Consider the following 113842-nt stretch of genomic DNA (forward strand, 5'->3'; position numbering starts at 1 on the left):
CCCCTGAGATGGCGCACGAAGTGCGCATCTCAGGGGCGCGGGGAACTGCGCGACCAGCCACGACGCGCCCGCACCCGGTGACGGAACACCGCAGAAGGGAAGCCCATGCCCGATCCCCACACCCCCCCGAACGGATTCTGGGCGCAGGCCGGTGCCGACCCGGGGCGGCCCGTGCTCACCACCCCGGACGCCGAGACCTGGACCGCGGGACGCCTCCACGCCGCCGCCAACCAAATGACGCACGGCCTACGCCGAGCCGGGTTGCGGAAGGGCGACGCCTTCGCCGTCGTCCTCCCGAACGGCGTCGAGTTCTTCACCGCCTACCTCGCCGCGTCCCAGGCCGGCTTCTACCTGGTCCCGGTCAACCACCACCTCGTCGCCCCGGAGATCGCCTGGATCGTCGCCGACTCGGGCGCGAAGGTGCTGATCGCCCATGACCGGTTCGCGGAGCAGGCCCGCGCCGCCGCCGACGAGGCGAACCTCCCCGAGACGCACAGATACGCCGTCGGAGACACCGGCATCGACACCTTCCGCCCCTACGCCGAACTCCTCGCGGGGCAGCCCGAGTCACCCCCGGACGGCAGGACCCTCGGCTGGGTCATGAACTACACGTCCGGCACCACGGGCCGCCCGCGCGGCATCAGGCGCCCGCTGCAGAACAAGCTCCCCGAGGAGGCGTACCTCGGCGGGTTCCTCGGCATCTTCGGGATCAAGCCGTTCGACGGCAATGTGCACCTGGTGTGTTCGCCGCTCTACCACACGGCGGTGCTCCAGTTCGCGGGCGCGGCGCTGAACATCGGGCACCCGGTCGTCCTCATGGACAAGTGGACCCCGGAGGGCATGTTGCGGGCCATCGACACCTACCGGTGCACGCACACCCACATGGTTCCGACCCAGTTCCACCGCCTGCTCGCGTTGGAGCAGGAGGTGAAGGACCGCTACGACGTGACGTCCATGCGGCACGCGATCCACGGCGCCGCGCCCTGCCCGGACCACGTCAAGCGCGCGATGATCGACTGGTGGGGCATGTGTGTCGAGGAGTACTACGCGGCGAGCGAGGGCGGCGGCACGTTCGCGACCGCCGAGGAGTGGCTGAAGAAGCCGGGGACGGTCGGGAAGGCGTGGCCCATCAGTGAGCTGGCCGTCTTCGACGACGACGGGAACCGTCTGCCCCCGGGGCAGCTCGGCACCGTCTACATGCGGATGACCACCGGCGGGTTCGCGTACCACAAGGACGAGGGCAAGACGAGGAAGAACCGCATCGGCGACTTCTTCACCGTCGGTGACCTCGGCGTTCTCGACGAGGACGGGTATCTGTTCCTCCGCGACCGGAAGATCGACATGATCATCTCCGGTGGGGTCAACATCTACCCCGCCGAGATCGAGGCCGCGCTCCTGACCCACCCCGCCGTCGCCGACGCGGCCGCGTTCGGCATCCCGCACGACGACTGGGGCGAGGAGGTCAAGGCCGTCGTCGAGGTCATCGAGGGCCGTACGGCCGACGACGCCCTCGCGGCCGACATCCTCGCCCACTGCGGGACGCGGCTCGCGGCCTACAAGCGGCCCAGGAGCGTCGACTTCATCGGGTCGATGCCCCGCGACCCCAACGGCAAGCTGTACAAGCGCCGCCTGCGGGACCCGTACTGGGAGGGGAGGACACGCCCCCTCTGACCCCCGGCCCCATGTCTTGACCCGGTGGTCCCCGGGCGCGGAGGATCACGCCATGACGAGGTCACCGGCGTCCGCAGCGGCAGTCAGCACGGTCGACGGAGTGCTGCGGCGCAGCGCCCGCCGCACCCCGGCGCGGGTCGCCCTGCGCTACGGGCCGCGCTCATGGACGTACGAGGAGCTGGACGACGCGGTCTCCCGCGCGGCGAGCGTCCTGCGCGGCCTGGGCCTCGCGCCCGGCGACCGGGTCGGCGCCTACGGGCACAACTCCGACGCCTACCTCATCGGCTTCCTGGCCTGCGCCCGCGCGGGGCTCGTGCACGTCCCCGTCAACCAGAACCTGACCGGTGACGACCTCGCCTACATCGTCCGGCAGTCCGGCAGCGCTCTCGTGCTCACCGACCCCGGCCTCGCGGAGCGGCTGCCGGACGGCGTACGGACCCTGGCGCTGCGCGACGCCGACGACTCCCTCCTCGCCCGGCCGGCCGGCGCCGCGCCGTACGACGGCGAGCAGCCCGGCGCCGACGACCTCGTCCAGCTCCTCTACACCTCCGGGACCACCGCCCTGCCCAAGGGCGCCCGCATGTCGCACCGGGCGCTCGTCCACGAGTACGTCAGCGCGCTCCACGCCCTCGACCTCGAGGCCACCGACCGGCCGGTGCACGCGCTGCCGCTCTACCACTCGGCGCAGATGCACGTCTTCCTGCTGCCGTACCTCGCGGTCGGCGCGACCAGCACGCTCCTCGACGCGCCCGACGCCGCCCGGATCTTCGACCTCGTGGAGGCGGGCGAGGCCGACAGTCTCTTCGCGCCGCCCACCGTGTGGATCGGCCTGTCGCAGCACCCGGAGTTCGCCTCCCGCGACCTCGGCGGGCTGCGCAAGGCGTACTACGGGGCGTCGATCATGCCGGTGCCCGTCCTGGAGCGGCTGCGCGAGCGACTCCCCGGCCTCGCCTTCTACAACTGCTTCGGGCAGAGCGAGATCGGCCCGCTCGCCACCGTGCTCGGACCGGACGAGCACGAGGGGAGGATGGACTCGTGCGGGCGGCCCGTCCTGTTCGTCGAGGCGAGGATCGTCGACGAGGACGGCAAGGACGTGCCCGACGGCACGCCCGGCGAGGTCGTCTACCGCTCCCCGCAACTGTGCGACGGCTACTGGGACAAGCCCGAGGAGACCGCGCACGCCTTCCGCGACGGCTGGTTCCGCTCCGGCGACCTGGCGGTGCGTGACAGTGAGGGCTACTTCACCGTCGTCGACCGCGTGAAGGACGTCATCAACTCCGGGGGTGTGCTCGTCGCCTCCCGGCAGGTCGAGGACGCCCTCTACACGCATCCGGCCGTCGCGGAGGCGGCGGTGGTCGGGCTGCCCGACGAGCGGTGGATCGAGGCGGTGACGGCCGTCGTCGTCCGCGCCCACGACGTCACCGAGGCCGAACTCCTCGCCCACGCGCGCGAGAAGCTCGCCCACTTCAAGGCGCCCAAGCGGATCGTCTTCGTGGACGAGCTGCCGCGCAACGCGAGCGGCAAGATCCTCAAGCGGGAGCTGAGGAACAGTCTCTGAACCTCACGGGCGGTTCCGCAGGTCCATGATCCGCTTGATCTTGCCGACCGAGCGCTCCAGCGTCTCCGGATCGACGATCTCGACGGCCACGCTCACCCCGACCCCGTCCTTCATCCGCGCCGCGATGGTCCGCGCCGCCGCATCCCGCTCGTCCGGCGTCGCGTCGGGGCGGGCCTCGGCGCGGACCGTCAGCGCGTCCATCCGGCCCTCGCGGGTGAGGCGGAGCTGGAAGTGCGGGGCGACGCCGGGCGTGCGCAGCACGATCTCCTCGACCTGCGTCGGGAAGAGGTTCACCCCGCGCAGGATCACCATGTCGTCGCTGCGCCCGGTGATCTTCTCCATGCGGCGGAACGCGGGCCGCGCCGTCCCCGGGAGGAGGCGCGTCAGATCCCGCGTCCGGTAGCGGATCACCGGCATCGCCTGCTTGGTGAGCGAGGTGAAGACCAGCTCGCCCTCCTCACCGTCGGGCAGCGCCTCGCCGGTGAGCGGGTCGACGATCTCCGGGTAGAAGTGGTCCTCCCAGATGTGCAGCCCGTCCTTGGTCTCCACGCACTCCTGCGCGACACCCGGGCCGACGACCTCGGAGAGCCCGTAGATGTCGACGGCGTCGATCCCGCACCGCTCCTCGATCTCGCGCCGCATCTCCTGCGTCCACGGCTCCGCGCCGAAGACGCCGACCCGCAAGGACGTGGAGCGCGGATCGACGCCCTGCCGCTCGAACTCGTCGAGGAGGGTCAGCATGTACGACGGCGTCACCATGATGATCTCGGGTTCCAGGTCCTGGATGAGCCGGACCTGGCGGGCGGTCATGCCGCCGGACGCCGGGATGACGGTGCAGCCGAGCCGCTCCGCGCCGTAGTGCGCGCCGAGCCCGCCCGTGAACAGGCCGTACCCGTACGCGACATGCACCTTGTGCCCCGGCCTGCCGCCCGCCGCGCGGAGCGCACGGGCCACCATGTCGGCCCACATCGACAGGTCGTCCTCGGTGTACCCGACGACCGTGGGCTGCCCGGTCGTCCCGCTGGAGGCGTGCAGCCGCCGCACCTCGGACGGGTCGACGGCGAACATCCCGAAGGGGTAATTGTCCCGCAGGTCCGCCTTGGTCGTCAGCGGGAACCGGGCGAGGTCCGCGAGCGAGGCGCAGTCCTCCGGGCGCACGCCCGCCTTGTCGAAGGCGTCCCGGTAGAACGGCACCCGTTCGTACACCCGGCCGAGCGTCGCGCGCAGCCGCTCCAGCTGGAGCGCCCGCAACTCCTCCGCGCCCAGGCGCTCGCCCTCGTCCCACCACCGCGTCGTCGTCGACGTCATCGCCCGCACTCCCGCACTCGCTACCGACCGATCATTCGGTTGATCTGGTCGTCAGTTATGCAAGGCCGGGGGCCCCGCGTCAAGGGATACGACGTTGCCGGTGGAGCCGCCCGGCTGTGAAGATCACGCCATGTTCACCTTCACCGCGCCGGACGGCACCGAACTGGCCTGCCACGTACGGGGGGCGGGCCCGCTCCTCGTGTGCCTGCCGGGCGGCCCGATGCGCGCCTCCGAGTACCTCGGCGACCTGGGCGGCCTCACCGCCCACCGCACCCTGTACCTCCTCGACCTGCGCGGCACCGGCCGGTCGGCGGTCCCGGCCGACGCGTCCACGTACCGCTGCGACCAGCAGGTCGCCGACGTCGAGGCGCTCCGCCTCCACCTCGGCCTCGACCGCATGGACGTCCTCGCCCACTCGGCGGGCTGCAACCTCGCCATCCTCCACGCGGCGCGGCACCCCGAGCGGATCGCCCGGCTCACCCTCGTCACCTCCGCGCCCTGGGCGCTCGGCCTGCGCGCCACCCCCGACGACCGGCGCGCCGCCGCGCGGCTCCGGCGCCACGAACCCTGGTTCGAGGCCGCCTACGCCGAGTACGAGAAGTTCCTCGCGGGCCGCGCCGACGCCGACTACTCCCTCTACGACGCCTTCTTCTACGGGCGCTGGGACGAGCGCGCCCAGGCCCACGCGGCCCGCACCGACGCCCAGACCAACGAGCACGCCGAAGCGCTCTACGCCGCCGAGGGCGCCTACGACCCGCCCGCCTGCACGCCCCGGTGCTGCTGCTCGCGGGCGAACTGGACGGCGGCCCGCGAAGTGGCGAAGTTCCTGGCGGTCTAGCCGGCGCCGAGGACGTACGGGGTGGTCGTCCCCAGCGCCACGAAGCCCAGGCGTTCCAGGATGGGCCGGCTGTATGACGTGGCGTCGACGTGCACGTACGGGAATCCGCGCTCGGTGGCGATCCGCGCGCGGAAGGCGACGAGCGAGCGGTAGACGCCGCGCCCCCGCCACTGCGGCACGGTGCCGCCGCCCCACAGGCTCGCGAAGTCCGTGCCCGCGTGGAGTTCGAGGCGGGCGGCGCTGACCGGCTCGGCGCCGTGCAGCGCGACCACGGCGGGCACCGTCCCCGGGTCGTGCGCGAGCTGCAGGCGCACCTGGTGCCCGATCGAGGAGCGGCCGTTGTCGAAGGCCCGCGCGTGGACCCGCTCGACCAGCTCGATGTGGGCCTCCTCGGTAACGGGCAGCAGCTCGATCCCCTCCGGCGGCGAGACGTCGAGCGCGAGCCCGGCCGTCTCCGCGACGAGCAGCGTCTCCGTCTCCTCGGCGACGAACCCGGCGGCGGTCAGCCGCGCGCCCAGATCGCCGGGCCGGTCGTGCCCGTACGCCTTCCACTCGGCCTCGACGCCCAGCGCGCGGTAGAACGCGGCCTGTGCGCGGATCGCGGCGTCCGCGCCCTCCGTGTCGAGGTCCGACCACAGCACCCCGTTCCAGCCCTCGCCCGGGGCGACCTGCCGCACGACGTCCCCCACCCGCTCGACCCGTGCCCCGGGCTCGTCGGGCCGCGCGTCGCGCCGCATCTGCCGGTCGTACAGGGCCCGTACCGCTTCGTGATCCATCCGGCCACTTCAGCAGCGGCGCGGGCACCGGGCAACCGGATTACGGCGCCGCGCCGGCGGCGACCGCGCGGGCCCAGCGGTAGTCCGCCTTGCCGCTGGGGGAGCGCTGGACGGCGTCCGTCAGCACCAGCTGGCGGGGGATCTTGTACCCGGCGAGACGGGTGCGGCAGTGGGCCCGCAGGGCGTCCAGGGAGAGGGGCGGGGCGCCGGACCTGAGCTGGACGACGGCGGCCACATGGTTGCCCCACCTGGCGTCGGGGACCCCGGCGACCAGCGCGTCGTACACGTCCGGATGGGACTTCAGCGCCTGCTCCACCTCCTCCGGGTAGACCTTCTCGCCGCCCGTGTTGATGCACTGCGAGCCACGGCCGAGGACGGTGACGACACCCTCCTCGTCGACGGTGGCCATGTCACCGAGCAGCACCCACCGCTCGCCGTCCCTCTGGAAGAAGGTCTCGGCGGTCTTCTTCGGGTCGTTGTAGTACCCGAGCGGGACGTGGCCGCGCTGCGCGATCCGCCCGACCTCGCCCACGGCGACCGGTTCGTACGTGGCCGGGTCCACCACCGTCGTACGGTCGTTGACGCGCAGGCGGAAGCCCCGCCCGGCGCCGGAGTCGTCCGTCGCGGTCCCGTTGAAGCCGGACTCCGACGACCCGAAGTTGTTGAGCAGCAGCGCGTTCGGCACCAGCGCCCGGAACTCGGCCCGGACCGTGTCCGACATGACCGCGCCCGACGAGGAGACGGTGAGCAACGACGAGCAGTCCGTGCCCTTCAAAGGGCCGCTCAGCGCGTCGATCAGCGGACGCAGCATCGCGTCGCCCACCAGCGACACGCTCGTCACCCGCTCCCTCTCGATCGTGCGCAGCACCTCCTCCGGCACGAACTTGCGGTGGACGACGACGCGCTGACCGAAGTGGAAGGCGATGAACGCGGTGAGGGTGGAGGTGCCGTGCATCAGCGGGGGCGTGGGGAAGAAGGTGAGGCCGGCGCCTCCCGCCGCCACCCGTTCCGCCAGCTCCTCCGGGCGCGAGACCGGCTCACCGGTCGGCGCGCCGCCCCCGAGCCCCGAGAAGAACAGATCCTCCTGGCGCCACATCACCCCCTTCGGCATGCCCGTGGTGCCGCCCGTGTAGATGATGAACTGGTCGTCCGCCGAACGCGGCCCGAACCCGCGCCCCTCCGACGCGCCCGCCTCCGCCTCCGCGAAGTCGAGCGCCTTCAGGGGCGGCGCGCCGGGAGCCGGGGCGCCCACCCGCAGGAGGTGGCGCAAGGTGTCGGTCCGGGGCAGCGCGCCCGCCACGCGGTCGGTGAACTCGGCGTCGAAGACCAGCGCGACGAGATCGGCGTCCCGGTAGAGGTGGACCAGCTCGTCCTCGACGTACCGGTAGTTGACGTTGACCGGGACGATCCGGGCCTTCAGACAGCCGAGCACGGTCTGCAGGTACTCCACGCCGTTGTAGAGGTGCAGGCCGAGATGGTCGCCGGGGCGCAGGCCGCTGTCGATCAGGTGGTGGGCGACGCGGTTCGCCGCCGCGTCCAGCTCCGCGTAGGTCAGCCTGCGCTCGGCGCCCGTCCCGGGGTGGTCCAGGTGGACGAGGGCCTCGCGGTCCGGGACCACGTCGACGACCGACTCGAACAGGTCGGCAAGGTTGTACTCCACCGCTCCTCCTGACCGTCGAAGCGTCTCGGTGGCCGTCATCAGAGCAGAGACGCGGAGAAGGGGGAAGGGTCCTCGCGGACGTAATCTGACTGAGTGTCAGAAAACTCTTGAACTGGCCCGCCCCCTCCTGCAACCTGTTCTCGTCTCAGGGCGTCGCGGCGCCGCCGACTGGAGGTCAGCCATGAGTGGGACCGAACACCTCGACGTGCGGCGCGAAGGCGCGACGCTCGTGCTCACGCTCAACCGGCCCGAGGCCAGGAACGCGCTGTCCCTGCCGATGCTCGTCGGCCTCCACGACGGCTGGACCGAGGCCGACGCGGACGACTCCGTCCGGTCGATCGTGCTCACCGGGGCGGGCGGATCGTTCTGCGCGGGCATGGACCTCAAGGCGCTGGCCGGCGACGACGGCATGGCCGGGCAGCACTACCGCGACCGCCTCAAGGCCGACCCCGACCTGCACTGGAAGGCGATGCTCCGCCACCACCGGCCCCGCAAGCCGGTCATCGCGGCGGTCGAGGGGTACTGCGTGGCGGGCGGTACGGAGATCTTGCAGGGTACGGACATCAGGGTGGCCGGGGAGTCGGCGACGTTCGGGCTGTTCGAGGTGGCGCGGGGCCTGTTCCCGATCGGCGGCTCGACCGTGCGGCTCCCTCGCCAGATCCCGCGCACCCACGCGCTGGAGATGCTGCTGACGGGGCGCCCCTACCCCGCGCCGGAAGCGGCCGCGATCGGGCTCGTGGGGCGGGTCGTGCCGGACGGGGCGGCCCTGTCGACGGCGCTGGAGATCGCCGAACGCGTCAACGCGTGCGGGCCGCTGGCGGTCGAGGCGGTCAAGGCGTCCGTGTACGAGAACGCGGGGCTGCCGGAGGCGGAGGCCCTCGCGGCGGAGCTGAAGCGCGGCTGGCCGATCTTCGACACGGCCGACGCGAAGGAGGGGGCCCGCGCCTTCACGGAGCGGCGTCCACCGCGATTCCGGCGCGAGTAATGCCCCGCCCGGTCCCGTCGCCGAGTGCGGGTCGCGCCGTGGCTGGTCGCGCAGTTCCCCGCGCCCCTCCGCGGTTGCGTCTGCCATGTACTCCCGTCTCGCGCGTGCGGATGCGTCGTGGTTGCTCGCGCAGTTCCCCGCGCCCCTGGAGGCGTACGGCTTCGCCGTGCCTCCAGGGGCTGCGGAAGCCCCGAGATGCCGCACGAAGTGCGCATCTCAGGGGCGCGGGGAACTGCGCGACCAGCCACGACGAGACCCGCACGCACGAGCAAACCCCCGCCGAGCAGACGCAACCGCACCCCACAACCCCGGCCCCCCGATGACAAGGAGCCCCGATGGAGAGCCCGGTCGCAACGGACGTGCTTCGCGCCCCGCTCGTCCTAGAGTTCCCCTTCACCCGTTCCCTAGGCCCCATCCAGAGCGCCTTCCTCACCGGCCTCAAGCACAGAACATGCCTGGGCGCCCGCACCCCAAGCGGCCGCGTCCTCGTTCCCCCCGTCGAGTACGACCCCGAAACCGCCGAAGAACTCCGTGACCTCGTGGAGGTCGGCACCACGGGCACGGTCACCACCTGGGCGTGGAACCCGGAACCCCGGCGCGGCCAGCCCCTCGGCACCCCTTTCGCCTGGATGCTGGTCAAGCTGGACGGCGCGGACACATCCCTGCTGCACGCACTGGACGCCCCCGGGCCGGAGGCCGTCCGTACGGGTATGCGCGTCCGCGTCCGCTGGGCCCCGGACGCGGACCGCACCGGCGCGATCACCGACATCGCCTGCTTCGAACCAGCCGACACGGACACAGACACCGACCAAGCCCGGCCCCAGCCCCGTACCTACACGGCCCCCGGTCAAAGCGTCACCGGCATCGTCACCCCCGCCCGTCTCGACTACACCTACAGCCCGGGCGCCGCCCAGAGCCGGTTCATCAACGCCCTGGCCGACCACCGCACCGTGGGGGAGCGCTGTCCGTCCTGCCGCAAGGTGTACGTCCCGCCGCGCGGCGCGTGCCCGACGTGCGGTGTCGCCACGTCGGAGCAGGTGGAGGTCGGCCCGGCCGGCACGGTCACGACGTACTGCATCGTCAACGTCAAGGCGAAGAACCTGGACATCGAACTGCCTTACGTCTACGCGCACATCGCCCTGGACGGCGCCGACCTGGCGCTGCACGGCCGTATCGCCGGGATCCCGTACGACCAGGTCCGCATGGGCCTGCGCGTCGAACCGGTGTGGAGCGGGGGCGGGCGCTTCCCGGACCATTACCGGCCGACCGGTGAGCCGGACGCGGACTACGACGCGTACAAGGAGCTGATCTGAATGCGGCCGCCGATCCGGGACGTCGCCGTCGTCGCCTTCGGGCAGACCGCGCACCGCCGCTCCTCCGACGAGCAGTCGGAGGTGGAGATGCTGATGCCGGTGCTGCACGAGGTGCTCGACGCCACCGGCTTGCGGACCAGCGACATCGGTTTCACGTGCTCGGGGTCGAGCGACTACCTCGCCGGGCGCGCCTTCTCGTTCACGATGGCGCTCGACGGCGTGGGCGCGTGGCCGCCGATCTCGGAGTCGCATGTCGAGATGGACGGGGCGTGGGCGCTGTACGAGGCGTGGACGACGTTGCTCACGGGCGACGCCGACACGGCTCTCGTCTACTCCTACGGCAAATCGTCGCCGGGTTCGGTGCGGGACGTGCTGACACGGCAGCTCGACCCGTACTACGTGGCACCGCTGTGGCCGGATTCCGTGGCCCTCGCCGCGTTGCAGGCCCAGGCGCTCATCGACGCGGGCCACACGGACGAGCCCGCCCTGGCCGGGATCGCCGCCCGCAGCCGCGAGGCCGCGAGCAGCAATCCGTACGCGCAACTGCGCGGCCCGGACGTGCCGCACGGCGATTATCTCGTCCAGCCGCTGCACACCGGTGACTGCCCGCCGATCGGGGACGGCGCCGCCGCCGTGATCCTCGCCGCCGGGGACCGCGCCCGCGCCCTGTGCGAGCGGCCCGCCTGGATCCGGGGCGTCGACCACCGCATCGAGGCGCACAGCCTCGGCGTACGCGATCTCACCGACTCGCCGTCGACGCGGCTCGCCGCCGAGAACGCGGGGGCGTTCGAACGGCCCGTGGACACCGCCGAGTTGCACGCCCCGTTCACCTCGCAGGAGGTCGTCCTGCGCAGGGCGCTGCGGCTCGGGGACGACGTCCTCGTCAATCCGTCCGGCGGGGCCCTCGCCGCGAACCCCGTCATGGCCGCCGGGCTGGTGCGGATCGGTGAGGCCGCCGCCCGGATCCACCGCGGCGCGTCCCGGCGGGCGCTCGCCCACGCCACCTCGGGGCCCTGCCTCCAGCAGAACCTCGTCGCCGTACTCGAAGGGGAGGAGCAGCGATGAGCGGCAACAACACCGCCAAGGAGCCGGTGGCCGTCGTCGGTGTCGGGCAGACCAAGCACGTCGCCGCCCGCCGCGACGTGTCGATCGCGGGGCTCGTGCGCGAGGCCGCGCGCCGCGCCCTGGACGACGCCGAGCTGACCTGGGCCGACATCGACGCCGTCGTCATCGGCAAGGCGCCCGACTTCTTCGAGGGCGTCATGATGCCGGAGCTGTACCTCGCGGACGCGCTCGGCGCCGTCGGCAAGCCGATGCTGCGCGTGCACACCGCCGGGTCGGTGGGCGGCTCGACCGCGCTGGTCGCCACCCACCTCGTCGCGGGCCGCGTCCACGGCACCGTCCTCACCCTCGCCTTCGAGAAGCAGTCCGAGTCGAACGCCATGTGGGGGCTCTCCCTGCCCGTCCCGTTCCAGCAGCCGCTGCTCGCAGGAGCCGGCGGGTTCTTCGCGCCCCACATCCGCGCCTACATGCGGCGCTCGGGTGCGCCCGACACCGTCGGCTCCCTGGTCGCGTACAAGGACCGGCGCAACGCCCTGAAGAACCCGTACGCCCACCTCCACGAGCACGACATCACCCTGGAGAAGGTGCAGGCGTCGCCCATGCTGTGGGACCCGATCCGCTACTCCGAGACGTGCCCGTCCTCCGACGGCGCGTGCGCGATGGTGCTCACCGACCGCGCGGGCGCGGCCCGTTCGCCGAGGCCGCCCGCCTGGCTGCTCGGCGGCGCCATGCGCAGCGAGCCGACCCTTTTCGCGGGCAAGGACTTCGTCTCCCCGCGGGCGGGCAAGGACTGCGCCGCCGACGTGTACCGGCAGGCGGGCATCGCGGACCCGCGCCGCGAGATCGACGCCGTCGAGATGTACGTCCCCTTCTCCTGGTACGAGCCGATGTGGCTGGAGAACCTCGGCTTCGCCGACGAGGGCGAGGGCTGGAAGCTCACCGAGGCGGGCGTCACCGAGCTCGACGGCGACCTGCCCGTCAACATGTCGGGCGGCGTCCTGTCCACCAACCCCATCGGTGCCTCCGGCATGATCCGCTTCGCCGAGGCCGCCCTCCAGGTGCGCGGCCAGGCGGGGGAGCACCAGGTCGACGGCGCCCGCAAGGTCCTCGGGCACGCCTACGGCGGCGGCTCGCAGTTCTTCTCCATGTGGCTCGTCGGCGCCGAGCCGCCCACAAGGTGAACGATCGCCACCGCCCTCGGCCTGTCCGCCGTACGCGCCGATCGCTAGGCTGGCGCACGGAGACGAACCGGGAGGAGCACGGACGTGGCCGAGAGCACCGTCGACCAGCACCCGCTCGCGGGGTGGGACAAGCCGGACCTGGATCTGAGCAACGCGGACTGGCGCTCCAGCAGCCGCGGGGCGGGCGATGTCCAGATCGCCTTCGTGGAGGGGTTCATCGCGATGCGCAACAGCGGCAGCCCGCACAGCCCGTCGCTGATCTTCACTCCGGACGAGTGGGGCGCGTTCGTGCTCGGCGCCCGCGAGGGCGAGTTCGATCTGACGTAGGGGCCGGTCGGCCCCGGTTTCCGACACGCGACCTTCGGCCCTGTCCCACGGCCTGCTTGTGCGCGAGCCTTGACCACAGGAACAACCGGTCAATGGGGGCACGGTCAGCGTGCCCTGTGTCGGAGGCGAAGAAGTCATGAGTACGCCGCACACCCTGCCCGTCGTCGCCGCGGTCGACGGGTCCGACGACAGCGGACGCGCCCTGGAGTGGGCGCTCGTCGAGGCGGCCCGGCGCGGTGTGGAGCTGCGCATCGTGCACGTGCGGCAGTACGCGCCCCAGCTCCAGGCCGACGTGCTCGTCGCCGGGCCCGAGGAGCCCGCGGACGACCGCGTCATCGGGGCCGTACGCAAGGAGCTCCAGAGCCGCGCGGGACTGCCGCCGCTCGAGTTCATCAGCCGCGACGGGCTGCCCGCCGCCGTGCTGCCCGAGATGAGCGCGGAGGCCTGCCTCCTGGTGCTCGGCTCGCGCGGGCGCGGCGGCTTCGCGAGCCTGCTGCTCGGCTCGAACGGGGTGGCCGCCGCGCGCGACGCCCACTGCCCCGTCGTCGTCGTGCCGCCGCCCGGCCGCACGGTGCACGGCGACACGCCCGTACCGCCTGGACCGCGCGTCGTCGTGGGGCTGCGGACGGACGAGCCGGACGACACCGTCCTCGGCTTCGCCTTCGAGCACGCGGCCCGCAGCGGTGCGCGGCTCCAGGTCGTCGCCGCCTATCCGTGGCCGGTGCTCGCCTGGTCCGCGTTCGGCGACTTCGCGCCGACCACCGTCGACCAGGAGGCCGCCGCGCAGGAGACCCTGCGGCTGGCGGAGGCCGCCGTCGCGGAGTGGTGCAAGGCCCACCCCGACGTCGAGGTCGACGTGCATGTGGCGCCCGGTGACGCGGCCGGTCTCCTCGTGGCGAACTCGCGCGACGCCGAACTGGTCGTGGTCGGCCGCCACCGCCGCCGCCTCACCCGCCCCGCCCCGATCCTCGGCTCGGTCACGCAGGCGGTCCTGCTGCACGCGGCGAGCCCGGTCGCGATCGTGCCGCCCGCCGCGCCGGACGCTCCGCCGACGGAGGGGTGAGCGGCCCGGTCAGCGCAGGACGACGCAGCCGCGCCCGGCCAGCTCCGCGAGCAGGCCGGGCGCGACGCGCACGTCGTTCCAGCGCAGGTCGAGCTTTTCCAGGGCGGGCAGCTCCGTGATCCAGCCGGGCAGCTCCCGCAGCCGGTTGCTCCGCAGGTCGAGCTTGCGCAGCCGCGGGAGGGCGCGCACGGCCTCGGGCACGGTGGCGAAGGCGTTCTCGCGCAGCTCCAGCTCCCGCAGCTCCCGCAGACCGCCCAGGGAGTCGGGCAGTTCCGTGAGCGCGTTGCCGCGCAGCCAGAGCTCCCGCAGGGCGGTGAGCCGCCCGAGGCCGTCGGGGAGTGCGGTGAGCCGGTTGTGCTGCGCGCGCAGTTCGACGAGGCCGGTCATCGCGCCCAGCGTGCCGGGCAGCGCGGTGAGCCGGTTCTCGCCGACGTTGAGGTACGCGAGCCGGTTGAGGGCGCCGAGGCGGTCGGGCAGCTCGGTCAGCTCGTTGTCGTGCAGGTAGAGGAACCGGGTCAGGCCGGTGAGGTCGCCGAGGGCTGCGGGCACGCTGGTCAGCCGGTTGTGGCCGAGGTCCAGGGTGTGCAGCGAGGTGAGCGTGCCGATGCGGTCGGGGAGGTGCGTGAGGTGGTTGTCGGGCAGGAGGAGGACCTCCAGCGCGGGACGGTCCCAGACCTCGTCCGGTACGAAGTCCAGACCGGCCCGCCAGTAACTGAGCGTCTCGCCGCCGTCCATGAGCCCCTCCCGCGCGCCTGATGGCCGACGCGGAACCTATCAACAGGACCTCGGCGCGGTCATACCGGCCTGGCCTGGCCCTCGTCGGCGAGGTCGGTGTGAGGGAGGTGCGCGAGGTGCGGCCCGCCGCGCGGCCGGGGGAGCGGGGCCTCGCCGACGCGCGCCGGTTGCTGCCCCCGCCCTGGCCGGGCCGTGGCGCGATTGATTACGCGGCCGTGCGCGTGGCCACCGCTGGATACGGCGGCCGTGCGTGTGGTCACCGCTGAACACGTCGGCCGCGCGTGGCCACCGCTGAGTGCGTTGGCCGTACGCGTGACCACCGCTGAGTGCGTTGGCCGTACGCGTGACCACCGCTGAGTGCGTTGGCCGTACGCGTGACCACCGCTGAATATGGTGGCCGCGCGTGGCCACCGCTGAACACGTCGGCCGCACGTGACCACCGCCGAATACGGCGGCCGTGCGCGTGGTCACCGCTGAGAGCGTCGGCCGCGCGTGGCCACCGCTGAAAACGGCGGCGCACGTGACCACCGCTGAGTACGTTGGCCGTGCGCGTGACCACCGCTGAGTACGTTGGCCGTGCGCGTGGCCACCGCTGAACACGGTGGCCGCGCGCGTGGCCACCGCCTCCGTCCTGAACCGGCCGGACGGCGCCGCGCTGCCCGGTGGCCGGCCGGACGGCGCCGCGCTGCCCGGTGGCCGGCCAGACGGTGAAGCGCCGCCCCGGTGGTCGGTCCGACGGTGGCGGCGCCGCGCCGGGCGTACGGGGCACGGTCGGTACAGCCGGGGCGTCCGGCGCCGGCCTCCTCACCGCCGCACTCGCCCGCGCCGCACTCCCCCGCCCCGCCCCGCGCAAGAGCACCAACTCCCTTGCACAGAAGGGCACATGAGGCTCCGGGGCGGGCGGTCCGGCGTACGCTGAGCGCATGGTGCAGCAGCGCGGCGGCTGGAGCAGACGCCCCTTGCTCGAACGCGAAAGCGAACTCGCCGTCGTCGACGAGGCGCTCGACGAGCTGACCGGACTCCGCCCCGGCGGCGTGGAACCGCCCGAGCGGCCGCACGGCGCGCTGCTCGCCGTCGCCGCGCCCGCGGGCCTCGGCAAGACCTCCCTCCTTGCCGAGGTCCGCAGGCGCGCCGCCACCAAGGGCTGCACCGTCCTGTACGCGCGCGGCGGCGACCAGGAGCAGGGCGTCGCCTTCCACGTCGCACGCCAGCTCGTGCAGCCGCAGCTCGCCGGGGTCCCCGAGGCGGAGCTCCGCTCCCGGCTCGGAAGCTGGTACGCCATCGTCGGCCCCGCCCTCGGCCTGTGCGCCGCCGCCGACGGGGCGCCGCCCGACCCGCAAGGTCTGCGCGACGGCCTCGACTGGGTGCTCACCCACCTCGCCGTGGACCGCGCCCCGATGGTCCTCGTCCTGGACGACGCGCACTGGGCCGACCCCGAGTCGCTGAGCTGGCTCGCCGCGTTCGCGCCCCGCGCCGAGGAGTTGCCGCTGCTGCTCGTCGTCGCCTACCGGCCCGAGGAGCTGCCCGACCACGCCGAGGCGCTGCGCGGCCTGCCGGACCGTACGGGCCGCCGCCCCCTCGGGCTCGAACCGCTCAGCGCGCCCGCCATCGCCCACATGGTCCGCGCCTCCGTCGGGGCCCACGCCGACGACGCGTTCTGCCGGGAGTGCTGGGCCGTCACCGCGGGCAACCCCTTCGTCGCCGTCGAGCTGACCGCGAAGGTGCACGACCGGGGCCTCGCGCCCACCGAGAACGCGGCGCACCTGCTGCGCGACCTTGCCGCCGCCGTCAAGGGCAGCGGGCTCATCGCCCGGCTCGAACGCCTCGGCACCTCCACCGTCCGCTTCGCCTGGGCCTGCGCCGTCCTCGGCACGGAGATCAGGCCCGAGCTGGCCGCGGGGGTCGCGGGGCTCGGCGCGGAGGAGGCCGCGGACGCCGCCGACCGGCTCCGCACCGCGCGCATCCTCACCGGCGCGGACACCCTGGAGTTCGTCCACCCGCTGATCGCCACCGCCGTCTACCGCGCGATCCCCAGCGGCATCCGCGTCGCCCTGCACGGCCAGGCCGCCTGGACCGTCGTCAACGCGGGGCTCGGCCCGTCCGCCGCCGCCCGCCACCTCCTGGAGACCCACCCGGACGGCGACGGCTGGGTCGTACAGCAACTGCGCTCCGCCGCCCGCGAGACCGTCCGCGCGGGCGCCCCCGACGCCGCCCGCCGCTATCTCGCCCGCGCCCTGCGCGAACCCCCGCCCTTCGAGGACCGCGCCGTCGTCCTCTACGAACTCGGCAGCGCCTCCCTGCTCACCGAGCCCGCCACCACCGTCAACCACCTGCGCGCCGCCCTGGAGGAGCCGATCTCCGACCCGGCCCTGCGCCAGGGCATCGTCTACCGGCTCTCCCAGGTCCTCGCCCACAGCGACCGGCTCGCGGAGGCGTCGGAGACCCTCGTCCGGGAGGCCCGGCACACCACGGACCCCCGCGTCCGGCTGCGCCTCCAGGCCGAACAGTTCATGTGGGACGCGTTCCGTGCCGACGAACCCGACTCCCCGGCCCGTTCCCGGCGCCTCGCGAAACTCGCCGACCGGCTCACCGGACGCGACCTCACCGAGCGCTACATCATCGGCCTGCGCGCCTGGGACGCCACCCTGCGCGGCGAACCCGCCGCCACCGTCATCCGGCACGCCGAACGCGCCCTCGCGGGCGGGCTTCGCTGGGCCGCCGACGACGACCGCGGCTTCGAGGTCCCCGTCCTCGTCGCCCTGTCCTTCCTCTACGCCGACCGGCCGGGCCGCACCGAGGAGCTGTTCGTCGAGGGCATCGCCGACTTCGAGCACGCGGGCTGGCGCGGCGGCCACCTCTCCTTCGCGTACACCCTGCTCGGCTACGTCCGCTACCGGCGCGGGCGGCTCGCCGAGGCCGAGGACTTCGCCCGCGCGGGCCTGCGCCTCGCCGAGCGCGTCGGGCCCGGCACCCCCGCCCACTGGTACGCCGTCGGCACGCTCGTCGAGGTGCTGCTCGCGCGCGGCCGGGTCCAGGAGGCCCGCACCGTCGCGGAGACGTACGCCTTCGGAGAGCCGTTCCCCGCGGCGGTCGTCTTCCCCGACGCGCAGACCGTGCACGGGGAACTCCTGCTCGCCCTCGGCCGCACCAAGGACGCCGCGACGGAACTGGCCGCGGCCGGGCGCCGGCTCGACCCGCGCGGCATGCGCAACCCGGCCTGGTGCCCCTGGCAGCTCCACCTCGCCCGCGCCGAGACCCACGACGCCCCGGCCCGCGCCCTCGCCACCGTCCACGACGCGGTCGAGCGCACCCGGCACTTCGGCGCCCCGTCCGCGATCGGGCAGGCCCTGCGCGCCGCCGCCGAGGTCTCCACGGGCGCCGCCCGCGCCAAGCTCCTGGAGGAGTCCGTCGCCCACCTCGAACGCTCCCCGGCCGGCTACGAGCTGGCCTGCTCACTCGTCGCCCTCGGCGCGGAGCTGCGCCGCACCGGGCGCGGTGCCGACGCCGCCGACCAGCTCTACCGGGGCCTGGAGGCGGCGGCCGCCTGCGGCGCGGACGGCCTCGCCGAGCGGGCCCGCGACGAACTCGCCGCCGCCGGTCTGCGGCCCCGGCCCTTGCGCAGCCCGGCCACGGACACGCTCACCGCGCGGGAGCGCGCGGCGGCGAGCTGCGCGGCCCGCGGCCTGTGCCCCGCCGAAACGGCGGCCGAGCTGCACCTGGACGAACAGACGGTGGTCCGCCTCCTCTCAGCCGTCTACCGCAAAATAGGCACGGACCAACCGGGCCTCGCATCGGCCCTCACCCCCTGACGCGACGGTCTTCGGCCTCGCTGGGCGGTGTCCCTCTGGCCTTGACGGTGGGTGGCTCCGGGCCTCGCTGGGCGGTGTCCTTCCGGCCTCGGCGGTGGGCGGCTCCCGGCCTGGACGGGCGGTGTTCTTCCGGCCTCGACGGAGGGCGGCCCCCGACCCTGACGCGCGGCGCCCGTTTGGCCTTGATGGTGGGCGGCTCGCGGCCTGGAGGGGCGGTGTTCTTCCGGCCTCGACGGAGGACGGCCCCCGACCCTGACGCGCGGCGTTCTTCCGGGCTTGACGGAGGGCAGCCCCGACCCGGACGCGCGGCGCCCTTCCGGCCTCGACGGAGGGCAGCCCCCGGCGCTGACGCGCGATGTCCTCTGCCCCGACGCCCGGCACCCTCCCGGCCCCCAAACATCGCGGCCCCCCCCGCCGCGAAGGGCCCTGGCCAATAATCCGGTTGCCAAACCCCTGGGCGGGCATCGCGCTCCGAGCGACGTACGATGGACCGCATGTCCTTCCTCCGCCGCCGCGCCGCCACCCCCGCGGGCCCCGACTTCGACGTCCTGGCCATGGATCCGGGCGACTGGCCGGGCAATCTCGGCGCGGGCCTGCTGCCCGCCCCCGACGGCAGTTGCCAGGGCGTGTTCCTGCGCTACGACCTGTTCGGCGGCCGCGGCCCCGCGATGATCATCGGCAATCTGCCCGAGGGCTCCCCGGCCCGTGACACCGCCGAGGGCGAGATCCCCTTCGAGGTCGCCCAGCTCCTCATCGCGCTGGAGAACGAGGAGGAGGTCACGGTCACCGGCGTCGAGGACGTCCCGGTGATGCAGGGTGACAACCTGCTGATCGTGCGGCGCCTCAAGCTCTCGGAGACGCGGATCTCCTGCGTCCAGTTCGACCGCAGCGACAATGTCCTGGTGACCATCGCGTCCTGGGACCGCCCGATCACCGACGACCTGTACGCGCTGCTCAAGCCGCTGCCCGCGGAGCTGTTCCAGCAGGCGTGAGCCATCACTGTTACAACTTGTACGACTGAGACACCGGGGCCCGGATCCGCTCCCGCGCGGATCCGGGCCCTTTCATGGGGTGGCCGGTACCGTCACGACACCTTCGACGGCGCCACCTGGACGTCGGCCGCCCGCACGTACGCGACCCGGTGCCCGAACTGGATCTCGTAGTACACGTCCTTGCCCTTCACCACCCGGTGCGTCGACGTGTCGAACGTCGGGGCGTAGAAGTACTCACCCGTCGTGCGCCCGCCGACCACATAGCGCTGCCCGGCGAGGAGCTTGTACGGCAGCGGCGAGATCGCCTGCGGCGTCATCCCCGCCGGGTACGCCGACGCCTCCGGGTAGGCCCGCCCGTACACCGGGATCTCGCTCGCGCCCTCCTTCGGCGTGACGACGAGCGCCTTGGCGTCGACCGCGGCCGGCTGCTTGCGCGGGTTCTTGAACCACGCCTTCTGGCCGAGGTACCAGATCGCCGTCCAGTCACCCTGCCGGCCGGCGACCGCGTACTGCTGGCCCGTCGACACCCGCGACGCCATGTCGTTCACGTCGATCGTCGACGGCTGGCCGCCCGGCCGCAGGCCGATGTCCTTCACCAGCGGCGCGTCCTCGCTCGGCGCCGTGTACACGCGCACCGCGCTCGACCCGTGCGGCGCGCAGAGTTCGCCCGCCTTGACGCAGCCCGTGAACTCCGGCTGGTTCGAGGCGAAGTCCGGCCGGATGGTGACGACGCCGCCGCGCGGCCCCGCCGTCGGGTGGAACGGCTTGCCCATGAGCGCGAAGTAGTGCGCCCAGTCCCAGTACGGGCCGGGGTCCGTGTGCATGGAGGGGATGCTCGACGCGGTCGGGCCCGGCACCGTGTCATGGCCGAGGATGTGCTGCCGGTCCAGCGGAATGTCGTACTTCTTCGAGAGGTACCGCACCAGGCGCGCCGAGGACCGGTACATCTCCTCCGTGTACCAGGAGTCGGGCTGCGCGAGGAAGCCCTCGTGCTCCAGGCCGATCGATTTCGCGTTCACGTACCAGTTGCCCGCGTGCCAGCCGACGTCCTTCGTCCTGACCGACTGCACGATGTGCCCGTCGGTCGAGCGCAGCGAGTAGTGCCAGGCCAGATAGGTCGGGTCCTGCACCAGCTTCAGCGTCTGCTCCCACGTCGCCTCCGTGTCGTGGATGACGATGTAGTCGATGCTCTGGTCGTGCGGCCGGTCCGCCAGGTCGTGGTTGCCGTAGTCGCCGTCGCCGAACTCCTCGTAGGGCGCCGGGATCCACTCGCAGGACACCGTCCTCGGGCACTCGGTCCCGGACGCGTCCGTGCGGCGCAGGCCCATGGACGCGAGCTGTGCCGCCTGCGGCTTCGCGGCCGGGTCGGCTTCGAGCACCACCCGCTGGCCGTCGTCCGTCGTGCGCCGCTCCCCGTCCCGGATCACCGCGAAGACATCGTTGGCGTATGTCGCCGCGGTCGCCTTGTCGTCGGCGCCGGAGAACGCCGCGACCGCGCCGTACCAGTCGGCCGGGGCGCCGCTCAGCGGCTTGCCGAGACGCTTCTGCGCGGCGGCGAGCAGCGCCGCGCCACCGCGTACGTTGGCCGCCGGGTCGTCGCGCAGCCGCTCGGCGGGGATGCCGGTCAGCTCGGCGGCGCGCGGCAAGGTCTTAAGGCGGGCCGGGAGTTGGTTGTCCGGCGGGACGGACCGCGAGGCCCGCAGCGGGGCGCGGGAGTCGTCGCCGCGCGCGTCGCCCTCCGCGTGGTCGTGCGCCACGGTGCGGGCGATCGCGGTACGTGCGTCGGTCAGGTGCATGGGGCCGTAGCCGCCGGTGACGCTGGGCGCGCCGTCGTGCGTGTCCCACCGCGACTGCAGGTACGAGACGCCGAGCAGCACACTTTGCGGCACCCGGTACTCGGCGGCCGCCGCGGCGAACGCCCCTTGCAGACCCGTCGGCGCGTCGTCCCCCGCCGCCCCCGGCGGCGCCGCGCCGAGCAGCGGGAGGAGCAGGGCCGCTGTGGCGAGCGTGCCCGCCGCCCGCAGCCCCGTACGGGGACGTCTGCCGGGAATGGAACGGGTGGACCGGTGCAACGGTGCCTCCTGGGAGCGCTCGTGGTCGCACCAGTGGTAGCGGCTCGCCACCGATCAGTCAATCGTCCCAGGAGCGCCGGAACACCGCCTGCGACGCGTCACCGGAGTAGACCAATGAACGTACGTGCGGGCGCATTTGAGCCAGGTGGTCCACGGCCCTGAAACGACGAGGATCCGCGGTGCGCCGTCCTCTGCCGGCGCGCCGCGGAGCCACGTCCCCGTCAGCGAGTGCCGACCGCCGCGCGGACCGCCTTGCGGGCCATGTTGCAGTCGTCGTGCAGGCGGCGCAGCAACAGCCGCTGCTCCTCGCCGGACGGCGCGGCACCGGGGTGGGCCGGGCCCGGTGCCGTCGGGGCCTGTTCGCGCAGCGAACGCTGCACGGCCGTCTCGTAGGTACGGATCTCCCTGGTCAGGATCAGCATCAGATTGACCAGGAACGCGTCGCGCGAGGCCGGGCCGCCGGACTGCGCGAGCTGGCTGATCTGGCGCCGCGCCACCGGGGCGTCACCGAGGACCGTCCACAGCGTCGCCAGGTCGTACCCGGGCAGGTACCACCCCGCGTGCTCCCAGTCCACGAGCACCGGCCCGGCGGGCGAGAGCAGGATGTTGGAGAGCAGGGCGTCGCCGTGGCAGAACTGGCCCATGCCGCCGCGGCCCGACGCGTGGGCGATGCCGTGCAGCAGCTTCTGCAGATCGCCCATGTCACGGTCGGTCAGCAGACCAAGATCGTGGAACTTGTTGATCCGCTCCGCGTAGTCCAGGGGCGCGTCGAAGGTGCCCGCCGGAGGCCGCCACTGGTTGAGCCTGCAGATCGCGCCGAGCGCGGCCCGCACGTCCGCCCGCGGCGGTGCCTCGGCAGGGTGGCGCTGCAGGGCCGCCACCCGGCCGGGCATCCGCTCGATCACCAGCGTGCCGTTGTCCGGGTCCGCCGCGATGAGACGCGGCGCCCGCACCGGCGGCCGGTGTCGGACGAACGAGCGATATGCGGCTATTTCATGCCTGACCCGCGCCATCGACACAGAAGAGTGGTCCAGTAAACACTTCGCTACGGCGGTGCTGCGCCCGGTCGTCCCGACGAGCAGCACCGAGCGCGGACTGCGCCGCAGCACCTGCACCGGATGGAACTCCGGACAGATCCGGTGCACCGTGGCGATCGCCGTGCGCAACTGGGCGCCCTGGGGGCCGGACAAGTCGAGTCTCCCGCTGAGCGGTTGCGTGCCGATCCCCGGGGCGCGACGCGGCCGGCCGACGCCACCGAGCGCCGGGCCCGCGGGCCGCACGGGGTCGAGGTACGGGCCGCCGCCGTTGCCCACCGGACGGAGGGGACGGGGCGACCGGGGCGGGGCGGACACGGAGGACGATGCTGCGTACATGGGCGAGACAGATCCCTTCGCGTGCCGACGAGTTGCGTGCGCTGCCCCGGCCCGGCCGAACCGGTTCACCCTGGGGAATGTCCCTGCGTCCTGCCGGGTCGGGGTGGCGCATTCCTACCTGACACCCCGCGGGCGGCAGCCCACTAGCTGGCGCACCCTGGCGAACCCTGGCGAATAGTCGCTCAGCAACTGACAGAGGGCTACTGTCGATTGCAGCCGAGAACCTGGGGGCTCACGTGAACGGACAACCCAACACCCGCCTGAGCGACCTGTTCGGCCTGGCCGGCTGGTCCAAGGGCGAACTCGCGCGGCTCGTCAACCGGCAGGCGGCGGCCATGGGCCACCCCCAGCTGGCGACGGACACCTCGCGGGTGCGGCGCTGGATCGACATGGGAGAGATCCCGCGCGATCCGGTGCCCCGGGTGCTGGCGGCGCTGTTCACCGAGCGACTCGGCCGTGTCGTGACCATCGAGGACCTCGGTCTCGTCCGACGCGGGCGCACGGGAAGACGGCAGGGCCCGGAGCAACAGGGGCCCGACGGAGTGCCCTGGGCGCCCGAGCGGACAGCCGCGGTCCTCACCGAATTCACGGGAATGGACCTCATGCTCAACCGACGCGGCTTGGTGGGCGCGGGTGCCGCGCTCGCGGCAGGATCCGCACTCAGCAGCGCCATGCACGACTGGCTGCACACCGACCCGGTCCTCGCGGCCGACGCACCTGTCTCCCACGACCCCCTGCACGCCGACCCCGCTGGGTTCGACCGCTACGAGGCCGCCCCCATCGGGTCGCAGGAGATCGAGGAGCTGGAGCGCTCGGTCGAGGTGTTCCGGGCCTGGGACGCGTCCCGCGGCGGCGGGTTGCAGCGCAAGGCGGTCGTCGGCCAGCTCAACGAGGTCGGCGGGATGCTCTCCTACCGACACCCTGTCCATCTGCAGCGGCGCCTGTGGGGCGTCGCCGCCAACCTCGCCGTCCTCGCGGGCTGGATGTCCCACGACGTCGGCCTCGAACCCACGGCCCAGAAGTACTTCGTCATCGCCGCGCACGCCGCGCGCGAGGGCGGCGACCGGCCGAGGGCGGGCGAAGCCCTCTCCCGGGCGGCCCGCCAGAAGATCCACCTGGGCGCCCCCGACGAGGCGCTCGACCTGATGAAGCTCGCCAAGTCCGGCTCGGGCGACGAGGTGCTGCCCCGGACCAAGGCCATGCTGTACACCATCGAGGCCTGGGCACAGGCGTCGCTCGGCAAGGGCCAGGCCATGCGCCGCACCCTCGGCGAGGCGGAGGACCTCTTCGTCTCCGACCGGGGCGACGTGGAGCCGCCGACCTGGATGCAGATGTTCGACGAGGCGGACCTGCACGGCATGCAGGCCCTCGCCTACCGCACCCTCGCCGAGCACGAACCGGGCGCCGCGATCATCGCCCAGCGCCATGCGAAGGAGGCGCTCGCCCTGCGGGCGGGCGGCCGCGACCGCTCGAAGATCTTCGACCACCTGTCCATGGCGTCGGCCTGCTTCATCGCCGACGACCCCGAACAGGCGGACCGGTACGCGCGCCTCGCCCTGTCCTCGATGGGGTCGAACTCCTCGCACCGCACCTGGGACCGGCTGCGTGAGATGTACCGGCTCACCGGTCAGTTCGCGGGCTATCCGAAGATCGAGGAGCTGCGTACGGAGATCAAACTGGCCCTGCCGAAACCGAGCGTGCGGCGCGCCCAGGCCTGACCGGCACCGTTCACGGGTCGATCCGCGCCACGAGGACGCAGGCGTCGTCCTCGCGCTCAGCCGTGCCCAGTTCGTCCACGACCGCGTCCACGCACTCCTGTGCGCTGTGGGCCGTGGCCAGTCCGGGCGCGAGCGCGAGCAGCCGCTCCGCGGCGACGTCGCCGTTGTGCCGGGGCACGAGCCCTGCCGTGTGCAGCAGCAGGACGTCACCGGCGCGCAGTGTCTCGTACGCCTGTCCGTAGCGGGTACATGAGGCGGCTCCGAGGAGGGCGCCCTCGGGTGGCGTGAGCGCACGCCCCGACCCGTCGCGGAAGAGCAGCGGGGCGGGGTGTCCCGCCTGCGCCCACGCCAGTGTGCGGGCCGCCGGGTCGTACCGGCAGCACAGGGCGCTGGCCAGGGAGCGCTCGGGGGGAGCGGTGAGGAGGAGGTGGTTCAGCCGGGCGAGCACCTCGTCCGGGGCGGTGCCGCAGACCGCGATGCCGCGCACGGTGCCGAGCAGCATCGCCATGCGCGAGGCGGCGGCGACGCCGTGCGCGGAGAGGTCACCGACCGTCAACAGGGCCTGACGGCCGGGAAGTTCGAGCACGTCGTACCAGTCGCCGCCGACCAGGGCGCCGACGGGGGAGGGGAGGTAGCGGGCGGCCACGTCGAGGCCGTGCGGGAGCCGCAGGGAGCCACGCCACGGCGGCAGCACGGCTTCCTGCAGCTCGACCGCGAGCCGGTGCTCGGTCTGCGCGATGTGCCGCTGGCGCTGGAGCGAGTCACGGGTCTCGCTCACCGCGCGCTGGCTGCGGCGCAGTTCGCTGACGTCGCGCACGACCGCCCACATCGAGGCGGTCGAGCCGTCGGCGTCGAGCACGGGCTCGCCCATCATGTGCACCGTACGCACGGAGCCGTCCGGGCGTGCGACGCGGAACTCCCCGTCGATGGACTTGCCGTCGATGAGGCAGTCCGTGACCATCGCGGTCAGTCGCGGCTGGTCGTCGCGGTGCACGAGGGCCGGCAGCTCGTCGAGGGTCAGGGCGGGGGCGGCCGGTTCGCGGCCGAGGATGCGGTACAGCTCGTCGGACCAGGTGACCTCGTCGGTGAGCAGGTTCCACTCGGCGCTGCCGACCCGGCTGACCAGGGAGGAGTGCTGCCGCTCGGCGGTGGTGGGCCGGGGCGCGGGTCCTTCGCGCAGTTGTGCCAGGTGCCGGTCGAGGTCGTGGAGCTGGTGCACCGCCAGTTCGTACAGGGCGCGCTGCCAGCGGGATTCGGGGTCCGCCTCGTCGTCGGCGCCGCCCGGGGTCTCCCGGCGCACCGCGTCGACCTCGCCGAGGAGCCGGCGTGTCTGCGAGATCAGCGCGTCGACCGTGCCACGCTCCGGCGGTTGGCCGGTGGGGCGGTCCGCGAAGACATGGGGAGACATGACGAACTCCGATACAGGCGCCGAGGGCCACGGCGGACGGGAGGACCGTCTACGACTGTGGCACAGGCCGATGTGCCCCGTAAGGCATTTCGCCATACACGATGCGGTGGTGCTTCTGGCATATGTCGTTGTCCTCAGGAACGCCTCTCCCGGCTGTCACAGTCGAACTGACAACCGGAAGAGGCGTAGGGAGAGGCGTAGACGCGTTCGACACTCCGCCGATGAGGAGGCGGCCGAACGACGTAGGGAAGGCTACGCCCGCGGATCCGCCGTACGCAGCCACACCGCCGTGTCACGGGGCAGCCTGCCGTCGGCATCGAGCGCGTCGCTCGACAGCAACAGTCGCACGTAGGCGGGGAGTTGCACCGGCTCCGCCGCGCCCAGGTTCACGACACAGACCACACCGTCCGCGCGGGCGAACGCCAGTGCACCGTCGGGTGCGGAGAGCCAGGTCAGGTCCAGTCCCGCGAAGCCCGGCTCGGCGGCGCGCAGCCGCAGCGCCGCGCGGTACAGCGCCAGCATCGAGGCGGGATCGGCCTCCTGGCGCTCGACGGAGTACGTGCCCCACTCAGGGGGCTGCGGCAGCCACGGCTCACCCGCGCTCCCGAAGCCGTACGAGACCCCGTGCGCGGACCACGGCAGCGGCACCCGGCACCCGTCGCGCCCCGGGTCGACGCCGCCGGAGCGGAAGTGCATGGGGTCCTCGATGCGGTCGCGCGGGACCTCGACCTCGGGCAGCCCCAGCTCCTCGCCCTGGTACAGGTATACGGAGCCCGGCAGGGCGAGCGAGAGCAGCGCGGCGGCGCGGGCGCGGCGCAGGCCGAGCGCGAGGTCCGTCGGGGTGCCGAACCGCTTGGCCGCGAAGTCGAAGCGGGTGTCCTCGCGGCCGTAGCGGGTGACGGTGCGGGTCACGTCGTGGTTGCACAGGACCCAGGTCGCGGGCGCGCCGACCGGCGCGTGGTAGGCGAGGGTGTCGTCGATGGAGGCGCGCAGCTCGGCCGCGTCCCAGGACCGGGCCATGAAGTCGAAGTTGAAGGCCGTGTGCAGTTCGTCGGGGCGCAGGTAGCGGGCGAACCGCTCGGGGTCGGGCACCCACAGCTCGCCGATCAGGACGCCGTCGTACTCGTCGGCGATGGCGCGCCAGGAGCGGTAGATTTCGTGGAGTTCGTCGCGGTCCACGTAGCCGGACGTGTCGTCGTCGGCGGCGTCGGCGAGGGCCGGGTCCTTGGCGAGGAGGGCGGCGGAGTCGATGCGCACCCCGGCCGCGCCGCGCTGGAACCAGAACCGCAGGACGTCCTCGTGCTCCTGGCGCACGGCGGGGTGCGCCCAGTTGAGGTCCGGCTGCTGGGCGGTGAACAGGTGCAGGTACCACTCGCCGTCGGGCACCCGGGTCCAGGTCTCGCCGGAGAACTGCGAGGGCCAGTTGTTGGGCGGCAGCTCCCCGTGCTCGCCGCGCCCCGGGCGGAAGTGGAACAGCTCGCGCTCGGGGCTGCCGGGGCCCGCCGCGAGCGCGGCCCGGAACCAGGGGTGCTGGTCCGAGACGTGGTTGGGCACGATGTCGACGATCGTGCGGATGCCCAGGTCCCGGGCTTCCGCGATCAGCTTCTCGGCCTCGGCGAGGGTGCCGAACGCCGGGTCGATCACGCGGTAGTCGGCGACGTCGTAGCCGCCGTCCGCGAGGGGGGAGCGGTACCACGGCGTGAACCAGATGGCGTCGACGCCGAGCTGCGCCAGATAGGGCAGGCGCGCTCTGACCCCGGCGAGGTCTCCCGTCCCGTCGCCGTCACCGTCGGCGAAGCTGCGGACGTACACCTGGTAGATGGCTGCGGAACGCCACCAGTCGTCGGCCACGAGGGGTCCTTTCGGGCAGGGCGGTGCGCGCCGCGCCCCGGTGGGCCGGGACGCGGCGGCACGCGACAGAAGGGGAGAGTGAGGCGGGCGGGCGGGATCAGCCCTTGAGGCCGCCGGCGGTCAGGCCGCCCATGATGTTGCGCTGGAAGAGCAGGAAGAGGATCAGCGTCGGCACCGAGGCGATGGTGAGCGCGGCGATCAACTGGTTCTGCGGGACGCCGTTGGAGAGCGAGTAGATCCCGACGTTCAGGGTCTGCTTGGCCGGGTCCGGCAGGGTCAGCATCGGCCAGAGGAAGTCCTTCCACACGCCGACCACCGCGAAGATGGAGACGACGCCGAGGATCGGCCGGGAGATCGGCAGGACCACGGAGCGCAGGGTCCGCAGGGAGGAGGCGCCGTCGATGGAGGCCGCGTCGAGCAGTTCCTGCGGGATCGAGTCGAAGAACCGCTTGAGCAGGAAGATGTTGAACGCGTTCGTGACGGACGGCAGCCAGATCGCCCACGGGCTGTTGAGGAGGTTCCGCTCGAAGATCGGCACGTCGAGCACGGTCAGGTACTGGGGGACGACGAGGACCGTCGCGGGGATCATCAGCGTCGCCAGCATCATGCCGAGGACGACGTTGCCGAAGACCGGCCGCAGCTTGGACAGGGAGTACGCGGCGGCGACGTCCAGGACGAGCTGGAAGGCGAGCGCGCCGAACGCGTAGTAGAGGGTGTTGAGGAGGAGCTTGGCGAGGTCCATGACCTCCCAGGCGTCCTTGTAGTTGCCCGGGTGCGAGCTGTGCGGGACGAGGGTCGGCGGGGACTGGACGATCTCCGCGGTGGTCTTGAGGCCGCCGGTGACCATCCAGTACAGCGGGCCGAGGAAGACCAGCGTGAACAGGCCCATGGTCACGCCGAAGACGGTCCAGTAGACGATCTTTCCGCGGCGCCGGCCGAGCTGGGCCGGGGAGATCAGGGTGCGGGGGCGCATCGTGTCGGTAGCCATGTCGGTGTTTCCCAACTCCTTCGACGCTCAGTCGTCCTGCGAACGGCTGAGGCGGACGTACACCGCGGAGAAGGCCGCGAGCAGGACGAGCAGGAGGAGGCCGAGGGCCGCCGCGCCGCCGTAGTTGTTGAAGTTGAAGGCGTACTGGTAGATCAGGTAGACGACGGTGGTGGTGGAGCCCTCCGGGCCCGCCCCGTTCGTCAGCAGGAACGGCTCGGTGAAGACCTGCATCGTCGCGATGATCTGCATGAGGAACATCAGCGACAGGATCAGCCGCGTCTGCGGGATCGTCACGTGCCAGATCTTGCGCCACAGCCCCGCGCCGTCCAGCTCGGCCGCTTCGTACAGCTCGCCGGGGATGCCCTGGAGCGAGGCCAGGTAGATGAGGGTGGCGCCGCCCATGTTCATCCACGTCGCCGCGATGACGACGGAGAGCATGGCGGTGTCGGTCGATTGCAGCCATTGCTGTTCGGGGATCCCGAAGATGCCGAGGACGCGGTTGAACAGGCCGTAGCCGGGGTCGTAGAAGTACTTGAAGAGCAGGACCGAGGCGACCGGCGGGAGCATCACCGGCAGGTAGACGAGCATGCGCAAGTAACCCTGGCCGTGCCGGAACTCGTTGAGCAGGACCGCCACGAAGAACGGGACGGCGAAGCCGAGGACCAGGGCGAGCGCGGTGTACAGCAGGGTGTTGCGCCAGGCCTGGCCGAAGGCCGGGTCGTTGAAGACGTACGTGAGGTTGGACCAGCCGGCCCAGGTGGTGCGGCCGTCCTTCGTCTTCTGGAAGGCCAGGACGAACTCCCTGACCATGGGGTACCAGGAGAAGAAGGAGAAGCAGAGCACCGCGCCGATCAGGAAGCCGTGCGCGGTGAGATTGCGTCGCACGGCGCGCGCCAGCGAACCGCTCGGGGTGGTGAGATGGCGCTGGGTGGGCGGTGCGGCCTGGTGGGACTTCGCGGGCAGCGTCGGGGCCGACATGGTCACTCCTCGGATCACAGGTACCGGTGGGGCGGCTTACTGGTTGGCCAGCACCTGGTTGACCTGCTGCTCGGCGGTGGACAGGAGCTTGTCGATGTCCGCGTCCTCGTTGGTCAGGACGCCGGACATGACGTTGTCGAGGACCTTGTAGATCTCCTGCGCCTTCGGCGGCTCGGCCTTGCCGGGCACCGGGTTGTCCATGAAGGGCTTGAAGTTCTCGACCGGCATGGTGGCGTTCTCGGTACGGGACTTGAGGTCCTGCTCCTTGACCTCACCGGTGAAGAAGTTCGGCTGCGGCAGGCCCACGGGCAGCTTGTCGGCCTTCGTGCGCTCCCACTGGAACTGGCCCTTGCCGGGCGTGAGCGTCTTGAAGTTCAGCCAGGCGATCGCCGCCTTGATCTTGTCGGGCGACGAACCCTTCTTGATCATGTAGTCGTTGCCGCCGAACAGGGTGGCCTTGCCACCGGGGATCGGGCCCATCCCGAAGTTCTCGTACTCCGCGCCCAGTTGCTGGACCATGTACGTCACGTCGTCGGGCGCGGCGAGGAACATGCCGAGCTTGTCCGACGCGATCTGCTTCTGCAGGTCGCCCCACTTGAGCAACTGCGTCTTGCCCATGCTGTTGTCGGTCCAGCGCATGTCGTGGAGCTGCTGGACGACCTGCTTGCCGGTGGCGTCGTTGAACGCGGCCTTCTTGCCGTCGGCCGTGACCATGTCGCCGCCGAGGCTGTACTGGGCCGCGGCGAAGTGCCAGCCGCCCGTGTTCTCCGCGCTGTACTCGCCGTACCCGGCGATGCCGTTGCCGAGCCCGGCTATCTTCTTCGCGGCGGTACGGACCTCGTCCCAGGTCGTCGGCGGCTTGTTCGGGTCGAGCCCGGCCCGCTGGAACAGCTTGCGGTTGATGAGCAGGCCCATGGTGTAGTTGCTGGTCGGCAGGCCGTAGAGCTTGCCGTCCTTCTTCAGCGCGTTCAGCACGTTCGGGTCGATGGAGTCGATCGCCGGAACGGTCTTCGGGGTGACGTACGCCGTGATGTCCTCGGCGCCGTTGTTGTCCAGGACCTGCTGGAGGTCGGTGAAGTACGTGTAGAAGACGTCCGGTTGCGACTTCGCCTTCAAGGCGGCGGTGAACCGGGCCGGCTCCTCGCACTGGCCCGCGGTCGACTTACCGTCGATCGTGACGTTCGGATACTTCTTGTTGAACTCCTTGACGTCCTCCTTCCACTCCTTCAGCTCGGCGGCCTTGTTCTTCGGCGGCATGCAGTCGATGGTCAGCGTGACCTTGGTCTTCGGGTCGAGCGGTGCGCTGATGTCGGCCTTCGACCCGGTGCCGCCCGAGCCGCCGTCACCGGAGCTGCTGCTGGTGCCGCAGGCGGCGAGCGAGCCCAGGGCGAGGGCGGTGGCGACGGCGACCGCGGACGTGCGGCGGGCTGGACGTGACCAGGTGCTGCTTCTCATCGGTTGAGTCCCCTTCGGGCCTGAGCCCGCCTGTGCGTACAGGCGGGCAGGAACGTGGAGGCCCGCGGCGCTGGACTGCACGGGGAGGTGCGTGCCGGGGCGTGCCACACTCAAGCACCGACGACGTATCTCCGCAAGATGTCGCGCGTACTCCGCAAAAAATGAACAGGGTGGGGTCAGGGGGGAGTACGCGTCACGGGTCCGCCGTCATGCGGCGGACCCGTGACGTCCGTTTCTTGCGTTCTGTTGCGCTCAGATGCGCTCGACGGTGCGGTCAACCGGCCGGGGGCGGGGCCGTCGAGCCGCGCACCACAAGCTCCGGCTCGAACAGCAGCTCCCCGGCGGGGACCGCGCCGCCCTGGATCTGCGCCACCAAGAGCTCGACCGCGGCCCGGCCCATCGCCTCGATCGGCTGGCGCTCCGTCGTCAGCGGCGGCTCCGTGCAGTTCATGAACGCCGAGTCGTCGTAGCCCACCACCGACACGTCCCGCGGCACGGAGAGCCCGGCACGTCGGGCGGCGCGCACGGCGCCGAGCGCGAGCGGGTCGCTGGCGCAGATGATGCCGGTGATGCCGCGCTCAAGCAGGCGGGTCGTCGCCGCGTGCCCGCCCTCCAGGGAGAACATGGCGCGCTCGATCGCGTCGTCGGGGAGTTCGCCGCCGGTGGCGCGGGCGACGGCGCGGGCCGCCGTGAGCTTGCGGCGCGAGGGCATGTGGTCCTCGGGGCCGAGGACGAGGCCGATCCGCTCATGGCCGAGCGAGGCCAGGTGGCGCCACGCCTGCTCGACGGCGACCGCGTCGTCACAGGCCACGCGCGGGAAGCCGAGCCGCTCGATGGAGGCGTTGACGAGCACCACCGGGACGTTGCGCTCCGCGAGGCGCTGGTAGTGCCCGTGCTCGGCGTCGGCCTGCGCGAACAGACCGCCGGCGAAGACCACCCCGGAGACCTGCTGCTGGAGGAGCAGCTCCACGTAGTCCGCCTCGGAGACGCCGCCCTTGGTCTGCGTGCACAGGACCGGGGTGAGGCCCTGCTGGGCGAGGGCGCCGCCGATCACTTCCGCGAAGGCGGGGAAGATCGGGTTCTGCAGCTCCGGCAGGACCAGGCCGACCAGCCGGGCCCGCTCGCCGCGCAACTGGGTCGGCCGCTCGTAGCCGAGGACGTCGAGTGCGGTGAGGACCGCTTGTCGCGTGGCCTCCGAGACGCCGGGTTTGTTGTTGAGCACCCGGCTGACCGTGGCCTCACTGACTCCGACCTTCTTCGCCACCTGAGCAAGTCTGCGCGTCATGTGCGCAAGATTAGCGCAAAAGATTGCGGACAGTTTGCGTGATGGTGACATCCGGTCACGAACCGAGGAGCCGCCCTCACGCCGCGAACAGACCGCGAACAGACCTCCGGGAAGGCGCCGTCGCGGAGATGTCTCAGTGCGTCGTCAGCGCCAGGACGCCGTAGCCGAATCCGTCCGCCTCGACGGCCGTGCCGTCCGCCGCGACCCGGACCCCGGAGACCTCCACGGGGCGCGCCCCGGCGAGGCGCCCGGGCTCGGACGCGGCCCAGCGCCGCGGCTCGGACCCCGGGTTCACCACCACCAGGAACCGGTCCCCGCGGACGTAGACGAACGGATGGCCCTCGTGCAGCACCTCGACGGGGGAGCGGGCGCCGAGCGCCGGGGTGGAGGTGCGCAGGGCGACCAGACGCCGTACGAGATGGAGGAGCGAACGCTCGTCGGCCCGTTGCGCGGCGACCGAAGGGCGGGCCGGGTCCGGGTCGAGCGGCAGGTAGAAACGCTCCTCCGGCGCGGACGAGAACCCCGCGCCGGGACCGTCGTCCCACTGCATCGGCGTACGGGAGCCCGCCCGGTTGTAGTACGGGCCGAGGACGCTGCCCTCCGTGTCGGGCAGGCCCGGCACGTACCGCATGCCGATCTCGTCGCCGTAGTAGATCGCGGGCAGCGTCGGCCACGTCAGCTGGAAGGCGAACGCCGCCGGGAGCTGCTCCGCCGTGCGCGGGCCGCAGTTGAGGCGGGAGAAGTCGTGGTTGGACGTGGGCAGGGAGACGAAGCCGGTGTCGCCGAGCGCGGTGTCCGCCGCGCGCCACGCCTCGACGAACGGCCGGGGCGAGCCGAGCCCCGACGCGTCGAAGAAGCAGTCGAGCGGCGCCCACGCCTCGTTGCGCGTGCCCGCCCCGTTGTTCCACAGCGAGCGCATGGCCAGCCCGTCCGTCGGGCCGCCGAACTGGAGGAAGAAGTCGGCGTGGAACCCGGCCGGCACGGACACCTGCGGATCGCCCCACTCGGACAGGAGCACGGCGTCGGGGTGGGCCCGGTCGAGCCAGTGCCGCAGCTCCGTCCAGATCCGCGCCGTGGCCCGCTTGTCCGGGTCGTCCTTGACGAGCGAGGCCGCCATGTCGACCCGGAACCCGGACACGCCGCGCCGCAGCCAGTGGTCCATGACGGCCCGGAGGGCCTCCCGGTTGGCGCGCGGGCCCTCGGCGTCGACCGGTTGGCGCCACGGCTCGGCCGCGTCCTCGCGCGCGTACCCGAAGTTGAGGGCGGGCTGCGAGTCGAAGAAGTTCGGCAGGTAGCCGCCGGGCCGGGTGCCGGGCGAGGGCACGAAGCCGTCGGGGACGCCGTCCGCGCTCCAGATGTAGCGATGGTCGTCCGGGTCGTCCGCGGACGCCCGGAACCAGGCGTGCTGGTCCGAGGTGTGCCCGGCGACCAGGTCGAGCAGGACCCGGATGCCGCGCCGCCCGGCCAGCTCCACCAGCGCGGCCAGGTCGTCGTCGGTGCCGTAGCGGGGCGCGAGCGCGAAGTAGTCCGCGACGTCGTAGCCCGCGTCACGGAACGGGGACACGAAGCACGGGTTGATCCACACCGTGTTCACGCCGAGCCAGGACAGATGGTCGAGCCGCTCGGCGACACCGCCCAGGTCACCGATCCCGTCCCCGTTCGAGTCCGCGAACGACTGCGGGTAGATCTGGTAGAACACGGCCTCGGACAGCCAGGCCGGGGCGGGGCGGAACTCGGTCATGGACGGCCATCTGCCTCTCGGTCGGGACGGACCGGGGCCACGCGTCTCATGTGTGCGGGACCACGGCCACCGGGCTGGTCACATGGTGCACCACCGAGTGTGCCGTGGAGCCCAGTTCGGGCGCTCCGGCATTGCGCCCGACCACCGTCAGACTGGCCCCCGTCGACGCCTTCAGCAGATGGTGGCCCGGCTGCCCGTAGAGGAGGCGCTGCACCACGGGCACCTCCGGGTACTTCGCCCGCCACACCTGCAACGCGCTCGCCAGCGCCTTGCGGCGCAGCGACTCGCGGCGCGCCGCGTCACCGGGCGGCGTCCCCGTCCCCGGCACCTCGGTGCCGAGCGGCGGCAGCGTCCAGGCGTGCAGGGCGTGCAGCTCCGTGCCGCGCAGGGCCGCCGCCTCGAACGCGTACGAAAGGACCTCGTCGGCGGGCTGGGTCACGTCCAGGCCGACGACGACCGGCAGGTACCCGCCGCCGTCCGCCGTCCGCTCGTCCTGCGGCAGCCCGCCCGCCCGTACGAGGACGACCGGCCGGTCCGCGCGGGCGGCCACCGCCAGCGCCACCGGGCCGACGAGGAACCCGGAGTAGCCGGTGAAGCCGCGCGAGCCGAGGACCAGCGTCTCGGACTCGGTGACCGCTTCGAGGAGCGCGGCGACCGGTGGCGCGGGTCGGCGGCGCGCCACGATCTCCAGCGCCGGGTGCGCGTAGCCGAGTCGGAGCGCCACCCGGTCGAGGACCGCGCGCCCCGGCAGGTCCACGTCGGGCGGCGGCGGTGCGAGGCGCTCGCCGGTGTCGGCGTGCAGCAGCCGCAGGGGCAGGCCGCGCCGCAGCGCCTCGCGGGCCGCCCAGTCGGCGGCGTCCAGGCTTTCGCGCGAACCGTCCGTGCCGACGGTCAGGACGCGCGTATGGGTCATGACGGAACCTCCCGGTGGCGTGGGTTGCAGGGGCTCCGTCGCGGGTTCCACGCAAGAGAGCGGTCACGCGTGCCCGTCCCAGGAACCGGATGCACGCAAGGGGCCGTGCGCCGGGCGCGTTCCGGACCCTGCCACCCCCGCCGTTCGCGCCGGGAGAGGCGGACCGGCCCTGGCCCGGGGGACGTTCGGCCCCTGTGCCGCGCCGCGGTCACGCGTCAGCGTGGAGCGAGGAGGCCGCCATGGGATGGTGCGGGCGGAGTCGCCGGGCAGCGCGGCACAACCCGCTGCGCCGCACGTCGGACGTGGTCGAGGCATGGGCGGCGCTGGTGCTCGGCGTGCTCGCCGTCCTCGTGGCGCCGGCCGCCGGCGCGGTGAGCGGCTGGGCCGCCCACCAGGACGCCCAGGAACAGGTGCGCGTCCAGGAGCGGTCCCGGCAGCCGGTGCGGGCCCGTCTGGTACGGGACGCGCCGGACTACGTGCCCGCCGCCAGCGGCGTCCAGGCCACGGTCACCTACCCGGTCACGGTGCGCTGGGTCGACCAGCGGGGCCGCACGGTCACCGCGGTCGCCCCCGTCACGGCCGGGCTCGAGCGCGGCGACCCCACCACGGTCTGGCTGGACCGGCACGGTGACGTCACCGCGGCGCCCTGGGGCGGCGGCGACGTCTGGTCCCACACGCTCGCCGCGGGCTTCCTGGTGGCGGCGGCCACGGCGGGCCTCGCCCTCACCACCCGGCTCGTCCTGCGCGCGGTCCTCGACCGCCGCCGCCTCGCGGCATGGGAACGGGAGTGGAGCCGGGTCGAACCGGTGTGGGGGCGGCGGCACGCCTGAGACACCGGGCCCCCTACCGGGATCCGACAGGCCCCCTGGCCAGGGCCGTTCGGCCCCTGGGCGGAAGGGCCGCGGGCGGCGATCGTCGAGGTATCGCACGACGGCAGTCCGGCCAGTGCGAGGACCGCCGCCCGGGCCATGCGCCGACCCACGCGGCCCGGGCGGGCGGCAACCGGAGGGAAGCGTTCCCGGCCGTCGTGGCGCGCCCCCGGAAGGAGGCAGCCCATGACCACCATGGCCCCGCGCATGAGCCAGACCCTGCCCGAGGAACACCGCGGCCGGCTGATGCGCATCGCCCGTGAGGTCACCTTCCCGCAGGACACCAGGCTCTTCGAGGAGGGTTCACGCGCGGACCGCTTCTGGATCCTGCGCAGTGGCAGCGTCGCCCTGGACATGCGGGTGCCGGGTCAGCGGTCGCCCGTCATCGAGTCGCTCGGCCGCGGCGAGCTGATCGGCTGGTCCTGGCTGTTCCCGCCCTACGTGTGGCAGCTCGGCGCACAGGCCGAGACCCCGGTGCGCGCCCACGAGTTCGACGCGTTCACCGTGCGCCTGATGTGCGCGTCCGACCCGGGCCTCGGCTCGTTCGTCGCGCAGTGGGTCGGCCAGGTCCTCGCCCACCGCCTCAGCGTCACCCGCTCCCGCCTCCTCGACCTGTACGCGCCCTACGGGTACGACGCGGCCTGACGGCCCTGGGCGCCCGGCCGTTCGGGGGCCGTTCGGCCCTGGCGGATCACCCCGATCGGCCCCAGGATCTAGGGACACCACATCCGAGGGGGACGTATGTCTGAGCCACCGACCTTCTCCGCGGACCGTCCCGTCCGGATCCTGCTCCTCGACGACCACGAGGTGGTCCGCCGGGGCTTGCGGGACCTGCTCGGCGCCGAACCCGACATGGAGGTCGTCGGGGAGGCCGCCACCGCGGCGCAGGCCCTCGTCAGGGGGCCCGCGCTCCGCCCCGACGTCGCCGTGCTCGACGTCCGCCTCCCGGACGGGGACGGCATCACGGTCTGCCGTGAACTGCGCGGCCTGGTCCCCGATCTGCACTGCCTGATGCTGACGTCGTTCGACGACGACGACGCGCTGCTCGACGCCATCATGGCGGGGGCGGCCGGGTACGTGCTCAAGCAGATCAAGGGCTCCGACCTGGTCTCCGCCGTACGGACCGTCGCCTCCGGCCAGTCCATGCTCGACCCGGCGACGACGGCACGCCTCATGCGCAGCCTGCGCGGGCCCGAGTCCTACGAGGCCGGGCCGGGCGGCGCGGGCTCATCGGCGGACCACCGGATCGCCGACCTCACCGAGCGCGAGCGGGACATCCTCGCGCTCGTGGGGGAGGGGCTGACCAACCGTCAGATCGGCCTGCGACTGTTCCTGTCCGAGAAGACGGTGAAGAACAACATCTCGCGGCTCCTCGCCAAACTGGGCGTGGAGCGGCGGATCCAGGCGGCGGTGATGGCCAGCAGGCTGCCACCGCGCCCCCAGTGAGCCCCAATGAGCCGCAGCGAGCCGTTGTGTCAGGTTCCCTTCCGCAACGGCACGTGCCACTCCAGGCGGGTGCCGTTGCCCTCCCGCCGGGTGAGGTTCAGCGTGCCGCCCCGGCCGCGGGCGCGCGCGGCCATGTTCGCCAGGCCGCTGCGGTGCTCGTCCGCCACGTCCGGGATGCCGACGCCGTCGTCCTCCACGACCAGCGTCAGATTCCGGCCGCGGACGAGGAGCGCCACCTCCACCTTGGTCGCGCGCGCGTGCCGTGCCACGTTGGTCAGCGCCTCGCCGAGCACCGCCACGGCGTCGTCGGCGACCGGCGTCGGCACGTCCACGTCGATCAGGCCCTCCATCCGCAGGGCCGGGGTGAAGCCGAGGACCCGCGCCGCGTCCTCCACCGCCCGCACCGTCCGTATCCGCAGACCCGCCCCCGACGGCGGGGCCTCCTGCTCCCGCAGACCGAAGATGGTGGAACGGATGATCTTGATGGTGGTGTCGAGGTCGTCCACCGCCCGCATCAGCCGCTCGGCGGCCTCCGGATGCTGCACGAACCGCTGCGCGCTCTGCAACGTCATCCCGGTCGCGAACAGCCGCTGGATCGCCAGGTCGTGCAGGTCACGGGCGATCCGGTCGCGGTCCTCCAGGAGGCTCATCTGCTCCGCGTCGCGCCGCCGCTCCGCGAGCTCCAGGGCGAGCGCGGCCTGCCCGGCGAAGCCGACCAGCGGCACCAGCTCGGCGGCCGAGAAGCGCTGCCGCTCCGCCCGGCGCGCGAGCGTCAGTACCCCGCGCACACTGTCGGGCGTGCCGATCGGCACGGCGACGGCGGGGCCGAGCCCCTCCCAGCGCGAGGGCTGGTAGGTGATGCGCGGGTCCTTGCGCACGTCGTCCGAGGTGACCAGCTCGCCCGCGGCGAGCGCGGCGCCCGCGAAGGTGCCCTTGCGCGGCAGCGTCACGTCGTGGTGGGACTCGGCGTTGTCACCGAGGGCCAGCGTCTCGTGCAGGGTGTCGGTGCCGGGGACGACGAGCGCCACCATCCCGAGATCAGCGGCGGCGATCTCCCGCGCCCGCTCCACCATGAGCCGCAGGACCGGCAGCTCGGTCGAGCCGGAGAGCAGGCTCCCGGTGAACTCGGCGCTCAACGACAGCCAGCGCTCCCGCAGTTGCACCTCCTCGTACAGGCGCGCGTTCTCGATGGCGACGCCCGCGGCGGCGCCCAGCGTCTGCAACACCGCGACGTCCTCGTCGTCGAAGTCCATGCCGCCGCGCTTCTGCGTCAGGTACAGATTCCCGAACACGTCCTCGCGCACCCGGATGGGCACCCCGACGAAGGTGTGCATCGGCGGATGGTGCGGCGGGAACCCCGAGGACGCCGGGTGCTCGGCCAGTTCGGGCAGGCGCAGCGGTTCGGGGTGGCGGATCAGCTCACCGAGCAGGCCGTGCCCGGAGGGCAGGTCGCCGATCCGCGACCGCAGATCGGTGTCGATGCCGACCGGCAGGAACTCCGACAGCTTCAGCCGGTCCTCACCGATCACGCCGAGGGCGCCGTACTCCGCGTCGACGAGCACCACCGCCGCCTCCACGATGCGCCGCAGCACCTGGGAGAGGTTCAGCTCCTGGCCGACCGAGAGGACCGCTTCAAGGAGACCTTGGAGGCGGTCGCGGGTGCCGCGCACGGCATCGATCCGGACCTGGAGTTCTTCGAGCAGTTCGTCGAGCCGCAGCCTCGGCAGCGGCCCGGGCCCCCGTGCAGCTTCGTCGCCCATCCGGCCTCCGCGGGACCTCGTAGGCATGTCCCTTGTCCTCACCGTAGCGGCTGTGGCCGCGGCAATGACCTGCTTCGTCACACCCGGGGCGACGGAATCGCGGCGTCCGGTGCCGCCGGCGCGCGCAGCGCCGCGATCTGGGCACGGGAGGTGAACCCGAGCTTGGTGAGGATGTGCTCCACATGCGAATCGACCGTCCGCTTGGACACCGCCAGCTCGGCGGCGACCTCCCGGTTCGTACGGCCGTCCGCGACGAGCGCGGCGACCTGCCGCTCCCGGGGCGTGAGCACGTCGGCGGGGCCGGAGCGCCGCGCGCCGGCGGCCGGTTCCACGGTGAGCGCCAGCTCCACCACCGGGTCCAGCGGCAGCGAACCGCCCTCCGCGAAGGCGTCCTGGTAGCCGTCGTCGCCCAGCGCGGAGCGGGCCTGCGCCGCCGCGTCCGCGTGCAGCGCGTGCAGCGTCGGGATCCCGAACCGCGCCTCCTTCGCGAACCTGCGCCACAGCCCGTCCGCCGCGCCCTGCAGCACGGCGACCCGGTCGAAGCGCCGCAACCGCGCCGCGTACCAGGCGAGCCCCTCCAGACAGTGGGCCACCCCCATCAGGTCGTGCAGCGCCGCCTTGCTGCGCAGGCTCTCCTGGGCGCAGGCCACCGCCTCCTCGTGGTCGCCGCGCAGCCACAGGCCGACGCTCTTGACCCACAGCGCCCAGCCGCGCGCCCACTGCTCGCCGGGGTGCGCGGCGCTGCGCGCGAGCGAGTCGTCGCACCAGGCGATGCCCCGCTCGTGGTCGCCGGAGAGGATGAGCATGAAGCCGCCGTAGAAGCCGATCATCAGCAGGCCGGTGTCGTCGCCGAGCGCCGTCATCCGCTCGCGGGCCTCGGTGAAGTCCTCGGCGCAGTGGTCCATCGAGCCGGAGAAGCAGCGGCGGTGCGCCTGGAAGGCGAGCGTCCACGCGGCGCCGACGGGGTCGCCGATGCGCCCGGCGATCGCCTCGGCCTCCTTCAGCAGCTCCTCGTTGCCGCCGCGTTCGCCCTGCAGATCCGCGTACCAACTGCTCAGCCACAACGCCTTGACGCGTACGGGCGTCTCGTCACGGCAGCCGTCGAGGGTGCGGCGCAGCCAGTAGCGGCCCTCGGTGAGCAGGCCGGTGGTGTGCCAGTAGCCCCACAGGGCCGTCGCCATCCGCAGCCCATGGCCGTGCAGGCGGGGCGAGGACACGCAATACTCCAGGGCGGCCCGGACGTTCGCGCGGTCGCGGACCAGGGCGCGGAGCAGCGGGACCTGCGCGTCGCCCGTCCACTCCTCGTCGAAGGAGCGGGCCACCTCCTCGAAGTAGGCGAGATGGCGGCGCCGGACCGTTTCCTCGCCGCCGAGCGCCGTGAGCTGTTCACGGCCGAACTCGCGGATCGTGTCCAGGAGGCGGTAGCGGGTGCCCTCCGGCGTCTCCACCCGGATCACGACGGACTTCTCGACCAGGCCGATCAGCGCCCCCAGCACGTCCTCCACCGGCAGCGCGACACCGGAGGCGGGACCCACCCGCTCGGACGGGTCCGCGCAGACCGCCTCCGCCGCCTGGAGCCCGAACTCGCCCGCGAACACCGACAGGCGCGCCCACAGCAGCCGCTCCCGCGCGGTCGACAGGCCGTGGCTCCAGCCGATCGCGGTCCGCAGCGTCTGGTGGCGCGGCACCGAGGTGCGCCGCCCGCCCGTCAGGAGACGGAAGCGGTCGTCGAGCCGGGCGAGCACCTCGCCGAGGGAGAGCGCCCGCAACTGGGAGACCGCCAGCTCGATGGCGAGCGGGATGCCGTCGAGGCGGCGGCACAGCGCCAGCGCGTCGGCCCGGTTGCCGTCGTCGACCGTGAAGCCGGGCACCGCCGCCGACGCCCGGTCGGCGAACAGCTCCAGCGCCTCGCTCGCCCCCTCGGGGCCGGTGGCGTCCGGCTCGGGCACGCTCAGCGGACCGAGGGCCAGGACATGCTCACCGGCCACGTCGAGCGGCTGCCTGCTCGTCGCCAGGATCCGCAACCCCGGTGCCGCGCGCAGGAGTTCGTCGCAGAGCAGCGCACACGCGTCGACCAGGTGCTCACACGTGTCGAGCAGCAGGAGCAGCTCCCGCTCCGCCAGATGGGCGGTGACCACCTCGATCGGGGAACGGGCCGTCTGCTCGGGCAGGTCCAGCGCCGCGGCGACCGTGTTCGCCAGCAGCTCCGGGTCGCTCAGCGCGGACAGCTCCACGAGCTGCACGCCCGAGGAGAAGTCGGCGCGCAGCTCGCGGGCGGCGCGCACCGCCGTCCGGGTCTTGCCGACCCCGCCGGGCCCCGTCACGGTCACCAGACGGGCCCGCGCGAGGAGATGGGCCACCTGCCCCAGCTCACGTCGCCGTCCGACGAAACTGGTGGCCTCGGCGGGCAGTTCACCCCACGTGCGGCGGCCGGAGCTGCGGTTCATGTGCGGTCTCACTCCGTACGGTGCGGTCGGCGGCGCCACCGGCGACGCGTCTTGTCCCGCCACCGTAGAAGCGTTTCGTCTCCCTTCTCGCGGCTTCCCGGGATCACCCCGCGCGAGCGGGGCGGAGGTGGGACACTGCTCTCCCGCGGTCGGGTCCGCGCCACGCCTCACATGCCGCGGGCACATTCCGGATGCCGTGGGCACATGCTCCGCGCACTTCTGGGAAGACGTCACACACGGCACCCGTCTGACTACACTTCCCGGCACCCCTCGCGATCACCGTGGCCCTGACCCGTTGCCGCGGCCTCGGCGACCGCCCCGCCCCAGGAAGGCCACCATGACCACCCGCCCGCGTACGACAAGCCCGGTCCCCGAGACGGTCGGCACCCTCAGTGTGAGCGCGCGCCGGGTGACCACGGGCGCCGGGCACGACGGCGCGGGCGGTGACGTGCACGGCGCCGTCGCCACCCCGTTCGGCACCCGGCTGCTCATCGGCGACGTCATGGGCAAGGGCCCCGCGCTCTCCCGCACCGCCGACTCCGTGCTCGACGCCTGGCTCGAACTCGCCGTACGGCAGCGGTCGTTGGAGGTCCTCGCGGTCCGGCTGCACGCCCTGGTCGCCCGCTCCGACGAACCCGACCGGTTCGTCACCGCCACCCTCGTCTCCGTCGCCCCGGACGGCTCCGCCGAGCTGGTCTGCTGCGGTCACCCGCCGCCCTTACTGCTGCGCGGCGACGGCGCGGTCCCGGCCGCCGTGCCCGCGCCCGCGCCCCCGCTCGGCCTGCTCGACCTCGCGCACGGCTGGTGCGCCGCCCAGCCCGTGCCCCACACGGCGTGGGAGCGGATGCTGCTGCACACCGACGGCGTCTCCGAGGCCCGCGACGCCACCGGCGCCTTCTACCCCCTCGCCGAGCGCGCCGCCGAACTCGCCCACGTCCCGCTCGCCTCGTTCACCGCGGCCCTGGCCGCGGACCTCCTCCACCACGCCCACGACCAACTCCAGGACGACGCCTCCCTATTGGCGGTGGAACGAGCCCCCACCCTCCCGTCGTAGAGCCCGGCCGCCCCTCACGACGGCCCTCAAACCGGCACGGAGTCCAAGAAGGCCGCCGCCGCGGGGGAGCGTCGTGTGTGGCTCCATATCAGGCGTTCCTCCCTTACCGGGCCGTCCCGTACCGGGATCACCGCGAGTCCCGGCAGGCGTGGTACCAGGCGGGACGGGAGCAGGGCCACGCCGAGACCGCAGCGGACCAGGTCGGCGAGGAAGTCCAGGCCCTTGGCCTCGAACGCCACCTCGCGCCGGAGCCCGGCCGCCGCGAACGCCTCGTCGGTCTGTGCCCGCGCCGCGAGCCCCGCGGGGAAGTCGACGAACGCCTCGTCCACCAGCCTCGACAGCGGGACCGGTGCCCCGGCCCCGGCGCGCGCCAGCGGATGGCCGGGCGCCGCGACGGCGACGTGCGGGTCCACCACGAGCGTGCGCCCCTCGATACCGGGGTCGTCCGTACGGAACGACGGCGGCACCCCGAGCAGCGCCAGGTCCAGCGTCCCCTCCCGCACCCCTTGCACCAGCGTCTCGCTCGCCCCGTCCATCAGCCGCAGCGTCACCTGCGGGTACATGGCGTGGTAGGCCCGCATCAGCCCCGGCACGTCCACCGCCGTCACCGACGCGATCGCCCCGATCGTCAGCCGCCCCCGGATCTCACCCGTCGCCGCCGCGACCTCCGCGCGGGCCCGCTCGGCCGCCTCCAGGGCCTGGCGCGCGGCGGGCAGGAACGCCTCGCCCGCCGCGCTCAACCGCACCGACCGGCTCGTCCGTTCGAACAGCCGCGCCCCCAGCTCCTTCTCCAGCTTCGCGATCTGGTGGCTGAGCGCCGACTGGACCACGAGGCACCGCTCGGCGGCCCGGGTGAACCCGCCGGTCTCGGCGACGGCGACGACGTACCGCAGTTGCTGCAACTCCATGCGATCCATCGTGATCCGCGATCGATGGGATGACAAGTATGTGTTGGACTCATGGACGGGCGGGGGCGCAGCCTGAGTCCATGACACAGACGAACGCCGGGCCACGCACCCGGGTCGAGCCCCAGGAGAGCGGCCCGCGCCGGAGCCTGCTGCTCCTCATGGCCGCCGCCACCGGCCTGTCCTGCGCGGGCAACTACGTCGCCCAGCCGCTCCTGGACCTCATCTCCCGCGAACTCCACCTCGGCAGCGTCCTCGCCGGCCTCCTCGTCACCGCCTCCCAGGCCGGGTACGCGCTCGGCCTGATGCTGCTCGTCCCGCTCGGCGACGTCGTCGACCGCCGCCGCCTCGCGGTCACCCTGTTCACCGCCACCGCCGTCTTCCTCACCGCCTCGGCGCTCGCCCCGAACGGCCCGCTCCTGCTCGCGGGGACGGTCCTCACCGCGCTCACCTCGGTCGGCGCCCAGGTCGTCGTCGCCCACACCGCCGCGCTCGCGAGCGAGAGGAGCCGGGGCAGCGCCGTCGCCACCGTCATGTCGGGCATCCTGCTCGGCGGCCTGCTCGCCCGCACCGCAGCGGGCGGTCTCACCGGTCTCGGCGGCTGGCGCACCGTCTACTGGGTCCTCGCCGCCCTCATGGCCACCGCCGCCGTCGCCCTGCACCGGGCCCTGCCCCGCCTCCCGGTCGTCGCCGCCCTGCGCTACCCGGCCCTGCTCCGCTCCACCCTCGCCCTGCTCCGCGACGAGCCCCTGCTGCGCCGCCGCGCCGTGCTCAGCGCCTTCTCCCTCGCCTCGTACAGCGTCCAGCTCACCGCGCTCACCTTCCTGCTGTCCGGCGAGCCCTTCGGCTGGTCGCCGCCCGCCATCGGCCTGTTCGGCCTGGTCGGCGCGGTGGGCGTGCTGACGATGACGTTCACCGCCCGGCTCGGCGACCGCGGGCACGTACGACAGGTGACCGGCGGCGCGACCGCCCTGCTGATCACCGGCTGGCTGGTCCTGCTCGCGGGGGAGCGTTCGGTGGCCTGGCTCGTGGTGGGCGTCGTCGTCCTCAACATCGGCCAGCAGGCCGTCCTCAACAGCAGCCAGACCGTGATCTACGCGCTGCGCCCCGAGGCCCGCTCCCGGATCAACTCGGCGTTCATGACCTGCTTCTTCCTCGGCGGCGCCCTCGGCTCGGCCCTCGCCTCCCTCGTGTGGGCGGCGGCGGGCTGGCCCGGAGTCTGCGCACTCGGCGCGCTCCTCGCCGCCGGATCCTTCCTGACCTGGGCGACGGAACGCCGCCCCGCGCACACCCGTTGAGAGGTTCACCCATGAAGATCACCGTGTTCGGAGCCGCCGGGAGCGTCGGCCGCCGTGTCGTCGCCGAAGCGCTCGCGCGCGGGCACGAGGTCACCGCCGTCGTCCGCGACCCGGCCCGCGCGGGCGCCCTGCCCGCCGCCGCCCGCTTGCGCACCGGCGACGCCTCCGACCCGCACACCGTCGCCCGCCTCGCCGAGGGGCAGGACCTGGTCGTCTCGGCGACCCGGCCCGTGCCCGGCCGCGAGCCCGAACTGGCGGCCGTCGCCCGCGCGCTGCTCGCCGGCCTGCACGCCACCGGCGTACGGCTCCTGCTCGTCGGCGGTGCCGGAAGCCTGACCGTGCCCGGCACCGGCGGCACGGCCGTCGCCGACGTCCCCGACTTCCCCGCGTCCTTGCGGCCGATCGCCCTGGCCTGCGACGAACAGCTCGCCGCCTGCCGCACCACCGGCCACGACGTCGACTGGGCGTACCTCAGCCCCGCCGCCCTCCTCGAACCCGGTGAGCGCACCGGCCGCTACCGGCTCGGCACCGACGACCTCCTCGTCGACGCCGACGGGAACTCGGTGATCTCGATGGAGGACCTCGCGGTGGTGTTCCTCGACGAGGCCGAGCGGCCGAAGCACCACCGCACCCGGTTCACCGCCGCCTACTGACCGGAACGGCGGTCCCGGTCATCACGTCCGTTTGCGGGTGAAACGCCGGGGCACAAGGGCGTGGACACCACGACGACAAGGAGCCCCGACGATGCTGCTGGCCCACCCCGCCCTGCTGGCCGATCTCGTCCGCGAGTACGAGACGCTCAGTGTGCTCGACGCCGGGGAGGGCGCCCCGGAGGCGCGCCGCCGCCTCGACGACGTGTCCTACACGCTCTGCGTCGCCACCGGCACCCGTGACATCGACAGCGCGCTCGTCGCGGCCCGGCACCGGCTGCCCGGCGCCCGGGTCCACGACGAGTCGCTGATCGGCGCGGCCCGCCCCCGTACGGAGGAGCGGATGTCAGGGGTATGACACCACCGTCGACGGCACCGTGGAGTCGCCCGAGGTGGCGGCTCCGATGTCGTTGATGACGTGGTCGTACTGTCCCTTGCCGCCGAGCGAGACGACCAGCAGGCCGTGGAACTTCACGCCTGATGTGTTCGGCGCGGCCAAGCCGTGGCCCTGCCGGATCGTCGGGTCGGAAGTGTAGTTGCAGTACGAGCCGAGGCCCCAGCCCTCGTGCGTGGTCACGGAGTCCGCGACCTTGTACGCGGCGAAGCCCTTCACCGAGCCGTTCTGGATGGCGGCTTGGTCGGGCGCGTCGTACGCCTTCTCGTTCTGGTAGAAGATCGTGCGCCCGCGCTCGCCGTTCCACTGCACGTCGTACTTGTTGAAGTGCTCGACGAACAGGCCGGTCGCGAGAACGTCGTCGCCGTTGACGACGACGCCGTAGTCCGCGCGGTTGGTCTCCCAGCCGACGCCCTCGCCGTGGTCGGCGCGCCACACCCAGGTGTGGTCGACGATCGTGTGCCGCGCGTTGATCACCATGCTGGTGGTGGCCTTGCCCGCGCCCGCGCCGCCGATCCGCACGAACACGTCCTGCACGGTGATCGGGTCCGCCGAGTGGTCCGCCGACGCGCCGCGCGGGCCGACTTCGAGCAGCGTCTCGGAGTTGACCGTGCCCGCGTCGATCAGGAACCCGGCGAGCCGCACCCCGTCCACGTCCGCGACCTTGACCGCGGTGGCGCCGCCGTCCGGGATGAGCGTGGCATAGCCGAGGCCGAGGACGACCGTGCCCGCGCGGTCGACCCGGATCGGCGCGTCCAGGTGGTAGACGCCGGGGGTCAGCAGGAGGTGCAGGCCCTCGGAGAGTGCCGTGTTGATCGTGGCCGCGCTGTCGCCGGGCTTCGCCACGTAGAACCGGTCGAGCGGCACCGATGTACCGCGCGGGGTGCCGTTGCCCCAGCTCGTGCCGCGCGCGTTCGTCCGCTTCTCCGGCAGGAACACCTTGTAGTCCGCGCCGTCGAGGTACAGGAACGGCTTCTCGCGGGAGACCGGCGTCGTGTCGAGCGTGGTGTAGGGCGGGTTGGGGAAGCTCTGCGCGGGCGCGCCCTCGACGCCGGAGAACACCATGTTCCAGACGGCGTTCTCCCAGCCGCCGACGGATGAGTCACGCGTGTACCACTGCTGTTGCGAGTACGGGGCGACCTTGCCGTCGATCCGGCTGTCGGCGATGTAGCCGCCGCTCGCCCAGCCGTAGCCGTCGGGCGCCAGGTTGAGCCCGCCGCGTACGTGCATCCGGCGGAAGGGCGCGGCTTGCGCGACCGCCCACCGGTTCGTGCCGTTGACGGGCACGAGGGCGAGGTTCTCCGCGCTGCGCCAGAAGTTCTGGGTGGCGTTGCCGTTGAACCAGCCCGCGTCGACCGTCACGTCCCCGTTGATGGTCGTGTCGTCGGGGGAGAGGCCGAGCCCGGCTATCGAGGTGTAGAAGCCGAGCTGCGCGTTGAGCCCGTTGTAGGTGCCCGGCTTGAACAGCAGCGCGTAGCGTCCGGCGCCGAACTGGGCCGACTCCTGCTGCTTGAAGATCTCGTCGAGCCTGGCCTGGATGCCGGGGGTGGACGGGTCGAAGACGATGACGTTGGGGCCGAGGTCACCGCCGCCGGCCACCTTCGCCTTGGGGGAGGCGGCGGAGGTTTCGGCCGCCGAGGCGACGGCCGTGCCGAGCACGGGCACCGCCGCGGCGACGGCGGCCGTCGCGCCGAGGACCGTACGGCGGGTGGGGCGTGTGGTGCGTGCGGGGCGTGGGGGGAGGTCGGACACGCGGCTCTCCTGGTTCATGAAGTGAACGAGTGGGGGTGGGGGAGCGCTCTCTTGGCCAGGCATGTTTCAGGTGTGGGACACGGGCGTCAAGAGTTGTGACCGAAGTTCGGAGAGATCGCGGGGTGCACACGCAACATAGCGCGCACAACGGGCAGTTGGCGTTTCAGGAAGTGACGGAGTGCGTCCGGTCCCTCACACGGGCCCCGGGAGGGATCAGGCGGCGATCGTGCCCCGGCCGGTCGTCTGCTCCTCCAGGACCGTCTCGGCCCGGCGCGCGGACGGCTGCCACACGGTCGTCACGGGCTCGTAGACGCGCACCCCGGCCGGGGCGCCCAGCTTCAGCGCCTGGAACGTCCGCCCGTCGTGGTCGGGGACGGTGACCACATGCACCGTGAGCACGGTACGGGCCTCGTCCTCGGCGTCCTTCGCGTCCGACAGGGAGCGGACCGCCGCGTACACGGTGGTGTGCGCGGCGAGCTCGCGCCCCGCGTGCGGGACGGCCGGCACCGGCAGCGCGGCGCCGTCGAGATCGCCGTAGGTGACGGTCGGCACGCGGTCGACGAGACAGGCTCGCCCCGAGTCGTTGCGCACGCTCAGCTTCAGTACGCCGTCGCTGCCGTCGGACGGCTCGGCGCGCAGCGTCAGGTCCTTCTCGGCGCAGCGGGGGAGCGTCGCCGCCGACACGCCCGAGGAGGCGGCGACCGGGGCGGCGAGGGCGGTGACGGCGACGGCGGTCGCCGTGACGAGACGGGAACATGCGCGCATCGGAGCCCCCAGTTCATGGCGTGGGACGGACCGCGTGGGGCGGAACCGCACTCCGTAAGAAATGCGGACATAAGAGCATATCCTGAGTCGAACCACCCGCGCATCCGGGCGCGCGGACCGGCCCTGTCAGGCGGGCGGCGCCGCATAGCACCGCACGTCGACCACCTCGCCCGGCCCCCACTCCTGCTGCCCCATGGCGAGGAACTCCCAGCCGAGGCGCTCGTACAGGGCGATGGCCGCGCTGTCGGTGGAGACGACGTCCAGGACGGCTCGGACCCCGCGCCGCCGGGCCTCGCGCGCGGCCCGTTCGAGCAGCGACGCGCCGATCCGCTGCCCCCGCGCGGCGGGGTCGACGAACAGGCGGCTGACCACGGCCACCGGTGTGCCGGGCGCGAGCAGGCCGGGTGCCACATCGCCCCCGTCGGGCGGCACGAGCAGCACATGCCCGACGATCCGCCCGTCCCGGTGCGCGACCCACCCCGCGCCGTCCGCGTCATGGGCCAGCCAGCGCGCGGGATCGGACGGCCACCGCACCGGGTACCGGTCCCGCTCGTGCACCGCCCGCAGCGCGGCGACACACCCCGCCATGTCCTCCGCCAGCCGCGCCCTCACCTGCGGCGCGCTGTGCCCGTTCGTCTCTCGCACGCCTCATCCAAGCACGCGGGGTGTGCTTGCGCCGACCGGCTTACGGCGCCACCTCCTGGCTCGCCGCCGGAACACGGCTCCGCACGCCGCGCCGCGCCACCAACGCCCGCCGCCAGCCGGGGAGTTCCTGCGCCGGGGCCGGTTCCGCCCGGCGGCCGCCCCGGGCGAAGAACGCCGAGAGGGGGAGCGTGGCCGCGCCGACCGTCACCGCGTCCGGGCCGAGGCGGCCCAGCTCGACGCCGACGCGGCCGACCGGGTAGTGCAGGGCGTACGTCCCGATGTGGCGGCGGACCGAGTCCAGGAAGCGGGGGCCGAGGCGGAGCCCCGCCCAGCCGCCGATGAGTATGCGTTCGGGCTGGAAGAGGTTGATCAGGTCGGACAGCCCCGCCCCCAGGTACTCGGCGGTCTCCTCCAGGACGGAGAGCGCCAGGTCCCGCTCCCGCGGAGTGGGGCCGGAGCCCGGGTCCCCGTAGGCCGTTTCGAGGAGTTCGGTCAGCGCCGCCTCCTCCCCGCCGTCCCCGCTCGGCGCCCCGCCCGCCTCCCGCCACCGTTCGACGAGGGCCTGCGCCCCCGCGTACGCCTCCAGGCAGCCGAGCGCCCCGCAGCGGCAGCGCCGCCCCCGTACGCGTACGGTCAAATGGCCCCACTCGACCGCCCGGCCCTCCGCCCCGTCCTCGGCGACGACGCACGCGCCGACGCCCGAGCCGAAGAGGACGACGACCGCGCTGCCCGCGCCGCGGCCGGCGCCGAACCACATCTCCGCCTGGCCGAGCGTCTTGGCACCGTTGTCGATGAAGTACGGGACCTCGGGCGGGAGTTGAGAGCCCTCGCGGAGCAACTGCTCAAGGGGGACCTCGGGCCAGCCGATCGTCTGGCCGTGCACGACCGCCCCGCGCTCCGGCTCGCGCGCCACGATGCCGGGCACGCCCACACCGACGCCGAGCAACTGCCCGGGGTCGGCGTCCGCAGCCGCCAGGACGTCGGCGATGCCGTCGCGGATGTGGCGGACGACGAGATCGACGTCGTACCGGTCGCGCTCGGCCAACGGCAGCTCCACGCGCGCGAGTTCGGTGAGGACCAGGTCGAACAACTCGACACGGACCAGGTTCTCGCCGACGTCCACGCCGATGAGCAGGCCGCAGTCCGGGGCGATCCGCAACAGCGTACGCGGGCGCCCCCCGTCGGACTCGACGCTGCCCGCCTCCTCGACCAGGCCCTCGGCGGCCAGCTCGGCCACCACATTGCTGACGGAACCTGAACTCAGCCCGGTGGCCGGGCCGAGCTCGTACCGGCTCAGCGGGCCATCGAAATACAACTGTTGCAAAAGGGCCGCGCGATTCTCGCGCCGCAGGTCGTGCACCGTACGCCCGTTCCGCCCGGCCATGTTCTCCCTCTCCCTGCGCCCAGTGGGCGCCGACATCCCCCGCCTCGCGCAAGATACCCGTGTCCGATCCCTTGACGCCCTCTTCTTGTGCGGCTTAACTCACAGCCTAAATTAAGCCCTGACGGCGTTCATTTGTCGAAGCCTGTCGGGGGTCCTCCGGATAAGGGACACCTGGAGCCATGAGCAGAATCCGAGCCGCAGCCGTCGGCGCCGCCACCCTCTCGCTCGCCCTCGCCGCGACCGCCTGCGGCGGCGGCTCGTCCTCGGGCGGCGGGTCCAACGACTCCCCGAAGACCCTGACGTACTGGGCGTCGAACCAGGGCGCCAGCATCTCGGTCGACAAGAAGGTCCTCCAGCCCGAGCTCGACAAGTTCGAGCAGCAGACCGGCATCAAGGTCAAGCTCGAAGTCATCCCGTGGTCGGACCTGCTCAACCGGATCCTCACCGCGACCACCTCGGGCCAGGGCCCCGACGTCCTCAACATCGGCAACACCTGGAGCGCCTCCCTCCAGGCCAGCGGCGCGCTGCTGCCCTGGGACGCGAAGAACTTCGAGAAGATCGGCGGCAAGGACCGCTTCGTCGAGTCCGCGCTCGGCTCGGCCGGCGCCGAGGGCAAGGACCCGGCCGCGGTCCCGCTCTACTCGATGTCCTACGCGCTCTACTACAACAAGAAGATGTTCAAGGACGCGGGGATCACCAAGCCCCCGGCCACCTGGGACGAGATCGTCGCCGCGGGCAAGAAGATCTCCAAGGACGGCAAGTGGGGCCTCGCCGCCGAGGGCTCCAACCTCTCCAACAACATCCACCAGGTCTTCGTCCTCGCCAAGCAGCACGGCGCCGACTGGTTCACCGCCGACGGCAAGCCGGACTTCACCTCCGACGGCGCCGTCAAGGCCGTCAAGCAGTACGTCGACCTGATGGCCAAGGACAAGATCATCGCGCCCGGCAACGCCGAGTACGCGCAGAACCAGTCCCTCAGCGACTTCTCCAAGAACAAGACCGCGATGGTGCTGTGGCAGGCCGCCGCCTCCACCTTCAAGTCGCAGGGCATGAAGGACAGCGACTACGGCGTGGTGCCCGCGCCCGTCCAGTCCGGCACCCCGGGCCAGGGCCAGTCCGTCAACTCCATGGTCGCCGGCATCAACATCGCCGTCTTCAAGAACACCAAGAACCTCGACGGCGCCACCAAGTTCGTCAAGTTCATGACCAGCAAGGAGGAGTCGACGCTCCTCAACAAGACCTACGGCTCGATCCCGCCGGTCAAGGAAGCCCAGTCCGACCCGGCGTTCAACGCGCAGGCCACCTCCGTCCTCAAGGACACCCTCGCCAAGAGCGCGGCCCCGCTGCCGCAGGTCGCCGACGAGTCGCAGTTCGAGACCGCCGTCGGCACCGCCGTGAAGGAGCTCTTCGCGGACGCAGCCGCCGGCAAGCCGGTCACCACGGAGTCCGTGAAGGCCGCGCTGACCAAGGCGCAGCAGTCGATGCCGAACAAGTGAGTGCGGAGACCGTCATGACCACGACCGCCACCACCCCCGCCACCGAGGCGGGGGAGGGGCGGGCCCCCGGCAAGAACTCCCCCGGGGCGGCGCGCGGCAAGAGCCGCCGCCCCGGGCGGATCCGCCGGATCGGCCTGCCGTACCTGCTCCTCCTGCCGGCCCTGGCCCTCGAACTCCTCGTGCACCTGATCCCGATGGTCATCGGGATCGTGATGAGCTTCCGCGAACTCACCCAGTTCTACATCCGGGACTGGGGCACGGCCCCCTGGGCGGGGCTCGACAACTTCAAGATCGCCGTCGACTTCGACGCCCCGGTCGGCCAGGCCCTGCTCCACTCCTTCTTCGTCACCTGCCTGTTCACCGTCCTCTCCGTCGGCCTGTGCTGGGCCATCGGCACGGCCGCCGCCGTCTACATGCAGGAGACGTTCAAGGGACGCGGCATCCTGCGCGCCCTCTTCCTCATCCCGTACGCGCTGCCCGTCTACGCCGCCGTCATCACCTGGGTCTTCATGTTCCAGCACGACAACGGCCTGGTGAACCACGTCCTGCACGACCAGCTCGGCGTCACCGACAAGCCCTCGTTCTGGCTCATCGGCGACAACAGCTTCTACGCGCTGCTCACCGTCTCCGTGTGGAAGGGCTGGCCGTTCGCCTTCCTCATCGTGATGGCCGGACTCCAGAACATCCCGAAGGAGATGTACGAGGCCGCCGCCCTCGACGGCGCCGGACTGTGGCAGCAACTGCGCCGCATCACGCTGCCGTCCCTGCGCCCCGTCAACCAGGTCCTCGTCCTCGTCCTGTTCCTGTGGACGTTCAACGACTTCAACACGCCGTACGTGATGTTCGGCAAGGCGGCGCCCGAGGCCGCGGACCTCATCTCGGTCCACATCTACCAGTCGTCGTTCGTCACCTGGAACTTCGGCACGGGTTCCGCCATGTCCGTCCTGCTCCTGCTGTTCCTGCTCGTCGTGACGGGCGTGTACCTGGCGCTCACCTCGCGGGGAAGGAAGACCGCCGATGTCTGACACCCAGTTGGCCACCCCCGCGCGGCACCGGTCGCCGATGGCGGCGCCCCGCTCCTTCGTGTGGTCCCGCCGGATCTTCCTGACGCTCCTCGCGTCCTTCGTGCTGCTGCCCGTGTTCGTCATGGTGTCCAGCTCGCTCAAGCCGCTCCAGGACGTGCAGGGCGAGTTCCGCTGGATCCCGAGCGGCCTCACCATCCGCCCCTACATCGACATCTGGTCGACCGTCCCGCTCGCCAAGTACTTCATGAACTCGGTGATCGTCGCGGGCGCGGCGACGGTCTGCTCGGTCGTCATCGCCGTCTTCGCCGCCTACGCGGTCAGCCGCTACCGCTTCCGCGGCAAGCGCGTCTTCACGGTGACCGTCCTGTCCACGCAGATGCTGCCCGGCATCCTCTTCCTGCTGCCGCTGTTCCTCATCTACGTCAACATCGGCAACGCCACCGGGATCGCCCTGTTCGGCTCGCGCGGCGGACTGATCCTCACCTACATGACGTTCACGCTGCCGTTCTCGATCTGGATGCTGATCGGGTACTTCGAGTCGGTGCCGCGCGACCTCGACGAGGCCGCACTCGTCGACGGCTGCGGACCGCTCGGCGCGCTGTTCCGCATCATCGTGCCCGCCGCCATCCCCGGCATCGTCGCGGTCGCCGTCTACTCCTTCATGACCGCCTGGGGCGAGGTCCTCTTCGCCTCCGTCATGACCAACGACACCACCCGCACCCTCTCCGTCGGCCTCGGCGCCTACGCCAACCTCAACGACGTGTACTGGAACCAGATCATGGCCGCGTCCCTGGTCGTCAGCGTGCCCGTCGTCGCCGGCTTCCTGCTGCTCCAGCGCTACCTCGTCACCGGCCTGACCGCCGGTGCCGTCAAGTGAGCGCGCCTTCGTGACCTCTGAAAGGAACCCTGTGTCCGACCCCCTTGACCTCGCCGCCTTCCCGCACGACTTCCTGTGGGGCACGGCCACGTCCGCGTACCAGATCGAGGGCGCCGCCGCCGAGGACGGCCGCTCGCCCTCCATCTGGGACACCTTCTCCCACACCCCCGGCAAGGTCGACAACGACGACCACGGCGACATCGCCTGCGACCACTACCACCGCTGGCGCGACGACATCGGCCTCATGCGCGAACTGGGCACCAACGCCTACCGGTTGTCGGTCGCCTGGCCGCGCATCGTGCCCGGCGGCGACGGCGCCGTCAACGCCAAGGGCCTCGACTTCTACGACCAGCTCATCGACGCGCTGCTCGCCGAGGGCATCACCCCCTCCGTCACCCTCTACCACTGGGACCTGCCGCAGGTGCTCCAGGACCGCGGCGGCTGGCCCGCCCGCGAGACCGCCGAGCACTTCGCGGCGTACGCGGCCGTCGTCGCCGAGCGCCTCGGTGACCGCGTGAAGCACTGGACGCCGCTCAACGAGCCGCTGTGCTCCGCGTGGATCGGCCACCTCGAAGGCCGCATGGCGCCCGGCTGGACCGACCTCACCGCCGCCGTCCAGGCCTCCTACCACCTGCTCCTCGGCCACGGCCTCGCCACGCAGGCGATCCGCGCGGCCGTGCCCGGCGCCGAGGTCGGCATCGTCAACAACCTCGCCTACCTCGAACCCGCCACCGACCGCCCCGAGGACATCGCCGCGACCCGCCGCATGGACGGCCACTCCAACCGCTGGTGGCTCGACCCGGTGCACGGCCGCGGCTTCCCCGCCGACATGCTGAAGGTGTACGGGGTCGAGCTCCCCGAGAAGGCGGGCGACCTGGCGACCATCGCCGAGCCCCTGGACTGGCTGGGCCTCAACTACTACTTCCCGTCCGCCATCGCCGACCACCCGACGGGCCCCGCCCCCTACGCGGACGCCGTGCGCCGCCTCGGCGTCCCGCGCACCGGCATGGACTGGGAGGTCGACGCCAACGGCATCGAGAGCCTGCTGCTCCGCCTCACCCACGAGTACGGCGCCCGCAAGCTGTACATCACGGAGAACGGCTCGGCCTACCCGGACGTCGTCCGCCCCGACGGCACGGTCGACGACCCGGAGCGCGAGGAGTACCTCGTGAACCACATCGCGGCCTGCGCCCGCGCGGTCCGCAAGGGCGCCCCGCTCGCCGGGTACTTCGCCTGGTCGCTCCTGGACAACTTCGAGTGGGCCTACGGCTACGACAAGCGGTTCGGCCTCGTCCACGTCGACTACGCGACGCAGAAGCGCACCATCAAGGGCAGCGGGCACCGGTACGCGGACATCGTCCGCCGCCACGGCTCCCGGGCCCGCCGCGCCGCCTGACGGTTCTCCTGCTGTCCGCCTTCCCGGTCTCCCGGACCTCTCGGCCCTCTCGGCCCTCTCGGTCAGGGGTTTTCCGGAAAGGCGGACAGAAGGTGTCGTGATTGTTGGGGATGCTCGGTGCGGGCGTCGGAGTTCGGCGCCGGTGCGAGCAGAGGAGTCGGACGTGACGTACGTACCCGGGCAACAGGACGGGCAGGCGCCGCTGAGCGGCAAGGTCGCTCTCGTCGCGGGAGCGACGCGGGGCGCGGGGCGCGGCATCGCCGTGGAGCTGGGCGCGGCGGGCGCCACCGTGTACGTCACGGGACGCACGACGCGCGCGCGGCGCTCCGAGTACGACCGCGCCGAGACCATCGAGGACACCGCGGACCTGGTCACGGCGGCGGGCGGACAGGGGATCGCCGTCCCCACCGACCACCTGGAGCCGGACCAGGTCCGCGCCCTGATCGAGCGCGTCGACCGTGAGCAGGGCCGCCTCGACGTCCTCGTCAACGACATCTGGGGCGGGGAACACCTCTTCGCCTGGGACAAGCCGGTCTGGGAGCACGACCTCGGCGACGGGCTCAAGCTGCACCGGCTCGCCGTCGAGACACACGCCATCACCAGCCACTTCGCGCTGCCGCTGCTGCTGCGCACCCCGGGCGGCCTGGTCGTCGAGATGACGGACGGCACCGCCGAGTACAACACCGCGAACTACCGCAACTCCTTCTTCTACGACCTGGCGAAGAGCGCCGTGCTGCGGATGGCGTTCGCCCTCGGCCACGAGCTGGGCCCGCGCGGCGCCACCGCCGTCGCCCTCACCCCGGGCTGGATGCGTTCGGAGATCATGCTCGACGCGTTCGGCGTCACCGAGGACACCTGGCGCGACGCGCTCAAGGACCAGCCGCACTTCGCGATCTCCGAGACCCCGCGCTACGTCGGCCGCGCGGTCGCCGCCCTCGCCGCCGACCCGGACGTGGCCCGCTTCAACGGGACCTCGCTCTCCAGCGGCGGCCTCGCCCAGCTCTACGGCTTCACGGACCTCGACGGCAGCAGGCCCGACGCCTGGCGCTACCTCGTCGAGGTCCAGGACACCGGGAAGCCCGCCGACACCACCGGTTACCGCTAGGGCCCGGCGGCGCGCGGGTTCAGATGCCGTCGTCGGGGCTGGAGGTCAGCGCGGGCCAGACCGCGTTGCCGCCGCCCCGCCACTCGATGAAGTCCGGGTCGTCGAGGCGCGCGTCCTCGAACCCGGCGCGCCGCAGCAGCTCCACGACGTCCGCGCGCGAGGTCGCCAGCCCGGCGTCCTCGCCGTGGACGGTGACGCGCCGCCCGCCGGGCTGCGTCGCGTGCACGACGACCGTGGGGTACCCGTCCAGTCCGTCCGCTCTGTCCATGCCTCCCAGCTTCACGGGCCGGACGGGCATCCGCACGTTCAGACGGCCGGCGGCGCCCCGGGCGACAGCCGCTCGCCCTCGTCCGCGGCGGCCCGTACCAGGACCTTCGCCAGGTCGAGCGGCGCGGACAGCATCGGCCAGTGCCCGGTCGCCAGCTCGAAGTACCCGACCGTCGGCCGTGCCAGCGCGGCGAACCGCGGCTCGCCCGTCGCCACGAGCCCGGCGATCGTCGCGATGCCCGGGCCGCCGCCGAGCGTGCAGAAGATCCCGGTCGTCGGCAGCTCGGGCGGCAGCGCCGACTCCATCCGCAACGGCTGCGTGAGCACACCGAGCGGCATCGGCGCCGCGAAGCCGGCGAGCTGTTCGCGCTCCGCGGGGCCGAGGTCCTGGAGGTCACCCCAGACCCGCTGCTCCGACAGCTCCGGCGGGGGCACGCGCACCCCGTCGCCCTCCGTACGGGCCCGCTCGAACAGATACTCCCGCACGTCCTCGGTCACGAGGTCCATGCCGCTGTCCCCGTCACCGGGCAGCCCCGCGTCGAGGTAGACGAGGCGCGCGATCCGCTCGGGGCGGCGCGAGGCGGCGCCGAGCGCCGGGTGGATGCCGTAGCAGTGCCCGACGAGCACGACCTCGGGCTCCTCGACATGGTCGACGAGCTGCACCAGGTCCTCGATGTGTGTGTCCAGGTCCGTGTCGGGTGTGGCCAGGTGGCGCCGGTCGCCGAGGCCCGTCAGCGTCGCGGGGAACACCTGGTGCCCGTCCGCGCGCAGCGCCGCCGCGACGTCCCGCCAGATCCAGCCCGCCGTGTAACCCCCCGACACCAGTACGTATGCCGTCATGATGCATGTGCCCTTCTTGGTCCTCGATACGTGTGCCCCCGTGGCGCCGTACCGTAGGAACTCCCCCGGAGGGAGGTTCAAGGGTGAGGGACGACGCGCACGACGAGCAGGGCGTCATGGGCATCGGCGAACTCGCCGAGCGCGCGGGCACGACCGTGAAGACCGTCCGTTTCTACGCGGACCGGGGCCTTCTCCCGCAGCTCCCGCGCAGTTCGGGAGGCCATCGCCGCTTCGGCGCCGACGCGCTCGGGCACCTGCGCACGATCCGCGCTCTGCGCGCCCTCGACGTGCCGCTGCCCGACATTGAGCGCGCGCTGAAGGAGGACGGCGCCCTGCGGGACGCGGTCGCCCGCCGCCTCACCGGTGTCCGCGGCGAACTCACCGCGCTGCGCTGGCGCGAGAGCGCGTTGCGCCTCGTCGAGGAGTCCGCGACCGACGCGGAGCGCGCCGACCGGCTCGCCGTGCTCGCCGCCGCGCCGCTCCCGCCCGACACCACGGAGTTCGCCCGGTTCTGGCGCCGCCGGCTGCCGCTGCGCCGTCTGCCCCGCCGCCTCGCCACGGCCATCGTCGACGCCGCCGTACGCGCCCCGGCCCCCGACCCCGCCCCCGACCGTCTGCTCGCCTACGCCCGCCTGCACGCCCTGGCCCGCACCGCCCCGGCGCCCGTACCGCCCGCCCGCGACCTCGGCTGCGACCCCGTCGCCCTGTACGAAGGGCTGGGCCCGGCCTACGCGTTGGGGGCCGCCGCCGTCGGCGCGGACCGCGCCCCCGCGCCCGGACCCGTGCTCGACGCGTTCGTCGGCGCCCACGCGGAGGCGCGGCACACCCGGGACACGGCCGCGTTCAGACGCCACCTGTCCACGGTCCTGGCTGGTACGACGGACCGGTCCGTGGACCGCTATTGGCAGCTCACGGCCGCCCTCGACCCCGCCGCGCCCCCGACGATGGGCGCCGCGCACGACTGGCTGTGCGCGGCGCTGCGCACCGACCCGGAAGTGGCCGGGGCCGGATGAGCGGGGCGCGGCCCGTGGCGGACAGCGGTTACGGTGCTGGTGTGATCAACGCGCAAGGCATCCACGAGGAACACCCCACCGAGCCGGGGACGGCACTGCTGCTCGCGGCGGCCCCCGCGGGCAAGGGGTGCCTCATCGACGCGGCGGCGGTGCTGCCGGCGCTCGCGGCGGTCCCGCCGAGCGCCCTCACCGGCACGGCGGCGGCCACCGTCGTCGAACTCGCCGACCCGCTCGACCCGCAGGCCGTCCTCACCCGCATCCGTACGGCCGCCGCGCAGCCCGGACCGCTGCACCTGTACGTCGCCGGGCAACTGCACCTCGACCACCGGCAGAGCCTGCTCCACCTCGCGCTGGCCCGCACCACCCCGTCCACCCTGCGCTACACGGCCCTGCCCTGGCACTGGCTGACCGGCGAACTCGCCCTGCGCCGCCCGCACACCACGAGCGTCGTCGTCGACCTCGTCACCGACGCGGCGGCCTGGCAGCACGTCCGCACCGGCGGCCTCGGTCTCGGCCACGGGGTACGCCTGTACGGGCGTGTGGCCCCGCCGCCGCCCCGCCGCACTGTCGCCACCCCCGACTACCTCAAGTCCTACGCCGACATCTGGCGCTCCGGCGAACGACCCACCCGGGCCCGCCTCCACGAGGCCGTCGCCCTGCACGCGGGCCCGCCGGACGCCCTGTTCCTGGCCCAGGACACGCACTACCCGGCGACGCCCCCGGCCCCGCCGAGCACACCCGCCCCGGCGGTCCCCGCACAGCCCGCGCCCCCGTCGGTGCCGCCCCAGGAGGCCCCGGCCACCGCCGGAAGCGACCCGCACCCCGCGTTGCTCGCCGCCGCGCAGGCCGGCCGGCACAGTGAGGCCGCCGCCATAGCGGCGATGTGGGAGAGCGAGGCGCTGCGCACGCACGGCGCCGGTTCGCCGGAGGCCATCCACTGGCTGGAGGTGCGGGCGGACCTGGCGCGCCTCGCCCAGGACGCGCCGCGCAGTTGCGAGCTGTGGACGGCGGTCGCCCAGGCGCGGCTCGCGCGCGGTGAGGCACGGAGCGACGAGGACGTGGAGGCGGCCGTCGACCGGGCCCACCACCAGTGGGAGCAGATCGCCCACCCGGCCGCCGCGAAGGCGCGAGCGACCGCGCTCGCGGCGCTGCGCCACCAGGTCCCGGGCCGCCGCCCCGGCGCGCTGGAGGCGATCCAGCGCCGCCTGGACGCCCTCGGCTCCGCGTCCCCCGCGCCGTGACGGCTCAGCAGGACTCGCGCACGTACCCCTTCGCGCGCGCGGGCGAGACGTCGAGGTCCCGCAGCACGATCGACAGCCGCTCGCCCCAGGCGTCGCAGGCGCGCGAGAAGTCGGCGGCACGGTACTCGATGACGAAGACCCGGTCGTCGTAGGCGTCCGCGTAGTCCCCGCACTCGTCGTAGCGGGCGCACTCCTCGGCGACGGCGAAGTCGAAGCCCATGGCGGTGTGCCGGGGGAGGAGTTCGGCGGTGTTCTTCTGGCCGACGGCGAGACCGGCGTCGTGCGCGCGCTCGGCGATCAGCTTTCCGAAGGCGACCGCGTCCATGGGCTTGAGCAGGCCGTCGGAGCGTTCGAAGGAGTCGAGGTTGTCGGGTTCGACGGCCTGGTAGCCGTGGTCGGCGCAGCCGTCGATCCACGGCCCGACGATCTTCCCGACGCGTTCGCGCTTGTCGGCGGTGGAGATGTCGAGGAGCGCCTCGTCCCAGTCCTCGTCGATGACGAGATCGCCGTCCGCGTCGCGCAGCAGCAGGTCGGGGTGGTTGCTCCGCCACCACTTCAGCGCGTCGGGCTGGGCCTGGAACGCGTTGACGTAGCAGACGTTGTAGAGCCCCTTCGCCGGTGCCGCGCTCCGGTCACGGGCCACCGCCCGCACCCCGGACGGCGGCGGGTAGGCGCCGCCGATCTGGTAGTCGAAGTCCATGTCGGCGGCGGGCCGCTCGACGTGCGACGAACGCTCCCCGGAACCCGGCGACGACGAGGACGACGAGGACGAGGAAGAACAGGCGGACAGCAGGGCGGCGGCCAGGACGAGGCACAGGGCGGACAGCCGACGGGAAACCGGGACGAAGATCACCGGAGCACTCTACGGCGCGGTCCCCCCGTGCCTCACCCTCGCCCGAGCAGCGCGACGGCGGCGTCGAACGCCGAGTCCCGGTTCTTCTCGAACTCCTCGTCCGTGAAGACGGGCGTCCGCACGTGCGGCGGGACGCCGGTGCCGTCGAAGGTCCGCCCCGAGCGGTCCACGAACAGCTCGTTCGGGAGCGCGGCCTCCATCCCGTTCGGCAGTTCGCGCCCCATGACGTCGGAGAAGACGCCCTGGGTCGCCTCACCGACCCGCACCGTCCGGTGCGGCCGGTCGATCAGCGCCTGTGTGAACGTCTCGCCCGCGCTGACGGTCGAGCCCCCGGTCAGGACGGCGACCGGGCCCGTGTACCGGGGGACGCCCCGCGCGGGCTCCACGGTGATCGGCTGCGGCCGGGTGTACTGCGTGCGCTTGCGGTAGGCGACGTACGGGGTGTCCGTGAGGCGCTGGGCGATGCGCAGGCCGAGCGCGTCGTAGCCGCCGCCGTTGATCCGCAGGTCGATGACGAGCCCCTTGAGCGAGGCGACCCGCTCGCGGCTGAGCACCGCGTCGAGCGCCTTGTCGAGCTGCGCGGCATGGGCGGCGTACGAGCGCTCCTGGCCCGCGTAGCCCGCGAACCCGGAGATGCGCAGATAGCCCTGGCCGCCGGGCAGGTCCGCGTAGCTGACCCGGCCGCTCGCATACTCCCGCAGCGGCCTGCCGCCGAGGTCGCGCCGTACGACGTACTTCTTGACCTTGGCGTCCAGTTCGGCGCTGGGCGCCGTGGTGCCCGGCCGTACCTGGGCGAAGTACCGGTCGCCGTCGATGACGGCGACGTGCGCGTCGTACAGCGGCGCCACCATCTCGCTGAACACGGCGAAGAGTTCGTCGCGGGTCGTGCGGGAGGTGATCCGGGGCCGGTAGGTGTCGCGTACGGCGTGCCAGTCGACGCCCTTCGCGGCGAAGAAGGGGTAGTTCTCCTCGAAGGACTGCCAGAAGACGTCGAACGACGTCACGGGGTCGGCCGGCAGCTTGTGCGCGCACTCCCGCGGCAGCGCGGCCAGGCGGCGCAGTTCCCGGTGGCCGGGCGATCCGTCGATCCTCAGCGTCCCGCCCGACCCCGCCCGCGCCGTGAGCCGGTAGACGGCCCCTTCGCCGTCCGTGTACGCGCCCGGGCCCGTCCGGCGCGCGGTGTCGCCCGGCACGCAGCCCGCCTCCGACGTCTGGTACTCGCGCAGCCGCCCGCCGGTGACCGACAGGACCGCGCCGTAGCCGTTCACCCGCCACACACCCTCGGCGCCCGCCGCGGCCGGCCGTCCGGCCGCGACCGCGGGCGTCACCGCGCCGCCCGTGAGCGCCAGCGCCACGAGGGCCGTCGCCGTCCTGTACCGCTTCCGTCCCACCGTCATCGTCTCCCCGTGCCCCGGTCCGAACCGGTTTCGGACCGATGTCGTGGGACACGACGATCGCCGACCGTACCCGCCCGGCACCATCGGGCCACCCGGTCGATCCGCCCTGGGGACAACCCCCGCTACAGTGCCGCCATGTCGCGTTCCGAGGAGATCAAGCACCGCATCGTCACGACGTTCCAGCGCCGGGTCGCCAACCCCGTCTCGCTCCGGATGCCGGGGCAGGTGATCATCGAGACGACCGGCCGCACCTCGGGCCTGCCGCGCCGCACGCCGGTCGGCGGGCGCCGCGTCGGCGACGCGTTCTGGCTGGTGTCCGAGTTCGGGTTCGCCTCGCAGTACGTGCGCAACATCCAGGCCGACCCGAAGGTCCGGGTCCGGCTGCGCGGCCGCTGGCACCACGGCACCGCGCACCTGCTGCCGGAGGACGACGCCCGCGCCCGCCTCAAGCGGCTTCCCCGCTACAACAGCGTTGCCGTCCGCGCCTTCGGCACCCAGCTCCTGACCGTACGGATCGATCTCACCGACTGACCCCCGGGCTCGCGGCCCGAAGCAGGGGCCCGGGATGTGCCACGCCCCTTGTTGAAGCAATGAATCAGTGCTTCACTCCTTAGGTGCCGTACCGACGAACCCCTGCCGTCCAGGCCCGTATCGACGCCCAGCGCGCCACCGTCCTCGACGCGGCCACCGCGCTGCTCGCCGAGCACGGGTACGCGGGCTGCTCCATGTCCGCCGTCGCCGCGCGCGCGGGCATCGCCACCGGCAGCGTGTACCGGCACTTCCCCAGCAAGGCCGAGCTGTCCGTCGAGCTGTTCCGGCGCGTCGTCACCCGCGAGGTGGCCGCGGTGCGGGAGGCGGCGGCCCGGCCCGCGGCGACCCCGGCGGAGCGGGTCGTCGCCGTCGTGGAGACGTTCGCGCGCCGCGCCCTGAAGTCGCCGCGTCTGGCGTACGCGCTCCTCGCCGAGCCCGTCGACCCGGCGGTGGACGCCGAGCGGCTGGTGTTCCGGCGCGCGTTCCGCGACGTGTTCGCCGAGCACATCGCCGACGGCGTACGGAAAGGCCAACTGCCGCCGCAGGACGCGCAGTTGACGGCCGCCGCACTGGTCGGCGCGGGCGCCGAGGCGCTCATCGGGCCGCTCTCGGACCCGGAGCGCGGCCCCGACGCCGTCCCCGCCCTGCTCACCTTCACCCTGCGAGCCCTTGGAACCTTGGGAGCCGTCGATGCCGACCACGCATGAAGTCCTCAACCAGGTGCCGCCGCTGACCGGGCACGACGTCGCCGCCGACCCCGCCCTCCTGGAGTCGCTGCGCCGCGAGGGCGCCGCCTGGGCCGAGCCCGAGCTGCACGACCTCGGCACCCTCGCCGGTTCCGAGGAGGCCCAGGAGTGGGGGCGGCTCGCCGAGCGGAACCACCCCGAGCTGCACACCCACGACCGCTACGGCCACCGCGTAGACGAGGTCGAGTTCCACCCGTACTGGCACCGGCTGATGACCGTCGCCGTGGAGCGCGGCCTGCACGCCGCGCCCTGGGCCGACACCCGGCCGGGCGCCCACGTCGCCCGCGCCGCCAAGGTCTACGTGTGGGGGCAGGCCGACCCGGGCCACCTCTGCCCGGTCTCCATGACGTACGCGGCCGTCCCCGCCCTGCGCACCTCGCCCGGTCTCGCCGCCGTGTACGAGCCGTTGCTCACCTCCGGCGTCTACGACTTCGGGCTGCGCGAGCCCACCGGCAAGCGCGGGATCATCGCCGGGATGTCGATGACGGAGAAGCAGGGCGGCTCCGACGTCCGCGCGGGCACCACCCGCGCGGTGCCGACGGGGGAGCCGGGGCAGTACGCGCTGACCGGCCACAAGTGGTTCACGTCCGCGCCGATGTCCGACGTCTTCCTCACGCTCGCCCAGGCGCCCGGCGGCCTTTCCTGCTTCCTCGTGCCGCGCGTCCTGCCCGACGGGACCCGCAACGCGATCCGTCTCCAGCGCCTCAAGGACAAGCTCGGCAACCGCTCGAACGCCTCCTCCGAGATCGAGTACGAGGGCGCGCTCGGCACGCTCGTCGGCGAGGAGGGCCGGGGCGTCGCCACCATCATCAAGATGGTCAACATGACCCGCCTCGACTGCGCCGTCAGCTCCGCGTCCGGGATGCGCCAGGGCCTCGTCCAGGCCGTGCACCACGCCACGCACCGCAGCGCCTTCGGGGCCCGGCTCGTCGAACAGCCGCTGATGGTCAACGTCCTCGCCGACCTGGCCGTCGAGGCGGAGGCCGCCACCGTGGCCGCGCTCCGCCTCGCGGGCGCCGTCGACCGCTCCGCGCGCGGCGACGACTCCGAGGACCACCTGCGCCGCCTCGCGCTCGCCGTCACCAAGTACTGGGTGTGCAAGCGCGCCCCCGCGCACGCCGCCGAGGCCCTGGAATGCCTCGGCGGCAACGGCTACGTCGAGGACTCCGGCATGCCGCGCCTGTACCGGGAGGCCCCGCTGCCCTCGATCTGGGAGGGCTCGGGCAACGTCGCCGCGCTCGACGTGCTGCGCGCCATGGCCCGGCAGCCCGCGACCGTCGAGGCGTACTTCGCGGAGGTGGACCTGGCGGCGGGCGCCGACCGGCGGCTGGACGAGGCCGCGGCCCGGCTCCGCAAGGACCTCGCCGCGCTCGGCAGCGACCCCGACGCGCTCCAGTTCCGCGCCCGCCGCCTCGTGGAGACGCTCGCCCTCGTCTTCCAGGGCTCCCTCCTCGTCCGGCACGGGGCACCGGCCGTCGCGGACGCGTTCTGCGCCTCGCGGCTCGACCGGGACTGGGGTGTGGCCTTCGGCACGCTTCCTCTCGGCGTGGACACGTCAGCAATCCTCGATCGGGCGCGGACCCTGGCATGATCGAGGCATGGCAGAACGTGTGATCGCCGCGTGTGACGGCGCGTCGAAAGGAAACCCCGGACCCGCGGGATGGGCATGGGTCGTCGCGGACAGTGACGAGCGGCCCGTGCAGTGGGAGGCCGGCGCGCTGGGCACGGCGACCAACAACGTCGCCGAACTCACCGCCCTGGAGCGGCTGTTGACCACCGTCGCCCCCGAGGTGGAGCTCGAGGTCCGGATGGACTCCCAGTACGCGATGAAGGCCGTCACCACGTGGCTGCCCGGCTGGAAGCGCAAGGGCTGGAAGACGGCGTCCGGCAAGCCCGTCGCCAACCAGGAGCTGGTCGCCCGGATCGACGCGCTGCTCGAAGGCCGCAAGGTCGAGTTCACGTACGTGCCCGCGCACCAGGTCGACGGCGACCCGCTCAACGACTTCGCCGACCGCGCCGCCAGCCAGGCCGCCGTCCAGCAGCAGGACGCGGGCAGCGCCCTCGGCTCGCCCGCGCCGCCGCCCTCGGCCCCGTCGACGAAGAAGGCGGCGGGCAAGGCGTCCGGCGGCTCGACCCGGGCCGCCACCGCCAAGAAGCGCACCTCGGGCGCGGCGGGTTCGGCGGGCGGCTCCTCGCGCACGCTCAAGGCGAAGTTCCCCGGCCGCTGCCGCTGCGGACGCTCGTACGGCGCGGGCGAGGAGATCGCCAAGAACCCCGACGGCTGGGGCCACCCGGAGTGCCGCGCGTCGGCCTGAGACGGGTCACGGCCCCGCTCACCCCCTCCCCGTGACACGGGAGGACCGAGCGGGGCCGTTTCCTTGTCCGCCCTCAGCTGGAGACGCGCACGTAGTCCACGACGAGGTGGTTCGGGAACCGCGTGTTGCCGTCCGGGTCGCCCGGCCAGTCGCCGCCGACCGCCAGGTTCAGGATGACGAAGAACGGCTTCTCGAAGACCCACTGGTTGCCGCCGACGTCGGCGGGCGTGCGCGTCTGGTAGACCGTGCCGTCCACCGACCACTTGATGGAGTTCGGCGTCCAGTCGACGGCGAAGGTGTGGAAGTCGTCCGCGAACGTCTGGCCGCCGGGGAGCGAGTAGGGCGCGCCGATGCCGCCCGAGCCGGAGTAGCCGGGGCCGTGGATCGTGCCGTGCACGGTGTTCGGCTCTAAGCCGACGTTCTCCATGACGTCGATCTCGCCCGAGTTCGGCCAGCCGACCGAGCCGAGGTCGTCGCCGAGCATCCAGAACGCCGGCCACATGCCCTGCCCGCGCGGGATCTTCATCCGCGCCTCGACGTGGCCGTGCGTCGTCGAGAACTTGCCCGAGGTGTTCAGGCGCGCCGAGGTGTACTGGCAGGTGCCGTACCAGCACTGGTAGTTGCCGGGGTTCTCCTTGCGGGCGGTGATGACCAGGTGGCCCTGGCCGTCGAGCGCCGCGTTGCTGTTGCCGGAGGTGTAGTACTGCCGCTCGTGGTTGTTGACGTTGTCGCCGGTCTCGGTCTGCCACTTCGAACCGTCGACCGCGGAGCCCGCGGGCCCGTCGAACTCGTCGGCGAAGGTGACCGCGGCGGCGCCGGTGTCGGCGGCCTGCGCGGACGGCAGCAGACCGGCGCCCAGACACAGGAGCGCGGCGGCGGCCAGGGGGAGTTTGTGGCGCAGGGGTATGCGCATGGGGGATCACATCTCTTCGGGTAGGGGGATCGCGCCTGTCCGGGGCGCGCCGAAAAGTGAAGACATGGGAGGTGCGAGTTGGGGGGATGGCTTCAAGAGTTGATTTAAGAGACGTGACGGTGACGCGTCAAGACATTCGTCCGGACCAAGTCCGTGAACGGAGGTGTCCGTGGGGATACTGGTGTCCATGTTGCGTTGTGCCGTACTCGACGATTTTCAGGACGCCGCCCGGGGGAGCGCCGACTGGGCGCGCCTCGCGGACCGCGTCGACGTCCGCTTCCTCCACGACCACATCCCCGCGCACGACGCACTCGTCGCGGCGATCGGTGACTGCGAGATCGTGGTCGTGATGCGGGAACGCACGCCGTTCCCGGCCGAGTTGTTCGCGCGGCTGCCCAAGCTGCGGCTGCTGATCACCTCCGGGCTGCGCAACGCCTCGATCGTCCTGGCCGCCGCGGCCGCGCACGGCGTCACGGTCTGCGGCACGCCGAGCGGTTCGGAGCCGCCCGTCGAGCTGACCTGGGCCCTCATCCTCGGGCTCGCTCGCGGCGTCGTCACCGAGAACGACAACCTGCGCTCCGGCGGGCCCTGGCAGTCCACGCTCGGCGCCGATCTGCACGGGCGCCGCCTCGGCCTGCTGGGGCTCGGCAAGATCGGCGCCCGGGTCGCCCGCGTCGGCGCCGCCTTCGGCATGGACGTCGCCGCCTGGAGCCAGAACCTGACCGCCGAGCGCGCCGCCGAGGCGGGGGCCACGCTCGCCGCGTCCAAGGACGAACTGCTCGCCACCAGCGACTTCGTCTCCGTCCACCTGGTCCTGAGCGAGCGGACGCGCGGCCTCGTCGGCGCCGAGGAGCTGCGCCGGATGCGCCCCACCGCCTATCTGGTCAACACCTCGCGCGCGGCGATCGTCGACCAGGAGGCGCTGCTGCGGGCCCTGCGCGAGGGCTGGATCGCCGGCGCGGGCAGCGACGTCTTCGCGACCGAGCCCCTGCCCCTGGACGACCCGCTGCGCACGGCCCCGAACTTCCTCGGCCTGCCCCACCTCGGCTACGTCACCCGCCGCAACTACGAGGGCTACTTCCAGGGCGCGGTCGAGGACATCGAGGCGTACCTGGCGGGAAGCCCGATCCGCACGCTCTCCTGAACCTCGTTCAGTGACGTACGAACTCCCGCAGCTCCTCGGCCAGGTGCGGAAGCTCGTCCAGTACGGCGGGGGTCGCGAACTCGTGGTCGGCGTAGTCGAAACCGGGCGTGACGACCTCCGCCACCAGGCCGTGCCGGGCGCCGCCGACCAGGTGCGACGCCTTCCACCAGCCGCCGGGCACGAGCAGGAAGCGTTCGCCGTCCGCGCCGAGGACGGTACGGGTCAGCGCGCCCGCCGCGTCGACGGTGACGTACTCCAGGGGGCCGCCGTCGATGAGGAAGTGCAGGATGTCGCTGCGGTTGCGGTGCAGCAAGCCGCTCGGCTGCTCCTCGTCCAGCAGGTAGTAGATCGAGGTGGCCGAGGGGCGCGGGCCGTGCGCGGTCGCCGTCTCCCCCGGGGCGGAGTAGATCCGCCGGAACCAGCCCCCCTCGCCGTGCGGTTCGAGGCCGAGTTCGTGTCGCCAGTCGCGCACGGCGGGTCCCTTCTGCCGGGGGAGCGGTCCACGGTCCGTCGTCGGCACCGTACCGGCGGTGAAAGGCCAACGCCACGATCGACCCGCGCAGTTGACATGGCAGACTGAGCCCAAGGTCATCCGCCTTGTCCCGCCCTCGTGACGATGGAGTCCGCCCATGACGGCACCCGCCCCCCGGCCGAAGATCGACACCAGCCAGGCGCACCCCGCGCGGGTCTACGACTGGCTGCTCGGCGGCAAGGACAACTACCCGGTCGACGAGGCCGTCGGCTCGCAGTTGCCGCCCGAGGCGCGGGACGCGGCACGGCAGAACCGGGAGTTCATGCACCGGGCGGCGGCATGGCTCGCCTCGCAGGGCGTCGACCAGTTCCTCGACGTCGGCACCGGCATCCCGACCGCGCCGAACCTGCACCAGATCGTGCAGCGGATCGTCCCCACGGCGAAGATCGTCTACACGGACAACGACCCCATCGTGCTGCGGCACGCGGAGGCCCTCCTCGTCTCCACCCCCGAGGGCAGGACCGACTACATCCAGGCCGACGTGCGCGACCCGAAGGCGATCCTGGAGCACGCCCGCACGATCCTCGACTTCGACCGGCCGATCGCGCTGTCGCTGATCGCGCTCATGCACTTCATCTCCGACGAGCAGAACCCGTACGACATCGTCTCCACGCTCGTCGAAGCGCTGCCCTCCGGCAGCCACCTCGTCCTCTCGCACGCCTCGTCCGACATCTTCCCCGAGCTGTCGGACAAGGTGACCGCCGAGTACGCGAAGGGCGGCATCAAGCTCGGCTTCCGCACGCGGGACGGCGTGGCCCGGTTCCTGGAGGGCCTCGACCCCGTGGAGCCCGGTCTGGTGACGGCGCCCGAGTGGTTCCGCGAGGAGCCGGCGCCGCGGGCCGAGCCCAGCGGGATCTACGCGGTGGTGGCGCGCAAGCCCTGACCCGCACACGACGGAGCGGCGTGGCGATGTCGATCGCCACGCCGCTCTGCCGTGCCTGGAACGTTACCTATCGGTATGCATCGACTTGTTTGGCGATCAACAGTAGAACTCGTTCCCATTCCGTCGAGAGTGAGGAACCCGCCATGACCGATGCAACCCGTCCTGAAGTGGCCCGTAACGGAATCACCCGCCGCGGCTTCCTCGCGGGAACAGGTTCTCTTCTCGGCGCCCTGGCGCTGAGCGGTCGCGCCGTCGCCGACGGCGCCCGCGTCCCCGCCCTCGTCATCGGCACCGGGTACGGCGGATCGGTCGCCGCGCTACGGCTCGCGGAGGCGGGCGTCGACGTGCAGATGGTGGAGATGGGCATGGCCTGGGACACCCCGGGCACGGACGGCAGGATCTTCGCCAACACGACGAGCCCCGACTACCGCTCGTACTGGCTGAGAACCAGGACCAAGCAACCCCTGAGCAACTTCCTCGGCTTCCCCATCGACAAGGACGTCCCCAAGTACACCGGCGTCCTCGACGCCGAGGAGTTCGCCGGCATCACCGTCTACCAGGGGCGCGGCGTCGGCGGCGGCTCGCTGGTCAACGGCGGCATGGCCGTCACGCCGAAGCGGGAGAACTTCGGCGCGGTCCTGCCGACCGTCGACGCGAACGAGATGTACGGCACGTACTACCCGCGCGCCAACGCCGGTCTGGGCGTGAACACCATCGACCCCGCATGGTTCGAGACCGCCGAGTGCTACCAGTACGCGCGCGTCGGCCGCAAGCACGCCCAGCGCTCCGACTTCCCGTTCGTCTTCGTGCCCGACGTCTACGACTGGGACTACATGGAGCGGGAGGCGGCCGGGACGGTGCCGAAGTCGGCGCTGGCGGGAGAGATCCTGTACGGCAACAACTACGGCAAGAAGTCGCTGCAGAAGACGTACCTCCCGCGTGCCAGGGCCACCGGCCGGGTCACCATCTCGCCCCTGCACAAGGTCGTCTCGGTCGCCCCGGCCTCCGGCGGCGGGTACACCGTCCGCATCGAACAGCTCTCCACCACCGGGGCCGTCACGGCCACCAAGGAGATCGCCGCGGACCGCGTCTTCTTCGCGGCGGGCAGCGTCGGCACGAGCAAGCTGCTCACCAAGCTGAAGGCCACCGGCGCGCTGCCCGCGCTCAACGGTGAGATCGGCAAGGGCTGGGGCGACAACGGCAACGTCATGTGCGGCCGCGCCAACCACCTCTGGGACCCGACCGGCGCGCTCCAGTCCTCCATCCCGACCGCCGGGATCGACAACTGGGCGGCGGGCGGCGCCTTCGCCGAGGTCGCGCCGTTGCCGACCGGCATCGAGACGTACGCGTCGTTCTACCTGTCCATCACCAGGAACCCGAACCGCGCGCAGTTCACGTACGACCCGTCGACCGGCGGCACCGCCCTGAACTGGCAGACCGCGTGGAAGCAGCCCGGGATCGACGCGGCGAAGACCATCTTCGACAAGATCAACGCGAAGGAGGGCACGATCTACCGCACCGACCTGTTCGGCGTCTACAAGATCTGGGGCGACCACCTCACCTACCACCCGCTGGGCGGCGCCGTCCTCGGCAAGGCGACCGACAACTACGGCCGCCTGCACGGCTATCCCGGTCTCTACGTCATCGACGGCGCGCTGATCCCGGGCAACACGAGCGTCAACCCGTTCGTCACGATCACGGCGCTCGCGGAGCGCAACATCGAGAAGATCATCGCCGTGGATCTGTGACGGCCGTACCCTGCCCGGCCCCCTCGCCGGGCGCAGGCAGGGCGCACACCGTGTCGATGCCGAGCACATGATTGAGCCGGCCGAACGCCAGCCACGAGCCGATGGCCATGCTCAGCTCCACGATCTCGGCCTGGGTGTAGTGAGCGGTCATCCGCTGCCAGAACGCGTCGTCGAGCCCGTGGGGGTCGAGGGTGTACCGCTCCGCGTACTCGGCGGCGAGCCGGGTCCGCTCGTCGAACGCGGTGGTGTTCCGCCAGTCCTCCACAGCGTCGATGAACGTCGCCTCGACCTTCTCGCCGTCGCGTTCGGTGCGCCAGTCCAGGCAGAACAGACAGCCGTTGATCTGCGCGACGCGCAGCCGGGCCGCCTCGAACTCGCGCAGACCGAGGGAGGAGTGCTCGTAGACGGCCATGGAGAACTGGGCCGCCGCGGGCCCGATCCCGGGCACCATCGCGCCCCACACATACGGGATGGGCTCCTCGCCGTCCGGTATGTCGACCTTCATGGCTGCTTCCTCCCGAGCCGTCCGGTGGCGGGAAGGAGGGGCACGTCGAGGGCGTCGTAGAGACCGGGCGGCTCGGCCACGAGCCACTCGATCGCGCCGACGAGCCGGCCCACGGCGGTCGCGTTGCCGCCCGCCGCGTGGTTGCCGCCCTCGTCGGTGGCCTGCACGGTGACCTCGATGCGCGGGCGGCCCTCCACGATCACGCGGTGCGCGCCCGCCCCGCCGCCGGGCGGCAGCGGCCAGTCGGGCGCGCACGAGGAGTGAATACGGGTCACGTGCTCGATGACGATACGGGCCTCACCGCCCACGATCCCCCGCACCTCGAAGCGGACCGCGCCCTGGGTGCCCGCCGCGAAGTCGCCCATGGCGGCGGTCGTCACATCGGTGGTGAGGGGGCGGCGCTCCAGCGTCTCGCGGATCTCGTCCACCTCGACGCCGAGCGCGCGGGCCATGAGCCGCACCTGCCCGCCCCACACCAGGGTGGGGATGGTGTCGGCGAGCATCAGCGGCTCGTAGTCCAGGGGATGCCCCATGCCGACGAGGTGGCGGACGGAGTCCTCCTGGTCGTACGTCGAATAGTCGAAGATCTCCTGGCAGCGCAGGACGTCGACGCGGGTGCCGAGGCCGCTGACCAGCAGAGGGAGTACGTCGTTGGCCCAGCCGGGGTCGACGCCCGACACGAACAGGGAGCCGCCGCCCTCCTCGATGGCGGTGTGCACGGGGTCGGTGAACTCGGGTGGTGCGCTCCGATGGTCGTAGAGGGGGTAGAGGGCCGGGCTGACGACGACCGCGCCGGTGCGCAGGGCGCGGCAGACGTCGGCGAGGGCCTCGTCGGGGCGCAGGTCGCCGGAGGCGGCGTAGACGACGGCGCCGGGCCGGGCCGCGAGCACCGCGTCGACGTCCCTCGTCGCGGTGACACCGAGGGCGTGGTCGAGCCCGGCCAGGTCGCCCGCGTCGCGGCCGTCCTTGGCGGGGGCGTGGACGAGCACGCCGGAGAGTTCGAGCCCGGGGTGGGCGTCGACGGCCCGGATCGCCGCGCGGCCCATGTTCCCCGTGCCCCAGACCACCGTGGAAGTCATGCGCCGGAGCGTAACCTGACGAGCCGTCAGTTCATAGGGTCAGCGCGCCAGTTGGGAACGGGCGGCGGCCAGGGCCTGGTCGGCGTAGCCGCGGCCGAACAGGACCGTGTGCACGAGCAGCGGGAAGAGCTGGTGCAGCGGGACGCGGTCCTGCCAGCCGTCCGCGAGCGGTGCGGCCTCCTGGTAGCCGTCGATGATCCGGTCCAGGTGCGGGGCGCCGAACAGGTGCAGCATGGCGAGATCGGTCTCGCGGTGACCGCCGTGCGCGGCCGGGTCGATCAGCCAGGCGGTGCCGTCCCGGTCCCACAGGACGTTGCCGTTCCACAGGTCGCCGTGGAGACGGGCGGGCGGTTCGGCGGGGCCGGCGAGCTCGGGAATCCGGTCAAGGATTTGCTCGACGGTGCGGGACTCGCCGGGCGTCAGCGTGCCGGCGTCGACCGCCAGCCGTACGTACGGGAGGACGCGGTGCTCGGCGTACCAGCGCGGCCAGTCGTCGCCGGGGACGTTGCGCATCGGGGCGAGCCCGATGGTCGCGTCCGTCGGCCCGCCCGGCGGCGGCGCGCCGAAGGCGGGGGCGCCGGAGGCGTGCAGGGCGGCGAGATCCCGCCCGAACCGCTCGGCACCCCGGGCGGTCGGCCGCCCGTCGTCGACCCGGTCGATGACCAGCCACTCGCCATCGTGGTCGTCGCGCTCTCCGTACACCTCGGGCACGGCGACGGCGCGGGCGGCAGCGAGCCACCGCAGCCCGGCGCCCTCGGCCCGCACCGCGCCGGCCTCCGCCCGCTTGACCATCACGGCGCGCCCGTCATCAAGCACGACCTCGGCGAGCCCACGGCCCCGCCGCCGCTCCTCGACGGCCCGGCGCCCGGTGCGGTGTGCTGCGATGTCTGAGGGGTGGGGCATGGGCCCAGGGTAGGGGGCGCTGGGTTGTCCCGCCGGGGTGGCGAGGCGCGCCGCGCCTACCGAGGCTCGGGCCCCGGCCCGTCGCCGATGCGCTGGGCACGCTGGGGGCCACGTCCGGGCCCGGACACGTCCCGCCCGCTTCCCGCCAGGCGGGCCCCCTCGCGGAGCGGTCTCCGGTTGCGTCCGCGTCGCCCTTGCTCGAGCGACCGCCGACTCCGTCCCCGGCGCCCTTGGTCGAGCGGCCGCCGACTCCGTCCCGAGCACCCTTGGTCGAGCGACACCCGGACCCGCCTTCGTCGCCCTTGGTCGAGCGCCCCCGGTTCCGCGCACAGTCACTCTCGCCGAGCCTTGTACCCCGTCCGCGTTGGCGCTTTTGGCGCGCTGGAAGTCGCTGCCGGGGCCTGACGCGTGGTGCCTCTTCTTGAAGGCGGGCCCCCTTCGCCGAGCGGCCCCCGGTCCCGCGCACAGTCACTCTCGCCGAGAAGTTTCCGGCCCCGTCCGTGTCCTTCTTGGTCGAGCAGCCCCCGAGGCCCGTCCTCGGTGCCCCTGGTCGAGCGGCCCCGGTTCCGCCCGACTGTCACTCCTCGCCGAGCCCTGCATGCCCGTCCGCGTCGGCGCTCCTGGCGCGCTGGGGTCGGGGCCGGGGCCGGACGCGTGGTGCCCCTGGCTTGCAGGCGGGCCCCCTTTGCCGAGCGGCTTTCGGTCCTGCTCCCCGTCACTCCTGGCCGAGAAGCCCGGCCCCGTCCCCGGCGCCCTTGGCCGAGCCGCCTCCGATCCCGCCCCGTCACCCCTCACCCCCAACCCCTACACCCCCGTCCGCGCCGCCGCCCCCCGCTCACGCTCAGCCCCCGCACCCTTCCCCCAAGCGCGGCGGCTCACGTTCGAGAGAACCGTCGTAAGGGCCCCCGCCAGCAAACCCCAAAACGCCGAGCCGATTCCGAGCAGCGTGACGCCGGAGGCTGTCGCCAGGAACGTGATGACCGCTGCCTCGCGGGACGACGGGTCCGAGAGGGCCGAGGTCAGGGACGCCTCGATCGTGGCGAGGAGGCCGATGCCCGCGACGGCCAGGACGAGGGCGTGCGGCATCGCGACCAGCAGGGAGGCCACGGTGGCGCCGAGCAGGCCGACGCAGAGGTAGAAGACGCCCGCCCAGACAGCCGCCAGGAAGCGGCGTTCGCGGTCCGGGTGGGCCTCCTCGCCCGTGCAGATCGCCGCCGTGATCGCCGCCAGGTTGATGCCGAACGCGCCAAAGGGGGCGAGCGCCGCCTGCACCGCCCCGGTCCACGTCAGCAGCGGCGAGACCGGAACCTCGTACCCGGAGCCGCGCAGCACTGCGACGCCCGGCAGGTTCTGCGAGGCCATCGTCACGACGAACAACGGCACGCCGACGCTGATCAGCACCTTCCAGTCGAACTCCGGCGCCGTGAACACCGGGTGCGCCAGAGAGAGGCGTACGCGTTCCAGGTGCCAGCCCCCCGTCAGGGCGGACGCCACCGCACCGACGCCCAGGGCGAGCAGCACCGCGTACCGGGGGAGCAGCTTCCGTGCCAACAAATACAGCGCGAACATCGGGAACGCCACGGCGAAGCTGCCGTTCATCTCCGCGAACAGCCCCGTGCCGAACTGCAGCAGCACCCCGGCGAGGAGCGCCGCCGCGAGCGGTACGGGGATCCGGTCCATGACCCGGGCGAACCACCCCGTGACCCCGCTGACCAGGATCAGCACCGCGCTGAAGACGAACGCCCCGACCGCCTTCCCCATCGACACCCCGCTGAGCCCGGTGGCGAGAAGCGCCGCGCCCGGCGTCGACCACGCGGTCACCACGGGCGCCCGGAACCGCAAGGACAGCCCGGCGCACGTCACCGCGAGGCCGATACCGAGAGCGAGCATCCAGGAGGAGATCTCCCGCGCGTCGGCGCCCGCGGCCCGCGCCGCCGTGAAGACGAGCGCCGCCGAGCTGGTCACGCCGACCATGACCGCGATCAGCCCCGCCGCCACCGCCGAGGGCGGCGCGAGGGCACGTATGCGGGAGAAGGGCGAGACGGGAGAGTCAGGGCTCATGGGGGACATCGCGGGGCCACTTCCATTGCGCACCAGGGCGTTCGCGTTCCATAAATGGAACGTTCTGTTTGTGGAACACTAAGGACGTCGGTGTGCGACCGTCAACCGACCGCGATGCCGGAGGGGAAAAGACATGGGTCTCCACGACGAGGTGGGGCGCAGGCTCAAGGCGCTGCGCCGGGCGCGCGGCCTGTCCCTGTCGGAGCTGGCCCGCCGCTCGGGCGTCGGCAAGGGCACCCTCTCCGAACTGGAGGGCGGCCTGCGCAACCCGACCCTGGAGACGCTGTACGCCCTGACCACGGCGCTCGACAGCCCGCTCTCCGCCGTCTTGGGCGATCCGCCGCCGGGCGTCCGCGAGGGCACGGGCGGCGTCTCGGGAAGCGCCGTCACCGCCGTGCTCCTGGAGCGGTACGAGGACGTGGACGCCGCCACCGACGTCTTCCGGGTCACCATCGCGGGCGGCGCCACCCAGGACTCGGCCGCGCACGTCCCCCGTACGACGGAGAGCCTGATGGTGCTCTCCGGCACCGCAGTGGTCGGCCTGCCCGACGCGCCGCAGACCGTCTCCCCGGGCGGCCACGCCCATTGGCGCGCCGACGCCCCGCACCGCTACGCCGCCCCGCACGGCGACGTCCACGGCATCCTGTTCGTGCGCTACCCCAAGGCGGACACGCTCTAGCCGGTACCGCCGCACACCCGCAGGCCCACCGGCGTCCCGCACGGCAGATGGCCGTGCGTGGCGACCACTCCCTTGCCGGTCCCGTCGTCGATCGCGTATGCCAGGAAGCTGGACGCGAGCGAGTCGGCGGGCGGCCGGCCGTAGGTGTAGGCGTACTCGATCTCGCGGTACGGATAACCGCTGGTGGTGAGCCGGTCCGGGTCGGGCGTGTGCCCGTCCAGCGTGACGGGGTGCAGTCCGCGCGGCGCCTCCGGCGGTGACGCGGCGCGCAACTCGCTGTAGCCGAGCGCGCCCGGCGTGCGGGCCACGGTCGACAGGACCTGCTCCGTCGAGTCGAGCTCGCAGCGCAGGACGGGAGCCGTCCGGACCGTGCGCGTCACGCAGTCGTCGGAGGAGGCGGGCGGCTCGTCGGCGCCCGCGAGGACCCGTGTAGCCAGCGCGCTGCGGGTCCCGGACCCCGAGGTGCGGCTGACGAGGACGACGGGCAGGTCGGGGCCGCCGAGCCGGTTCCAGTTGCGGATCTCGCCCCGGTAGAGGCGGCGCACGTCGGCGACGGACAGGTTCGTCAGCCGTACGCCGTCGTGGACGACCAGCGTGAACAGGGACACGGCGACACGGCTCTCGCTGAGCCGTCGGTAGCTCGCGGGGCGCGGCCCGTCCGAGAACGCGACGACGGCCGCCCCGTCGGCGTCGGTCCCGCCGCCGGACAGGGCGAGTTCCCGCACCCCGGTACGGCTGCCGCGCGCCGCCACCGTGATCTCCGGGCGGCCCTGGCAGTGCTCCCGGTACTTCTCCGCCAGTCCGGTCATGACCGGCGCGAACGCCGTCGAGCCTGTCAGCCGCAGCGCACCCGTCTCGCAGTCGTCCGGCAGCGGCGGCGGCACGAGCAGCGGCAGTGTGGCCGCAGCGATCAGGGCGAGGCCGAGGGCGACGGTGGTCCACCGGGCCTGCCTGCTGAACACCGGAGGCTTCTCGTCCGGGGTGAGACTGTGGTTCTCGTGGAGGGTGCCGTCCTTGATGTCACCGGTCACGGTGACCGGGTCACCCTCCTGACCGCCCGTCAGCAGCACCAGGATCTTGTAGTACGCCCCCGGCTTCAGCGGTACGCGCGGGATGCGCAGGGTGCTGGACCCCGCTACGAGCAGCCCCGGCTGGTTCTCGAAGTAGCCCATCAGGTTGGCGTGTTCCCCGGGCAGCGTGACGTCCCGCGCCTCGACGCGCCGGCCCGGGAACTCGGCGGTGAGCCCGTACTGCGCCGACGGGTCGATGTAGTCCGACTCCTCGATGTGGCGCGAGCCGTCGTTCTCGATGCGCAGGAGCACGAGCGTCGCGTCCCGCATCGCGGGCAGGTCGTTGAAGAGGCCGAGCCGCGGATCGGCGCCGCTGACCTGCCCGTTGTGGCCTATCGCGATGTCCATCTGCTTGCGGAACCCGATCCGCCTGCTGCGCCGCGCCCGCCGGTCCGCGACGAACGGCGTGACGATCGAGACGACACCGAGCAGCAGGCCCGCGGCGGTGAGGGAGATCTCCAGCCAGCTCATGGGGTGACGGTACGGACCCGCCGGGTGCGGTGGCGGGCCGTGCCGTCGGACTTCGCCGGTTGTTCGTCGGTTGTTCAACCGGTCGCGGCGGGCGCGGTCGCGGCGAGCCGCCGCTCGGCCAGCAGCCCGCCGATCCCGGGGATCAGCGCGTAGGTCCTGGCGGCACCGTCCGCCTGCCTCGACCGCCACACGGCACCGATGACGAAGAGGTACGCGCAACCGTGCGCGGGCCCCATGACGGACGAGACGGCCGGGTGGTGGACGGTCACGAGGTTGCCGAGGAGTAGGAGCAGCGTGCCGAGTTCGGCGCGCGCCGCGATGCGCAGAGCTTTGGGCCGCACGGTCACGCCCCCGTCGTGGAGCCGGGGCGGACGATCATCAGGACGGTGACCGTCGCCCACAGCAGGTTGAACACACCGGTGAGCGCCGCGAGTCGCGCCGCGCCGCGGGGGAGCGGCGGCGTCTCGGGCTGTCCCACCACGTCGAGGGCCGCCTCCTGCGCGGGCAGGATCAGCAGCGCGAGCACGCCCGCGGCCACTGCCGTCAGGACGATGGAGACGATCAGCCACGCGCTGCCGAGCACCCCGAGGCTGCTCGCCGTCGCGAACCCGAACAGCGGTACGGCGATGCCGATCCCGGCGTAGACCCGGCAGATGCGGTGCAGCGTCCCCAGCGTCGACACCGGTTCGGCCGTGCCCGGCGCCGCGAGCGCCTGGCGCCAGGTCCGGGGGAACATGCTCGCGGCGACGGTGACCGGCCCCACGGTCAGGACGGCGGCGAGGACGTGCAGACTGAGCAGGAATTTCGTCATGGTCAGCGGCGGACCTCGAACGGCGCGACGGCGTCGAGCGGATCGACGCCGTCGAGGGGGACGGTCTGGACGTGCATGAGGCGGTTCCTTCACGTGCGACGGGCCCGGTCCGCGCCGGGCTCACGCCGACGCTAACCAGTCCCGGAGAGCCGTCCCAGTGGCATTAGTGCCTGGCATCAACGGGTTATTGCCAGGCCCTGCGAGCAGGGAAGTTGCGCGTACCCACCTCTATATGGCCGGTGGCGGCAATACGGCGTCGCGCTATGTTCTCGCCATGCACATCGTCGCCGTCCTCGCCCTCGACCACGTGATCCCCTTCGACCTCTCCACCCCGATCGAGGTCTTCACCCGTACCCGGCTCCCGGACGGCCGGCCCGGCTATCAGGTGCGCGTCTGCGCCGAGCGGGAGGAGGTGGACGCGGGCACGTTCACCCTCCGCGCGCACCGGGGTCTGGACGGGCTGAACGGGGCCGACACGATCATCGTGCCCGGCACCTCGGCGCCCACCGCCCCGCTGTCACCGGCCGTCCGCGACGCCCTCAGGAGCGCGGCCGCGCAAGGCACCCGTATCGCCTCCATCTGCGCGGGCACCTTTCCGCTCGCCGCCACCGGGCTCCTGGACGGGCTGCGCGCGACGACGCACTGGATCGCGGCGGACCTGCTCGCCGCCACCTACCCGGCGGTGAAGGTGGACCCCGACGTCCTCTACGTCGACAACGGGCAGCTCCTCACCTCGGCCGGTGCCGCCGCCGGACTCGATCTGTGCCTGCACATGATCCGCCGCGACTACGGCTCGGCGGTGGCCGCCGACGCGGCCCGGCTCTCCGTCATGCCGCTCGAACGGGAGGGCGGCCAGGCGCAGTTCATCGTCCACGACCACACGCCGAGCCCCGCACCGCAGGGCGCCTCCTTCGAGCCGCTGCTCGACTGGCTCCGCGACCACCTCGACAGCGAACTCAGCCTCGCCGACATCGCCGCCCGCGCCGGTGTCAGCACCCGTACGCTCATGCGGCGCTTCCGCGAACAGACCGGCACCACGCCGCTGCAATGGCTGCACCGCGCCCGCATCCGGCAGGCCCAGCACCTGCTGGAGACCACCGGGCACCCCGTGGAACGGATCGCCGCGCAGGTCGGCTTCGGTTCGCCGACCGCGTTCCGCGACCGCTTCAAGCGCACGACGGGCGTGAGCCCGCAGACGTACCGCAAGACCTTCAGTTAGGAGATCAGGCGCTGATCCCCAGCGTCGCCCGGTACCAGGCGAGCGTGGCGTCCAGCGCCTTTGCGAAGGGCGTCGGACGGACGCCGAAGTGGTGCTCGAAGGCCGACGAGTCCATGATCTGCGCCTCGGTGTGCTGGTAGAACATCTCCGCGTACTCGGCCATGAACTGCTCGTCGAACGGGCCGAACGGGCGCGGTTCCCTCATGACCGTGAGCTCCAGCGGCTGGCCCGTGCGCCGCTCCACCATCGCCAGGACCTCGCGGGTGGGCAGGGCGGGCGCGGTCGGCAGGTGCCAGACGCGGCCGTCGCCGTCGGGACGCTCGCCGAGCGTGGCGAGCCCCGCCGCGACATCACCGATGTACGTATAACTGTGCGGCAGGTCGATGTCGCCGAAGGCCGGGATCTCGCCGCCGGTCAGTGCGGCGGGGAAGACGGCGCCGCCGAGCGTGGAGTTGAGGACGCCGGGCCCGAAGAAGTCGGCGGAGCGGCCGAGCGCCACCCGGGCGCGCCCGGCGCGGTGCGCCGCCAGGTACTTCTCGTCGAGGTCCGCGCGCATCCGGCCCTTGCGGGACGTGGCGTTCCAGGGCGAGTCCTCCGTCATGACGGCACCGCCGGTCGGGCCGTACGGGTACAGCGTGTCGAGGACGACGAGGCGCGCCCCGTTCTCCTCCACCGCGCCGAGGACGGCCTCCTGGATGCCCGGCATCACGTCGACCTGGAGGTGATAGGCGACGTTGACGCAGTGGTACACGACGGCGGCCCCCGCCACGGCGGCCCGTGCCCCTTGCGCGGTGCTGACATCCGCCGCGAACCGCTCGACGCCCGCGGGCCCGGGCCCCTCCCCCTTGCGGTCGACGAGCCGTACCGGGTGCTCGCGGCGCACCAGCTCCCCGGCGAGGGCGGTTCCGGCGGGGCCGGAGCCGAGGACGACGTGCAGCGGCTGGTTACTGGTCATGGTGGACCCCCTGAAGAGTTCGTCGGCGTCGCTGCCGCCCGGCGCGTCCACGCGAACAGCACCAGCGAGCACACCGCCGCCGCCGCGCACCACGTCGACACGAACTCCCAGCGCCACAGCGCCGCGCACACCGCCGCGGCGATCCCGGCCAGGCCGCCGAGCAGGACCAGGCCCGCCTCGCCGGACAGGAGCAGTGAGCCGATCGTGGCCAGGAGGTAACCGGCGACGAGGAGTCCGGCGTGCGGCAGGCCGATCTCGTAGGCCATCGTGTGGCCGCGGACGGTGGCGGTCACCGTCCTTGTCGCCAGGGTGTACGCGAGGGCGGCCGAGGTGACGAGCCCGCACGCGAGCAGGGGCCACAGCCGCCGCCGCGCCTCGGGTCGCGCCACGCACAGGACGCCGGCCGGGACCCAGAAGGGGAGTAGCGGCAGGGCGATCACCGCCCAGGCGAGGACGGCGGGGCCACGGCCGCCGTTGTCGTTCCAGATCACCGCCTCGATGATCTGGTGCGCGCCGAGCAGCAGCGGGAGCGCCGCGAGGGGCAGGGCGCGCGGCCGGGTACGGGCGGCGCGTGCCACGCAGGCGACCCCCACCGCGGTGATCGCGCTGCCCGCCACGAGGTCGGCCGTCGCGCTCCAGCACATGCGGGCCACGCTACGGTCCCGGAGCGCGCCCGGCGCGTCGGCGGCGGAGCGGGTCGGGTCAGGGGCGGGCCGCCGGGTCCGGCTCGATGTTCTGGTTGAGGCGGAAGACGTTCTCCGGGTCGAGCGCCGCCTTGATGCGGGCGAGGCGGGCGTAGTTGCCCCGGTAGCTCGCGCGGACGCGCTCCTGGCCCTCGTCCATCATCATGTTCACGTAGGCGCCGCCCGCCGAGTACGGGTGCAGCGCGTCGAAGTAGTCGACCGTCCAGCGCTTGACGAGTCCGGCGTTGGCCGGGTCCGGGTCGACGCCCGCGTAGACGCTCGCCCACCGGGAGTCCCGGTAGTGGAAGGCGGTGTCGGACGCGGCGTGGTCGTGCACGGCGCCGTCGATCGGATAGAGGTGCATCGTGGACTGCGGGGTCGGTGCCTCGGGCCCGAACTTGGCGTGCAGCGCCACCGCCTCGTCGGGGATGTCCCGCACGAAGTCGGCCCGCCAGTACCACTGGTCGCCGGGCGGGTAGAGGCCGTCGAACATGGATTGCAGCGCCGGGTGCGGCATCGGTGCGACGGCGTGCAGGAGCGGCTCGGGGAGCGCGTCGAGGAGCGGGGCCGTCGCGCGGGCCGCCGCCTCGCTGTCGCCGTGGGTGTGGCACCAGACGACGGCGCACACCTTGCGCAGGTGCAGTTCCCCGGGGAACGGCGGCGCGGGCGGCACGCTCGCGTACATGAAGAAGCCGTTGACGTCGCGCGGCGCGGACGGCAGGAAGTCCCGGTAGGCGGCGAGGACCTCGGCGCTCCGCTCGGCGGGCCAGAAGGTGGGCCCCGCGACGACCGTGTCCAGTGCGTGCAGGCGGAAGGTGAAGGCGGTGACGACGCCGAAGTTGCCGCCGCCGCCCCGGATCGCCCAGTACAGGTCGGTGTTCTCGTCGGCGGCGGCGCGCACGCGTGTGCCGTCGGCGAGGACGACGTCGGCGGCCAGGATGTTGTCGACGGTCAGGCCGAAGCGGCGGCTGAGGTGGCCGAGGCCGCCGCCGAGCGCGAGGCCGCCGACGCCGGTGGTGGAGATGATGCCGCTGGGGGTGGCGAGGCCGTGCTCGTGCGTGGCCGCGTCGACCAGGCCCCAGGTGGCACCGCCGCCGACGCGCACGGTGCGGGCGGCGGGGTCGACCTCGACGGAGTTCATCAGGGACAGGTCCGCGACGACCCCGCCGTCGCAGGTGCCGAGCCCCGCGCCGTGGTGCCCCCCGCCGCGCACGGCGAGCGGCAGTCCGTGGCGGCGGGCGAACGCGATGACGCGGGCGACGTCCCCGGCGTCGGCGCAGCGCACCACGAGCGCGGGGCGCCGGTCGATCATGGCGTTGTAGACGGCGCGCGCGGCGTCGTACGCGGAGTCGTCCGGGCCGGTCAATCGGCCGTGGAAGTCGGTGAGTTCGCGTTGTGCTGCCTGGGCAGGCGTGACGGTCATGCGGGGCCCCCGGGAGATGTCGAGTGTGGTGCGCCCGTTCTACGGGCGTGGACCGCGTCCCGGCATGCGTGCCGGGCACCCACCTTCGGCCCGTCCGCTACCTACGTTCTGTCCCCGTCGAGCAGCCCGAGCTCCCGGGCGCGCGCGGCGGCCCGGCGGCGGGTGGGCGCGTCCAGCTTCTCCAGGACCGCGCGGACGTGGTTGTCGACCGTGCGGACGGAGACGACGAGCCGGTCCGCGATCTCCTGGTTGGTCAGCCCCTCCGCGAGGAACCGGACGACCTGGAGCTGGCGTGCCGTCAGGCCCGCCGGGTTGCGGCGCGTCGCCGCGTGCGGGCCGCGCGGCACGTGCCGTACGCCGAGCGCGCGCAGTTCGGCCCTGACGCGGCGGGCGAGCGGCAGCGCGCCGAGGGAGTCGAGGGCGGTGAGCGCGCTCAGCTTGTCCGCCGGGTCGGGGCTCTCCGCGAGGGCCGCCGCGTGCTCGTACGGGCACCCGGCCTCCTGCCAGAGCCGGGCCGCCTTGTCCCACTGGCCCGCCGCCTGGAGCGCGTACGGGTGCCGCGAGCCGCTGGGTGCCACCGTCCGGCCCGCCTTGGTCAGCCAGTAGCCGAGTTCGGGCAGGTGCGGCGGGGCGGGCAGCGTCCTCGCGTGGGCGCGGACCGGTTCGACGGCGGCGACGACGCCCGCCGGGTCGCCGCGCAGCCAGGCGGCCTCCGCGCGGGCCGCCGCCACGGGCGCGGTGCGCTGGAGCTCCCGGGTGCCGACGGCGATCCGCCACGCCTGGTCGAGGAGGTCGTCGCCGCCCGGCGTGCCGCGCCGGATGCGGATGCGGGCGAGGACGGTGAGCGCGGGGCAGCGGGCGGGCGGGAAGACATCGGTGCCGAGCAGCGCGAACCGTTCGGCCGCCGCCCAGTCGCCCACGGCGAACCGGTGCAGCGCCCGCTCGACCTCGAAGTACGTGAGGAAGCCCAGGTGCTCGGCGCGGTCCGCGAGGTCGATGGCGGGCGTCAGGAACCGGTCGGCGTCGGCGAGGCGCAGGTCGTCGAGGAGGAACCAGACGATGTTGGCGTACGCGCGGCACGCGTGGTCGGTCTCGCCGGCGGACAGGGCGACGCGCAGGCTCTCCTCCAACTGCCGCTGCCCGGACGGGTCGCCCGAGCGCCACCGTGCGCTGCCGACGTTGTTGAGCGCGTGCGTCAGGATCGGCTTGTCGTCGACCGCGCGGGCCAGGGCCATGGCGCGCTCGCCGTAGTCGACGGCCTGCGCGTACTCGTCGGCCAGCATGCGCAGTTGCGCCGTGTTGCTCAGCGCGAGCGCGAGCAGCCGTTCGTCCCCCGCCTCCTCAAGGACGGTCAGCGCCTCGCGTGCGGCGGCCTCGGCGGCGGCCGCGTCCCCCGCCCACCAGTGGATGCGGGACAGCCAGCGCAGATCCGCCCCGAGCGCCCGCAGGTCACCCTCTTCGCGGCGGAGCGCGACGGCGTCGCGCTGCGCGGAGACGGCGGCCTCGGAGTCCCCGATGGTGTAGCTCTCGACGGCGAACCGCTCCAGGAGGTGGGCCCGTTCGGCGGCGCGGAAGCGGTGCCGGTGGCGCAGGACGAGCCGCAGATGGGCGGCGGCCTCGCGGTGCGCGCCCGCCCGCGTGGCGTCCCGGGCGGCCCCGGGTCCGAACCGCACCACCGCCTCGGCGTCCCCGGCCGCCGCCGCGTGGTGCACGATCCGGGACGGGTCCGCGTCGGGGGTGGCGGCCAGCGCGGCGAGCACGGCCCGGTCGAGCGCGATGCGGCGCGCCGTGGGCAGCGAGTCGGCGACCGCCCGCCGGATGATCTCGTGCCGGAACGCCACCCGGTCCGCGGTCACGACGAGGAGCCCGGCCTGTTCGGCCGCCGCGAGCGCGTCGTCGTCGTGGGCCAGCAGGGTGTCCACGAGCGGCCGCTCCACCGCCGACGGCACCACGGCGAGCTGTTCGAGGGCGTCCCTGGTGGGGTCGGTGAGGCCGCGCAGCCGGGCCAGTACGGCGTCGACGACGGTCGGCGGCACGTCCCCGGTGTCGCCCGCCGCGATCACCTCGGCGACGAAGAACGGGTTGCCCGACGTCACCGTGTAGACCTGCGCCGGATCGAGGTCGGCCGCCGCGCTCAGGACGCGTACGGCGTCGGGCGAGAGCGGGGCGAGCGGCAGCCGGTGCACCCGGGCCGCCCCCGAGACGAGCCCGAGGAGCTGGCGCAGCGGATGGCCGCGGCCCAGCTGGTCGTCGCGGTAGGTGAGGACGAGGACGGCGGGCAGCTTCTCGACGCGGCGCACCAGATAGCGCAGGGCGTCGAGGGACGCCTCGTCCGCCCAGTGCACGTCCTCGACGACGAGGACCACGGGGTGCGGGGCGGCGGCCAGCTCGGCGCGGAGCGCCTCGTGGACCCGGTGCCGGTCGCTCGCGTCGCGCAGCGCCCGCGCCAGTTCGCCGCCGACGCTGCCGACGAGGTCGCGCAGGGGGCCGAGCGGGCGGCCCGTGGCCAGGTCGTCGCACTGTCCGACCAGGAAGCGGGCGCCGCGCGGCAGTATCCCCGGCACCGCCCGCACCAGGGACGACTTGCCGATCCCGGCCTCGCCGAGGACGAGCACGACGGAGCCCGCACCGGTCGCGGCGTCCCGCACGGCGCGCGCCAGCCGGTCCAGTTCGAGATCCCGTTCGAGGATCCCTCCGTCCACGCCCGGATTCTCCCACCGTGGGGGCGGCCGGGGGAGGGGCCCAGGGAGCCGCGTCAGTTGTTTGTATACCGCATGTATATAATTTCCACATGCATCTATCCTCGGGGTCCGTCGAGGCCCAGCGGATCGAGGGCGCCGCCCACGGCCTGCTGCGCGGGATCGGTCAGCTCACCCAGGCCCTCTTCCGGGCCGGTGACTACGGGCTCACCCGCAGCCAGGCCGCCCTGCTCGACGCGCTGGAGGCGGGCCCGCGCCGGGTGACCGAACTGGCCGCCGCGACCGGCATGGCGCAGCCCCGCACCACCGTGATCCTGCAGAAGCTCCAAGAGGCCGGACTCGTGGAGCGGCAGCGCTGCCCGGACGACCGGCGCGCGGTGCGGACGTCGCTCACGTCCGACGGCCGCGATCTGCTCGAACGCGGCCGCCGGCGCATGGCGCACGCCCTGCTCACCGCCCTCGACGGCGGCATCGACGACTCCGAGCGCGCGGTCCGCGCCGCGCGCGAAGCCATCGCCGTACTCCTGGACGCCATGGAAGCGGAGGCCAGTTGACCACCCCGGAGACCCTGCCGGAGACCGCCACCACCCCCCACTTCGCGCCCGCCGGCCTCGCGCCCCACCGGGTCGCGGGGCCGCGCAGATGGTGGGACTGGGTGCTCGCGGCCGATCCGGGGCTCGGCCAGCTCCAGGCCGGCTGGCGGTCGCTGGTCGCCATGGCCACCTCCCTGGCCGTCGGACACGCCATGGCCGGGGCGCTCCACATCCCCGACATGATCGGCATGATGGTCGCGGGGATGACGGGCCTGATGAGCGCGTTCGCCGTCGCCGAGAACACCTGGGACCGGCTCGCCCGCGCCATCCTGTGGATGCCGTTCCCCTACACCGCCGCGCTGTGGCTGTGCGCGAGCCTGAACGGGCAGCGCACCGCACAGATGGTCCTCATGATCGGCGCGCTCGTCCTCACCTTCTTCCTCGCCCGCTTCGGGCAGCCGGCGCTGCTCACCGGCATGATGCTGTTCAACGGCCTGATGATCGGCATGCTCGCGGGCATCCCCGCCGCGCTCGTCGGCAAGGCGTTCGCCGTCGCCCTGGTCTGCGCCGCCGCCGTCCTCGCCACCCGGCTCCTGCTCTGCTACCCGATGCCCCGCGAGGACCTGCTCCGCACCCAGCGGGCCTTTGTCGTGGAAGCCCGCCGGGTCGCCGACGCCGCCGTCGACGCGCTCGACCCCGACGCCGACCCCGAACGCGCCGTGCGCCGCATGGACCGCTCCCTGCGCCGCCTGAACATCACCACCGTCACCATCGACGGCCGCCTCGCCCAGCCGGAGGTCGCCGCCGACCCGGCCGCCGCCGAACTCCTGCACCGCCACCTCTTCGACGCCGAACTCGCCCTGCGCGGCATCGGCCAGGCCACCACCGAACTGACCCGCCGCCCCGTCCCCGCACCGCTGCGCGAAGCCCTCGCCGTCGGCCTCGTCCTCGCCCGCGACACCCCCCTCGGCCAGGCCGAGGGGCTGCGGCCGGTCGCGGCCCGCGTCCGGGAGAGCGCCGAGACGATCCTGCGCGACGCCGCCGCACCGGCCGACGACGTCGAGGCCGCCGTCCTCGCCCGTCGCGTCGGCCACCTCCTGGAGTCGCTCGCCGACTCGCTGCGCGACTGGCTCACCCTCGGCCGCACCACCTCCACCAGCGCCGCCGACGTCCCCTTCCAGCCGAGCGTCGCCCTGGAGAACAACCGGCTGCCCGGCTCGGCGGGCCCGGTGGGGCGCGTCCTCGAAGCGGGCTCGGAGACCGGCTGGCGCCGCGTCATCCCCTTCGTCCGCGTCCCCGCGCACGCCGCCGTCGCCGCCGCGATCGTCTGCCCGATCGCCGACGCCATCGACCCGCACCGCTTCTACTGGGGCCTGATGGGCGTCATGATCACGCTGTTCGGCACCCACACCACCCACGAACGCCTGCGCAAGTTCGGCCACCGCATGGTCGGCACCGCCATCGGCGCCGTCCTCGGCATCGTCGTCCTGCACCTCATCGGCCGCGACCACGTCCACGCCACCCTCGCCGTCATCGTCGCCGCACTCGCCTTCGGCGCCTGGGGCATGCAGCGCGCCTACGCCTGCTGGGTCGTCGGCCTCGTCGTCGCCCTCGTCCAGCTCTACGCCCTGACCACACCCGACAGCGGCATGAACCACCTGCTCGGCGAGCGGCTCCTCGACAACGGCATCGGCGTCCTCGTCGCCACCGCCTGTGCCGCCCTGATCTTCCCGCTGTCGCGCCGCACCGTCGTCAAGGAGGCCGAACGCGGCTACGTCGACGCGCTCGCCCAAGTAGTCATGCAGGTGGAGCAGCGCTGGTCCCGGCCCGGGGAACCGGTCCGCCTGCGCGGCGCCGCCCGCGCCGTGGACGCCGCCCTGAGCCAGGTCCAGAGCGTCCTACGACCCCTCGTGCGGATGCCGCTCGGCGTGCGCGGGCCCGCCGCCGAGCACCGCGCCGCGCTCCTCGCCACCGCCACCGGACACGCCAGGACGCTGGCCTTCGCCGCCGACATCGACGTCGACCTGGCACCCCGGCTCGCCGGACGCGCCCGGCTGATCACCACCACCCTCACCGCGTCCCTCAAGGAACTGGACCGCTTCTTCGCGAGCGGCGAACCCGACAGCACCGGGACCGGGACCGGCCCCGGCACCTGGCGGCGCATCAGCCCCCTCGTCCGCGAACTGGAGGCCGAACTCGCCCCCGCCGCCGCACCCGGCCTCCGCGCCCGCCGCCTCGCCACCGCGCTGCGCGAGCTCGACGCCCTCGACGAGACCATGGCCGCCTACGCCGAACAGGCCGGCCTCCCCGTCGCCACCGAGGGCCGCACCGCGCAGCCCCCGGCCACCCCGATGCAGCGGCGCGCCCGCTCCCTCATGGCCGCCTGGAACGAGCCGCAGCACCGTGCGCCCGCGCCCGCGGCAAACGCCTCGCCAAGGCGCCGGTGACAGCGGGCGGTTACGTGGTCGAGGGGTTGCCCGCGGGCACCCACACCCTCGTCGTCTCCGGCTCCCGGCACGCGCCGCGCGCCGAACTCGTCACCGTCGCGGACCCCTCGGGGACGGTGCGCCACGACATCGAACTGGGGGCGGACGCCAAGACCTGAAAAGATCGCCCGATGACGATCGAGTACGCCCGCTACCAAGCCGCCACACCCGATGACCGAGGCCATCACAAGGGAGTGTTCGGCCTGGTCAACAACCTCGGCCGGGAAGGCAGGCTCACCCCCGAGCAGGAGCGTTTCCGCCGCGAGAACAACGCCTGGTACGACACCGCGTACACCGACCCCTCCACCGTCGACCCGACGGTCTACGACCCGGGGGTGAACCCGGGCGCCACCGCCTGGTTCAAGCCGACGGCCACCCACCTCTTCGAGCGGCTCCCCGGCTATCTGGAGATCCTCGACGCGCACGGCGTCGCCTGGCGCCGCGTCGTCTCGGCCGACCCCGGCCGCGTGGTGTACGAGGACGACGTGCAGGTGGTCGTGGTGCCGCACGCCCTCTGAGTCTCGTGTGACCTGAGGTGATTGCGCCCCGGATGAGCGGATAAGCGGCCGACATGCGTGACCTGGCGCAGGCTGGTTACGTGACCGGAACGGGGGACGCAGTCCTACGGGGCGGAAAGAGACGAGGTGACACGGCATGACCGACGGGAACGACGACGCGCTCATGGGCGACGAGGTCTACCAGCCGAGCGAGGAGCCGGAGGCGCGTGACGACGAGGGCACCTGGGAGGCGGAGGACACCCTCCTGGACCGTGGCGTCGACCCGCACGACGAGGGGTACTCCCCGCCGGAGCGGCCGCTCGGCGTGAACCACAAGGGCACCACGGCCGCCGAGCAGCGCGAGGGGGAGACCCTGGACGAGCGGCTCGCGGAGGAGCGCCCGGACCCCGTGGTGGACGAGTACGAGGCCCTGGAGTCCGGCGAGGAGGAGGACGACGAGATCGGCGACCTGGAGGGCGGCGAGGGCGAGCCCGTAGACGACGAGGTCGGCTACGACCGCTCGGGGCGTCTCCTGGCCCCGGACGAGGGCGCCCACGAGGACGCCGAGAAGGACATGGTGGCCGAGGACGTCGGCATCGACGGCGGCGCCGCGTCGGCCGAGGAGGCGGCGGTCCACGTGGTCGACGAGGACCCGGACGACCTCGACCGGCTCTGAGGACGGCTCGGAGGCGCTCAGTGCCCGTGGGCGGTGGCGGTCAGCATCAGCGCGACCGAGGTGAAGGCCGCCACGAGCGCGAGCACCGGCGGGCCGAGGGTGATGTCGTCCGTCGCGCACTGGCGGACGATGACGCCCACGCAGAGCACGCTGAGCGCTCCCAGGACCATCGCGGCGATGATGAGCACGGCGGGGCCTCCACGGATTCGGTTCCGGCCCCCCGTCGGTCCACATCCTCACCCGCCCCGGCACCCCCCGCAAAAGGCACGGCACGACGGACACGGAACGAAGGACACCGGACATGCGGATCGATCTGAAGGGGCGCACCGCCCTCGTCACCGGCTCCACTCAGGGGATCGGCGCGGCCATCGCCACGGGCCTGGCGCGGGCCGGCGCGCGCGTCGGCGTCAACGGGCGTTCGGCCGGCCGGGTGGAGGAGGCCGTCGCCGAGCTGGCCGCGCGGGCGCCCGGCGCCGAGCTGGTGCCGGTCGTCGCGGACGTCGCCTCCGAGGAGGGTGCGCGGAGCGTCGCCGAGGCACTGCCCGAGGTCGACATCCTCGTCAACAACCTCGGCGTCTTCGGCTCCGCCGAGCCGCTGGAGATCAGTGACGACGAGTGGCGCCGCTACTTCGAGGTCAACGTCCTCGCGGGCGTCCGCCTCACCCGCATGTTCCTGCCCGGCATGATGGAGCGCGGCTGGGGCCGGGTGCAGTACATCGCCAGCGACTCCGCCGTCGTCGTCCCCGCCGAGATGATCCACTACGGCATGTCCAAGACGGCCCTGCTCTCGGTGAGCCGCGGCTTCGCCAAGCGCGCGGCGGGCACCGGCGTCACCGTGAACTCGGTGCTCGCGGGCCCCACCCACACCGGCGGCGTCGAGGACTTCGTGTACGAACTGGTCGACCGCGACCTGCCCTGGGACGAGGCGCAGAAAGCCTTTATGCGCGAGCACCGACCGCAGTCGCTGCTCCAGCGCCTGATCGAGCCCGAGGAGATCGCCAACATGGTCGTCTACCTCAGCTCCGACCAGGCTTCGGCGACGACCGGAGGTGCGGTCCGGGTGGATGGCGGGTACGTGGACTCCATCCTGCCGTGAGCGCGGGTGTCAGGACCGGCAAGCCGACAGGGGTGGACGACTGATGGACGGCGAGACGTGGTTCGTCCTCGCGACGGTCGCGGCCGTGGTGATGCTGGTGGCCGCGGTCTACCTGCTCGTACGTGTCTTCCAGGCGCGCAAGCTGCTGAGGGAGGCGGGCATCCCGCTGCGCAGCAAGGCTCTGTTCTGGACCGCGGTGATCTACACGATCTCCCCGGTCGACCTGCTGCCCGACCCGATCTACCTGGACGACATCGGGCTGCTGCTCGTCGCGCTGAAGTCGCTGCACTCCGCGGCGCGCGCCGTCAGGCCCTCGGAGCGGGTGCGCCCCTGACGGACAACGACGCGATCGCGTAACGACATCGCGCGATCCTCATCAAGCCCCAAGAAAACACGCATACGCTCAGGAACCGACGGAAGAGACGGACGAGACGTTCGGGCGGGGGAGCGATGAACGGGACGACGCGCCGTGACGGGCGGGTGCTGCCCGCGCTGCCGTACTGCGTGATGGCGCTGGTGGCCTCCGTCGAACTGGGCACCCCCGCCGGGTTCGGTCTGCTGCCCCTGATGTCGCTCGGGCCCGCCTTCGCGGGCCTCGTCGGCAGCAAGCGGCGCACCGCCCGCATCGGCGCCCTCGCCGTCCTGCTCTGCGTTCTGCTCGCCGCCTCCGAGGGAGAGCTCGGCAAGCGGCGCGTCTACATCGCGGCGGCGAGCGTCGCCGGGGTCACCGCGGCGGGTCTGCTCGCCGTCGCCTCACGGGAGCGGCGCGACGCCGAACTGGCCAGCGTCCGCTCCATCGCCGAGGTCGCCCAGCGCGTCCTGCTGCGGCCCGTGCCCCGCGTCGCGGGCGAACTGCGTGTCGCCGTCTCCTACACCTCCGCCGTGGCGCAGGCCCGGATCGGCGGCGACCTGTACGAGGTCGTGGTCGCCGCCGGGGCGACGCGGGCGCTCATCGGCGACGTCCAGGGCAAGGGCCTCGAAGCCGTCGAGACGGCGGCGCTCGTCCTCGGCGCCTTCCGCGAGGCCGCCCACGACGAGCCCGAACTGGCCGGGCTCGGGCGCCGCCTCGCCCGCGCCGTCGACCGGGAGCTGGACGGCGAGCGGTTCGTCAGCGCCCTCCTCGTCGAGGTCCCGGCGGGCGGCCGCCACGTCACGTTCCTCAACTTCGGCCACCCCGCGCCGCTGATCGTCCGCGCCGACGGCTCCACCCTGTTCCCGGAGCCGCCCGCGTACGCGCTGCCGCTCGGCATCGGCGTGCAGGGCGGGGAGCAGCCCGCCCCGTACTCCGTCGACTTCGCGCCCGGCGACCAGATCCTCCTCTACACCGACGGGGTGAGCGAGGCGCGCGACGGCGCCGGGGACTTCTATCCGCTCGCCGACCGCGTCGCCCTGCTCAAGGACCCCGACGCGGAGGCCGCCATCGAGCGCCTGCGCACCGACCTCGTGGACCACGCGAAGGGGCCGCTCCGCGACGACGCGGCGATGCTGCTGCTCCGCCACCGCGAGGGCTGACCCCCGCTACCGGTCCCTGACCTGCTCGGCCAGGCCCTGGAGCCGGTCGTGGTAGGCGCGCCAGAACGCCGGGTCCCGGGACGGCAGGCTGTCGTTGTCCTCGCGCCAGCCCACCGCCCCGTCCAGGCCCTCGCGCAGGACGTCGGCGTGTCCCGCGTGGCGCTGGGTGTCCCCGAGGACCCGGACCAGGACGTGATGGAGCGTCACCTCCCGCTTGCCCTCCTCCCACCACGGCACCGAGCCGACCGTGTCCAGGGGCAGCTCCTTCAGCGTGGCGTCCGCGTACGTCCAGGCCCGCCGGTACCGCTCCACGATCAGTTCACGGGACTCGTCGGGGGTGGCGTACGAGTCCTCGTCCGGGGGCGGCATCGGCACGTCGTGCGGTCTGCCGAACGTGAGGCAGAAGTACCCCAGCTCCACCATGGTCAGGTGCTTGACCAGGCCGAGCAGATTCGTTCCGGTCGGGGTGAGAGGACGCCGGACGTCGTACTCCGACAGCCCTTCGAGCTTCCACAGCACGGCGTCACGGGCCTGCTGCAGATACAGGAGCAGGTCATTCTTCTGTTCGATCTCACTCATGCCGGGAGTCTGCCTCATCGGCGTTGTCAGTGGCGGCTGCGAGGGTGGGGTCATGGACGAACAGGAGTTCATGCGCGGCAGGGTGTACGGCGCGGACCACGAGGACGCGGGTCCGCGGCCCGGCCGCGCTTACGCACAGTTGGTCGGCGGCCCCTTGGACGGACTCCTCCTGGACATCACGGACCGGCCCGCCGAGCAGGAGGCCGCGCCCCTCGCCCTGCCGACCGAGCTGGGCGCGTTCGGACCGGGCGGGCGCGCCCTGTACGGGCCTTTGGGCGCGGACGGGCGCCGCTTCGTCTGGCAGGGCGATACGCCGTGAACAGGGGCCTGGCGCACGACGGGAGCGTCGCCATAATGGCCGCGTGACCCCTCCCGAGCACCCCGTCCCGGTCGTGATCGTGGGAGCCGGCCCCGCCGGGCTCACCGTCGGCAACGTCCTGCGCGCCGCCGGGATCGACTGCGTGGTCCTGGAGTGCGAGACCCGTGCCTTCATCGAACAGCGGCCCCGCGCGGGCGTCATCGAGGAGTGGGCGGTCCACGGCCTGGACCGGCGCGGCCTCGCCGCGAATCTGCTCGCGCGCGCGGAGCGGCACACCGCGTGCGAGTTCCGCTTCGAGGGTGAGCGCCACCGCTTCCCGTACGGCGAACTGACGGGCCGTCACCACTTCGTCTACCCGCAGCCGCTCCTCGTGACCGACCTCGTGCGCGAGTACGCCGACGTGCGCGGCGGCGCCATCCGCTTCGCCGTCCGCGACGTACGGCTTCACGCCGTCGACACCGCCCGCCCCTCGGTCTCCTACACCTGCCCGGACACCGGCCGCCGCGAAGTCCTGCGCTGCGACTTCGTCGCCGGGTGCGACGGCGCGCGCGGTGTGAGCCGCGGGGCGCTGCCTGCCGCCCGGGTCCGCGTCGCACGGCACGACTACGGCATCGGCTGGCTGGCGCTGCTCGCGCAGGCGCCGCCCTCGGCGGACTCCGTACTGTTCGGCATGCACCCCGACGGCTTCGCGGGCCAGATGCCGCGCGGCCCCGACGTCACCCGCTACTACCTCCAGTGCCCGCCCGGCGACGACCCGGACTCCTGGCCGAAGGAGCACGTCTGGGACCAGCTCCACCGGCGCCTCGCGGCGGACGGCGCCGCGCCCCTCGTCGAGGGCCCGCTCATCGAGAAGCGCGTCCTCGACATGCACGACTACGTCGTCGAGCCCATGCGCCACGGCCGCCTCTTCCTGGCCGGCGACGCCGCGCACCTGGTCGCCCCGATCGCCGCCAAGGGCATGAACCTGGCCCTGCACGACGCCTTCCTCCTCGGCGACGCCCTCACGGCCCACCTCCACGGATCCCCGGACGGCGAGGCCCGGCTGCGCGCCTACTCGCAAGCCTGCCTGCGCCGCGTCTGGGACTACCAGGAGTTCTCCCAGTGGCTCTCCGAGCTCTACCACGGGACGGCCACGGGCGACCCGTTCCGCACGGGCACCACCCTGGCCCGGCTCCGCCGCCTGTTCACCTCACGCCACGCCGCCGCCGCCTTCGCCGAGCAGTACCTGGGCACGGCGGAGCGCTACTGACCCCGGCTAGCCTTGCACCATGTACGAGACGCGGATGTCCCGGCACGTCGACGCCCCGCCCGCCGCCGTCCACCACGCCCTCCTCGACGCCGACGCGGTCGCCGCGTGGCGGACGCCGGACGGGATGCGCGGCCGGGTCCACACCTTCGAGGCGCGCGAGGGCGGCCGGTTCCGGATCTCGCTCACCTACGACACCCCCACGGCCACCGGCAAGTCGGGCGCGCACACCGACACGTACTCCGGCACGTTCGTACGGATCGTCCCGGACGAGCTGGTCGTCGAGGAGCTCGCCTTCGAGACCGACGACCCCGCGCTGCGCGGCACCATGACGATGACCACCACGCTGACCCCGGCCGACGGCGGCACCGACGTGCTCCTCGTCCACACGGGCATCCCCGACGCCGTCCCCGCCGCCGACAACGAGACGGGCACCCGCATGGCCCTGGCGAACCTGGCCCGGTACGTCGAGGAGCGCCGACGCCCCTGGTGACGTGACGCCGCAGGGCCGAAAGTTTTCGACACACGTGTGCCCCGGGTGGCCCCGGACCGGGACCACCCGGGGCACACGTGCCGGCTCAGGCGCCCGGCACCCGCTCCGTCGACAGGCGCGCGTGCAGCGCCCGCCGGTGATCGACCTCCCGCACCGCCCCGGTCAGCGTCACCCGCGCCGTGAGCAGCGGACGCGTGCTCGACGCGCTCAGCCGCAGCTCCAGATCGCCGGGCTCGACGACGCGCCGCCCCGCGCGGCCGGTGAACGAGGCCAGGTCGACGGGGACCCGCGCCCGGACCCGGACCGCCTCGCCCGGCGCCAGCTCCTCCAGGCGTACGTAACCGATGAGCCGCTGGACGGGCTGGACGACCGAGGCGACGGGGTCGTGCAGATAGAGCTGCACGACCTCGGTGCCGGGCCGCGAGCCGGTGTTGCGGACCGTGCACGCCACCTCGAACTCCCCGTCCGTCGGCGCCACCTGCACGGGCACCTCCAGATCGGACCACGTGAACGACGTGTAGGTCAGACCGTGTCCGAAGCCGAAGGCCGGACCCGGGTCCAGGTTCGACACCTCGGAGGCGTGCCCGAGGCGCGCCGCGAGATACGTGGCGGGCTGCGCCCCCGACTGCCGAGGCACCCCGACCGGCAGCCGCCCCGACGGCCGCACCCGGCCGCTGAGCACACCGGCCATCGCCCGCGTGCCCTCCTCACCGGGGAAGAAGGTCTGCACGACGGCGGCGGCCTCCTCGACCGCCCGGCCCAGGACGTAGGGGCGGCCCGCGAGCAGCGTCGCGACCACGGGCGTGCCCGTGTCCAGGAGCGCGTCGAGCAGCTCCTGCTGCGCGCCGGGCAGCGTGAGCGAGGCGACGTCGCAGCCCTCGCCGCTGGTGCCGCGGCCGAAGAGCCCGGCGCGGTCGCCGAGCGCGGTGACGACGAGGTCGGCGCCGCGCGCGAGGGCGACGGCCGCGGCGAAGCCGTCCCCGGGCGCGGCGTCCACCGCGTCGAGCCCGGGCGCCGTGACGATCTCGCACTCCGGGAACTCCGCCGCCAGGGCCTCGCGCAGCGTCGGCAGTTCGATGCCGTGCGGCAGCTCCGGCGTACGGCTGCCGACGTGCACGGGGAACGAGTAGCAGCCGAGGACGGCCGTGGGGACGTCCGCGAGCGGGCCGATCACGGCGATACGGGTCGCCGGCCGCGGCGCGAGGGGAAGAGTGCCGTCGTTGGTGAGGAGGACGACCGCCTCCTCCGCGACACGGCGGGCCAGGTCACGGTTGCCCGCCGGGTCCAGGTCGACCGTGCCGCGCACGGCTTCCGTGTCCACGGCGGCGAGCGCCGCCGGGCGCGGGTCCCAGTCCGGGTCGAGGAGGCCGAGCTGGGCCTTCTGCGCGAGGACGCGGCGCGCCGCGCGGTCCACGAGGTGTTCGGGTACGAGCCCGTCGGCGATCGCCTTGCGCAGCGGCTCGCCGAACGCCTTCACCGTCGGCAGCTCCACGTCGACCCCGGCCGCGAGCGCCGTCCCGGCCGCCTCCCCGAGCGACCCGGCCACCCCGTGCAGGGCCTGGAGGAACGCGACGCCGAAGTAGTCGGCGACGACCGTGCCGGTGAAGCCCCAGGTGTCGCGGAGCAGCCCGGTCAGGAGCCGTTCGTCGGCGGCGGAGGGCATCCCGTCGGTGTCGGTGTAGGCGTGCATCACGGACCGTACGCCGCTCTCCCGCACCGCCATCTCGAACGGGGCGAGCACCACGTCCGCGAACTCGCGCGGCCCCATCGACACCGGCGCCAGATTGCGTCCGGCCCGCGACGCCGCGTACCCGGCGAAGTGCTTCAGCGTGGCGACGACGCCCGCCGACTCAAGGCCCTGGATGTAGGCGGTGGCGACGGTGCCGACGAGGTAGGGGTCCTCGCCGATGGTTTCCTCGACGCGGCCCCAGCGCAGGTCGCGCACGACGTCGAGGACCGGGGCGAGCCCCTGGTGGACGCCGACCGAGCGCAGGTCGCGGCCGATCGCCGCGGCCATGTCCCGTACGAGGTCCGGGTCGAAGGTGGCGCCCCAGGACAGCGGCACCGGGTAGGCGGTCGCGCCCCAGGCGGCGAACCCGGCGAGGCACTCCTCGTGGGCGAGCGCCGGGATGCCGAACCGGTTGGCCGCGGCGACCTTGCGCTGCGTACGGGCGAGGGAGAGCGCGCCGAGGGCCGGGTCGACGGGCGCGGACCCGAACGGCCGGGTCAACTGGCCGAGCCCCTGCGGGAGCAGCTCGTCGAGGTCGACCGGCTCCTCCATGTCGTGCTGGTGCGGGGCGACGTCGCCGCCCTCCGCGGAGGCGCCCACCCAGACGCCGTAGAGCTGGGCGATCTTCTCCTCGAGGGTCATCTCGGCGAGCAGGGCGTCGGCGCGGTCCTCGGGCGCGGCGCCCGGGTCGCGCCACAGCGGGGTGGGGGACGGGCCGGGTTCCTGGGCCGCTCGGGTCATGTGGTCGGTCACTTTCCTCCGACTCCCATCAGCCCCTGGACCAGGGCGCGACGGGCGAACAGGTAGACGATCAGGATGGGGAGCATGGACAGCACGACCGCGGAGAGCAGGCCGGGGATGTCGACGCCGTGCTCGGTCTGGAAGTCGTAGAGACCCATGGTGATGACCTTGGAGTCCGCGGACTGCGTGAGGACCAGCGGGAAGAGGAAGCCGTTCCACGCCTGGAGCGCGGAGTACACGGTGATGGTCGACAGGCCGCTGCGGGACAGCGGCAGGACCAGGCGGAAGAAGATCCGCCAGGGCGTCGCGCCGTCCACGGTCATGGCCTCGTACAGCTCGGGCGTGATGTCCCGCATGGCGCCCGTCAGGATGAGGGTGCACACGGGCATGGCGAACGCGGCCGTCGGCAGGATGACGCCGATGAGGTTGTCGTAGAGACCCGCCTCGCTGATCACGTAGAACATCGGCACGATGACGGCCTGCGCGGGAATGGCGAGGCCGAGCAGGAACAGCCGGAACACCCCGCCGGTGAGGCGTCCCGTGCCGCGCACGATGGCGTAGGAGAGCGGCGGCACGAGCAGCAGCACGATGCCGACCACGCACACCGTGACGACGAACGTGTTGAAGAAGTACTGCCCGAAACCGCTGTTGAAGTTGGCGGTGTAGTTGTCGAACGTGAAGTGGTGGGGCAGGGACAGCGGCCCGTTCGCGCCGTAGTCGGAGCGCGACTGGAACGTCGCCACCAGCATCACGTACAGCGGGAGCCCGACCAGGAACAGCCAGACCAGCGAGCCGAACCCGGCGAACCAGTTGGGCCGCTCGCGGCGGCCCGACGACGCCCGGACCTTCGCCGTGGGGATGGTGGTCACAGGCCCTCCATCTGGCTGCGCATCTTGTCGTAGCCGGACAGCCGCACCATGACGAGCGAGACGATCGTGGCGACCAGGACCAGAAGCAGGCCGACCGCCGAGGCCGAGCCGTAGTCGAAGCTCTTGAACGCCTTCTGGTACATGTAGTACGCGCTGATGGTGGTGTCCGTGCCGGGGCCGCCCTGGGTCAGGATCAGCACCGTGTCGAACGTGGTGAGACCGCCGACCACCATCAGGATCATCGAGGTGATGATGCTGTTGCGCAGCTGCGGCAGGGTGATGGAGAAGAACTGGCGCACCGTGCCCGCGCCGTCGATCTGCGCCGCCTGGTACAGCACGGGCGGGATCGCGCGCGCCGCGCCCTGGTAGATCAGCGTGTGCAGCGGTGTGAACTGCCAGGTGCTGACGAAGACCAGGACCCCGATGGCGGTGGACTGGTGGCCGAACAGGTTGCCGTCGCCGAACAGCCAGGTCGCCTGGGAGGGGACGCCGAAGTTCGGGTCGAGGACGGCCCGCCACAGGACGGAGACGGCGGCGGCGGAGAGCAGCAGCGGCACGAAGTAGATCGCGGACAGGACGGCCCGGTTGCGCTGGTGTCCCGCCGCCCAGACGCCGAGGAGGAGGCTGAGCGGGGTCTGCACGACGACGCCGAGGACGGTGAGGAGCACGCTCAGCCAGAGGCTCTTGAGCAGCACCGGGTCGGCGAACAGCTTGCGCCAGTTGTCGAGGCCGACGAACTCCGGGTCGGTGAGTCCGTTCCAGCTCGCGAAGGACAGGACGGCGACCAGGACGAGCGGGACGAGGGCGAACAGGCCGAAGAAGACCGCGGCGGGGACCGCCCAGCCGACGCCGGGCCGCCCCACTCCGGTGCCGTGGTCCTTGCGCGGGCGCGGGGGCGCCGCGGGTGCGCCCGCATGTGCGCCGGCCGGGCGCCGGTCGGTGATGAGGTCGCTGGTCATGACGTGGGCAGGGCCTGCATCGCCTTGATGAAGCCGTCCTCGTCGATGGAGCCGTTGAAGAACTGCTGCACGGCCTGGTGCATGGCGGTCGACGCGGACTGCGGGTACGCCTGGTCCCACGACAGCTGGAAGGACGGCGCCTTCTTCACCAGGTCGTACTGGAACTTGGCGTACTCGGGGCTGGTGGCCTCGTCCAGGTGGTCGGCGGTGTTGGTGGTGGTCGGCAGGTTGCCGATGCCGAGGTGGGCCTTCACGAACTTCTCGGAGTACTGCAGCTTCAGGAACTCGGCGACGGCCTCGGGGTGCTTGGTCTTCTTCAGCACCGAGTAGAAGTTGTTGGTGTTGCCGACGAGGTTCTCCTGCTCGCCCTTGCCGCCCGGGACCGTCGGGAACGCGGTGTAGCCGAAGTCCTTCTTGGCGAACTCCGGGTGAGCCTCCTGCTGGGTCGAGTACTCCCACGAGCCCATCAGCTCGAACCCGGCCTTGCCGGTGGCGAGCAGGGTCGGCGAGCCCTGGTCGGTGAACTTCACCGAGTCGTAGTTGGTGCCGAAGGCGCCGGTGTCGACCAGCTCGCGGATCATCGACAGCGCCTTCTTGCTGTCGGCGGACTCCCAGGCCGACTTGTCGCCCTTGAGCGCCTTGTCGAAGAGACCGGGCCCGGCGATGCGGTCGTAGAGGTACTCGAACCACATGAGCGTCGGCCACTGGTCGCCGCCGCCGAGGGCGATCGGCGTGACACCCTCGGCCTTCAGCTTCTTGACCGCCGTCAGCAGTTCGTCCCAGGTCTTCGGCGGGGTGACGCCCGCCTTGTCCAGGACCTTCTTGTTGTGGAACAGCAGCACCGGCTGGGTGCCGCGCATGGGGATGCCGTACGGCTTGCCGTCGACCGTGGCGCTGTTGAACACCGACGGCAGGAAGTTGGACTTGAGCTTCGGGTCCTTGGCGATGAAGTCGTCCAGAGGCAGCAGCAGGCCGGCGTCGACGAACGGCTTGATGGAGCCGCCGCCCCAGTTGAAGAAGACGTCGGGCGCCTGCTTGCTGCTGATGATGGTCTGCAGCTTCGCCTGGTAGTCGGCGCCGGGGATGGTGTCCAGGACCGCCTTGACGTCGGACTTCTTGTTGAAGTCGGCGATCAGCTGCTTCTCGACCTTGTTGGCCGAGTCCCCGTAGACCAGGACGTGGATCTTCCCGTCGCCGTCCCCGACCGAGTCGGAGCCGCCGCACCCGGCGAGGGTGCACAGGAGGGTCAGAGCGGCACCGCCGGCGACGACAGTTCTCGGCAACCGTACGCGTGGAGTCATGGGTTCGCCTCTCGAAACTCTTTCGGCCTCAGCGCCGAAAGTTCACACGCCGGGACGCTAGGTGCCCCCCATAGAGGGGTCAACCCCGCGTCAGCGAGTTATCAAAGCGTTACGAGGCGGGGGAAGTTGGCGGTGCCTTATGCTCCTCACCATGCGAGAGGACGAGGAGCTGGGCCGCATCACCCTGGCGCAAGTGGCCCAGGAGGCGGGGGTCTCCATTTCGACAGTTTCGAAAGTGCTCAACGGGCGCCAGGACGTCGCCGGGCAGACACGGGTCAAGGTGGAGCGCCTCCTGGAGGAGCACGCCTACCGGCGCACGACCCGCGCCGCCCGCGAGGCCCCGCTCATCGAGCTGGTCTTCCACGAGCTGGAGAGCGTCTGGGCGCTGGAACTGATCCGGGGCGTCGAGAAGGTCGCCAAGGCCCACCAGGCGAGCGTCGTGCTCACTGAGAGCGGCACCCGCCAGGCGCCGGGCCCCGAGTGGATCGAGGGCGTGCTCCAGCGCAGGCCGCGCGGGGTGGTCCTGGTCTTCTCCGCCCTGCCCACCGAGGTCAAGCAGCGGCTGCGCTCGCGCTCCATCCCGTTCGTCATCGTCGATCCGGCGGGCGACCCCGACCCGGACGTGCCCTCGGTCGGCTCCGCCAACTGGAACGGCGGCCTCGTCGCCACCCGCCACCTCATCGAACTCGGCCACCGGCGCATCGGCATCATCACGGGCCCCGGCGACATGCTCTGCTCCCTGGCCCGCCTGGACGGCTACCGCTCCGCGCTGAGCATGGCGGGCCTGCCCGCCGACCCCGCGCTCGTCCGCTACGGCGACTTCCACGTCGAGGGCGGCCGCGAGCGCGCCGTGGACCTCCTCGACCTGGACGAACCCCCGACCGCCATCTTCGCGGGCAGCGACCTCCAGGCGCTCGGCGCCCTGGAAGCCGCCCGCCTGCGCGGCCTGCGCGTCCCCGAGGACCTGTCGATCGTCGGCTACGACGACGTGCCCCTGGCCCAGTGGTCGAGCCCGGCCCTGACCACGGTGCACCAGCCGCTGCGGCAGATGGCCGAGGAGGCGGTGCAGATGCTGATGCGGCTCCGCGTACGGGAGCCGGTCACGACGCGGCTCGAACTGGCGACGAGCCTGGTCGTCCGCAAGAGCACGGCGCCGCCCGCGGTCGCATGAATTGCGTGTACATGCCTTGACGGGTGGTCTCGACCACACGCACCGTTACGGAGACCTGTCGTCCGTCGAGCGGTGCCCGAGTCCGTCCCGTGGGGGGTTCGTGAACAGCAAGTGGTTCGGTGTCGGCGCGGCATTGTCGGTCCTCGCACTCCTGGGCGCCGGGACGGCCCCGGCCTCCTCCACGCCCCGGCACGGCCTCCCGCTCGGCCCCGCCGACCTCACCGAGACCCGCACCACGCGCACGCTCCAGCCGGGCGTCACACTGACCCGGATCGTGCGCGGTGCCGAGGCGCCCGCGCTCGCGTGGACGGTCGAGATGGCCATCCCCGGCGGCGCCACGTCCCCCGACCCCGACGCGCCCCCGGCCGCGCTGAAGGACCGGGCCAGCGCCGCCGAACTCGCCGCCGGGCTGCGGGCGGACGGCTTCGACGCGCGCGCCGAGGAGGTCAGGACCCCGCCCGTCGCCGACTTCCCGGGCGGCTCGCTCGGCTGGCGGGTCCGCGTCGGCCGGTACCCCGCGCAGGCCGGGGCGAACGCCGAACGCGCCCGCCTGATCGCCGCCGGATACACAGGATCGGCGACGTACACCGGCTGGGACGGCGACGCCACGGACCGCGGACCGTGGCGGATCGACGTGCTCACCATCGACCCGCGCACCTTCCGTGGCGCGCTCAAGGCGTCGTACGGGCCCGATCTGGAGCGGCGCGAGACGACCAGCGCCCTCGCGGCGGCGGCCGGTGCGAGCGCCGGGGTCAACGCCGGCTTCTTCGTCCTCGACCCGAAGGCCGGCGCCCCGGGCGACCCGGCCGGGGTCGGGGTCTACGACGGCCGCCTCCTCAGCGAGGCCGTCGACGGCCGCCCGGGGCTCGTCGTCCGGGACTCCGCGCGCGGCACCCGCGTCGAGCGGTTCACCTGGCGCGGCAGCGTCACGGGGGCGGGCCGCACCCTCGCGCTCGACGGCGTCGACCGCGTCCCCGGCCTGATCCGGAACTGCGGCGGCACCGCGGACGACACCCCCACCTCCCTGCCCCTGCACGACGTGACCTGCACCGACCCGGACGAAGTCGTCGCCTTCACCCCGGAGTTCGGCGCGCGGACCCCGCAGGGCGAGGGCGTCGAGGCCGTGCTCGACCGGCACGGCCGCGTCCTCGACGTACGCTCCCCGCGCGGCGTCACCCTGCCCGAAGGCGGCAGCTCCGTCCAGGCCACGGGCAAGGAGGCGGCCCGGCTGACGGCGCTCGCCGAGTCCGGCCGGCGGCTCCGCGTCGACAGCGGCCTGCGCGACGGCGAGGGCCGCCCGGTCGCCACGCGCGGCACCAGCATCCTCAACGGCGGCCCCGAACTGGTCCGCGACGGCCGCCTCCACACCACCCCGGCCGCCGACGGCATGGTGCAGCCGGGCAACCCGAGCTTCTCCTACGGCTGGGTGCACAAGCGGAACCCGCGCACCCTCGCGGGCGTGGACGACCGCGGCAGGACCGTGCTCGTCACCGCCGACGGACGCGGCACGGACGCGCTCGGCCTGAGCATCCCGGAGAGCGCCGCCGTCGCGCAGGCGCTCGGCCTGCGCGACGCGGTCAACCTCGACGGCGGCGGCTCCACGACGATGGTCGCCGACGGCCGAGTCATCAATGACCCGTCCGACGCGACGGGCGAACGCCCGGTGGGCGACGCCCTGTTGATCACCCCAGGCCGGGACCGACCCATGTGACCTTCCGACGGGAGCCGCCATGACCGCCACCCCGTACCGCCGTACCCGCGCCAGACAAGTGCTGCTCGCTCTCGCCGCCCTGCTGTGCACCCTCGTGCCCCACGCACCGGCCGCCGCCGCCCAGGACCGGGGCGGCGCCGAGGTCGTCGGCGTCACCCGGGTCGCCGAGCGCCAGGTGGACCTCTCCGTACGCTCCTCCGCCCTCGGCGACCGCACGGTCAAGGTCCGTCTGCTCACCCCCGACGGCTGGAACCCGAAGGACCACCGCCGCCACTGGCCGACCCTGTGGCTGCTCCACGGCTGCTGCGGCGACTACACGTCCTGGACGAGCAGGACCGACGTCGCCGGGATCAAGAGCCTGCGGAACGTCCTCGTCGTCATGCCCGAGGCGGGCTGGAACGGCTGGTACAGCGACTGGTGGAACTACGGTCAGGGCGGCGCCCCGGCCTGGGAGACCTTCCACACCAAGGAGCTGCGCCGACTCCTGGAGAGCGACTGGGGCGCGGGTGGCCGCCGCGTCGTCGCGGGCCTGTCCATGGGCGGCCAGGGCGCCCTCATGTACGCCGCCCGGCACCCCGGCATGTTCCGGGCCGCCGCTGCCTACTCCGGCTCCGCGCACCCGCTCCTGAACGACGAGTCCGTGCACCGGATCATGGCCTTCTTCGCGGGCCAGGGCGACGACCCGCGCAAGGTGTGGGGCGACCCCGTCGCGCAGCGCGCCGTATGGGCCGCCCACGACCCGTACCACCTGGCCCGGCACCTGACCCGGCTGCCCGTCTACCTCTCGTGCGGCGACGGCACCGCGGGCCCGCTGGACCCACCGGGCGCCACCGACGCCCTGGAGGCCGACTTCAACCGGCAGAACCACGCGCTCGCCGACGCACTGAACCGGCTCGGCGCCCGCCGCCTGACCACCCACTTCTACGGCCCGGGCACCCACACCTGGGCGTACTGGCAGCGAGAACTGCACGCCTCGCTGCCCATGCTCCTGCGGGGGCTCGGGGTACGCGGCTGACGCGGGCTACGGCTTGCGGCCGATGCCGCCGTAGCTGCTGACCGGCGCCGGAACCCCGGCGCCGGTCACCGCGGGCCGCCACTGCGAGACCGACGTCAGTCCGGGCTCGACGAGTTCGAGCCCGTCGAAGAACCGGGCGATCTGCGCCGGGCTGCGGTTCACCCGCGGATTGTCACTGGTGTTGTTCCACTGCTCGACCATCCTGCGCGTCGCCTCCGGGTGGTACTCCGCGGTGCTGTCGCACAGAACGAGATGGCTGCCGCCGCACAGCGCCGCCTTCAACTCCTCCACGAGGGTGTAGGCGTGGTCGTCGGTGACGTGGGCGACGACGCCGAGCAGCATCAGCGCGACGGGCCGGTCGAGGTCCAGGGTGCGGGCCGCCTGCCGCAGGATGCTCGCCGGGTCGCGCAGGTCCGCCTCGATGTAGTCCGTCGCGCCCTGTTCCGTACTGGTCAGCAGCGCCTCCGCGTGGCGCAGGACCACCGGGTCGTGGTCCACGTAGACGATCCGCGCGCCCGGGTCGTGGCGCTGGGCGACGTCGTGCGTGTTGTCGATCGTGGGGAGGCCGGTGCCGATGTCGAGGAACTGCAGGACGCCCGCGTCCTGCACCAGATGGGAGACCGCCCGCGCGAGGAACGCCCGCTGTGCCCGCGCCACGTGCACGATCTCCGGGTTGACCGCCTGGATGGCGTCGCCGACCTCACGGTCGACCTCGTAGCAGTCCTTGCCGCCGAGCCAGTAGTTCCAGATCCGGGCCGAGTGCGGGGTGCTGCTGTCTATCAGGGACTTACCCCGCGTCTTCTCCGGCGTCTTCTCCGGCGTCCTCTCCCGCGTCTTCTCCTGTGCCACGAGCTGCCTCCGGGTGGTCGGGTCCGGCGTGCCTCAAGGTCGCCACAGCGTAGTACGCCGATCGGGTGACGACCCGGTCGGCGGGCCGGGCCAGGACAGCCCCTAGCGCCCGCGCCGCACCCGGGCCGCCTTGCGCGCCTCCGCCAGCTTCCGTGCCTCGGCGGACTTGCGTGAACCGCCGCGCGCGGAGGTGTCCTTGCTGGTGCCGATGCCGCGGAACGGCTTGTTGGTGTGCGCGGGCTTGGCCGCGGGGCCGCCGTCGAGCGGCTTGCCCGAGGGCGCCTTCGCGCCGGTGACCCGGCTCAGCTCGGCCTCGCCCGAGCGGACCTTGGTGACCTTCGCCTCGATCCCGGCGTCGGCAAGGACCTTGCTCAGCTCGCGGCGCTGCCCGGAGAGGACGAGCGTGACGACCCGGCCGGACTCCCCGGCGCGCGCGGTGCGCCCCGCGCGGTGCAGATAGTCCTTGGGGTCGGTGGGCGGGTCGACGTTGACCACGAGGTCGAGGTCGTCCACGTGCAGGCCGCGCGCCGCGACGTTGGTGGCCACCAGGACCGGCACCTGGCCGCTCTTGAACTGGGCCAGGGTCCGCGTCCGCTGCGGCTGCGACTTGCCGCTGTGCAGCCCGGCCGCGTCCACGCCGCTGGCCCGCAGATGCCGGGTGAGCTGGTCGACGCCGTGCTTGGTGTCCAGGAACAGCAGGACACGGCCGTCGCGCGACGCGATCTCGGTCGTGACCGCCCACCGGTCCGGCCCGTGCACGACCAGCACATGGTGGTCCATGGTCGTGACCGCGCTCGTCGCCGGGTCGGCGCTGTGCACGACGGGGGAGTGCAGATAGCTGCCGACCAGGTGCTCGACGTCCCGGTCCAGGGTCGCCGAGAACAGCATCCGCTGACCGTCGGCGCGCACCTGGTCGAGCGCCTCCGTCACCTGCGGCAGGAACCCCATGTCGCACATCTGGTCCGCCTCGTCCAGGACGGTGGTCCGGACCCGGTCGAGGCGGCACGCCTTGCGCTCGATCAGGTCGTGCAACCGGCCCGGAGTGGCGACGACGACCTCCGCGCCGTCCCGCAGCTCGGCGATCTGCCGACCGATCGACATACCGCCCACGACGGTGGCCACCCGCAGCCGCAACGCCCGCGCGTACGGCGCCAGCGCCTCCGTCACCTGCCGCGCCAGCTCCCGCGTCGGAACGAGGACGAGCGCGAGGGGCTGCTTCGCCGCCGCGCGCCGCCCGGCCGTCCGCGCCAGCAGCGGCAGGCCGAACGCGAGCGTCTTGCCGGACCCGGTGCGCCCGCGCCCGAGGACGTCACGCCCGGCGAGGGCGTCGGGGATCGTGGCCGCCTGGATCGGGAACGGCTCGCTCACCCCCTGCTCACCGAGGGTGCGCAGCACGTCGGCGGGCAGGCCGAGGTCGGCGAAGGAGACGTTCATAGGGAGGAGCCTTCCGTAGGGAGGAACGTACCGAGGGAAGGCCCGGCCGACCGCACAAACGGCTGAGAGTAACACAGAGCGACGTGCGCTCAGCCGCGCCGGAAGGCGTCCAGGATGCGCTCGGCGGCCAGGGTCGCGGTGAGTTCGCCGTCCCGCACCCGCCGTTCGAGCTCGGGCGCGAGCGTACGCACCGCCGGGTCCGCGCGCAGGCTGCCGAGCAGCTCGTCGCGGACCATCGTCCACGCCCAGTCCACCTGCTGCTCCCGGCGCCGCTCCGCGAGCCGCCCCGAGGAGTCGAGCAGCGCCCGGTGCTGTTCGAGCCGCTCCCACAGGTCGTCGAGCCCGGTCGACTCGCGGGCGCTGCAACTGAGCACGGGCGGTGTCCAGAACGCGTCCTTGCCGTGCATCAGGCGCAGGGCGCCGGAGAGCTCCCGGGCGGCGGCGCGGGCGTCCCGCTCGTGCGGACCGTCGGCCTTGTTGACGCCGACCACGTCGGCCAGTTCCAGGACGCCCTTCTTGATGCCCTGCAACTGGTCGCCGGTCCGCGCCAGGGTGAGCAGCAGGAACGAGTCGACCATGTTGGCGACGGCCGTCTCGGACTGGCCGACGCCGACCGTCTCCACCAGCACCACGTCGTACCCGGCCGCCTCCATCACGACGATGGACTCGCGGGTGGCCTTCGCGACGCCGCCGAGCGTCCCGGCGGTGGGGGAGGGGCGCACGAACGCCGCCGGGTCGACGGCGAGCCGTTCCATCCGCGTCTTGTCGCCGAGGATCGACCCGCCGGTCCTGCTGGACGACGGGTCGACGGCGAGCACCGCCACCCGGTGCCCCAGCCCGGTCAGCATGGTGCCGAAGGCGTCGATGAACGTCGACTTGCCGACACCCGGCACACCGCTCACCCCGATGCGCCGCGCCCGCCCGCTGTACGGAAGCAGCTCGGTGAGCAACTCCTGCGCGAGCGCCCGGTGCTGGGGCCGGGTGGACTCGACGAGGGTGATCGCGCGGGCGACGACCGCCCGCTTCCCGTCGAGCACACCCTTGACATACGTGTCGAGGTCGATGGCCATGGACGTCACCGCCTCACAGGGTGTCGTGCCCGAGATCGGCCGCGAGGCGTTCCACCAGGTCGTGGGCGGCGTCCGGGATCACGGTGCCGGGCGGGAAGACCGCGGCGGCGCCCATCTCCAGGAGGGTGTCCACGTCCTGCGGCGGGATCACCCCGCCCACCACGACCATGATGTCCTCGCGCCCCTCCTCGGCGAGCGCCTCGCGCAGCGCCGGTACGAGGGTGAGGTGCCCGGCGGCGAGCGAGGAGACCCCGACGATGTGCACGTCCGCCTCGACGGCCTGCCGCGCCACCTCCCCCGGGGTCTGGAACAGCGGGCCGACGTCGACGTCGAAGCCCAGGTCGGCGAAGGCGGTGGCGATCACCTTCTGCCCCCGGTCGTGCCCATCCTGGCCCATCTTGGCGACGAGGATGCGCGGCCGACGGCCCTCCGCCCCCGCGAACTCCTCGACGCGGTCACGTGTGCGCTCCACTGCCCCGGACCCACCTGCTTCGCTGCGGTACACGCCGGAGATCGTACGGATCTGCCCGGCGTGGCGCCCGTACACCTTCTCCAAGGCGTCGGAGATCTCCCCGACGGTCGCCTTCGCACGGGCCGCGTGGACGGCGAGTTCGAGGAGGTTGCCGTCGCCGCCCGCGGCGCGGGTGAGGGCGGCGAGCGCGTCCTGGCAGGCGGTCTCGTCGCGCTCCTCACGCAGCCTGCGCAACTTGGCGATCTGCTGGGCGCGCACCGAGGAGTTGTCGACCTTGAGCACGTCGATCTGCTCGTCGGAGTCGACCCGGTACTTGTTGACGCCGATGACCGGCTGCCGCCCCGAGTCGATCCGGGCCTGGGTGCGGGCCGCCGCCTCCTCGATGCGGAGCTTGGGGATGCCCGCGTCGATGGCCTTGGCCATGCCGCCCGCCCGCTCGACCTCCTGGATGTGCTGCCAGGCGCGGCGCGCGAGGTCGTGGGTCAGCCTCTCCACGTACGCGCTGCCGCCCCACGGGTCGATCACACGGGTCGTGCCCGACTCCTGCTGGAGCAGCAACTGGGTGTTGCGGGCGATCCGCGCGGAGAAGTCGGTGGGCAGGGCGAGCGCCTCGTCGAGCGCGTTGGTGTGCAGCGACTGGGTGTGCCCCTGGGTCGCCGCCATCGCCTCGACACATGTGCGGGTGACGTTGTTGAACACGTCCTGCGCGGTCAGCGACCAGCCCGAGGTCTGCGAATGGGTGCGAAGCGACAGCGACTTGGCGTTCTGCGGGTCGAACTGCCTGACCAGCTTCGCCCACAGCAGGCGCGCCGCGCGCAGCTTGGCGATCTCCATGAAGAAGTTCATCCCGATCGCCCAGAAGAACGACAGGCGCGGCGCGAACGCGTCCACGTCGAGGCCCGCCTCCCGGCCCGCGCGGATGTACTCGACCCCGTCGGCAAGCGTGTACGCCAGCTCCAGGTCGGCCGTCGCGCCCGCCTCCTGGATGTGGTAGCCGGAGATGGAGATCGAGTTGTAGCGCGGCATCCGCTGCGAGGTGAAGGCGAAGATGTCGGAGATGATCCGCATCGACGGCTTCGGCGGGTAGATGTAGGTGTTGCGGACCATGAACTCCTTGAGGATGTCGTTCTGGATGGTCCCGGCCAGCTTCTCCGGCGGCACACCTTGTTCCTCCGCCGCCACGATGTACAGCGCGAGGACGGGCAGCACGGCGCCGTTCATCGTCATCGACACCGACATCCGGTCCAGCGGGATGCCGTCGAAGAGCTGACGCATGTCGAGGATCGAGTCGATGGCCACACCCGCCATGCCGACGTCGCCGGTCACCCGGGGGTGGTCGCTGTCGTAGCCGCGGTGGGTCGGCAGGTCGAAGGCGACCGACAGACCCTTCTGGCCCGCGGCGAGGTTGCGCCGGTAGAAGGCGTTGGACTCCTCGGCCGTGGAGAAACCCGCGTACTGCCGGATCGTCCAGGGCTGGTTCACGTACATCGTCGGGTACGGGCCGCGCAGGTACGGGGCCGTGCCCGGGTAGGTGTCCAGGAAGTCGAGGCCCTCCAGGTCATGGCCGGTGTAGAGCGGCTTGACCGGGATGCCCTCGGGCGTCTCCCACAGCAGGTCGGCGCCGTCGGCGGCGCTCTTCACGGCGGCCCGCCACTCCTCGGCGCCGGTGTCGGGCGCGGGGGTGCCGAGGCCGATCGTGGAGAAGTCGGGGATGCGGGGGTCGGTCATGAGGAGACTCCCAGACGGTCGAGCATGCGGTCGAGCGTGGCGGTGAGCACGGCCACGGCGTCACAGCCGGCGTACACATAGGTGTCGACCCCGGCATACGTGTGCGGGCGGCCCGCGAGGAACACATGCCGGGCACCGGCGGCCCGCAGCTCCCGTACGGCGGCCTCGGCCTGCTCCTCGTAGAGCGCGTCGCTGGAGCACAGGCACACGTCCTGGGCGCCGCTCTCCGCGAAGCCGCCCTCGGTGACGGGTTCGACGCCGCCCGCCTGGAACAGGTTGGCCGCGAAGGTGAGGCGGGCGGTGTGCGCGGCGGCCGGGCCGAGCGCGGCGAGATACACGCGCGGCCGGGCCCCGGTCTTCGCGAGGTAGGTGTCGGAGCGGGCCCGCAGCTCCTCGAACGCCTCGTCCCTGCGGACCCGGGGCAGCCCCCCGGAGACCGGCGCGGGCACCGGCTCGCGCTCGACCGGCTTCTCGGCCAGGTGCGGGAACTCGCTGACCCCGGTGACCGGTTCGCGGCGGGTGGCGAGCCTTTTGCTCCGCGCGGCCCACGTGCCGGCGAGCCGGTCGTGGATGAGCCCCGAGCGCAGGGCGGCGGCCTGGCCGCCCGCGCGCTCGATCTCCTGGAAGAACTCCCAACCCGCGTGGGCGAGTTCGTCGGTGAGCCGCTCCACGTACCAGGAGCCGCCCGCCGGGTCGATGACGCGGGCGAGGTGCGACTCCTCGATGAGGATGCCGGAGGTGTTGCGGGCGATGCGCCGGGCGAACGCGTCGGGCAGGCCGAGCGCGTGGTCGAAGGGGAGCACCGTCACCGAGTCCGCGCCGCCCACCCCCGCCGCCAGCGTCGCGATCGTCGTGCGCAGCATGTTCACCCACGGGTCGCGGCGCGCCATCATCACCGGCGACGTCACGGCGTGCTGGAGCTGCGCGCCCGAGCGCGGCGCTCCGCACACCTCGGCGACGCGGGCCCACAGGCGGCGCGCGGCGCGGAAGGTGGCGATGGTGAGGAACTGGTCGGCGCCCGCCGCGTAGCGGAACTCGAGCTGGGCGAGGGCCGCTTCGACGCTCAGGCCCGCGTCCGTCAGCTCGCGCAGGTAGGCGACGCCGGTCGCGAGGGAGCAGCCCAGCTCCTGCGCTGCCGAGGCGCCGGCCTCGTGGTACGGCAGCGCGTCCACGGTCAGCGCGCGCAGGCCCGGGTGGCGTTCGGCGCACAGCCGGGCGAGTTCCCTTACGGGCGCGGTGTCGTACGACTCCCCGGTGCGGGCCTCGTGGCCGAGCGGGTCCGCGCCCAGGTTGCCCCGGACCGCGTCGGGGGCGACGCCCTTCTCCTCGTACAGCGCGAGCAACGCGCGTGCGGCGGTGTCGACTTCGGCGCCCGCGTCGAGCACGACGGGGGCGAGGTCGAGCAGGACGCCGTCGAGCGCGGCGGGCAGCGCGGAGACGGGGAAGAGGGTGTCGTCCCCGGTCGTCAGCCACAGGGACGTGACGCCGTTCTCCAGGTCGGTGAGGATCTGGCCGGGGTCGGCGACCGTGTGGCGCTGGCGTACGTCCCAGCCGCCGACGGTGTTGCCCTCGGCCCGGCCGCCGCGTACGAACGGGGCGAATCCGGGCAGCCCGGCGGGGGGCGCGGCATCGTGGGCCGTGTACAAGGGGCGGGCGCGCAGCCCGTCCTCCAACGCGGTGGACAGGGCGTCTTCCGCCTCGGCAGCCGTGACTTCCTTGCCCGACTTGCGCAGCACACCCGCGACCAGGTGCTGCCATTGCTCGTGCGTCGCGTCAGGAAACTCGGCTGCCAGGGAGAACCCGTCGTCAGGCAGGACCGTCATGCTCGGATGCTAGGGCAGATCGCCGAACGAGCAGCAGGTGGGACGGGTGTGACCTTGTTCTCCTTGCCTCATGGGCGCCAAGGCTCTAGCGCCCTCTCCCAGGCAAAGTCTGCCGCGACCGTTGACAGCCCTTAATCGTCACGCGAATCTGTCCGGCGAATGAACGCAAAAAATTGACAGAGAAACTCAATACCTGGACGACGGGAGCGTCATGACGTATATGTCAGGGGCACGTCATAGATGGCGATGGCTCGCCGGGGCGGTGACGGCGGGGCTGCTGACCGTCGGCCTGATGCCGGTCACGGCGAACGCCGCGGTGGCCGACGAGAACGTGGCACTCGGCAGACCGGTCACGACGGGCGGCGCCCACGACGGCTACCCCGCGAGCAATGTGACCGACGGCAGCCAGGCCACGTACTGGGAAGGACCGGCCGGTTCGTTCCCGCAGTGGGTGCAGATCGACCTCGGCCGCGCGGTCGACGTCAGCGGCGTCGTGCTGAAGCTGCCCGCGTCCTGGGAGGCCCGCACCGAGACCGTCACGGTCCAGGGCAGCGCCGACGGGAGCGCCTTCACCACCTTGTCGGCGGCGGCGAAGAGAGACTTCGCGCCGGGCTCAGGCAACAGCGTGTCGGTCGGCGTCACCGCCGAGACCCGCTACGTACGGGTGCGGATCAGCGACAACACCGGCTGGAACGCCGCCCAGTTGTCCGAGGTCGAGGTCCTCGGCACACCCGACGGCGGCGGGAACCCGCAGGAGCCGCCCGCCGGGACCAACCTCGCCCTGCGCAAACCCATCGAGGCGACCTCGGTCACCCAGAACTACGTCGCGCCCAACGCCAACGACGGCAGCACCGACACCTACTGGGAGGCGAGCGGCCAGTCCTCCTCCCTGACCGTCAGGCTCGGCGCCGACGCGGACCTGAGCGGCGTCGTCCTCAAGCTCAACCCGAACGCCGCGTGGGGCGCCCGCACGCAGACCCTCCAGGTCCTCGGCCGCAAGGCGGGCGCCACCGACTTCACCTCGCTGAAGGCGAGCGCCCCGTACACCTTCGACCCGGCCACCAACAAGAACACGGTCACCATCCCGGTCACCGGCCGCTACGCCGACGTACGCCTGCAGTTCTCCGGGAACACCGGGGCGGGCGGCGGCCAGGTCGCCGAGTTCGAGGTCGTCGGGGCCGCCGCGCCCGCGCCCGACCTGACCGTGACCGGGCTGACGTGGTCGCCCTCCTCGCCGTCCGAGGCCGACCCGGTCACCGTCGAGGCCACGGTCCGCAACGCCGGGACCGCCGCATCGTCCGCCACCACCGTCGACGTCAGCCTCGAAGGCACCGTCGCCGGGAGCGCCTCCGTCGGCGCGCTCGCCGCGGGTGCGTCGGTGAAGGTGCCCGTCAAGGTCGGCGCCCACCCCATGGGCAGCTACGGCGTCTCCGCCGTCGTGGACCCGACGGACGCCGTCGCCGAACTCGACAACACCAACAACAGCCGCAACGCCGACGCCAGGCTGGTCGTCACCCAGGCGCCCGGCCCCGACCTCGAGGTCACCGGGATCACCACCGACCCGGCCAACCCGGCCGTCGGCTCCAAGGTCTCCTTCGCCGTCACCGTCCACAACCGGGGCACGAGTCAGGCGGCGGCCGGAACCGTCACCCGGCTCACCGTCGGCGGCACCACCCTCACCGGCACGACCGGCGCCGTCGCCGCGGGCGCCTCCACCACCGTCGCCATGACCGGCACCTGGACCGCCACCGACGGCGGCGCCGCGCTCACCGCGACCGCCGACGCCACCGGCCGGCTCACCGAGACCAACGAGAACAACAACACCTACGCCCGCACCCTCGTCGTCGGACGCGGCGCCGCCGTGCCCTACACCGAGTACGAGGCGGAGGACGGCAGGACCAACGGCACGGTCCTGACGACGGACGCCAAGCGCACCTTCGGCCACACCAACTTCGCCACCGAGTCCTCGGGCCGCAAGTCGGTCCGCCTCAACTCCACCGGGCAGTACGTCGAGTTCACGTCCACCACGCCGACCAACTCCATCGTCGTACGCAACTCCATCCCCGACTCCGCGTCGGGCGGCGGCCAGGAGGCGACCCTGAGCCTCTACGCCAACGGCACCTTCGTCCGCAAGCTCACCCTGTCGTCCAAGCACAGCTGGCTCTACGGCACCACCGACGACCCCGAGGGGCTCACCAACCGGCCCGGCGGCGACGCGCGGCGC

98 protein-coding genes and 1 pseudogene (1 of these 99 cut by a window edge) are annotated in these 113842 nt (G+C 72.9%); 50 read left to right on the forward strand and 49 right to left on the reverse strand.

The window, feature by feature from the left end; genetic code table 11:
• Positions 1–105: 105 nt before the first annotated feature.
• Together ABZ877_RS00005 and ABZ877_RS00010 are read left to right on the forward strand one after the other, a co-directional pair.
• A complete protein-coding gene (locus ABZ877_RS00005; RefSeq protein WP_361061605.1) occupies positions 106–1671 on the forward strand; it encodes an acyl-CoA synthetase in 1566 nt (521 codons plus the stop codon).
• Between the two features lie 52 nt (positions 1672–1723).
• Positions 1724–3229: an acyl-CoA synthetase gene (locus tag ABZ877_RS00010; protein WP_361061608.1), complete on the forward strand. Its 1506-nt coding sequence runs from the start codon at positions 1724–1726 to the stop codon at positions 3227–3229.
• Between the two features lie 3 nt (positions 3230–3232).
• On the opposite strand, the gene paaK is transcribed toward ABZ877_RS00010, so the two are convergent.
• Positions 3233–4537 (reverse strand): phenylacetate--CoA ligase PaaK, encoded by a 1305-nt coding sequence (gene paaK, locus ABZ877_RS00015; protein WP_361061611.1) that lies wholly within the window; start codon positions 4535–4537, stop codon positions 3233–3235.
• A 130-nt stretch (positions 4538–4667) separates the two neighbouring features.
• Here paaK and ABZ877_RS00020 point away from each other — a divergent pair.
• Positions 4668–5347 (forward strand): annotated as a pseudogene (locus tag ABZ877_RS00020) (alpha/beta hydrolase); the annotation flags it as partial.
• Positions 5348–5371: 24 nt separating this feature from the next.
• Here the strand turns inward: ABZ877_RS00020 and ABZ877_RS00025 are convergent.
• Together ABZ877_RS00025 and ABZ877_RS00030 are read right to left on the reverse strand one after the other, a co-directional pair.
• Positions 5372–6151, reverse strand: coding sequence for a GNAT family N-acetyltransferase (locus ABZ877_RS00025; RefSeq protein WP_361061614.1), 780 nt, complete (start codon positions 6149–6151; stop codon positions 5372–5374).
• A 40-nt stretch (positions 6152–6191) separates the two neighbouring features.
• Positions 6192–7811, reverse strand: a complete 1620-nt coding sequence (locus ABZ877_RS00030) for an acyl-CoA synthetase (protein ID WP_361061617.1) — start codon at positions 7809–7811, stop codon at positions 6192–6194.
• A 181-nt stretch (positions 7812–7992) separates the two neighbouring features.
• Between ABZ877_RS00030 and ABZ877_RS00035 the strand changes: the two genes are divergently transcribed.
• The 6 genes from ABZ877_RS00035 to ABZ877_RS00060 all read left to right on the forward strand — a co-directional run bounded on the left by ABZ877_RS00035 (position 7993) and on the right by ABZ877_RS00060 (position 13742).
• A complete protein-coding gene (locus ABZ877_RS00035; protein ID WP_361061620.1) occupies positions 7993–8796 on the forward strand; it encodes a crotonase/enoyl-CoA hydratase family protein in 804 nt (267 codons plus the stop codon).
• Between the two features lie 335 nt (positions 8797–9131).
• Entirely contained in the window at positions 9132–10109 is a 978-nt protein-coding gene (locus ABZ877_RS00040; RefSeq protein WP_361061623.1) for an OB-fold domain-containing protein, read from the forward strand.
• Positions 10110–11174, forward strand: a complete 1065-nt coding sequence (locus tag ABZ877_RS00045) for a thiolase domain-containing protein (protein WP_361061626.1) — start codon at positions 10110–10112, stop codon at positions 11172–11174.
• A complete protein-coding gene (locus ABZ877_RS00050; RefSeq protein ID WP_361061629.1) occupies positions 11171–12352 on the forward strand; it encodes a thiolase domain-containing protein in 1182 nt (393 codons plus the stop codon). Before ABZ877_RS00045 ends, ABZ877_RS00050 begins: the two co-directional genes overlap by 4 nt.
• 84 nt (positions 12353–12436) lie before the next feature.
• The gene (locus ABZ877_RS00055; RefSeq protein ID WP_361061632.1) at positions 12437–12679 is read left to right on the forward strand and encodes a DUF397 domain-containing protein; all 243 of its coding nucleotides are present in this window, start codon (positions 12437–12439) and stop codon (positions 12677–12679) included.
• A gap of 136 nt (positions 12680–12815) precedes the next feature.
• Entirely contained in the window at positions 12816–13742 is a 927-nt protein-coding gene (locus ABZ877_RS00060; RefSeq protein ID WP_361061635.1) for a universal stress protein, read from the forward strand.
• 9 nt (positions 13743–13751) lie between these two features.
• Here ABZ877_RS00060 and ABZ877_RS00065 read toward each other — a convergent pair whose 3' ends face one another.
• Positions 13752–14477: a leucine-rich repeat domain-containing protein gene (locus ABZ877_RS00065; protein ID WP_361061638.1), complete on the reverse strand. Its 726-nt coding sequence runs from the start codon at positions 14475–14477 to the stop codon at positions 13752–13754.
• A 923-nt stretch (positions 14478–15400) separates the two neighbouring features.
• Between ABZ877_RS00065 and ABZ877_RS00070 the strand changes: the two genes are divergently transcribed.
• Positions 15401–18286 (forward strand): AAA family ATPase, encoded by a 2886-nt coding sequence (locus ABZ877_RS00070; protein WP_361061641.1) that lies wholly within the window; start codon positions 15401–15403, stop codon positions 18284–18286.
• A 494-nt stretch (positions 18287–18780) separates the two neighbouring features.
• Complete coding sequence (locus tag ABZ877_RS00075) at positions 18781–19278, forward strand: hypothetical protein (protein WP_361061644.1); 498 nt, start codon at positions 18781–18783, stop codon at positions 19276–19278.
• A gap of 92 nt (positions 19279–19370) precedes the next feature.
• On the opposite strand, the gene ABZ877_RS00080 is transcribed toward ABZ877_RS00075, so the two are convergent.
• Together ABZ877_RS00080 and ABZ877_RS00085 are read right to left on the reverse strand one after the other, a co-directional pair.
• Positions 19371–21329, reverse strand: coding sequence for an N-acetylmuramoyl-L-alanine amidase (locus tag ABZ877_RS00080; protein WP_361062805.1), 1959 nt, complete (start codon positions 21327–21329; stop codon positions 19371–19373).
• Between the two features lie 242 nt (positions 21330–21571).
• Complete coding sequence (locus tag ABZ877_RS00085) at positions 21572–22723, reverse strand: aminoglycoside phosphotransferase family protein (RefSeq protein WP_361061647.1); 1152 nt, start codon at positions 22721–22723, stop codon at positions 21572–21574.
• A 236-nt stretch (positions 22724–22959) separates the two neighbouring features.
• Between ABZ877_RS00085 and ABZ877_RS00090 the strand changes: the two genes are divergently transcribed.
• Entirely contained in the window at positions 22960–24441 is a 1482-nt protein-coding gene (locus ABZ877_RS00090) for a hypothetical protein (protein WP_361061650.1), read from the forward strand.
• Positions 24442–24451: 10 nt separating this feature from the next.
• Here ABZ877_RS00090 and ABZ877_RS00095 read toward each other — a convergent pair whose 3' ends face one another.
• The 8 genes from ABZ877_RS00095 to ABZ877_RS00130 form a co-directional block, all read right to left on the reverse strand.
• Positions 24452–25849 carry a SpoIIE family protein phosphatase gene (locus ABZ877_RS00095; protein ID WP_361061653.1) on the reverse strand — a complete coding sequence of 466 codons (1398 nt, stop codon included), beginning with the start codon at positions 25847–25849 and terminating at the stop codon, positions 24452–24454.
• 252 nt (positions 25850–26101) lie between these two features.
• Positions 26102–27700: a glycoside hydrolase family 13 protein gene (locus ABZ877_RS00100; RefSeq protein WP_361061656.1), complete on the reverse strand. Its 1599-nt coding sequence runs from the start codon at positions 27698–27700 to the stop codon at positions 26102–26104.
• A gap of 97 nt (positions 27701–27797) precedes the next feature.
• Entirely contained in the window at positions 27798–28673 is an 876-nt protein-coding gene (locus tag ABZ877_RS00105; RefSeq protein WP_361062808.1) for a carbohydrate ABC transporter permease, read from the reverse strand.
• A 42-nt stretch (positions 28674–28715) separates the two neighbouring features.
• Entirely contained in the window at positions 28716–29666 is a 951-nt protein-coding gene (locus ABZ877_RS00110) for a sugar ABC transporter permease (protein ID WP_361061659.1), read from the reverse strand.
• 36 nt (positions 29667–29702) lie between these two features.
• Entirely contained in the window at positions 29703–31121 is a 1419-nt protein-coding gene (locus ABZ877_RS00115) for an extracellular solute-binding protein (RefSeq protein WP_361061662.1), read from the reverse strand.
• 274 nt (positions 31122–31395) lie between these two features.
• On the reverse strand, positions 31396–32406 hold the full coding sequence (locus tag ABZ877_RS00120) for a LacI family DNA-binding transcriptional regulator (RefSeq protein WP_361061665.1): 1011 nt from the start codon (positions 32404–32406) through the stop codon (positions 31396–31398).
• A 133-nt stretch (positions 32407–32539) separates the two neighbouring features.
• Complete coding sequence (locus ABZ877_RS00125) at positions 32540–34147, reverse strand: alpha-amylase family glycosyl hydrolase (RefSeq protein WP_361061668.1); 1608 nt, start codon at positions 34145–34147, stop codon at positions 32540–32542.
• Between the two features lie 46 nt (positions 34148–34193).
• A complete protein-coding gene (locus tag ABZ877_RS00130; RefSeq protein WP_361061671.1) occupies positions 34194–35060 on the reverse strand; it encodes a universal stress protein in 867 nt (288 codons plus the stop codon).
• Between the two features lie 239 nt (positions 35061–35299).
• On the opposite strand from ABZ877_RS00130, the gene ABZ877_RS00135 reads away from it, so the two are divergent.
• From ABZ877_RS00135 to ABZ877_RS00145, 3 genes are all read left to right on the forward strand, one after another.
• Positions 35300–35890: a hypothetical protein gene (locus tag ABZ877_RS00135; protein WP_361061673.1), complete on the forward strand. Its 591-nt coding sequence runs from the start codon at positions 35300–35302 to the stop codon at positions 35888–35890.
• Positions 35891–36115: 225 nt separating this feature from the next.
• On the forward strand, positions 36116–36574 hold the full coding sequence (locus tag ABZ877_RS00140) for a cyclic nucleotide-binding domain-containing protein (protein WP_361061676.1): 459 nt from the start codon (positions 36116–36118) through the stop codon (positions 36572–36574).
• Between the two features lie 96 nt (positions 36575–36670).
• On the forward strand, positions 36671–37375 hold the full coding sequence (locus ABZ877_RS00145; RefSeq protein WP_361061679.1) for a response regulator transcription factor: 705 nt from the start codon (positions 36671–36673) through the stop codon (positions 37373–37375).
• A 29-nt stretch (positions 37376–37404) separates the two neighbouring features.
• Here ABZ877_RS00145 and ABZ877_RS00150 read toward each other — a convergent pair whose 3' ends face one another.
• Both ABZ877_RS00150 and ABZ877_RS00155 read right to left on the reverse strand, forming a co-directional pair.
• Positions 37405–39135, reverse strand: coding sequence for a GAF domain-containing protein (locus ABZ877_RS00150; RefSeq protein WP_361061682.1), 1731 nt, complete (start codon positions 39133–39135; stop codon positions 37405–37407).
• Positions 39136–39212: 77 nt separating this feature from the next.
• Positions 39213–41582, reverse strand: a complete 2370-nt coding sequence (locus tag ABZ877_RS00155; RefSeq protein ID WP_361061685.1) for a LuxR C-terminal-related transcriptional regulator — start codon at positions 41580–41582, stop codon at positions 39213–39215.
• Between the two features lie 337 nt (positions 41583–41919).
• On the opposite strand from ABZ877_RS00155, the gene ABZ877_RS00160 reads away from it, so the two are divergent.
• Positions 41920–42636 (forward strand): PP2C family protein-serine/threonine phosphatase, encoded by a 717-nt coding sequence (locus ABZ877_RS00160; protein WP_361061688.1) that lies wholly within the window; start codon positions 41920–41922, stop codon positions 42634–42636.
• Positions 42637–42662: 26 nt separating this feature from the next.
• Here the strand turns inward: ABZ877_RS00160 and ABZ877_RS00165 are convergent, their stop codons facing one another.
• On the reverse strand, positions 42663–43544 hold the full coding sequence (locus tag ABZ877_RS00165) for a LysR family transcriptional regulator (protein WP_361061691.1): 882 nt from the start codon (positions 43542–43544) through the stop codon (positions 42663–42665).
• 80 nt (positions 43545–43624) lie between these two features.
• Between ABZ877_RS00165 and ABZ877_RS00170 the strand changes: the two genes are divergently transcribed.
• The 3 genes from ABZ877_RS00170 to ABZ877_RS00180 all read left to right on the forward strand — a co-directional run bounded on the left by ABZ877_RS00170 (position 43625) and on the right by ABZ877_RS00180 (position 45847).
• Entirely contained in the window at positions 43625–44839 is a 1215-nt protein-coding gene (locus tag ABZ877_RS00170) for an MFS transporter (RefSeq protein WP_361061694.1), read from the forward strand.
• An 11-nt stretch (positions 44840–44850) separates the two neighbouring features.
• Positions 44851–45492, forward strand: coding sequence for an NAD(P)H-binding protein (locus tag ABZ877_RS00175; RefSeq protein WP_361061697.1), 642 nt, complete (start codon positions 44851–44853; stop codon positions 45490–45492).
• A 91-nt stretch (positions 45493–45583) separates the two neighbouring features.
• On the forward strand, positions 45584–45847 hold the full coding sequence (locus ABZ877_RS00180; protein WP_361061700.1) for a DUF5133 domain-containing protein: 264 nt from the start codon (positions 45584–45586) through the stop codon (positions 45845–45847).
• Here the strand turns inward: ABZ877_RS00180 and ABZ877_RS00185 are convergent.
• The 4 genes from ABZ877_RS00185 to ABZ877_RS00200 form a co-directional block, all read right to left on the reverse strand.
• The gene (locus ABZ877_RS00185) at positions 45836–47653 is read right to left on the reverse strand and encodes a coagulation factor 5/8 type domain-containing protein (protein ID WP_361061703.1); all 1818 of its coding nucleotides are present in this window, start codon (positions 47651–47653) and stop codon (positions 45836–45838) included. The genes ABZ877_RS00180 and ABZ877_RS00185 overlap by 12 nt on opposite strands.
• A gap of 195 nt (positions 47654–47848) precedes the next feature.
• The gene (locus ABZ877_RS00190; RefSeq protein ID WP_361061706.1) at positions 47849–48400 is read right to left on the reverse strand and encodes a DUF4232 domain-containing protein; all 552 of its coding nucleotides are present in this window, start codon (positions 48398–48400) and stop codon (positions 47849–47851) included.
• Positions 48401–48526: 126 nt separating this feature from the next.
• Positions 48527–49045, reverse strand: coding sequence for a GNAT family N-acetyltransferase (locus ABZ877_RS00195; protein WP_361061709.1), 519 nt, complete (start codon positions 49043–49045; stop codon positions 48527–48529).
• A 40-nt stretch (positions 49046–49085) separates the two neighbouring features.
• On the reverse strand, positions 49086–50429 hold the full coding sequence (locus ABZ877_RS00200) for an ROK family transcriptional regulator (protein WP_361061712.1): 1344 nt from the start codon (positions 50427–50429) through the stop codon (positions 49086–49088).
• A 179-nt stretch (positions 50430–50608) separates the two neighbouring features.
• Between ABZ877_RS00200 and ABZ877_RS00205 the strand changes: the two genes are divergently transcribed.
• From ABZ877_RS00205 to ABZ877_RS00225, 5 genes are all read left to right on the forward strand, one after another.
• The gene (locus ABZ877_RS00205; RefSeq protein ID WP_361061715.1) at positions 50609–51925 is read left to right on the forward strand and encodes a sugar ABC transporter substrate-binding protein; all 1317 of its coding nucleotides are present in this window, start codon (positions 50609–50611) and stop codon (positions 51923–51925) included.
• Between the two features lie 14 nt (positions 51926–51939).
• On the forward strand, positions 51940–52950 hold the full coding sequence (locus ABZ877_RS00210; RefSeq protein WP_361061718.1) for a sugar ABC transporter permease: 1011 nt from the start codon (positions 51940–51942) through the stop codon (positions 52948–52950).
• The gene (locus ABZ877_RS00215) at positions 52943–53827 is read left to right on the forward strand and encodes a carbohydrate ABC transporter permease (RefSeq protein ID WP_361061721.1); all 885 of its coding nucleotides are present in this window, start codon (positions 52943–52945) and stop codon (positions 53825–53827) included. Before ABZ877_RS00210 ends, ABZ877_RS00215 begins: the two co-directional genes overlap by 8 nt.
• 31 nt (positions 53828–53858) lie before the next feature.
• Positions 53859–55223: a GH1 family beta-glucosidase gene (locus ABZ877_RS00220; RefSeq protein WP_361061724.1), complete on the forward strand. Its 1365-nt coding sequence runs from the start codon at positions 53859–53861 to the stop codon at positions 55221–55223.
• Positions 55224–55386: 163 nt separating this feature from the next.
• Entirely contained in the window at positions 55387–56328 is a 942-nt protein-coding gene (locus tag ABZ877_RS00225; RefSeq protein ID WP_361061727.1) for an SDR family oxidoreductase, read from the forward strand.
• Between the two features lie 19 nt (positions 56329–56347).
• Here the strand turns inward: ABZ877_RS00225 and ABZ877_RS00230 are convergent, their stop codons facing one another.
• Positions 56348–56596: a hypothetical protein gene (locus tag ABZ877_RS00230; RefSeq protein WP_361061730.1), complete on the reverse strand. Its 249-nt coding sequence runs from the start codon at positions 56594–56596 to the stop codon at positions 56348–56350.
• A gap of 38 nt (positions 56597–56634) precedes the next feature.
• Positions 56635–57435: an alpha/beta hydrolase gene (locus tag ABZ877_RS00235; RefSeq protein WP_361061733.1), complete on the reverse strand. Its 801-nt coding sequence runs from the start codon at positions 57433–57435 to the stop codon at positions 56635–56637.
• Positions 57436–57518: 83 nt separating this feature from the next.
• Here ABZ877_RS00235 and ABZ877_RS00240 point away from each other — a divergent pair, with 83 nt between their 5' ends.
• Positions 57519–58448, forward strand: coding sequence for a MerR family transcriptional regulator (locus ABZ877_RS00240; protein ID WP_361061736.1), 930 nt, complete (start codon positions 57519–57521; stop codon positions 58446–58448).
• A 41-nt stretch (positions 58449–58489) separates the two neighbouring features.
• On the forward strand, positions 58490–59689 hold the full coding sequence (locus ABZ877_RS00245; RefSeq protein WP_361061739.1) for a hypothetical protein: 1200 nt from the start codon (positions 58490–58492) through the stop codon (positions 59687–59689).
• A 4-nt stretch (positions 59690–59693) separates the two neighbouring features.
• Here the strand turns inward: ABZ877_RS00245 and ABZ877_RS00250 are convergent, their stop codons facing one another.
• Complete coding sequence (locus ABZ877_RS00250; RefSeq protein ID WP_361061742.1) at positions 59694–60542, reverse strand: endo alpha-1,4 polygalactosaminidase; 849 nt, start codon at positions 60540–60542, stop codon at positions 59694–59696.
• A 32-nt stretch (positions 60543–60574) separates the two neighbouring features.
• Positions 60575–61939 carry a S41 family peptidase gene (locus tag ABZ877_RS00255; RefSeq protein WP_361061745.1) on the reverse strand — a complete coding sequence of 455 codons (1365 nt, stop codon included), beginning with the start codon at positions 61937–61939 and terminating at the stop codon, positions 60575–60577.
• Positions 61940–62074: 135 nt separating this feature from the next.
• Here ABZ877_RS00255 and ABZ877_RS00260 point away from each other — a divergent pair, with 135 nt between their 5' ends.
• From ABZ877_RS00260 to ABZ877_RS00275, 4 genes are all read left to right on the forward strand, one after another.
• A complete protein-coding gene (locus tag ABZ877_RS00260) occupies positions 62075–62470 on the forward strand; it encodes a nitroreductase/quinone reductase family protein (RefSeq protein WP_361061748.1) in 396 nt (131 codons plus the stop codon).
• An 83-nt stretch (positions 62471–62553) separates the two neighbouring features.
• Positions 62554–63177, forward strand: a complete 624-nt coding sequence (locus ABZ877_RS00265; RefSeq protein WP_361061751.1) for a TetR/AcrR family transcriptional regulator — start codon at positions 62554–62556, stop codon at positions 63175–63177.
• Entirely contained in the window at positions 63161–64807 is a 1647-nt protein-coding gene (locus ABZ877_RS00270) for an acyl-CoA dehydrogenase family protein (protein WP_361061754.1), read from the forward strand. The genes ABZ877_RS00265 and ABZ877_RS00270 overlap by 17 nt, the downstream gene beginning before the upstream one ends.
• Positions 64808–64814: 7 nt before the next feature.
• Entirely contained in the window at positions 64815–65531 is a 717-nt protein-coding gene (locus ABZ877_RS00275; RefSeq protein WP_361061757.1) for a ribonuclease H, read from the forward strand.
• Positions 65532–65604: 73 nt separating this feature from the next.
• On the opposite strand, the gene ABZ877_RS00280 is transcribed toward ABZ877_RS00275, so the two are convergent.
• Positions 65605–66444 carry a glycoside hydrolase family 16 protein gene (locus ABZ877_RS00280; RefSeq protein WP_361061759.1) on the reverse strand — a complete coding sequence of 280 codons (840 nt, stop codon included), beginning with the start codon at positions 66442–66444 and terminating at the stop codon, positions 65605–65607.
• Between the two features lie 187 nt (positions 66445–66631).
• Between ABZ877_RS00280 and ABZ877_RS00285 the strand changes: the two genes are divergently transcribed.
• Entirely contained in the window at positions 66632–67588 is a 957-nt protein-coding gene (locus tag ABZ877_RS00285; protein WP_361062811.1) for a D-2-hydroxyacid dehydrogenase family protein, read from the forward strand.
• Positions 67589–67595: 7 nt separating this feature from the next.
• Here ABZ877_RS00285 and ABZ877_RS00290 read toward each other — a convergent pair whose 3' ends face one another.
• Complete coding sequence (locus ABZ877_RS00290) at positions 67596–68060, reverse strand: cupin domain-containing protein (RefSeq protein ID WP_361061762.1); 465 nt, start codon at positions 68058–68060, stop codon at positions 67596–67598.
• A 157-nt stretch (positions 68061–68217) separates the two neighbouring features.
• On the opposite strand from ABZ877_RS00290, the gene ABZ877_RS00295 reads away from it, so the two are divergent.
• Positions 68218–69003, forward strand: a complete 786-nt coding sequence (locus tag ABZ877_RS00295) for an SAM-dependent methyltransferase (protein ID WP_361061765.1) — start codon at positions 68218–68220, stop codon at positions 69001–69003.
• Between the two features lie 143 nt (positions 69004–69146).
• Positions 69147–70751, forward strand: coding sequence for a GMC oxidoreductase (locus tag ABZ877_RS00300; RefSeq protein WP_361061768.1), 1605 nt, complete (start codon positions 69147–69149; stop codon positions 70749–70751).
• Here the strand turns inward: ABZ877_RS00300 and ABZ877_RS00305 are convergent.
• The 4 genes from ABZ877_RS00305 to ABZ877_RS00320 form a co-directional block, all read right to left on the reverse strand.
• Positions 70732–71256 carry a carboxymuconolactone decarboxylase family protein gene (locus ABZ877_RS00305; RefSeq protein WP_361061771.1) on the reverse strand — a complete coding sequence of 175 codons (525 nt, stop codon included), beginning with the start codon at positions 71254–71256 and terminating at the stop codon, positions 70732–70734. The two genes, ABZ877_RS00300 and ABZ877_RS00305, sit on opposite strands and share 20 nt — an antisense overlap.
• On the reverse strand, positions 71253–72335 hold the full coding sequence (locus ABZ877_RS00310) for a dihydrodipicolinate reductase (protein WP_361061774.1): 1083 nt from the start codon (positions 72333–72335) through the stop codon (positions 71253–71255). Before ABZ877_RS00310 ends, ABZ877_RS00305 begins: the two co-directional genes overlap by 4 nt.
• Positions 72336–72374: 39 nt before the next feature.
• Positions 72375–73238: a fructosamine kinase family protein gene (locus tag ABZ877_RS00315; RefSeq protein ID WP_361061777.1), complete on the reverse strand. Its 864-nt coding sequence runs from the start codon at positions 73236–73238 to the stop codon at positions 72375–72377.
• Positions 73239–74042: 804 nt separating this feature from the next.
• Positions 74043–75299 carry a benzoate/H(+) symporter BenE family transporter gene (locus ABZ877_RS00320; protein ID WP_361061780.1) on the reverse strand — a complete coding sequence of 419 codons (1257 nt, stop codon included), beginning with the start codon at positions 75297–75299 and terminating at the stop codon, positions 74043–74045.
• 133 nt (positions 75300–75432) lie between these two features.
• Here ABZ877_RS00320 and ABZ877_RS00325 point away from each other — a divergent pair, with 133 nt between their 5' ends.
• Complete coding sequence (locus ABZ877_RS00325) at positions 75433–75978, forward strand: helix-turn-helix domain-containing protein (protein ID WP_361061783.1); 546 nt, start codon at positions 75433–75435, stop codon at positions 75976–75978.
• On the opposite strand, the gene ABZ877_RS00330 is transcribed toward ABZ877_RS00325, so the two are convergent.
• From ABZ877_RS00330 to ABZ877_RS00340, 3 genes are all read right to left on the reverse strand, one after another.
• A complete protein-coding gene (locus ABZ877_RS00330) occupies positions 75975–77519 on the reverse strand; it encodes a substrate-binding domain-containing protein (protein ID WP_361061786.1) in 1545 nt (514 codons plus the stop codon). The two genes, ABZ877_RS00325 and ABZ877_RS00330, sit on opposite strands and share 4 nt — an antisense overlap.
• A 74-nt stretch (positions 77520–77593) precedes the next feature.
• The gene (locus tag ABZ877_RS00335) at positions 77594–77866 is read right to left on the reverse strand and encodes a DUF3817 domain-containing protein (protein WP_361061789.1); all 273 of its coding nucleotides are present in this window, start codon (positions 77864–77866) and stop codon (positions 77594–77596) included.
• On the reverse strand, positions 77863–78330 hold the full coding sequence (locus tag ABZ877_RS00340; protein ID WP_361061792.1) for a hypothetical protein: 468 nt from the start codon (positions 78328–78330) through the stop codon (positions 77863–77865). Before ABZ877_RS00340 ends, ABZ877_RS00335 begins: the two co-directional genes overlap by 4 nt.
• Before the next feature lie 274 nt (positions 78331–78604).
• Here ABZ877_RS00340 and ABZ877_RS00345 point away from each other — a divergent pair, with 274 nt between their 5' ends.
• The gene (locus tag ABZ877_RS00345) at positions 78605–79549 is read left to right on the forward strand and encodes a helix-turn-helix domain-containing protein (RefSeq protein WP_361061795.1); all 945 of its coding nucleotides are present in this window, start codon (positions 78605–78607) and stop codon (positions 79547–79549) included.
• A 4-nt stretch (positions 79550–79553) separates the two neighbouring features.
• Here ABZ877_RS00345 and ABZ877_RS00350 read toward each other — a convergent pair whose 3' ends face one another.
• The 4 genes from ABZ877_RS00350 to ABZ877_RS00365 all read right to left on the reverse strand — a co-directional run bounded on the left by ABZ877_RS00350 (position 79554) and on the right by ABZ877_RS00365 (position 85312).
• Positions 79554–80504: an NAD-dependent epimerase/dehydratase family protein gene (locus ABZ877_RS00350; RefSeq protein WP_361061798.1), complete on the reverse strand. Its 951-nt coding sequence runs from the start codon at positions 80502–80504 to the stop codon at positions 79554–79556.
• On the reverse strand, positions 80501–81148 hold the full coding sequence (locus ABZ877_RS00355; RefSeq protein WP_361061802.1) for a DUF6629 family protein: 648 nt from the start codon (positions 81146–81148) through the stop codon (positions 80501–80503). Before ABZ877_RS00355 ends, ABZ877_RS00350 begins: the two co-directional genes overlap by 4 nt.
• A 58-nt stretch (positions 81149–81206) precedes the next feature.
• The gene (locus ABZ877_RS00360) at positions 81207–82610 is read right to left on the reverse strand and encodes an FAD-binding oxidoreductase (protein WP_361061805.1); all 1404 of its coding nucleotides are present in this window, start codon (positions 82608–82610) and stop codon (positions 81207–81209) included.
• A 101-nt stretch (positions 82611–82711) separates the two neighbouring features.
• Positions 82712–85312 (reverse strand): AAA family ATPase, encoded by a 2601-nt coding sequence (locus ABZ877_RS00365; RefSeq protein WP_361061808.1) that lies wholly within the window; start codon positions 85310–85312, stop codon positions 82712–82714.
• 89 nt (positions 85313–85401) lie between these two features.
• Between ABZ877_RS00365 and ABZ877_RS00370 the strand changes: the two genes are divergently transcribed.
• The 5 genes from ABZ877_RS00370 to ABZ877_RS00390 all read left to right on the forward strand — a co-directional run bounded on the left by ABZ877_RS00370 (position 85402) and on the right by ABZ877_RS00390 (position 89501).
• On the forward strand, positions 85402–85863 hold the full coding sequence (locus ABZ877_RS00370) for a MarR family transcriptional regulator (RefSeq protein WP_361061810.1): 462 nt from the start codon (positions 85402–85404) through the stop codon (positions 85861–85863).
• On the forward strand, positions 85860–88289 hold the full coding sequence (locus ABZ877_RS00375) for an FUSC family protein (RefSeq protein ID WP_361061813.1): 2430 nt from the start codon (positions 85860–85862) through the stop codon (positions 88287–88289). Before ABZ877_RS00370 ends, ABZ877_RS00375 begins: the two co-directional genes overlap by 4 nt.
• Entirely contained in the window at positions 88286–88447 is a 162-nt protein-coding gene (locus ABZ877_RS00380) for a hypothetical protein (protein WP_361061816.1), read from the forward strand. The genes ABZ877_RS00375 and ABZ877_RS00380 overlap by 4 nt, the downstream gene beginning before the upstream one ends.
• A 12-nt stretch (positions 88448–88459) precedes the next feature.
• A complete protein-coding gene (locus ABZ877_RS00385) occupies positions 88460–88846 on the forward strand; it encodes a hypothetical protein (protein ID WP_361061819.1) in 387 nt (128 codons plus the stop codon).
• A 136-nt stretch (positions 88847–88982) separates the two neighbouring features.
• Positions 88983–89501: a DUF5709 domain-containing protein gene (locus ABZ877_RS00390; RefSeq protein ID WP_361061822.1), complete on the forward strand. Its 519-nt coding sequence runs from the start codon at positions 88983–88985 to the stop codon at positions 89499–89501.
• A 17-nt stretch (positions 89502–89518) separates the two neighbouring features.
• On the opposite strand, the gene ABZ877_RS00395 is transcribed toward ABZ877_RS00390, so the two are convergent.
• Positions 89519–89689 (reverse strand): hypothetical protein, encoded by a 171-nt coding sequence (locus ABZ877_RS00395; RefSeq protein ID WP_361061825.1) that lies wholly within the window; start codon positions 89687–89689, stop codon positions 89519–89521.
• Positions 89690–89802: 113 nt separating this feature from the next.
• Between ABZ877_RS00395 and ABZ877_RS00400 the strand changes: the two genes are divergently transcribed.
• From ABZ877_RS00400 to ABZ877_RS00410, 3 genes are all read left to right on the forward strand, one after another.
• A complete protein-coding gene (locus ABZ877_RS00400; protein ID WP_361061828.1) occupies positions 89803–90597 on the forward strand; it encodes an SDR family oxidoreductase in 795 nt (264 codons plus the stop codon).
• A 43-nt stretch (positions 90598–90640) separates the two neighbouring features.
• The gene (locus ABZ877_RS00405; protein WP_361061830.1) at positions 90641–90931 is read left to right on the forward strand and encodes a YkvA family protein; all 291 of its coding nucleotides are present in this window, start codon (positions 90641–90643) and stop codon (positions 90929–90931) included.
• Positions 90932–91047: 116 nt separating this feature from the next.
• Complete coding sequence (locus tag ABZ877_RS00410; protein WP_361061833.1) at positions 91048–92109, forward strand: PP2C family protein-serine/threonine phosphatase; 1062 nt, start codon at positions 91048–91050, stop codon at positions 92107–92109.
• 6 nt (positions 92110–92115) lie between these two features.
• On the opposite strand, the gene ABZ877_RS00415 is transcribed toward ABZ877_RS00410, so the two are convergent.
• Positions 92116–92688, reverse strand: coding sequence for a DinB family protein (locus ABZ877_RS00415; RefSeq protein WP_361061835.1), 573 nt, complete (start codon positions 92686–92688; stop codon positions 92116–92118).
• A 52-nt stretch (positions 92689–92740) separates the two neighbouring features.
• Between ABZ877_RS00415 and ABZ877_RS00420 the strand changes: the two genes are divergently transcribed.
• The 3 genes from ABZ877_RS00420 to ABZ877_RS00430 are packed head-to-tail and all read left to right on the forward strand — an operon-like array spanning position 92741 to position 94746.
• Positions 92741–93007, forward strand: coding sequence for a hypothetical protein (locus ABZ877_RS00420; RefSeq protein ID WP_361061838.1), 267 nt, complete (start codon positions 92741–92743; stop codon positions 93005–93007).
• Between the two features lie 43 nt (positions 93008–93050).
• Entirely contained in the window at positions 93051–94256 is a 1206-nt protein-coding gene (locus ABZ877_RS00425) for a 4-hydroxybenzoate 3-monooxygenase (RefSeq protein WP_361061841.1), read from the forward strand.
• A gap of 19 nt (positions 94257–94275) precedes the next feature.
• Complete coding sequence (locus ABZ877_RS00430) at positions 94276–94746, forward strand: SRPBCC domain-containing protein (protein WP_361061844.1); 471 nt, start codon at positions 94276–94278, stop codon at positions 94744–94746.
• A gap of 85 nt (positions 94747–94831) precedes the next feature.
• Here ABZ877_RS00430 and ABZ877_RS00435 read toward each other — a convergent pair whose 3' ends face one another.
• The 4 genes from ABZ877_RS00435 to ABZ877_RS00450 all read right to left on the reverse strand — a co-directional run bounded on the left by ABZ877_RS00435 (position 94832) and on the right by ABZ877_RS00450 (position 100345).
• Positions 94832–97117, reverse strand: coding sequence for a glycoside hydrolase family 3 N-terminal domain-containing protein (locus ABZ877_RS00435; RefSeq protein WP_361062814.1), 2286 nt, complete (start codon positions 97115–97117; stop codon positions 94832–94834).
• Positions 97118–97224: 107 nt separating this feature from the next.
• The gene (locus ABZ877_RS00440; RefSeq protein ID WP_361062817.1) at positions 97225–98076 is read right to left on the reverse strand and encodes a carbohydrate ABC transporter permease; all 852 of its coding nucleotides are present in this window, start codon (positions 98074–98076) and stop codon (positions 97225–97227) included.
• A gap of 5 nt (positions 98077–98081) precedes the next feature.
• Positions 98082–99044 carry a sugar ABC transporter permease gene (locus ABZ877_RS00445; protein ID WP_361061847.1) on the reverse strand — a complete coding sequence of 321 codons (963 nt, stop codon included), beginning with the start codon at positions 99042–99044 and terminating at the stop codon, positions 98082–98084.
• A complete protein-coding gene (locus ABZ877_RS00450) occupies positions 99041–100345 on the reverse strand; it encodes an extracellular solute-binding protein (RefSeq protein ID WP_361061851.1) in 1305 nt (434 codons plus the stop codon). The genes ABZ877_RS00445 and ABZ877_RS00450 overlap by 4 nt, the downstream gene beginning before the upstream one ends.
• 139 nt (positions 100346–100484) lie before the next feature.
• Here ABZ877_RS00450 and ABZ877_RS00455 point away from each other — a divergent pair, with 139 nt between their 5' ends.
• From ABZ877_RS00455 to ABZ877_RS00465, 3 genes are all read left to right on the forward strand, one after another.
• Complete coding sequence (locus tag ABZ877_RS00455; protein ID WP_361061853.1) at positions 100485–101516, forward strand: LacI family DNA-binding transcriptional regulator; 1032 nt, start codon at positions 100485–100487, stop codon at positions 101514–101516.
• Positions 101517–101616: 100 nt separating this feature from the next.
• A complete protein-coding gene (locus ABZ877_RS00460) occupies positions 101617–103227 on the forward strand; it encodes a phosphodiester glycosidase family protein (protein ID WP_361061856.1) in 1611 nt (536 codons plus the stop codon).
• Positions 103228–103246: 19 nt separating this feature from the next.
• Complete coding sequence (locus tag ABZ877_RS00465) at positions 103247–104242, forward strand: alpha/beta hydrolase family protein (protein ID WP_361061858.1); 996 nt, start codon at positions 103247–103249, stop codon at positions 104240–104242.
• Between the two features lie 6 nt (positions 104243–104248).
• On the opposite strand, the gene ABZ877_RS00470 is transcribed toward ABZ877_RS00465, so the two are convergent.
• From ABZ877_RS00470 to ABZ877_RS00490, 5 genes are all read right to left on the reverse strand, one after another.
• Positions 104249–105025 (reverse strand): SAM-dependent methyltransferase, encoded by a 777-nt coding sequence (locus ABZ877_RS00470; RefSeq protein WP_361062820.1) that lies wholly within the window; start codon positions 105023–105025, stop codon positions 104249–104251.
• A 168-nt stretch (positions 105026–105193) separates the two neighbouring features.
• On the reverse strand, positions 105194–106525 hold the full coding sequence (locus ABZ877_RS00475) for a DEAD/DEAH box helicase (RefSeq protein ID WP_361061861.1): 1332 nt from the start codon (positions 106523–106525) through the stop codon (positions 105194–105196).
• An 89-nt stretch (positions 106526–106614) separates the two neighbouring features.
• Positions 106615–107595, reverse strand: a complete 981-nt coding sequence (gene meaB / locus ABZ877_RS00480; protein ID WP_361062823.1) for a methylmalonyl Co-A mutase-associated GTPase MeaB — start codon at positions 107593–107595, stop codon at positions 106615–106617.
• 13 nt (positions 107596–107608) lie between these two features.
• Positions 107609–109795, reverse strand: a complete 2187-nt coding sequence (gene scpA, locus ABZ877_RS00485; protein WP_361061863.1) for a methylmalonyl-CoA mutase — start codon at positions 109793–109795, stop codon at positions 107609–107611.
• The gene (locus ABZ877_RS00490) at positions 109792–111618 is read right to left on the reverse strand and encodes a methylmalonyl-CoA mutase family protein (RefSeq protein WP_361061866.1); all 1827 of its coding nucleotides are present in this window, start codon (positions 111616–111618) and stop codon (positions 109792–109794) included. Before ABZ877_RS00490 ends, scpA begins: the two co-directional genes overlap by 4 nt.
• A 220-nt stretch (positions 111619–111838) precedes the next feature.
• Between ABZ877_RS00490 and ABZ877_RS00495 the strand changes: the two genes are divergently transcribed.
• Positions 111839–113842: the 5' portion of a CARDB domain-containing protein gene (locus tag ABZ877_RS00495; protein ID WP_361062827.1), read on the forward strand. The gene runs 1371 nt beyond the window's last position; only the first 2004 of its 3375 coding nucleotides appear in the window; it begins with the start codon at positions 111839–111841; its stop codon lies beyond the right edge, outside the window.

Source organism: Streptomyces sp. NPDC046939 (assembly GCF_040644575.1).
In the GTDB taxonomy this organism is placed as follows: domain Bacteria; phylum Actinomycetota; class Actinomycetes; order Streptomycetales; family Streptomycetaceae; genus Streptomyces.

Bases quoted from the DNA above. Each gene is read 5' to 3' on its own strand.
- ABZ877_RS00005 (WP_361061605.1), top strand. From the start codon at position 106: ATGCCCGATCCCCACACCCCCCCGAACGGATTCTGGGCGCAGGCCGGT.
- ABZ877_RS00010 (WP_361061608.1), top strand. From the start codon at position 1,724: ATGACGAGGTCACCGGCGTCCGCAGCGGCAGTCAGCACGGTCGACGGA.
- paaK (WP_361061611.1), bottom strand. From the start codon at position 4,537: ATGACGTCGACGACGACGCGGTGGTGGGACGAGGGCGAGCGCCTGGGC.
- ABZ877_RS00025 (WP_361061614.1), bottom strand. From the start codon at position 6,151: ATGGATCACGAAGCGGTACGGGCCCTGTACGACCGGCAGATGCGGCGC.
- ABZ877_RS00035 (WP_361061620.1), top strand. From the start codon at position 7,993: ATGAGTGGGACCGAACACCTCGACGTGCGGCGCGAAGGCGCGACGCTC.
- ABZ877_RS00040 (WP_361061623.1), top strand. From the start codon at position 9,132: ATGGAGAGCCCGGTCGCAACGGACGTGCTTCGCGCCCCGCTCGTCCTA.
- ABZ877_RS00045 (WP_361061626.1), top strand. From the start codon at position 10,110: ATGCGGCCGCCGATCCGGGACGTCGCCGTCGTCGCCTTCGGGCAGACC.
- ABZ877_RS00050 (WP_361061629.1), top strand. From the start codon at position 11,171: ATGAGCGGCAACAACACCGCCAAGGAGCCGGTGGCCGTCGTCGGTGTC.
- ABZ877_RS00060 (WP_361061635.1), top strand. From the start codon at position 12,816: ATGAGTACGCCGCACACCCTGCCCGTCGTCGCCGCGGTCGACGGGTCC.
- ABZ877_RS00065 (WP_361061638.1), bottom strand. From the start codon at position 14,477: ATGGACGGCGGCGAGACGCTCAGTTACTGGCGGGCCGGTCTGGACTTC.
- ABZ877_RS00070 (WP_361061641.1), top strand. From the start codon at position 15,401: ATGGTGCAGCAGCGCGGCGGCTGGAGCAGACGCCCCTTGCTCGAACGC.
- ABZ877_RS00075 (WP_361061644.1), top strand. From the start codon at position 18,781: ATGTCCTTCCTCCGCCGCCGCGCCGCCACCCCCGCGGGCCCCGACTTC.
- ABZ877_RS00085 (WP_361061647.1), bottom strand. From the start codon at position 22,723: ATGTACGCAGCATCGTCCTCCGTGTCCGCCCCGCCCCGGTCGCCCCGT.
- ABZ877_RS00095 (WP_361061653.1), bottom strand. From the start codon at position 25,849: ATGTCTCCCCATGTCTTCGCGGACCGCCCCACCGGCCAACCGCCGGAG.
- ABZ877_RS00105 (WP_361062808.1), bottom strand. From the start codon at position 28,673: ATGCGCCCCCGCACCCTGATCTCCCCGGCCCAGCTCGGCCGGCGCCGC.
- ABZ877_RS00110 (WP_361061659.1), bottom strand. From the start codon at position 29,666: ATGTCGGCCCCGACGCTGCCCGCGAAGTCCCACCAGGCCGCACCGCCC.
- ABZ877_RS00115 (WP_361061662.1), bottom strand. From the start codon at position 31,121: ATGAGAAGCAGCACCTGGTCACGTCCAGCCCGCCGCACGTCCGCGGTC.
- ABZ877_RS00120 (WP_361061665.1), bottom strand. From the start codon at position 32,406: ATGACGCGCAGACTTGCTCAGGTGGCGAAGAAGGTCGGAGTCAGTGAG.
- ABZ877_RS00125 (WP_361061668.1), bottom strand. From the start codon at position 34,147: ATGACCGAGTTCCGCCCCGCCCCGGCCTGGCTGTCCGAGGCCGTGTTC.
- ABZ877_RS00130 (WP_361061671.1), bottom strand. From the start codon at position 35,060: ATGACCCATACGCGCGTCCTGACCGTCGGCACGGACGGTTCGCGCGAA.
- ABZ877_RS00135 (WP_361061673.1), top strand. From the start codon at position 35,300: ATGGGATGGTGCGGGCGGAGTCGCCGGGCAGCGCGGCACAACCCGCTG.
- ABZ877_RS00140 (WP_361061676.1), top strand. From the start codon at position 36,116: ATGACCACCATGGCCCCGCGCATGAGCCAGACCCTGCCCGAGGAACAC.
- ABZ877_RS00145 (WP_361061679.1), top strand. From the start codon at position 36,671: ATGTCTGAGCCACCGACCTTCTCCGCGGACCGTCCCGTCCGGATCCTG.
- ABZ877_RS00150 (WP_361061682.1), bottom strand. From the start codon at position 39,135: ATGGGCGACGAAGCTGCACGGGGGCCCGGGCCGCTGCCGAGGCTGCGG.
- ABZ877_RS00155 (WP_361061685.1), bottom strand. From the start codon at position 41,582: ATGAACCGCAGCTCCGGCCGCCGCACGTGGGGTGAACTGCCCGCCGAG.
- ABZ877_RS00160 (WP_361061688.1), top strand. From the start codon at position 41,920: ATGACCACCCGCCCGCGTACGACAAGCCCGGTCCCCGAGACGGTCGGC.
- ABZ877_RS00165 (WP_361061691.1), bottom strand. From the start codon at position 43,544: ATGGAGTTGCAGCAACTGCGGTACGTCGTCGCCGTCGCCGAGACCGGC.
- ABZ877_RS00170 (WP_361061694.1), top strand. From the start codon at position 43,625: ATGACACAGACGAACGCCGGGCCACGCACCCGGGTCGAGCCCCAGGAG.
- ABZ877_RS00175 (WP_361061697.1), top strand. From the start codon at position 44,851: ATGAAGATCACCGTGTTCGGAGCCGCCGGGAGCGTCGGCCGCCGTGTC.
- ABZ877_RS00180 (WP_361061700.1), top strand. From the start codon at position 45,584: ATGCTGCTGGCCCACCCCGCCCTGCTGGCCGATCTCGTCCGCGAGTAC.
- ABZ877_RS00185 (WP_361061703.1), bottom strand. From the start codon at position 47,653: ATGAACCAGGAGAGCCGCGTGTCCGACCTCCCCCCACGCCCCGCACGC.
- ABZ877_RS00190 (WP_361061706.1), bottom strand. From the start codon at position 48,400: ATGCGCGCATGTTCCCGTCTCGTCACGGCGACCGCCGTCGCCGTCACC.
- ABZ877_RS00200 (WP_361061712.1), bottom strand. From the start codon at position 50,429: ATGGCCGGGCGGAACGGGCGTACGGTGCACGACCTGCGGCGCGAGAAT.
- ABZ877_RS00205 (WP_361061715.1), top strand. From the start codon at position 50,609: ATGAGCAGAATCCGAGCCGCAGCCGTCGGCGCCGCCACCCTCTCGCTC.
- ABZ877_RS00210 (WP_361061718.1), top strand. From the start codon at position 51,940: ATGACCACGACCGCCACCACCCCCGCCACCGAGGCGGGGGAGGGGCGG.
- ABZ877_RS00215 (WP_361061721.1), top strand. From the start codon at position 52,943: ATGTCTGACACCCAGTTGGCCACCCCCGCGCGGCACCGGTCGCCGATG.
- ABZ877_RS00230 (WP_361061730.1), bottom strand. From the start codon at position 56,596: ATGGACAGAGCGGACGGACTGGACGGGTACCCCACGGTCGTCGTGCAC.
- ABZ877_RS00235 (WP_361061733.1), bottom strand. From the start codon at position 57,435: ATGACGGCATACGTACTGGTGTCGGGGGGTTACACGGCGGGCTGGATC.
- ABZ877_RS00255 (WP_361061745.1), bottom strand. From the start codon at position 61,939: ATGACGGTGGGACGGAAGCGGTACAGGACGGCGACGGCCCTCGTGGCG.
- ABZ877_RS00260 (WP_361061748.1), top strand. From the start codon at position 62,075: ATGTCGCGTTCCGAGGAGATCAAGCACCGCATCGTCACGACGTTCCAG.
- ABZ877_RS00270 (WP_361061754.1), top strand. From the start codon at position 63,161: ATGCCGACCACGCATGAAGTCCTCAACCAGGTGCCGCCGCTGACCGGG.
- ABZ877_RS00275 (WP_361061757.1), top strand. From the start codon at position 64,815: ATGGCAGAACGTGTGATCGCCGCGTGTGACGGCGCGTCGAAAGGAAAC.
- ABZ877_RS00280 (WP_361061759.1), bottom strand. From the start codon at position 66,444: ATGCGCATACCCCTGCGCCACAAACTCCCCCTGGCCGCCGCCGCGCTC.
- ABZ877_RS00285 (WP_361062811.1), top strand. From the start codon at position 66,632: ATGTTGCGTTGTGCCGTACTCGACGATTTTCAGGACGCCGCCCGGGGG.
- ABZ877_RS00295 (WP_361061765.1), top strand. From the start codon at position 68,218: ATGACGGCACCCGCCCCCCGGCCGAAGATCGACACCAGCCAGGCGCAC.
- ABZ877_RS00300 (WP_361061768.1), top strand. From the start codon at position 69,147: ATGACCGATGCAACCCGTCCTGAAGTGGCCCGTAACGGAATCACCCGC.
- ABZ877_RS00305 (WP_361061771.1), bottom strand. From the start codon at position 71,256: ATGAAGGTCGACATACCGGACGGCGAGGAGCCCATCCCGTATGTGTGG.
- ABZ877_RS00310 (WP_361061774.1), bottom strand. From the start codon at position 72,335: ATGACTTCCACGGTGGTCTGGGGCACGGGGAACATGGGCCGCGCGGCG.
- ABZ877_RS00315 (WP_361061777.1), bottom strand. From the start codon at position 73,238: ATGCCCCACCCCTCAGACATCGCAGCACACCGCACCGGGCGCCGGGCC.
- ABZ877_RS00320 (WP_361061780.1), bottom strand. From the start codon at position 75,299: ATGAGCCCTGACTCTCCCGTCTCGCCCTTCTCCCGCATACGTGCCCTC.
- ABZ877_RS00325 (WP_361061783.1), top strand. From the start codon at position 75,433: ATGGGTCTCCACGACGAGGTGGGGCGCAGGCTCAAGGCGCTGCGCCGG.
- ABZ877_RS00330 (WP_361061786.1), bottom strand. From the start codon at position 77,519: ATGAGCTGGCTGGAGATCTCCCTCACCGCCGCGGGCCTGCTGCTCGGT.
- ABZ877_RS00340 (WP_361061792.1), bottom strand. From the start codon at position 78,330: ATGACGAAATTCCTGCTCAGTCTGCACGTCCTCGCCGCCGTCCTGACC.
- ABZ877_RS00345 (WP_361061795.1), top strand. From the start codon at position 78,605: ATGCACATCGTCGCCGTCCTCGCCCTCGACCACGTGATCCCCTTCGAC.
- ABZ877_RS00350 (WP_361061798.1), bottom strand. From the start codon at position 80,504: ATGACCAGTAACCAGCCGCTGCACGTCGTCCTCGGCTCCGGCCCCGCC.
- ABZ877_RS00355 (WP_361061802.1), bottom strand. From the start codon at position 81,148: ATGTGCTGGAGCGCGACGGCCGACCTCGTGGCGGGCAGCGCGATCACC.
- ABZ877_RS00360 (WP_361061805.1), bottom strand. From the start codon at position 82,610: ATGACCGTCACGCCTGCCCAGGCAGCACAACGCGAACTCACCGACTTC.
- ABZ877_RS00370 (WP_361061810.1), top strand. From the start codon at position 85,402: ATGCATCTATCCTCGGGGTCCGTCGAGGCCCAGCGGATCGAGGGCGCC.
- ABZ877_RS00385 (WP_361061819.1), top strand. From the start codon at position 88,460: ATGACGATCGAGTACGCCCGCTACCAAGCCGCCACACCCGATGACCGA.
- ABZ877_RS00390 (WP_361061822.1), top strand. From the start codon at position 88,983: ATGACCGACGGGAACGACGACGCGCTCATGGGCGACGAGGTCTACCAG.
- ABZ877_RS00400 (WP_361061828.1), top strand. From the start codon at position 89,803: ATGCGGATCGATCTGAAGGGGCGCACCGCCCTCGTCACCGGCTCCACT.
- ABZ877_RS00405 (WP_361061830.1), top strand. From the start codon at position 90,641: ATGGACGGCGAGACGTGGTTCGTCCTCGCGACGGTCGCGGCCGTGGTG.
- ABZ877_RS00410 (WP_361061833.1), top strand. From the start codon at position 91,048: ATGAACGGGACGACGCGCCGTGACGGGCGGGTGCTGCCCGCGCTGCCG.
- ABZ877_RS00415 (WP_361061835.1), bottom strand. From the start codon at position 92,688: ATGAGTGAGATCGAACAGAAGAATGACCTGCTCCTGTATCTGCAGCAG.
- ABZ877_RS00420 (WP_361061838.1), top strand. From the start codon at position 92,741: ATGGACGAACAGGAGTTCATGCGCGGCAGGGTGTACGGCGCGGACCAC.
- ABZ877_RS00430 (WP_361061844.1), top strand. From the start codon at position 94,276: ATGTACGAGACGCGGATGTCCCGGCACGTCGACGCCCCGCCCGCCGCC.
- ABZ877_RS00435 (WP_361062814.1), bottom strand. From the start codon at position 97,117: ATGACCCTCGAGGAGAAGATCGCCCAGCTCTACGGCGTCTGGGTGGGC.
- ABZ877_RS00445 (WP_361061847.1), bottom strand. From the start codon at position 99,044: ATGACCAGCGACCTCATCACCGACCGGCGCCCGGCCGGCGCACATGCG.
- ABZ877_RS00450 (WP_361061851.1), bottom strand. From the start codon at position 100,345: ATGACTCCACGCGTACGGTTGCCGAGAACTGTCGTCGCCGGCGGTGCC.
- ABZ877_RS00455 (WP_361061853.1), top strand. From the start codon at position 100,485: ATGCTCCTCACCATGCGAGAGGACGAGGAGCTGGGCCGCATCACCCTG.
- ABZ877_RS00465 (WP_361061858.1), top strand. From the start codon at position 103,247: ATGACCGCCACCCCGTACCGCCGTACCCGCGCCAGACAAGTGCTGCTC.
- ABZ877_RS00475 (WP_361061861.1), bottom strand. From the start codon at position 106,525: ATGAACGTCTCCTTCGCCGACCTCGGCCTGCCCGCCGACGTGCTGCGC.
- meaB (WP_361062823.1), bottom strand. From the start codon at position 107,595: ATGGCCATCGACCTCGACACGTATGTCAAGGGTGTGCTCGACGGGAAG.
- scpA (WP_361061863.1), bottom strand. From the start codon at position 109,795: ATGACCGACCCCCGCATCCCCGACTTCTCCACGATCGGCCTCGGCACC.
- ABZ877_RS00490 (WP_361061866.1), bottom strand. From the start codon at position 111,618: ATGACGGTCCTGCCTGACGACGGGTTCTCCCTGGCAGCCGAGTTTCCT.